Source organism: Arthrobacter sp. Marseille-P9274, assembly GCF_946892675.1.
Lineage (GTDB): Bacteria > Actinomycetota > Actinomycetes > Actinomycetales > Micrococcaceae > Crystallibacter.
This window is the reverse complement of the sequence record NZ_CAMPOV010000001.1, coordinates 1,600,984-1,715,901: the sequence shown is the minus strand read 5'-3', so window position 1 is coordinate 1,715,901 and position 114,918 is coordinate 1,600,984. Positions and strand designations below refer to the sequence as shown.

Below are 114,918 nucleotides of genomic sequence, written 5' to 3'. Positions count from 1 at the left end.
ACGGGCATCCCGACGTGCCGCGGGAATGGCCGCTGTCCGCGAAGGAGGTTGCCGTGATCGGCAACGGCAACGTGGCGCTCGACGTCGCCCGCATCCTCTCGAAGCACGCCGGTGAACTGCTCCCCACTGAGATTCCGGACAACGTCTACGAGGGGCTCAAGGCATCGCCCGTCACCGACGTGCACGTGTTCGGCCGGCGCGGACCGGCCCAGGTGAAGTTCACGCCGCTGGAGTTGCGCGAACTCTCGCACAGCCACGATGTCGACATCGTGCTGTACCCCGAGGACTTCGAGTTCGACGAGGCCTCCGACGAGGCCATCCGCGGCAATAACCAGACCAAGACCATGGTGGCCACGCTGACCAACTGGCTCGTGGAGCAGGAGGACCGCGAAGAACGGCAGGAACAGCAGGGGACCCGGGGCGCGTCCCGCCGGCTCCACCTGCACTTCCTGCACACTCCGGTGGAGATCCTCGGCAGCGACGCCGCCCCCGGCACCGTGGCGGCCATCAGGTTCGAACGCAACGAGCTGGACGGCACCGGAAACGTCCGCGGCACGGGCGGGACCGTCGACTACCCGGTGCAGGCCGTCTACCGTGCCATCGGCTACTTCGGTTCGGCGCTGCCGGGGGTCGAATACGACGGCCGGCGCGGCGTCATCCCTAACGAGGAGGGCCGGGTGCTCGATGCCGGCGGCCGGCCCGTGCCCGGGGTCTATGCCACCGGCTGGATCAAGCGCGGTCCCGTGGGGCTGATCGGGCACACGAAGGGCGACGCGCTGGAGACGATCACCCATCTCCTCGCGGACCGGGACGGGCTGCAGTCGGCGCCGCGGCCGGAGGAGGAAGAAGTAGTCCGGCTGCTGGAGGCCCGCGGCATCGAATACACAACCTGGGAGGGCTGGCTGAGGCTGGATGCCCGCGAGCAGGAACTCGGCGCCGCGGCCGGCCTGGTGGAGACGTCCCGCGGTCCGGTGCCGCGGGAGCGGATCAAGGTGGTCCCGCGGGAGCAGATGGTCGCCGCGTCGCGCCCTGCCCGGACCGGCGCGCTCGCCGCCGACGGCGTGGGGTAGCACTGCGTGGTGGCCGGGGGATTGCCGGGGTTTTCGCCATTGCCTCAGGCTGGCCTAAACTGGGGAGTACCAGCGTTGACCCGGCCATCACCGGCGAGCTTCCGGAAGAACGGCGCAAGCCCAGTAGAACCGGACGGGTAAGCCCGTCACAGCAGCGAATGAGTGGCAGCCGAAGGCGCACGGAAACTGGTGCGGCGGCGGCGGCAAGTGAGGTGGTACCGCGGGCTTCTCGTCCGGGCGGCCAGGCCGGAACCCCGGCCCGGCGGCCAGGGGAGGGCACGTCCTCGCATAAAGTGTCCACGCTCCCAGCCGCCCAGGATGATGAAATGCCACAGACCTATCCCAAGGCCGCTGCCGCCGGTGCAGCCGCAGCCCAGAGCTCCCCGAAGTTTCCCGAAGTCGAAGAGCTGGTACTGAAGTACTGGCAGCAGGACGGTACCTTCCAGGCCTCGATCGACGCGCGCGATGCCGGCAGCAACGGCTCCAACGAGTTTGTCTTCTACGACGGCCCGCCCTTCGCCAACGGCCTGCCGCACTACGGGCACCTCCTGACCGGCTACGTCAAGGACATCGTCGGCCGCTACCAGACGCAGCGCGGCAAGCGCGTAGAGCGCCGCTTCGGCTGGGACACCCACGGGCTGCCCGCCGAGCTGGAGGCCATGAAGCAGCTGGGCATGACGGACAAAGCCCAGATCGAGGCCATGGGCATCGACAAGTTCAACGACGCCTGCCGGTCCTCGGTGCTCCAGTACACCCGGGAGTGGCAGGAGTACGTCACCCGGCAGGCGCGCTGGGTGGACTTCGACAACGACTACAAGACGCTCAACGTCGAGTACATGGAGTCGGTCATCTGGGCGTTCAAGCAGCTGCACAGCAAGGGGCTGACCTACAACGGCTACCGCGTCCTGCCATACTGCTGGAAGGACGAGACGCCGCTGTCCAACCACGAGCTGCGGATGGACGACGACGTCTACAAGAACCGCCAGGACCAGACGGTGACGGTGACGTTCCCGCTGCTGGCCGGAGACTCGGCCATCAGCCGCGAGCTCGCCGGCGTGAACGCCGTGGCCTGGACCACCACACCCTGGACCCTGCCCACCAACGCGGCCCTCGCCGTCGGACCCTCAATCGCCTACGCGGTGCTGCCGGCGGGCCCCAACGGCACCACGGCCGCGGGGGAGCGGTTCCTGCTGGCGCAGGACCTGCTGCACACCTACGCCAAGGACCTGGGGTACGACGACGGCGCTGCCGCGGCGGACGCGGTCACGGCCACCTTCGCGGGCGCCGAGCTGGAGGGCCTGCGCTACGAGCCGCTCTGGGACTACTACACGGACGCGGAGAAGTGGGGCACCGGCAACGCCTGGCAGATCGTCGTCGCGGACTACGTCACCACCACCGACGGCACCGGCCTGGTCCACCAGGCGCCCGCCTACGGCGAGGACGACCAGAGGGTCTGCGAGGCCAACGGCATCCCCGTGATCGTCTCGGTCGACGAGGGCGCGAAGTTCCTGTCCTACTTCGGCGAGGGCCCGCTTGCCGAGATTGCCGGACTGCAGGTCTTCGAGGCGAACAAACCGATCACGAAGGTGCTCAAGGCGGACGGGCGGCTGCTCCGCCAGGCCAGCTACGAGCACTCCTACCCGCACTGCTGGCGCTGCCGCAACCCGCTGATCTACCGCGCCATCTCGTCCTGGTACGTGGAGGTCACGAAGATCAAGGACCGGATGGTCGAGCTGAACCAGCAGATCAACTGGATCCCGGAGAACGTCAAGGACGGCCAGTTCGGCAGGTGGCTGGAGAACGCCCGCGACTGGTCGATCAGCCGCAACCGCTACTGGGGCAGCCCGATCCCGGTCTGGGAATCCGACAACCCGGACTATCCGCGCCAGGACGTCTACGGCTCGCTGGCCGAACTGGAGGCTGACTTCGGCCGGCTGCCGCTCAACGCGGAGGGCCAGCCGGACCTGCACCGGCCCTACATCGACGAGCTGACCCGGCCCAACCCGGACGACCCCACGGGCCAGTCCACCATGCGCCGCGTGCCGGACGTGCTGGATGTCTGGTTCGATTCCGGATCGATGCCCTACGCCCAGGTGCACTACCCGCACGAGAACCAGGACTGGTTCGAGCACCACAATCCCGGCGACTTCATCGTGGAGTACATCGGGCAGACCCGCGGCTGGTTCTATACGCTGCACATCCTGGCCACCGCGCTGTTCGACCGCCCGGCGTTCCGGAACGTGATCAGCCACGGCATCGTGCTCGGCTCCGACGGGCAGAAGATGTCCAAGAGCCTGCGCAACTACCCGGACGTTTCCGAGGTGCTGGACCGCGACGGCTCCGACGCCATGCGCTGGTTCCTGATGTCCTCGCCGATCCTGCGCGGCGGCAACCTGATCGTCACCGAACAGGGCATCCGCGACGGCGTCCGCCAGGTCATCCTGCCGCTGTGGAACGTCTGGCACTTCTTCAAGCTGTACACGAACACGGCGAACAACGGCGCCGGCTATGAGGCGGTCCCGGTGGCCGGGGACACTGCCCGCATGGCTGGCCTAAATTCGCTGGACCAGTACATCCTGGCGCACACCGGGCAGCTGGTCCGGGACATCACCACCAGCCTCGACGAGTACGACGTCAGCGGCGCCTGCGACGCGCTGCGCGAGTACCTGGACACCCTCACCAACTGGTATGTCCGCCGCAGCCGCCAGCGCTTCTTCGACGAGGACGCCGACGCATTCGACGTGCTCTACACCTGCCTGGAGACCGTCTGCCGCAGCGCCGCCTCGCTGCTGCCGCTGGTGACCGAGGAGATCTGGCGCGGACTGACCGGCGGCCGTTCGGTGCACCTGACCGATTGGCCGGACGCCGGGCTGTTCCCGGAGCAGGCCGGCCTGGTCGCCCGGATGGAGAGCACGCGGGGCATCTGTTCGGCCGGCTCCAGCCTGCGCAAGGCCGCGAACCTGCGCGTGCGCCTGCCGCTGTCCGAGCTGACCGTGGTCACTGCCGGAGCGGCGGAGCTGGCCGGCGGCTACGAGGAGATCATCAAGGACGAACTGAACATCAAGTCGGTCCGCCTGGTCGACGCCGGCAGCGCCTCGCCGGAGGAGTTCGGGGTCGAGCAGAAGCTGGTGGTCAATGCCCGCGCGGCCGGTCCGCGGCTGGGCAAGAACGTCCAGGCGGCCATCAAGGCCTCCAAGTCGGGGGACTGGTCGGTGGACGCCGACGGCAAGGTCACGGCCGGCGGGCTCGCGCTCGAGCCGCAGGAGTACACCCTGGAGACCGTCGTCTCGGAGCAGGCTGGCGGGGCGTCCGCATCCGTGGCCATGTTGCCCGGCGGAGGCTTCGTGGTCCTGAACACCGAGGTCACTCCGGAGCTCGAAGCCGAGGGACTGGCCCGCGACTTTGTCCGCACCATCCAGCAGGCCCGCAAGGACGCCGAACTCGTGGTCAGCGACCGGATCCGCACCACCGTGGCCGCCGGGCCGGACGTGCTCGCGGCGCTTGGCCGGCACCAGGACCTGGTGTCGGAGGAAACCCTGACCGTGGAGCTGGTCCTGCTGCCCGGCGACGGCCAGCAGGTCACCGTTGAGAAGGTGGAGGCACAGGCATGAGCGACGAATTCGGCGTCGAAAGCGTCTACGCGGAACTGCTGAGCAGGGCGCCCGAGAACAAGATGGAGCCGCGGATGGACCCGCTGTTCCGCGCCATGGAGATCCTCGGCGAGCCGCAGAGATCGTTCGCCAGCATCCACCTCACCGGCACGAACGGCAAGACATCCACCGCGCGGATGATCGAGGCCGGCCTGCGCGCCCACGGCCTGCGCACCGGCCGCTACACCAGCCCGCACCTGAGCAAGGTGACGGAACGGATCAGCATCGACGGCGAGCCCGTCGCCGATGAGACCTTCGTGCGGATCTGGGACGAAATCCGGCCCTATCTGGAGATCGTGGATGCCGAGCTGGCCGGAGCCGGCGAGCCCCGGCTGACGTACTTCGAATGCGTCACCATCCTGGCCATCGCGGTTTTCGCCGATGAGCCGGTGGAAGTTGCCGTGATCGAGGTCGGACTGGGCGGCATCACCGATGCGACCAACGTCGTGGACGGCCAGGTTGCCGTCGTCACCCCCATTTCCCTGGACCACACCGACCTGCTGGGCGACAGCGTCGAGGAGATCGCGGCGGAGAAGGCCGGGATCATCAAGCACGGCGGTTTCCTGGTCAGCGCCGCGCAGCCGGCAGAGGCGGCGCAGATCCTGCTGGAGAAGGCCCAGGAGGCCGGGGTGCCGTACCGCTTCGAAGGCGTCGAGTTCGGGGTGGAGTCGCGCGTGCTGGCGGTCGGCGGACAGCAGCTGGTCATCTCAGGCCTGGCCGGCCGCTACGAGGACATCCTGCTGCCGTTGCACGGCGCCCACCAGGCGCAGAACGCCGCCGTCGCCGTTGCCGCCCTGGAGGCGTTCCTGGGCGGCGGGAGCAAGGAGCTCAACGCGGACGTGCTCCGCGAGGGCTTCCGCCAGGTGACGTCGCCCGGCCGGCTGGAGGTGGTCCGCACCGCGCCGACCATCATCGTGGACGCCGCGCACAATCCGGACGGCATGAAGGCGTCCGCCATCGCGCTGAAGGAGGCGTTCAACTTCACCCGGCTCGTGCCCATCGTCGGGGTGCTGCACGAGAAGGACTCCGTGGGCGTGCTGGAGCAGCTGCGTGAACAGCTTGGGGACTGGGTGGACCAGATCTGCGTCACCGCGTCCGACTCGCCGCGCGCCATCTCCGCCGAGGACCTTGCCGAGGACGCGATGGCCGCAGGTTTCGCGGAGGAGTCCATCCACGTCGCGCCCAGGCTCGACGACGCGATCGAATGGGCGGTCGAACGCGCGGAAGAACTCAACGATCTCTCCGGTGCCGTCCTCATCACCGGCTCCATCACGCTCGTGGCTGACGCCCGAATCCTGCTCGGAAAGTGAAACACATCAGAACATGGCACGACTGACCAAAGCCCAGCGGGAATGGCGCCCGGACATGCCCAAGAAGCGCCGGTCCATCAAGGTGACCTTCTGCTCGATGGTGCTCACCCTCGAAGCCTTCGTGGTGTTCTTCGCCACCCTGGTGGCCTTCGGACTCCACAAGGACCGCTTCCCGCAGCCCGTAGTGCTGGGCGTTGGACTCGCGCTCAGCCTGCTGCTGGTCCTCAACTGCGCCCTGTTGCGCCGGCCGGCGGGCTACGCCATCGGGTGGATCCTCCAGCTGGTCATTATCGCCACGGGCTTCGTGGAGCCGATGATGTTCGTCGTCGGACTCATGTTCGCGCTCTCGTGGTGGTATGGCGTCCGGACGGGCATCCGGCTCGACCGCGAGAACGCCGCGCGCGACGCGGAGCAGGCCGAGTGGGAGCGGAACAACCCGCCGGCCCCCGGGCCAGGCGCCTGACCGGGGCCCCGGGCGGTTCGCATAGGATGGATCGGGAAACTCTGCAGCCGCAGGCCAAGCGAATTGAGGAGAGTTACGTGAGCGATGAGCGCACTTTGGTACTGGTAAAGCCCGACGGCGTTGCCCGGGGTCTGACCGGCACCATCCTGGCGAGGGTGGAGGCGAAGGGCTACAAGCTCGTCCAGCTGAAGCTGGTGGATGCTACCCGCGAACTGCTGGAGCGCCACTACGAAGAGCACGTCGGCAAGCCCTTCTACGAGCCGCTGGTGGAATTCATGCTGAGCGGGCCGACGGCGGCAGCCGTGTTCGAGGGCAATCGCGTCATCGAAGGCTTCCGGTCACTGGCCGGGACGACCGAGCCGACCATGGCAGCGCCAGGAACCATCCGCGGCGATTTCGGACGCGACTGGGGCCTGAAGGTCCAGCAGAACCTGGTGCACGGCTCGGACTCCCCGGAGTCGGCCGAGCGGGAAATCGGCATCTGGTTCGGCTAAAGCCGTCCGGCAAGCCCGCCGCAGAACAGAAGGCCGCCCGCATCGTGACGATGCGGACGGCCTTCTGTGGTTACGGCAGGCCGGGAGTCAGCCGCCGAGGAACGCGTTCATGAACCGGATGAACACGCTGGCCGCCGTGGCAATCCAGAGCACCGCGGTGATCGTCCAGGCCCAGTCGCCGGCAAAACGGACCACGGACTCCGGTGCCTTGATGACGCCGTGCGCCAGGTTGCGCACCGTCACCATGACGAACATCGGAATCATCATGGCCCAGACGACCATGCAGTAGATGCACAGGATGAAGATGTCGAAGAGCGCCTGGCTCCAGAGCCAGACGACGAAGACGAAGCCCAGGGTGACGCCGGCCTGGAGGCCGATCCAGTACCACCGCCGGAACCTGGCCCCCGCCAGCATGGCCATCGCCGTCGTAATGGGCACCACGAAGGCCACGATGCCGATCAGCGGATTGGGGAATCCGAACAGCGAGGCCTGCCACGTCTGGAAGACGGCACCGCAGGAGACCCAGGGGCTGACGTCGCAGCTGGTGACGTAATCCGGATTGACGTACGTTGCGATGCGCTCGAGCACGAGGATCGAGGAGGCGATCCAGCCGACAACGCCGGTCACGAGCAGCAGCCAGGCGAAGGGTTTATGCCGCGCAGGCGCCGCCACGCTGGCGTCCGCGGCGTGGGCGGCCGGTATTGCGGCGGTTCCAGTCCCGGACCGGTCAGGAGTAGTGTTCACCGGAAGAAGTCCTTTTCCATCAGGGATGATGCTTGATTCTATCCACAGTAGAAGTGGCAAATAACAGCCAAACGGGCACCCGTATGAGAGAATGGCTCTTGGCTGGTAATGGAACCACATGCCACTACCGGTCCAGCGACAGGCTTCCAGGTTTGTCGGCGATGCTTCCGGTTAGCAAGTCCCATCATCCGGATGGGACGCGCGGAATCCGCCAGACAACCCTACCGATGAAGAGAATAGACGCGGTAGTAGGAAAAGCGCCGCTGGTCCCCGGGTGTGCTGCGCTCCCTAGATGGCGCGAACCCGGGCGATATAACAATGACTTCCGGTGACGGGCGGCCGAAAGGCCCGAAGAATAACCGGCAAACCGCCCTTGGGGGCGCCGGAATGTGGCCGGCGCCAGAGGGGGCTGGAGTGCAGATTTAAAGATGGATATTGAACAGCAGAACCCGGAAGCACAAGGCGACGCAGCCGTAGAGACGGGGACAGGGCCTTCCACGCCCCCGGCGAAGCGGGCCGTGCGGACCCGCCGGAAGGCCGCCGTCGAACTGGACTTGGCGGCGTCGTCGGACGAACTGCCCCTGGAGACGCCGGTGCCGGCCCGGACCCGCGTGCGCCGCACCCGAAAAACCGCGGAGGTGTCTTCCGCCGCCAAGGACTCCGTCGACATCCCGCCGATGCCGGCCGAGCCGCCGGCCGTCGGCGCCCCGGAAGGGCCCGCCGATGCGGCACCGGCGCAGGACAGCGACGCCCAGCCCGCCGGGACGGAGGCTCCGGCCAAGCCCAAGACGACCCGCCGCAGGAAGGCTGCGCCCAAGGCCGAGGCTCCGGCCGAGCAGCCCGCCGGGACCTCGGTCGGCCAGGCAGCAGCCGACGCCGCCACCAGCGAGGCCCCCGCCGAGGTGGCCGCCGCCCCGGCGGCACCCGCGCCGGAGGCAGCCGGCACCCCGGAGCAGCCCGCGGCAGTTGAGACGGCTGGCACCGAAGCCGAAACCGCCGGCACCGAAGCGGACTCCGTGGAGTCGGCCCCGGCGCCGGCACGGGCCCGCCGGACCCGCACTTCGTCGCGGACGAAGCCGGCCGCGAAACCTGACGAAGCCTCCGCTGATTCCGCCGCGGCCGCGCCTGCGGCTGGCTCAGCCGTCGAGGCCGCCCCGGCAGCGGCTCCCGCTGGTGAAGCCGCCCCCGCAGCGGGGACCCGTGCCGAAGCGACGGAAACCCCCAAGGACCAGCCCGCCGCCGACCAGCCCGCCGGTGAAACCCCGGCCGGGGAGGAAGCGCCGCTGGATCCGTTCGCTGTGCCCGAGTCGCCGGTGTCGCTGCTGTTCCATGCGCCGGACCTGACCACGGTCCGCCCCGCCCGGCCCGCGGAGGAGCCCGAGCCGGCCGAAGCGGCCGAGGAGGAGGAGGAGGGCGGCCGGCGCCGAAGCCGACGGAACCGGCGCTCGAAGAGCAAGAACCGTACCGACGTCGTCGAAGAGGCCACCGCGGAAGAAACCCCTGCCGCCACGGAAGAGGAAGCCGCCCCCGAAGCGGCTGACGGGGTGACGGCACGCCGCCGTCGCCGTCGCCGCCGCGGCGACCAGGACCTGGAGCTGACGGGCGGCCACGACGATGATCCGCCCAACACGATCACGCGGGTCCGCGCACCCCGGCCGGTCAGCGAAACCGCGCCGAGCAACCGCGTCTCTTCCGTCAAGGGCTCGACCCGGCTCGAGGCCAAGAAGCAGCGGCGCCGGGAGTCCCGGGAGTCGGGCCGCCGCCGCCAGGTCATCACCGAGGCCGAGTTCCTCGCACGCCGGGAGTCCGTGGACCGGCAGATGGTCGTACGCCAGCGCGATGACCGCATCCAGATTGCCGTCCTCGAGGACGGCGTGCTGGCCGAGCACTTCGTCTCGAAGACCCAGCAGGACTCGCTGATCGGCAACGTTTACCTGGGCAAGGTCCAGAACGTCCTGCCGAGCATGGAGGCGGCGTTCGTTGACATCGGACGCGGCCGCAACGCCGTGCTTTACGCCGGCGAGGTCAACTGGGACGCAGCGCAGTTGGACGGCCAGCCCCGCCGTATCGAGAACGCCCTCAAGTCCGGCGACTCAGTGCTGGTGCAGGTCACCAAGGACCCCGTCGGCCACAAGGGAGCCCGGCTGACCAGCCAGGTCTCCCTGCCCGGCAGGTTCCTGGTCTACGTGCCCGGCGGGTCGATGACAGGCATCTCGCGCAAGCTGCCGGATGTCGAGCGCAACCGGCTCAAGAAGATCCTCAAGGAGCACGTGCCCGAGGGCGCCGGCGTCATCGTGCGCACGGCTGCAGAAGGCGCCAGCGAGGAAGAGTTGATGAATGACATCAATCGGCTGCGCGCCCAGTGGGAAGGCATCGACAGCAGGGCCAAGTCGAACAAGACGCTGCCGCCCGAGATGCTCTACGCCGAGCCTGACCTGACCATCAAGGTCGTACGCGACGTGTTCAACGAGGACTTCTCCAAGCTCATCGTCTCCGGCGAGGAAGCCTGGGACACCATCGAGGCCTACGTGACCTACGTGGCCCCGGATCTGGTGGACCGCCTGGAGAAGTGGAGCGCGGACGAGGACATCTTCTCGGCCAACCGGATCGACGAACTGATCCACAAGGCGCTCGAGCGCAAGGTCTTCCTGCCCTCCGGCGGCTCCCTCGTGATCGACCGGACCGAGGCCATGACCGTGGTGGACGTCAACACCGGCAAGTTCACCGGATCGGGCGGCAACCTCGAAGAGACCGTTACCAAGAACAACCTCGAGGCGGCGGAGGAAGTCGTCCGGCAGCTGCGCCTGCGCGATATCGGCGGCATCATCGTCATCGACTTCATCGACATGGTGCTCGAGGCCAACCGCGACCTGGTCCTGCGGCGGCTCGTTGAATGCCTCGGCCGTGACCGGACCAAGCATCAGGTGGCCGAGGTGACGTCCCTGGGCCTGGTCCAGATGACGCGCAAGCGCATGGGCACCGGCCTGCTGGAGGTGTTCGGCGAAAACTGCGAGCACTGCGGCGGCAGGGGCGTTGTGACCCACGACGAACCGATCGAGCACCGCCGGGCGGCAGTCGCCGCGGAGCACCATCAGCACCACGTCCGCGCGGAGAAGCCCCCGCGTCCGGAGCGGCCGTCGCGCAGCGAGAAGCGCCGGAACCGCGGCCAAGGCAGCCAGGGCGCGGGCCAGCCGGCGGAGGCTGTCCACGAGGCGCCGCAGCCGGACGACGCGGAGCGCCAGGCCAAGGCCCAGGCCACCCGGGCCGCGCTGGCGAACATTGCCGCCGCAGCCCAGGCCGCGCATGAGGCCGAGGACCACGCCCATGAGCTGGCCGAGGCGGGCACCGCCCCGTCCGGGCCGGTCCTGAAGATCAACGGCGAGGAAGTGGCGCTGCCGCGGGCCGAGCACAGCCCGGCCGCCGCCAGCGAAAAGCCGGCCCTGACGCTCGAGAACCTGACCGAGGCCTTCGACCGGGTCAGCCCCGAGGTCAAGGCGGAGAAGGCCGCCGCGGCCGAGGCCCGGCCGAGCGCGGCGCCGGAGCCGTCCGCAGACGCCGCCGCACCCGCCGCTGAACCCCTGCAGTCTGCACCTGTGCAGGCGGAACCGGCGACGGCACCGACCGCACCGACGGGTCGGCGCCGGCGCCACCGGGCCGCCGTACGGCCGCAGGGAGCGGCTAACGCCGAACCCGTCCAGCAGCGCCCCGATGAGCCCGCGGTTGCCGCCGGTGTTGCCGGCGCAGCCCGCAGGGTGTCTGTCTCCGCGCCGGAGGCCAAGCCGGCCCAGCCGGAGAAGAAGGCCGCCGAACCGGTGATCCTGGGCGTCGGAGTTCCCGCTTCCGAACTCTGATCGCGGCAGCAACGACGCCGCCGGGTGCCTCCTGCTGAGCACCCGGCGGCGTTTTGCTATGCTGGCGTCAGTGACACGGGGTGCCGGCAACGCCGGCTGAGATGGATACCCGTTGAACCTGAACCAGTTAGGACTGGCGGAGGGATTGTCACACGGCTCCATCGGCGTTGCCTCTTCGTTCCGCTTGTTCCGCCGCGCTGCCGTGCAACGTTCGCTCCGCCTCTGATCGATGGAGCCAGCAGTGGAAACCCGCAGCATCCCCAGGGTATTGAGCATCGCCGGAACCGACCCGACCGGCGGCGCCGGCATCCAGGCAGACCTGAAGAGCATCGCGGCCAACGGCGGGTACGGCATGGCCGCCGTCACGGCGCTGGTCGCCCAGAACACGCGGGGTGTGCGGAGCGTGCACACGCCGCCGCCCTCGTTCCTGGCGGAACAGCTGGCATCGGTCAGCGACGACGTCGAGATCGACGCCGTGAAGATCGGCATGCTCGGCTCGGCGGACATTATTGAGGCGGTCGGTGAGTGGCTCGCGGAAACCGCGCCCGCCGTCGTCGTTATTGATCCGGTGATGGTGGCGACCAGCGGCGACCGGCTGCTGGAACCGGCGGCGGAGGAATCCCTGCGTCTGCTGCTGCGGCACGCCCACCTGGTCACTCCCAACCTTCCGGAACTCGGGGTACTGCTCAACGAGCCGGTGGCGGAAGACTGGGATGCGGCGCTGGCGCAGGGCCGTACGCTCTCGCGCCGCTACGGGACCATCGTGCTGGTGAAGGGCGGACATCTGCCCGGCGGCGACTGCCCCGACGCACTGGTGGACGTGAACGGCCGGCTCGCTGACGACGTCGTCGAATTCCGTTCGGCGCGCGTGGCCACGGCCAACACGCATGGCACCGGCTGCTCCCTCTCCTCGGCGATGGCGACGGTTCAGGCCCGGACGGGGGACTGGACCGAGTCGCTGAAGCAGGTGAAGGAGTGGCTCTTCGGCGCGCTGGTCCGCGCCGACGAGTTGGAAGTCGGCCGCGGCAACGGGCCGATCCACCACTTCCACCACCACACCCCGCTGCCACCAACCGCCTTCAGCGCCGAGTGCTGGGAAGACATCACTGGCCTGCGCAAGGGAATTTTCGCCCTCGACTTCATCCGCCAGCTGGGTGACGGGTCGCTGCCGGAGGCGGACTTCGGCTACTACCTCGCGCAGGACGCGCTCTATCTGTCCGGCTATTCGCGCGCGCTGGCGCTGGCCAGCAGCTTGGCGCCGACGGCGGGGGAGCAGCTGTTCTGGGCGAAGGGCGCCCGCGACTGCATCGAGGTGGAGGCGCAGTTGCACCGGGAGTGGCTTAGCAACCGGGAGGTTTCCGGCAGGCTCGGGCCGGTGACCAAGCAGTACGTCGACCATCTGCTGGCGACGGCCGCCTCCGGTGGCTACGCCGAGCTCGTTGCGGCCGTCATTCCGTGCTACTGGCTGTATGCGCATGTTGGTGAGGTGCTCCACGGCGCATACCGCGCGTCGGGAGCGGCCGGGCACCCGTACGGGGGCTGGCTGGAAACCTACGCAGACCAGGGGTTCGCGGAGGCGACGCGGCAGGCGGTCGGTATCATGGACGATGTTGCCGCCCGTTCGACCGAGGACGTGCGGCGGCGGATGCTTGAGGCATTCCGTGAGTCCTCGCGCTACGAGCTCCGGTTCTTCGACGCACCGCGGCTGTACGCCGGAGGTTCGTCGGCCTGGGCAGGGGCCGGATCGGCGGGACACGCCACGCCCGACCAGCCGGTATTTGCGGGTTGGAGCGGATATAGCGTAACCTAGATCTTCGGTGCAAACGCCTTCGAAGGGATCATCCCGTTGGCGTGACTGCACAGCGCTGGCGCGGAGCTAAGCAAGCCCGCAGAAGAGCGCGTAAAGGTATCAAACGTCGAGAGAAGTGAGTTCCCAAGTGGTGTACGCGATTGTCCGCGCAGGCGGCCGCCAAGAAAAGGTTTCCGTAGGAGACCTCGTGACCCTTGACCGCGTCCCCGGTGGAGCCGGCAGCACCTTCGAGCTGCCTGCACTGCTCCTGGTCGATGGCGACAAGGTCACCTCCGCAGCTGACGAACTGGCCAAGGTCAAGGTCACTGCCGAGATCGTTGAGAATCTTCGCGGCCCGAAGATTGTCATCCAGAAGTTCAAGAACAAGACCGGCTACAAGAAGCGCCAGGGCTACCGTTCCGAACTGACCAAGGTCAAGGTCACCTCCATCGCTTAATTGCGGTCGGCAGGCTTCCAGCAGTTTCCAAAGACACAAAGGTAGGCATAGCAAATGGCACATAAGAAAGGTGCGAGCTCCACTCGCAACGGTCGCGATTCCAACGCTCAGCGTCTGGGCGTGAAGCGCTTCGGTGGCCAGGTGGTCTCCGCTGGTGAGATCATCGTCCGCCAGCGCGGCACCCACTTCCACCCGGGCGCCAACGTTGGACGCGGCGGCGACGACACTCTGTTCGCCCTCGAGGCCGGAGCCGTTGAATTCGGCACCCGCCGCGGACGTCGTGTGGTCAACATCGTTGCTGCTGCAGCCGCCGAGTAGTTTTCGGCTGTAGACAGCTTTCCAGTGAGGCGGGCCGGCTGGTCCGCCTCACTGGTATTTAACCCGACTAGAATCACCCATGGACCGTCCGTGCGCGACAGGTCCGCCGCACGCAAGAGGAGTTGAACGTGGCAACTTTCGTTGACCGGGTTGTACTGCACGTATCCGGTGGAGACGGCGGCCACGGCTGCGTTTCCGTGAGACGCGAAAAGTTCAAGCCACTGGGCGGTCCCGACGGCGGCAACGGCGGTAACGGCGGCGACGTCATCCTCCGGGTCGACCCGCAGACCACCACGCTGCTGTCCTACCACCACGCGCCGCATCGCCATGCCAGCAACGGCGACTTCGGCAAGGGCGACATGCGTCACGGCAGCAACGGGGAAACCCTCGTCCTGCCGGTCCCGGACGGAACGGTCGTCAAGACCAAGGACGGCAAGGTCCTGGCCGACCTGGTCGGCGAGGGCGCCGAGTACGTCGTGGCCGCGGGCGGCCAGGGCGGCCTGGGCAACGCGGCGCTTTCGTCCCAGAAGCGCAAGGCGCCGGGCTTCGCGCTCCTCGGAGTTCCCGGGGACGAGCGGGACGTGCTGCTGGAGCTGAAGACCATCGCCGACGTCGCGCTGGTCGGCTATCCCTCGGCGGGCAAGTCAAGCCTGATCGCGGCGCTGAGCGCGGCCCGGCCCAAGATCGCCGACTACCCGTTCACCACCCTGGTGCCCAACCTCGGCGTCGTGCAGGCGGGCGATGTCCGCTTCACGATCGCGGACGTCCCCGGACTCATCCCCGGCGCCAGCGAAGGCCGGGGCCTGGGCCACGAGTTCCTCCGCCATGTCGAGCGCTGCGCGGCACTGGTGCACGTGCTGGACTGCGCCAGCCTCGAGTCGGACCGCGACCCGATCACGGACCTCGAGGTGATCGAGGAGGAGCTGGGCGCCTACGCCGTCGACATGAGCTACGCGGGCAGCGAGGGCGTCGTGCCGCTGAACGAACGGCCCCGGCTGGTCGCCCTCAACAAGGTGGACGTCCCGGACGGACGGGACATGGCGGAATACGTGCGGCCGGAACTGGAGCGCCGCGGCTACCGCGTCTTCGAGATCTCCGCTGTCAGCCACGAAGGCCTGCGCCAGCTGAGCTTCGCCATGGCCGAGATCGTTTCCGCCGCCCGCACCAACGCGGCCTCCGCTCCCGCCCCGGCGAGGATCGTGCTGCGGCCCAAGGCGGTCAACGAGGCCGGCTTCACCATCCGCAAGGAAGAGAAGAACCTGGAGCCGCTTTACCGCGTGCTGGGGGAGAAGCCCGAGCGGTGGGTAAAGCAGACGGACTTCAACAACGACGAGGCCGTCGGCTACCTCTCCGACCGGCTGGCGAAGCTTGGGGTCGAGGACCAGCTGTTCAAGGCCGGTGCGGTGCCCGGTTCAACAGTGGTGATCGGCGAGGACGACGCCGTGGTCTTCGACTGGGAGCCGACCATGATGGGCGGCGCCGAGCTGCTCGCCGGCACCCCGCGCGGCACGGATCTGCGCCTCGCAGACTTCAGCAGCCGGCCCACCCGCAGCCAGAAGCGCCAGGAACAGCAGGACCGCAAGGACGCCAAGGCCGCCGCCCGCGCCGAACTCGAAGCGGAGCGCAAGGCAGGCATCTGGACCGAATCGGCCAACTACAAGGGGGCCGCTGCGGAAGACGGCGATGACCAGTAAGGTCCCCGCGGTGGACCGGTCCATGTTGCGGACCGCGCGCCGCCTGGTCGTCAAAGTCGGATCGTCCTCGCTGACCTCCGTTGCCGGCGGCATCGCGGAAGACGCGCTGCTGGACCTGGTGGAGGTGCTGGCCGCCCGGCGCAACCGGGGCACCGAGCTGATCCTGGTCTCCTCGGGGGCGATCGCGGCGGGGCTGGCCCCGCTGGGTCTCGCCCGCCGCCCGCGGGACCTGGCCACCCAGCAGGCCGCGGCCAGCGTCGGCCAGGGCCTGCTGATGGCCCGCTACACGCAGGCCTTCGGCGCCCATGGCGTCGCCGTCAGCCAGGTGCTGCTGACGGCCGAGGACCTGATGCGCCGCCAGCAGTACGCCAACGCATACCGCGCGCTGAACCGCTTGCTGCACCTCGGCGTCGTTCCCATTGTCAACGAAAACGACACGGTGGCGACCCACGAAATCCGCTTCGGGGACAACGACCGCCTCGCCGCCCTCGTCGCGCACCTCGTCAAGGCGGAGGCGCTCGTGCTGCTCTCCGATGTCGACGCGCTCTACGACGGACCGCCCAAGGCCGGTGCCAAGCGGATTCCGCAGGTCAACGGCCCGCAGGACCTCGAGGGCGTCAGCATCGGGAGCACGGGCAAGGCCGGGGTCGGAACCGGCGGCATGGTGACCAAGGTCGAGGCCGCCACCATCGCCGCCGAATCCGGGATCCCGGCGCTGGTCACCTCGACCCCGAACGCCGCGGAAGCGCTGGAGGGGAACGACGTCGGCACCTGGTTCAGCGTCAACGGTTCCCGCCGCCCGGTTCGGCTCTTGTGGCTGGCACATTTGGCCACCGTGCAGGGGCGCCTGACCCTTGACGACGGCGCCGTGCAGGCGGTGCGTGAGCGTCACCGGTCGCTGCTGCCCGCCGGGATCACCACGGTCAAGGGCACATTCGAGCCCGGCGACCCGGTGGAACTGGCGGATCTGGAGGGCCACATCGTCGCGCGCGGGCTCGTCAACTTCTCCTCCTACGAACTGCCCCGCATGCTGGGACGCTCCACGAAGGAACTCGGCGCGAGCCTCGGCCGGCAGTACGAGCGCGAGGTCGTGCATGTTGACGACCTGGTGGTCCTGTGACGCGTCCGTAACGCTGGACGGCGCGCCGCTCCACACCGGCTAAAATCGCAGTATGACCCAGACAGCTCCTTCCCAGGCAACTTCCGGTGACGAGCAGGCCGCTGCCGAGCGGCCGGATGCAGTGACGGCCGTCCGGGCCATCGCAGACCGGGCCAGGACCGCCTCGCGCCGCATGGCCAGGGCCAACCGGTCCTGGAAGGACAAGGCCCTGCTGGAGATCGCCGACTCGCTGCTGGCTAAGCGGGACCTGATCCTGCACGCCAACCGCCTGGACGTCGAAGCCGGGCGCGAAAACGGCACAAGCACCGCCTTGCTGGACCGGCTCAGCCTGTCGGCCGAACGCATCGCGTCGCTCGCCGATGCGCTGAAGAACCTCGCGGGCCAGCCGGATCCGGTCGGCACGGTCATGCGCGGCCAGACGCTGCCGAACGGCCTGCGCCTGCGCCAGGTCCACGTGCCGATGGGTGTGGTGGCCGCGATCTACGAGGCCCGGCCCAACGTCACCGTGGACATCGCCGGCCTGGCGCTCAAGAGCGGCAACGCCGTGGTCCTGCGCGGCGGCAGCGCGGCGGCGCAGACGAACGTTGCGCTGATCGGGGTCATCCGCGACGCCCTGGACAGGGTCGGCCTGCCGGCCGACGCCGTGCAGAGCGTCGACGAGTATGGCCGCGAGGGTGCCAACGCGCTGATGCAGGCGCGCGGCCGGATCGATGTCCTGATTCCCCGCGGCGGCCGCGACCTGATCCAGACCGTGGTCAACAACGCCAAGGTCCCCGTCATCGAGACGGGCGAGGGCAACGTGCACATCTTCCTCGACGAATCGGCCAACACCGAGATGGCCGTCGACATCCTGCTCAACGCCAAGACCCAGCGGCCCTCAGTGTGCAACACGGTGGAGACCCTGCTACTGCACTCCAATGCCCATGCGGCCGCCGAGGTCCTGCGCGCGCTGTCGGAGGCGGGCGTCCGGCTGCATACTGACCGGCGCGCCGCGGAGCTGCTGCCCGAAGGCGCCAACGCCACGCCCGCCACCGATGAGGACTGGGCGCAGGAGTACATGGACCTGGACCTGGCAGTCGGCGTGGTGGATTCGATGGACGAGGCCCTGGAGCACATCCGGCACTGGACGACCGGCCACACCGAGGCGATTATCACCAACGACCTGGCCAACGCCGAGCGCTTCATCGCCGAGATCGATTCCGCTGCCGTGATCGTCAACGCTTCAACACGCTTCACCGACGGCGGCGAGCTGGGGCTGGGAGCCGAGGTGGGCATTTCCACGCAGAAGATGCACGCGCGCGGCCCGATGGGGCTGCGTGAACTGACCACCACCAAGTGGATCGTCCAAGGCGAAGGCCAGGTCCGCGGCTGACCGCATGACCGGCCCCGGCGGCTTGCCAATGCGGGCTTGCCGCCGCTCAACGCGTACGATTAGACAGAAGCAGACCCGCGCCGCGTAATGGCGCTCGACGCATTCTCAGAGGGAGAACAATGCTGACTCAGGTATACAGCGCCGCACTGGCGGCAGCCGAACCTCATGTTGAACTGCCGGTTCCGGCCGAGGCAATCGGCGGAGGCATCTTCGTGGTCTTCGTCATCCTGATGTTCGCCACGATGGCTTTCACCAGCGTCGGCCACCGGCACCCTGCGGTCGACGAACACGTCGACCCGCACCGCCAGCATCCGAACAAGCACGACCACGGCCAGGCCCGCCACTAGGATGCCCTTCGCGTCACCTGCGGATGCGGCCTCCCGCTCCGCGGGGGGCGCCGGCCGGCGCGTCCGGCTCGGAGTGATGGGCGGGACCTTCGACCCGATCCACCATGGCCACCTCGTGGCCGCGAGCGAAGTCGCCGCCGTCTTCGATCTGGACGAGGTCGTCTTCGTGCCGACCGGCCAGCCGTGGCAGAAATCGTCCCGGGACGTCTCGCCGGCCGAGCACCGCTACCTCATGACGGTGATCGCCACAGCATCGAACCCGCGCTTCACGGTCAGCCGCGTGGACATCGACCGTCCCGGCCTGACCTACACCATCGACACCCTGCGCGACCTGCGCGCCGCCCGGCCGGACGCCGAACTGTTCTTCATCACCGGCGCGGACGCCATGGCGCAGATCCTGTCCTGGAAGGACATCGATGAGCTGTGGTCGCTGGCGCACTTCGTCGGGGTCACCCGGCCGGGCCATGTCCTCCACGACCTCGGACGCAAGGACGTGAGCCTGCTGGAGGTGCCGGCAATGGCCATCTCCTCCACGGATTGCCGTGACCGGGTCGCCGAAGACCAGCCCGTCTGGTACCTGGTGCCGGACGGCGTAGTACAGTACATAGCCAAGTACGGCCTGTACCGCTCCGCACTTCCGGGAGCGCCAGAATCACAGAACTAGCCGCAGACGAGACCACATGGGTGATTAGCAGAGCATGAGCAAGGAATCGCAGCAGCCTCGCAGCCGGAGGGAACTTCGGCTGCAGCGCAGCGAAGCCGCCGACCATCCCCAGGACCGGGACGTCGCCGGGAGCGAAGCCGGCGCATCGGAGATTCCTGCCGGTGCGCCCGATGCACCCTCCCGGGATCCCAAGGCGGGACAGCAGCGCCCCGCCGAACGCTCCTCGCAGGCACGGGCCCGCGACCGCGAAGCACACCAGGCCTACAAGGCGTTGACCGAAGCGCTGCCGAAGGTTCCTGCGCCCCGGGAACAGCAGAACCCGCCGACCCGCAGGCAGCTCCGGCTCCAGCAGTTGGAACGCGAGCGCGGCGCCCAGGCTGCCGGCCAGCTGCGGGCCAAGCCGGCAGAGGGCGTTGCCGTTTCGGGCACTAACGACGGCGCCACGGCCGGTAACAAGGACGATGGCACCTCGGGCAAGGCGGACGGCGGGATGACGGTCGACGCCGGCTACCAGCCTCAGCATCCGCCGGTGGAAGGCGGCCGCCGCGACCGCCGCAAGCGTGAGCAGCCGGCGCAGCCGGACAATGCCGCGGCGACGGCTGCCGTTCCCGAGCTCCCGCCGGCCGCCGCCAAGGCAGTAGAGGCGGGGGAGATGTCGGTGGAACAGGCACTCGCCGCCCGGGAGCTGCTGATCGGACAGGCCAAGAACATGGCCAACGTGCTCGCGGCACAGGAACAGGACCCACGCAAGGTGGACCTGGAAGTGCTGGCGCAGCAGAAGGCCCTGGCAGAACGCGCCGCCGTGCTCAACCGCCGCGCCGCGGACAAGCAGCGCCTGAGCGCCGAGGCCCGCCAGCAACGCACCACTGCAACAGGACAGCCCCCGGTCCAGGACCTGGCTTCCGCCCCGATGGAGTTCGTGCGCATGCCCGGGAGCGAGAAGCACGTCCTGCGTCCATCGGCCACCTCGCACGTGCCGATTGTGGCGGACCGGCCACAGAAGGCGCGCCCCGCCGGCCGTCCGGAGAAGGTCACGGGTCCGGCCACGCCGCTGCCCGACGCCCGGACCAAGGCAGCGGCGGGAGCGGCGCCGGCGCCCGCCCGTCCCGCTGACGCCGCCAAGGCCGCAACGCCCGTACCGCCGCGGAAGGACACCATGTCCGCGGCGGCGCGGAACAGGCCGGCGGCCAAGCCCGCGCCGCGCAAACCCGCGGCCCAGGAGCCCGCCGGGCCCGCGCCGCGTTCCCGGCTGCTGGCCCACGCCGAAAACGTTGCGGACAACAAGATCCAGCCGCTGCGCGCAACCAACGCGCACGGGCTGGACCCGCTCGACGCACGAACGGCAGGACTCGGCCAGGCCAACCGCATGCGGATTGCCGTCATAGCCGCCCTCGCCCTGGGTGCTTTGGCGTTCATCGCCGGCATCACCATGATGATCATCAGCTTCAGCGGCTAGACCGCACCAACCAAGGGGACCTCAGTGACCGCTTCCGAAAATTCCATCTCCATCGCCCGCGCAGCAGCCCGTGCGGCCGCGGACAAGATCGCCAAGGACATCGTGGCGATCGACGTCAGCGACCGGCTGGCCATCACCGACGTCTTCCTAATCGCGTCGGCGCCGAGCGAGCGGCAGGTCAACGCCATTGTCGACGGTGTCGAGGAGGCCCTGCACAAGATGGACCTGCGCCCCGTTCGCCGCGAGGGGCGTTCCGAGGGCCGCTGGGTCCTGCTCGACTACGCCGAGGTCGTTATCCACGTCCAGCATGAGGAAGACCGCGTCTTCTATGCCCTCGAGCGCCTGTGGAAGGACTGCCCGAGCATCGACCTTCAGCTGGAAGCGCAGCCGGCGCCGGCGGACTCGGAGTAGCCCGCGAGCCGGGGACGGACGCACCGCGCGCCCGATTTGGCATCCCCGGCAGCTTCTGCGTAGAATATTCAAGTTGCCCCGGACGGGGCGATAAGGAAATACCACCGAATACGGGGCTGTGGCGCAGCTGGTAGCGCACCTGCATGGCATGCAGGGGGTCAGGGGTTCGAGTCCCCTCAGCTCCACTCGTGGAAGCATCTGGAACAGATGGAACCACGCCGTGGAACACAACAGTCCGGCACTTTTGGCCGGCAGGTATTTCCTAACGGGGCTGTGGCGCAGCTGGTAGCGCACCTGCATGGCATGCAGGGGGTCAGGGGTTCGAGTCCCCTCAGCTCCACCAACGAGGCTTATCGCCCGCCGGAGAGAGACCGGCAGGCGGTAAGCCTCTTTTTGTTTCCCGGACAAGCCTCTCCCGATTTCGCCAAAGACCTACGTGGCGGTCCAGCGTGGGGCCGGCTCAATCGTCCACGATTCCCCGGTACGACTTGACCGCATTATTGGTGGTCGGGAAGAAGTGGTCCGGACCGAACCGGCTGCCCACGCCGAACTTGACGAGCCGGTCCTTGACCGGGCCCTTCATCTCGGCGAACACCAGCTCGATGCCCTCGCGCTCCAGATGTTTGTCGAGCTCCACCAGGGTGTCCGTGGCCGAGGTATCCAGGCCGGTGATCGGCTCGGCAGCAACAATGACCATCCGTACAGGCGGGGGAGCTTCCTCGACCAGGGTCCTGATGTGGTCGCTGAACAGGGCGCTGTTGGCAAAGAACAGCGGGGCATCGAAACGGGCGATGACCAGCCCGGGAATCCGTTCTCCCTCCGGATGCCTGTCGACGTCGTGGAAGCCCGGCACGTCGGGCACTTTGACGAGTTCCGTGCGGTAGGGGCTCCAGGCCTGCCGCACGAAGGCCAGCAAAGCCAGGCCGACGGCAATGGCGATGCCTTGGAGCACGCCCACGAAGACGACGCCCAGAAAGGCGGCGATAAGCAGGACGGTTTCGGTACGGCTCATGCGCGCCAGTCGCATCAGGGTCCTGACGTCCACCAGGGAGGCGACGGCGGCGATCACGACGGCGGCGAGGGTGCTTTGCGGCAGGTACGCCGTGAGACCCGGTGCCAGCAGCATGAAGCCCGCGACGAGCAGCGCCGCCACGAAGCTGGCCAGCTGGGTACGGGCCCCGGCGTCGATGGAAACCGGGGTGCGCGACGTGCTGCCGGAGATCGGGAACCCGCCGAGCAGGCCCGCCGACACGTTGGCCATGCCCAGGGCGCCCATCTCCTGGCTGCCGTCCACGCGGTACCCGTAGCGGTCCGCCAGTGTCCGGGATAGGACGCCGGTATCGGCGAAGGCAATCAGGGCGATCCCGGCGGCCGGGCCGACCAGGGCCAGGACATCGGAGGGCCGCACCCCGCCGAGGGCCGGCGCGGGCAGCCCCTGAGGCAGGGCGCCGACCACGGGGACCTCGGATGCAAGCCCCAGCACCGCCGTCGCAATCATGGACCCCGCAACCGCGATAAGGATGCCCGGGAGCTTCCACCCCAGCAGCTTGGGAACGGCGATCGCCACCAGTGATGCCAGGCCGATCACCAAGGCCGTGCCGTTGACGCCGCCGTCGGTGAGCCCACCCGCGGCAAGGCCGAAATTCTCCCAAGTCGAGGACCCGGAGCCCGGGACGCCCATCAGCTTGGGAAGCTGGCTGGCGAAGACCACCAGCGCAATGCCGTTGAGGTAGCCGGAACGGATGGGCTTGGAGAGCAGCCCGGTGACGAAGCCCAGCTTCAGCGCCCGGCCGGCGACGAGGATGAGCCCGGTCAGCACGGCCAGCAGTCCGGCGAGGGCCACGGCGCGGTCCTGGTCCTCCAGCGCCAAGGGGAGCACGGCGGCGGCGATCATCGGCGCCAGCGACGAGTCCGGCCCGATCACCAGCAGCCGTGAGGGGCCGAAAACCGCGTAGGCCAGCAGCGGAACGATGGTCGCATAGAGGCCGGTGACCGGCGGTAGCCCGGCCGCGGCGGCGTAGGCCATCCCCGCCGGGATCAGCAGGGTGAAGAGCGCCGCCCCGGCCACGAGATCGGAGCGCAGCCACGAGCGGTCATAGCGCAGGGCCACGCCGATCCCGGGGAAGAACCTGTCGATCCACTTACGCTGTCCCACTCGAGCTCCGCCCCAAGGTCGGTCGACGTGAACGCTCCGGCTGCGCGCCCGGGGCTGAGCCCATTATCCACCGCACCCGGCGGGGCCAGCCACGGTTGCCCTGCCGGGTTGCTGCCGCTGGGCGCGGGGACCACGCCTATCACCGCGGCACCGGCTTAGCGGCGCTTGCGGGCGATGCTCGACTCGTGCAGGATGCCGGAGAGCCGGTCCATGAAGACATCCAGCCTCGGGTTCTGCCGGTCGTTCATAAGCAGTGCGAAGATGTTCCGGGCCAGTCTTACCTCGGGGACGTCGATGACGACGATGCCGTCCGGTCCGTCCTGCAGCGCCAGTTCCGGCACTAGTGCTGCGCCCAGACCGGAGGCGGCCATGGCCAGGCTGGCGTTGAAGTCATCGCAGTAGGCGGCCACGCGCGGATGCAGGTCGCAGCTGGCGAAAAGCCGCTCGATCACCGTCGCGTCGCTCGTCCCGGGGTGGTGCATGATCCACGGCATTTCGGCCAGCTGGGAGGCCGTGACAGTGGCGCCGTGGCGGATGCCCCAGGACTGCGGCAGCACCACCCGGTAGTTGTCGTCCCCGAGCCACTGCCGGCTGATGTTGTGCGGCCAGGCCAGCCCGCCCTGTCCGACCTGGAAGACCAGCGCGACGTCGAGTCCGCCGCCGCTCCGCAGCCCCTGGATCGTCTGGCCGGGTTCGGCCACATAGACCTTGAGTTTGATGCCGAGGCCGGACCAGTCGGAGGCGCTCAGCAGGCGGGGCAGCACATAGGTGGCCAGGCTGGGGAAGATGCCCAGCTTGATCTCCTGTGCACTGGCATCGTGGCTGCCGGCCGTCGCGGCGAGCAGCGCCTCGATGTCGGTCAGCACCTTGGCAGCGTGGCGCGACATGATCTGCGCGGCTTCGGTGGGCTGGACGCTGCGGGCCGACCGCTCGAAGAGCTTGACGCCTGTCTCGCGTTCCAGCGCCGACATCTGCTGGGACACCGCTGATGCCGTGTAGCCCAGCTGGCCGGCGGCGGCCGCGAAGGAGCCGCGCCTGGTCACTTCCAGCAGTGTGCGCAGGTGCACCGTATTGACCATCAGTTCTCCTGACGCTTGGAAGGATGCTCCATCACAGCATCTTAGGCACGATCGCGCCGTTTCCGGCGTCGGGAGGGGATGAAGCGCCGGTACGGGGGAGGCCCCGCCGCGTGCGGCCGGCCACCGCGGCGCAGGAATGGATCCTCAGTCCCGGGTGTTGTACTTAAGGTTGCCCGCTGAAGTGGCGTGCCCGGCTCCGAAGACACGACGTGGGCGGAACGACACGCCGAAGAACACGCGACACGAAGGATTTCCGGCCTGTTGGCAAGTCCGTCCACAGGCTGTGGATGGCGTTCCGGCGGAGGCTTCGGAACCGCGGAAAATCAACGGTTTCATCATTAATCGAATCCCGGGTTCCTGTGGACGACGCGGGGGATGAATGACATACTTGTAATACATCATCTAGGGGTCGCGGCGAGATGCGTGCACTAGATGTAGTAGATTGAAAGCCGCTGGCGGGTGAAGGACAAGACCAGCCGGTGTGACCGCGGGACGGCACCGGGCGACAGCGAAGAATAGCCACAGACTTTAGGGGAGAGGGACCATGACTGTAACGGTTTACACCAAGCCGGCATGCGTGCAGTGCAACGCGACTTACCGGGCGCTGGACAAGAAGGGCATCGCCTACGAGACCGTTGACCTCTCGCAGGACCCCGCAGCCCTGGACCGCGTCCGGGCCCTGGGCTACATGCAGGCTCCGGTGGTCGTTACCGAACAGGACCACTGGTCCGGCTTCCGCCCGGACAAGATCGAGGGCCTCGCCCAGTCTGCGGCCGCTACTGTGGCCTAGCCGGAACGGATTCGAAAAGGCGGTCTCCATGACGGCTCTGCTGACGGCCGGAGGGGCCATCGAGCACGGGTTCGGAGGCGGGCCCGGCTCCACAACGGCTGCATCCCTGATCTACTTCTCGTCGACCTCCGAAAACACCCACCGCTTCATCGGGAAGCTCGGTGTGGAAGCGGCGAGGATTCCGGTTTTTTCCCGGGACCAAACCATCTACGCCCGCCGGCCGTATGTCCTGGTCATCCCGACGTACGGCGGCGAGGGCGGCCGGAACTCGATTCCGCCGCAGGTCCTCAAATTCCTCAAGCACGAGGGCAACCGAAACCTGCTCCGCGGAGTCATCGGTTCCGGCAACACCAACTTCGGCACCACGTACTGCCTGGCGGCAAAGAAGATCGCCGCAAAGTGCCAGGTGCCGCACTTATACAGCTTTGAACTTATGGGGACGTCCGAAGACGTGGACCGGGTCAAACAAGGATTGGAAGACTTTTGGAAACGACAGTCGCAGACGCGGCCGTAGCCGCTAAGGAACTGCCCGCAGCGTACAAGGGGCTCGGTTACCACGAGCTCAATGCGATGCTGAACCTCTACGGACCGGACGGCAAGATCCAGTTCGAAGCCGACCGATGGGCGGCGCGCCAGTACTTCCTGGAGCACGTCAACACCAACACCGTCTTCTTCCACGACGTGGACGAGAAGCTCGATTACCTGGTCAAGCACGACTACTACGAGCGCGAAACGCTTGACCAGTACACGATGAACTTCATCCGCGACCTGTTCAGCCACGCCTACAAGAAGAAGTTCCGGTTCGAGACGTTCCTGGGCGCCTTCAAGTTCTACACGTCCTACACACTCAAGACCTTCGACGGCAAGCGCTACCTGGAGCGCTATGAGGACCGCGTCTGCATGGTGGCCCTGCACCTGGCCCGCGGCGATGAGGAACTGGCCACCCGGCTGGTCGACGAAATCATCGAGGGACGGTTCCAGCCGGCCACGCCGACCTTCCTGAACGCGGGCAAGAAGCAGCGCGGCGAACTGGTCTCCTGCTTCCTGCTGCGGATCGAAGACAACATGGAGTCCATCGCCCGCGGCATCAACTCGGCCCTCCAGCTGTCCAAGCGCGGCGGCGGCGTCGCGCTGTCCCTGACCAACATCCGCGAGCACGGCGCCCCGATCAAGCAGATCGAGAACCAGTCCTCCGGCGTCATCCCGGTCATGAAGCTCCTGGAAGACTCCTTCTCCTACGCTAACCAGCTCGGCGCGCGCCAGGGCGCGGGCGCCGTGTACCTGCACGCCCACCACCCGGACATCTACCGGTTCCTGGACACCAAGCGCGAGAACGCGGACGAGAAGATCCGCATCAAGACCCTCTCCCTCGGCGTGGTGATTCCGGACATCACCTTCGAGCTCGCCAAGCGCAACGAGGACATGTACCTGTTCTCCCCGTACGACGTCGAGCGCGTCTACGGTATGCCCTTCTCCGACGTCTCGGTCACCGAGAAGTACTACGAGATGGTGGACGACGCCCGGATCAAGAAGACCAAGATCAACGCCCGCGAGTTCTTCCAGACCCTCGCCGAGATCCAGTTCGAATCGGGCTACCCGTACATCATGTTCGAGGACACGGTGAACCGGGCCAACCCGATCGCCGGCAAGATCACCATGAGCAATCTGTGCTCGGAGATCCTGCAGGTCTCCACCTCGTCCGAGTACAACGAGGACCTGACGTATGCCGAGGTCGGCAAGGACATTTCCTGCAACCTCGGGTCGATGAACATCGCCAAGACCATGGATTCCCCGGACTTCGGCGCCACCATCGAGACGTCCATCCGCGCCCTGACCGCGGTCTCGGACATGTCGTACATCAACTCCGTGCCCTCCATCGCTGCCGGCAACGCCCAGTCGCACGCCATCGGCCTCGGCCAGATGAACCTGCACGGCTACCTGGCCCGCGAGCGGGTCCACTACGGCTCCGAAGAGGGCCTGGATTTCACCAACATCTACTTCGCGACCGTGCTCTTCCACTGCCTCCGCGCGTCCAACGCCATCGCCAAGGAAACCGGGGAGACCTTCGGCGGCTTCGAGAACTCGAAGTACGCCACCGGAGAGTTCTTCGATAAGTACACCGAGCAGGACTGGCTGCCGCAGACCGAGAAGGTCAGGGAGCTGTTCCAGAACATCCACATCCCGACCCGGCAGGACTGGGAAGCGCTGAAGGCCTCCGTCATGGAGTTCGGCATCTACAACCAGAACCTGCAGGCCGTGCCGCCGACCGGCTCGATCTCCTACATCAACAACTCGACCTCCTCCATCCACCCGGTGGCCTCGAAGATCGAGATCCGCAAGGAAGGCAAGATCGGCCGCGTCTACTACCCGGCGCCGTACCTCACGAATGACAACCTGGAGTACTACCAGGATGCGTACGAAATCGGCTACGAGAAGATCATCGACACTTACGCCGCCGCCACGCAGCACGTGGACCAGGGCCTGTCGCTGACGCTGTTCTTCAAGGACACCGCCACCACCCGGGACATCAACAAGGCCCAGATCTACGCCTGGCGCAAGGGCATCAAGACGATCTACTACATCCGCCTGCGCCAGCTCGCCCTGGAAGGGACCGAGGTGGAGGGCTGCGTCAGCTGCATGCTGTAGTAGCTTCACGCAACTGAAAAGTACGACGGCGGGTGACCGCCCGCCGTCGTACGCCACCTTGCGGTACTCCGGCAGCGGAGGCCGCGTCCGGCGGGGCCTGAGGGTCGCCACCGCGAACTAGACTTGAAGAAACACCAAAGGAATCCGAGGGTAAAAATGACGGAGAAGGTCAAGCTCCTCCACCACGTTGAGGCCATCAACTGGAACCGCATCCAGGATGAGAAGGACGTGGAGGTCTGGAACCGGCTGGTCAACAACTTCTGGCTGCCGGAGAAGGTGCCGCTGTCCAATGACGTGCAGTCCTGGCACACGCTCACGCCCGCCGAGCAGACCCTCACCATGCGGGTGTTCACCGGCCTGACCCTGCTGGACACCATCCAGGGCACCGTCGGCGCCGTCAGCCTGATCCCGGATGCGCTGACCCCGCACGAGGAGGCGGTGTACACCAACATCGCCTTCATGGAGTCCGTGCACGCCAAGAGCTACTCCTCGATCTTCTCCACCCTGTGCTCCACCAAGGAGATCGACGAGGCCTTCCGCTGGTCCGTGGAGAACCAGAACCTGCAGAAGAAGGCGCAGATCATCACCGACTACTACTACGGTGACGACCCGCTCAAGCGCAAGATCGCCTCGACCCTGCTCGAGTCCTTCCTGTTCTACTCCGGCTTCTACCTGCCGATGTACTGGTCCTCGCGCGCCAAGCTGACCAACACCGCCGACCTGATCCGACTGATCATCCGGGACGAGGCCGTGCACGGCTACTACATCGGCTACAAGTTCCAGAAGGGCCTGGAGTTGGTGGACGAGGCCAAGCGGCAGGAGCTGAAGGACTACACCTTCGAGCTGCTCTACGAGCTGTACGACAACGAGGTCCAGTACACCCACGACCTGTACGACGGCGTGGGGCTGGCCGAGGACGTCAAGAAGTTCCTGCACTACAACGCCAACAAGGCCCTGATGAACCTGGGCTACGAGGCCATGTTCCCGTCCACCGTGACGGACGTGAACCCGGCCATTCTGTCGGCGCTGAGCCCGAACGCGGACGAGAACCACGACTTCTTCTCCGGCTCCGGCTCCTCGTATGTGATCGGCAAGGCCGTCAACACCGAAGACGAGGACTGGGACTTCTAGCCTCCTTCCCTCAGATACAGGGCCCGGTTGGACATGGCGGGTTATAACGGTCGTTGCAACACCCAGAATTTTTGGGAGCTGCAACGACCGTGCCGCTTTTAACGGGAAAACCACGATCCGCCAGAAAATACACGCTGCAGCAGAAGGACGATCTCTTCGTTGTGCTGGGCAGGGTCCGCGGCGGGGTATTGACCTCCAGATGTGCCGATACCAAGTTTGCTTACTAATTTGGTTTTTGCTTATGGTGGGGATGCAATCGCATTGACGAGGAGAGAGCCCTTCCCTTTGGTTCATTTGGAGACAGTGACCGCCGCGGTGCACCGGCCGGGGGCTTTCCCGGCGCTAAGGGTTGGAGGGTGTAGACATCATCCATGACCACTCCGTGGCGGGGCCGCTGTACGGGCGGGACGCGCACCGATTCGATTGGTGACGACTGTTCACGGGGTGCTCACCCCGCAGCTGGCCGTGATCTACCGCGCCGCCGCGCGCGAAGTCTCGGTGGTTGCCATCTCGCACCGCGCCAGATCGCCGGCACCGGTCTGCGGGCCGCGGCCGTGATCCATCACGGCATCGACACCGCAACCGTGCTTTTGGAGAAGGCCGGGGCGGATATGCCTGTTTTCTGGGCAGGATGTGTCCGGAGAAGGGCATAGCGCAGGCCATCACCATTGCCCAGGCAGCGGAGGTGCCGCTGAAGATCGCCGCCAAAATGCGTGAACCGGAGGAACTGCGGTATTTCCACGCCGTCGCCGAACCCATGCTCGGGCCCGACGAGGAGTTCCTGGGCGAGGTTGGCGGCTCGGATAAGTACCGCCTGCTCGGCGGGGCCATGGCACTGCTGAACGCCGTCCAATGGGTCGAACCCTTCGGCCTGGTCATGATCGAAGCACTGGCCGCCGGAACACCGGTGGTCGCCACACCGTTCGGAGCCGCGCCGGAAATCATCGACCACGGCCGCACCGGCTACCTCGCCCAAGACCCCCGGGACCTGGCCCGGCCGTTGCCTCAAGCAGCCCTCCTGGACCGCCGCGCTTGCCGCGCCGCCGTCGAAAAACGCTTCAGCGCCCACCGAATGACAACCGATCACCTGAACCTCTATACCGCCCTGCTGGCCGGACCCCGACCCCCTTGGACTTCGGCCTGACGGTCGGGCCTCCGCCCTAAGACCTGGCCCTTAAGACATCTCCCCGGTCTGAGGCGCAGTCTCGGGGCGATGTCGTCCCCCTACGGGGGAGGGACCGACGGCGCCGCCAGTTACCCTAGCGGTGCCGCCGCCCCGAACAATAGGGGTTCAACATTGGAAAAACGCCGAGACCGGGGGAAGGAATTCGGGAAGTTCCTGTTTCCATGCGAGCACCCGGACCGGCCCGCTACCTGCAGGAAGGCCGCTCCCCTCGGAAGTGGGATCAGGCTTCGCAGTCGCGGCAGAACTTCATGCCGTCCTTCTCCCGGGCGACCTGGGAGCGGTGGCGGACCAGGAAGCAGGACATGCAGGTGAACTCGTCCTGCTGCGGCGGAACGATCGTGACGACCAGCTCTTCGCCGGACAGATCCGCCCCGGGAAGGTCAACGCCTTCGGCGGTGTCGGCCTCGTCGAGGTCGATGACCGCGGTCTGGGCACCTGCCCGGCTTGCCTGCAAAGCCTCCAGCGACTGGGCGCCCTGGTCGTCGTCTTTCGTCCGCGGCGCGTCGTAGTCGGTAGCCAATGTTCTCTCTCCTGTGGTGCATGCGGGTGGTTTGAAGCGAACAACATATCGCGCCCCTGGCCTTATTCCTGCCGGCGACACACCCGGTGTTCGGGGCGCGCCGGCCGGCTTCTGTGGACGGGTTATCCACTTTTCCGGGCAGGGCGCCGGAGTCCGGCGCGGGCTTTTGTGGATGTCCTGTGCGCAGCCCGTGCGCCGCGGGCATGAAGCCGTCCGGGCAGCAGGCCGGAAGGCCTAGGATGTTTCTCCGCCTAAAGGAGGAAAGCGAAGGATGTCACGGACCGGCCAGGACCAGCAGAAGAAGTCGTACCGGCTGCAGCTGGCCGGGGTGTGGATCGCAGCAGCGGGCCTTGCCCTCGCACTGGCCCGGGCGATCCTGGACCTGTGGGGCATCGGGGCTCCATGAACCCGGCTTCGGATGGAAGCAGCACCGGCGTTGGTCCACAGGCCGGCAGATTCGCACTCACTGCAATTCGCGGATGCTGCCGAACGTATGCGGTGTCAACGTCACTGCACACCGATTGCGTAAGAAGGCCTTGGCTTGCAGGTGTGACAAGTCATGGTTGCGTGTATACGCATGTAATATCGTCTTCAGCGCAGCGGCCACTCATTCCCCCAAGAAACCTGGCCGCAAAGCGGGCGTTCTTCCCGTGATCGCCCCATCGCATGGCCCGCCGCGCTACCGAAGGTCCCCGCTCCGAGACTGGCGGGGACCTTCCTTTTGCTCCACACCGCGGTACATGGCCTGGGCGGCCTGAACCTGGACATCTGAGTGGCCTGCAACCGGCGTGCGCCCGGGCAGAGGTGCTGAGCTGCGTTTTGTGGTTACGCGGTTGGCATCGATCGGCGGGTGCGGATCCGTGTCATCCGGCGGGACGCCATGGCCATGAGGCGCATGGACAGGGCCCAGTAGGCGACTCCTGCGGCCAGGGAGGCGGCGACGGCCAGCGCGGGACTTAGCGGGGCGAGGCCGGGGTAGACCAGCCAGTGGGTGAGGTACGCATACAGGGACGAGGCAGCGAGAACGCCGAGCAGGCGGTGGAAGCCGGCGGGAACAGGGAGGGCCGGCAGCCAGGTGAGCAGGAGGATGCCGGCGAGGATGGTGGCGTCGCGGGAGGGCTCGCCGAAGAAGCCGGGCACGGTCAGCGCGGCAAAGGCCGAGACAGTCAGCCGCGGGGCCAAGCTGCGCAACCGGGGGACAAAAGCGGACCGGGTGGAGCGCCGTACCCCGCCGGCGGGTGCCGGCCGGGGGAGCGCAGGCGCGCGGGCAGCGGCCCACCCGAGGGCGAACAGCCACAGGACGGGGGCGGGGTTCGGCGCGGGCAGGACGAGGATCTCGAACCGGGTCAGCAGCCCGACGCCGGCCAGCACCAGCGGGAAGGCGAACGGGAAGCGCCGCTCGGCCCGCGCCACCCGGGGAACAGCGAGCAGCGCCGCCACGGACACCAGCACGTACACGAGCATCTCGACGAACCAGAAGTCCCAGCGCGTCGACCAGGTCTCCGGGCCCACAAAGGAGTTCAGCAGCAGGATATTCTCCGGACCGTACCTGTCGGTGAGCACATACGCCCCGGCGATAAAGGCCACGCTCGACACGATGATCCGTCCGAGGCTGCGCGCCTGCCGCTTCAGCCTCGGGAGCCGGTCGCCGCCGAGCTGAAAGCGGGCGAAGTTAAACCCGGCCACGGCAAAGAGCACGTGCGCCATCCCCGGCCAGTGGAAGAGCTGCGCGTGCGTGCCGATGATGGCGACAATCCCGAGCGCGCGCAGGACAACGCCGGTCTCCAGGGGCGCGAACCATCGCCGCCGGCCTGTCGCCGCCGGGCGAGCCCGGGGCGCGAGTTCGCCCACCGGCGTGACATGCCAGTCCGCCGGCAGATAGCCGAGCGCCCGCTCGAGCCGGACCGACGCTGCCACGTATGACAGCGAGTCCCCGCCCAGCGAGACGAACGTGTCCGCCTCCCGCACGTCGTCGCAGTCCAGGGCCTCGGCGAAGATGGTCCGGACGTCTTCCGGCGGCCCGGCGGGCACCTGCTCCGGTGCTGGTTCGAAGGGGTCCGGTTCCGGCGTCGCGAGCGTCAGCACCGCGGGATAGTCCACCTTCCCGTTGGCCAGCCGGGGGATGTCGGCGACGGCGTGCACCTCCACTGCGGCGCGCGGCAGCCCTTGCCTTTGGGCCAGGACCTTGCCCAGCAGACCCGGGTCGTGGTCCCCCTCGACGGCGACGATCAGGGTCCGGTCCGACCCGGCAGCGGCCGCCGTCACGCCGAGCCCGGCCAGGATTTTCTCCACCTGGCCCAGATCGATCCGCAGCCCCACGATCTTCACGAACCGACTGCGCCGCCCGACCACCTCGTACATGCCGGAGGGGCGCAGCCGGGCCAGGTCGCCGGTGCGCAGTTCGTCGACAATGCGCCCCAGGGCCAGATCCTCCGGCCGCTGCGCATAGCCGAGCATGACGTTCGGCCCGGTGTACACCAGTTCCCCGTCCTCCAGGCCGGGCACCGGATCGATCCGGAACGCCCCGCCCGGCACCGGAATCCCGATCGTTCCCGGGTTCTTGGCCGCCAGCCGCGGCGGCAGGTACGCCATCCGCGCGGTCGCCTCGGTCTGCCCGTACATCACGAACAGGTCCCAGCCGCGGCGTTCGCCCAGCTCCCGGTAGCGGCGCGCCGTGTCCGGATCAAGCCGGCCGCCGGCCTGGGTGAGGTACCGCAGACCGGGCAGGTCCATGTCCGCGAACCCGACCCGCTCCAGCAGTTCGAACGTGTACGGAACCGCGGCGAACGTCGTCGCACGCTGGTGCCTGAACAGTTCCCAGAAGCACGGGTCCACCACGGAGAGATCGGTGAGCACCAGTGCGGCGCCGCGCAGCAGGTGGCTGTTGATGACCGAAAGGCCGTAGCAGTAGGACATGGGCAGCGTGGTCGCTGCCCGGTCACCGGGCCGGATGTCCAGGTACGCCGCGATCGCCTCGGCGTTGGACTGCAGGTTCTCCTGCGAGAGGCGCACCAGCTTGGGCGAGCCGGTGGAGCCGGAGGTGCTGAGCATCAGCGCCAGTTCCGGATGAAGCTCGTGTCGCGTGCCCTCCCGCCGTTCCTGCAACACCGGCTCTCCGCCGCCGGGGCGCAGGACCACGTCCGGATCGTAGGCTGCCAGCACCGACTCGAGCGCCGCCGGCTTGTCCGCCGGCACGAGGATGAGCGGATGCCCCGCCGACAGCGCCGCCAGGTACGCGACGAGGGAATCGATGTCGTTGCCCGCCTCCAGCACGGCGAGCCGCCGCACCGGACCCAGCCGGGCCGCGAGGTCGTCCACCCGGTCCGCCAGCTCGCGGTAGGTCAGCGTCCCGCCCGCCGTGAGAACGGCGGGGCGGTCGCCGTGGCCCGCCAGATCGGCGGCGAAACAGACGCGGGCAACATCCAGCTCAATAGTCACCGCAGAAGCATAAGTAGGTAAGCCTGACCTAACTGCGTACGTTAAGGTCTATTGCGCAGGACGCCGGGACGAACCGTTTTATCAGGTCCTCCAGCCACTGCGCCCTGAAGAGCGGAGACAACAGAAGTACTGCATCATGCCAGGCATCGAAGTGAAGGCCCGGGACAGGCGTCGCCGTGCGCCGGCACGCAGGAATCTGTGCCGTGTGGACATCCCTGTGCCTGTCCTGGACAAGGTGTTTTCTGCCGGTAACCTCGCTTCCCGGGATGTGGGACGCTGACGGTTGAAGAGCCCTGGGACGTAGCCGGCAATCCCGAAGAGGGCTGGCGGCGCTTAGGGTAAGACCCGGCCCCGTGGCTTCTCGGGGGTGGGCATGATTTGCTCCATGACGTCCAGCACGGCTTGTGCGGGCCGGCTTACGTTGTGCCTGGGCCAAACAACGACGGAGGCCAGATAGGTGGCCTCGCCCGCGAGGTCGCGGTAGACCAGACCGGGGAACTGGATGTGCTGGACCGAGGAGACCGTGAGGGTGACGCCGACGCCGGCGGCGACCAAGCCGAGGATGGCGTGGGAATCAGGAGCTTCCTGGAGGATCCGGGGTTCAAAGCCTGCCTCCCCGGTCAGCCGCGTGACGGCATCCCGAACGGTAGAGCCTTGAGTTGCGGGAAAGCTGACGAACGGCTGGACTGCCAGGTCCTGGAGGCGGACTGTCGGCGCCGACGCCAGCCTGTGGTCCGCGGGCAGGGCCGCGACGATGCGTTCGTAGGTAAAGATGCGGACGTTCACGTCTTTGTTGTGGACGGGCAGGCGGGAGAAGCCGATGTCGATAGCGCCCGCCGCGACCTGGGCCGGAGCGGATCCGCCGTAGACCTGGGACTGGAGTTTCAGGTCGATGCCAGGGTGCCTCGAGCGTACGGCCCGGGTCAGCTGCGGTAGGACGCTCCGGCTGCTGGCGCCGGGATACCCGATCCTCACCTGGCCGACAATGCCGGATTCGCCCAGCAGCGCGACGCGTTTGACCATCTGCATCGCCAGCAGCGTGCGCCGGACGGGTTCGCGGACCGCTTCCCCCGCCGCGGTGAGCCGAACAGCACGGTTGCTGCGGTCGAAGAGCTCAACGCCGAGTTCCCGTTCCAGCCGGCGGATCCAGACACTGAGCTGGGGCTGGGCAACGCCCAGCCGGTCGGCGGCCCGGCCGAAGTGGAGTTCCTCTGCAAGCACGGAGAAGGCCTGCAGGTATTTCAGGTCCACGGACTCAATCTATATCGATTGCCTTATCGAAGTCCTCGCGATTCTCCATTGGACATAATTTCGGCGCTGGTGGCATCTTTGCTGTGGCGCACGCAACGAAGGTATGTGCGCTGGTACATCCCGCAGGCACCCCTCGGATGTGCCGGCTCGGAGAGGGAAAGCGGTGCGGCGGTTGGGGACCGGCACCCGTGACCGATGTACCCGAATTTTTGCTGGACGGTAGCGACGCCGGCCCGGCAAAGCGCGGGGAAGACACGGTCCGGCACGCTGACGAACCGGGCTTTTCCCGTTTCACAGAGGACAAAACCATGAACCAAACCCTGCCCGACGTCCGGCCCGCAGAGGTAAAACGCGCCGGCGCGATGCAAAAGATCGCGGGATTCTTCACGGAGCTGATGCGCCGTTACCTGCCCGACCCTTTCGTCTTCGCCATCATCCTGACGATTCTGACGGTCGTCCTGGCCATCACTATCGAGGGCCAAAGCTTCCCCGATATAACCGCAGCATGGGGAGAGGGCTTCTGGTCCCTGCTGGCCTTCACCACCCAGATGGCAGTGATCCTGGCGATGGGCTACGTCCTGGCCAACGCACCGGTGGTCGACCGTTTGCTGGACACGATCGTTAGCCGCGTCGAAAAGCCGCGCACCGCCGTCGTCGTGGCCACCCTGGTCGGGGCCATCGGCTCCTATCTGAACTGGGGCTTCGGCCTGGTGATCGGCGGCATCGTCGCCAAAAAGCTGGCCCTCCACGTGAAGAACGTGCATTACCCGCTGATCATCGCCGCCGCCTACAGCGGCTTCACCATGTACGGGCTAGGCCTCTCGGCGACGATCCCCATGGTCATCTCCACACCGGGGCACCCCATGGAAGAGCAGATGGGCATCATCAGCCTGGCCGAGACGATCTTCTCCCCGTTCATGCTCGTCACCGCGGCCGTCGTCCTGGTCACCCTGCCGGTGCTTAACGCCATGCTGCACCCCAAGCCCGGCCAGCCGGTGAAAGAAATTGATCGTTCACAGCATGCCGGAGCCGCGTCCAAGCCGGTCATCGTGGATGACGACGCCAGCACCATCGCATCCAAGCTAAACAACAGCCGTGTCCTCGCCATGGCCATCGGCGCCTTCGGAATGGCCTACGTCGTGATCCACTTCGTGCGCGGCGGCGCCGTGGACCTGAACCTGATCAACTTCTTCATCCTCTTCCTCGGCATCCTGCTGCTGGGCACTCCCAACGCCTACCTGCGCCAACTCAACGAGGGCATCAAGACGATCTCCGGCATCATCCTCCAGTTCCCCTTCTACGCCGGAATCATGGCGATCATGGCGGCCTCCGGCCTCGTCGTGACCATCTCCGCGGTGTTCACGAACATCTCCACTCCGGAAACCCTGCCCTTCTGGGGCCTGGTCAGCTCCTGGCTGATCAACTTCTTCGCCCCCTCCGGCGGAGGTCACTGGATGGTCCAGGGCCCGTTCATGATCGACGCCGCCAACGCTATCGGTGCCTCACTCCCGCAGACAGCCATGTCGGTCATGCTCGGCAACGCCTGGAACGACCTGGTCCAGCCGTTCTGGATCCTGCCCGCACTGGCACTGTCCAAACTCAAGCTCAAGGACATCATGGGCTACACCGTGATCATGATGTTCTGGGTCGGCATCGTCTACATCACCGCCATCCTCGCCTGGGGCTTCCTGGGCTGACCCCCGGATCCGAAGAGAAAGAGAAAATGATGCAGTTTCTGGTCCGCATGGACGTCAACCTGCCCACCGACATGCCCGAACACAAGGCAGCCGAAATCAAGGCCGTCGAGAAGGACTACTCGCAGAGCCTTCAACGTGCAGGCAAATGGGTCAGCATCTGGCGGGTGGTCGGCGAGTACGCCAACTACTCAGTCTTCGAGGCCGAGAGCAACGACGAACTCCACGAGATGATCTCGCAGCTCCCCCTGTTCCCCTACATGGACATCGAGGTCATCCCGCTGGCCAAGCACCCCTCGTCCATCCACTAAAACCCGGCCGCAGAAGCGGTACTGGGGCGGGATGGTCACAGGAAGTGACCATCCCGCACCATTTCGCGTCGTAGAACTCTTCCCGAGACGCCGGGACTGCCAACAGCGCCTTCACGCCTACCGCGCTCGAAGTCATCGTCCAGCCAAGTTGAAGATCGGCCCCGGACGGGACACCGGCCTTGAGAACCGGGGTGCCGATGACATTGCCCCGGACCGTTGGGGGAGGTTCCGAGGCAATGCGCAGCCCCTAGTGGGACAGACGGAGCCGTAGTTTGAGGAATCCAGCTCCGGCCTCCCGTCCGCTCAGTGATTGGGATGAACGGTCCCGGGACCAGTCCAGTCTTGCCGCAATTCACCGCGGAATCCACAGCCAGGTCCGGGGATCTGACAATGCCCTAAAGCTGGGGTGTAGCCGCAAGGGGCACACCCATCGCGGAAAACACGTGGCGGCGGAGGGGCGGCGCATCCCGGCCCAACGACGAATGCAGCGAGGCATGGGCGCCGTAGGTGTCTACAGGGCGTCCAGGGTGAATCCGCACTGGCACCGGTAGACGGGGAATGGCCGGTCAGGATATTCCGGCACAACGGTGTCCGGGGTCAGGATCATCAGCGGCCCGGTAATCGGCAGGTCGGCCTCGGAGATCAGGGCCATGGGTTCCCCGCAGTGGATGTGTTCGGTCACTGTCCGGGCCAAGGCGGCATCGATCGGCTCGCAGACCGGGTAGGGATCGGGTGCTGCCTTGCTTTTCCACCGCGGGATCCGCGCCGGCGGCGGTACGGCGACCGCGGTCATGCCGGGAACTTCGCAGGTCTGAACATGGACAGTCTGGTCTTACTGCGCATTGACAACCCCTTACCGTCGGCCGGCTCCCTTGCCGGCAACACCGCCTTAGTTTAGAGCGGTACAGGGCCGCACGAAAGGTTTTGCGCCTGATATCGCACAGGCGGTGCGGAGAATCCCGAAGCACGGGAACGGGCGGGCGCTTCCGGGGAATGAGGAGTGTCCCGAGGCCATTGAACTGCCGCAGTCGGCCCGGTTGTAGCCAAGAAGCGGGAAGACAATACTGGTTGGGTTCGAGGGTTCCGCGGTGCCCTCCCGGGCCGTCCCCCCTCACCCAACGGGAACGAATGGACGCCACAAGGATTCGAAGGCTTGGTCTCGCCTCGCCCTGACCGTCATACGGGCTGTTATCGGCGTTCGGCTGTGTTGTTGTCCGGCAGTATCACGGTGACTGTGCTGCCCTGTCCGGGGGAGCTGGTGACAGTCATCATTCCGTGCTGAGCTTCAATGATGGCCTTTGAGATGCTAAGTCCCAATCCGGCGCCGGGAATGGCGGCTTTGATGGCCCGGGATGAGCGAAAGAACGTATCGAAGATTTCGCGCTGTTCGTCTTCGGACATACCGATGCCGGTGTCGATGACGCGGACGATGATGTTCTGCCCTGTGCGGAAGGCCTGGACTGTCACTTGCGCCCCGGGGTGGGAGAACTTGACCGCGTTGGACAGGAGATTATCCAGCACGCGGGCCATGCCCTGCGGGTCAATGAACGCGGGCAGACGCTCCGGGCAGTCGTGGACGATTCGAATATGCCGGGCCTCCGCCCGCGGGGCGACCGCACGAATCCTTGAAGTGATCATCTCGCTGACGTCTGCATCCTGCTTTTCCGGCTCTCCTGTTCCGCTTGCCACGGAGAGAAGGTCGGTGACCAGCTGCAGGAGCCGTTCGCTGTTTCTCATGGCGGTCTCGAGGGACCGGCGCAAATGCGGGGGAAGGTTTTCGTCGAGGGCAAGGTGCAGGTAACCCATGATGGACGTCAGCGGGGTCCGTAATTCGTGGGAGATAGTATCGACGAACTGGTTTTTGGCTGCCAGGGCCGTGGCCAGTTGGGTAATGTCATCGAAGGCGATTACAGATCCTTCGAAGGCGTCGTTGCGGGTTGAGCGACCGGTGACACTGAGCGCACGCCGGTCCTTTTCACCGCCGATCCAGATCAGTTCTTCTGAGAAGGACTCTCCCTCGGACAGGCGCGGCAGGAACCGTCTCTCCGGCGGGATAGGCGTTATGCCATCAGGTCCGAAAACCAGTAGGTCGGCTTCTTCGGCTTCGGCTGTATTCCCGGGGGAAGCGTGCCGGACGATGGCGGAGAACGCTCTGTTTTGAAGCAACGGCTGACCTTCGGCGTCGATGACGGCCACACCTACACCGACAGTATCGAGCACCGCCTGGAGCAGTGCTTCGTTCCGGCGGAGTTCCTGCTCCGCACTGCCTACTTCGATTGCCGGCACTCCAGTCTGCAGGGGTTTCCCCTGCCTGTCGGTACCGAGACCGGATATCGCTTCAGAGAGGACGATGTGGTCCAGCTCCGGGAGCCCGTCCTTGCCCTCTCTGCGCACTGCCGAGAGCACGACGGGTCGCGGGCCCCATGGCTGACCGAGTAGCTCCACGATTCCGCGGGCCTGCCCGGTCGTCGTAAGACTGGCCATGAACCGGTCATAATCCTCTTTAGGGAAACACCTGCAACAAGGTGTTCCCACCAGCTTTTCAAGGGGAATTCCTGTCCAGCTCTCGATCGTGTCGTTGAGCGCGAGAATGGTTCCGTCCGGGGCGGCTACCATATGCCCGACGGGGGCGTGGTTGAAGAAGTCCTCATAGTCCAGTAGACCGCCACTCGGCGAGGTCACGTCGCGGGCCATGAACCACGTCTACCACACAGCTTCAGGATCATATCCGTCCGTGACGATTCGAAGCGCAAGAGAACATGATCCCACCGAGCTGAAAGCAACAGAAGCGCCGTTATCGGCGTGCGGACAGTTCCGTTGCCGTCGGGGCGTTGCCCGCTGGAGAACCTATTGCTCTGAGTACCCGGCTGGAGGCGGTGGCCGGTGTGCCGCGCGGTGGCCTATCAGTGCCGATAGCCGTTTTTCGGTCGTGGTCCATGAGCTGATGACTGCCGTGGCCAGAAGGGCGGCGGCGGCGTGAGCGTGAAGCATCAGCATGGCAGAGTCAGCATGCAGGTCCTCCCCGTCTGGTCCCGGGCTGTCTTCCCCGGGAGGGGGAAGCTGCGGGGGCGGCACGGCGTGGTGTCCGCCGTTGGCCGGTGTTGTGAAGGTGCCGGGGAGCGGGGCAGCCAGCAGCGTGAAGGCCAGGTGCAGGAGCTGCTGGCAGAGACCGGAGAGCAGGAGGACGGTGCCGAAGGTCAGGCGGAGCTGTGAGGCAAGGGTTGCGCCAAGTACCGTCAGCGCCGTGAGCGCGGCCAGGACCGGCAGGGGCGGCAGGTTTCCGCCGGAGGCAGTGTGGGCGGCGAGGGCGAGGCCCAGTATGAGCGCGCCGGCAGCAGCGGCCCGGGGAAGGGCAACACGCGGGGTTTCCGACCGGTGTGCGGCCTTTTTTGTTCTGCTCATGCAGGGGTCATCCGAGGGTTTAGGTCCATGATGCTCCCAGCCGAACAGAAAGAGAAGCCGACCACGCCCTGCTGGCGCTGTTCTAGGTGAAGGCTAAGTACACCGGCTTCATATCTCCACGAGGAGCGTGGCAGGCGAAGGACTTCAAGGAAGTGGCAGGTGGCCAGACGGTCGGCTACGACTGGCGATTCCCCCGCCGAACTGATTTAGCTCTTAGCTGCGCGTTTCCTCTCATCGTGCTTCGAGCCCTCTATTGCCACAGGCCAGGGTGAAGAACCGGTGTACAAGGCTTTTTCAAGATGCAGCGGGGAGCATCGGGGGACGCAGCCGATCGGGGGAAAGGCGGTCCGGGCCATGACGCGAGTCCTTGGAGACCAGGAAGACCATATCTTGACGGAGCCGCAGGACGAGCCTGCGTCGCCCGCACCCGTGGGAGGGGCAGTTCTGAGCCGGCGACAGCTGGGCCTGCTGTTCGGCGGCGGCGTGGCCGTCATTATCGGCGGCGCGAGTTTCGGTGTCGTTGCCAAGTCGGCGGAACGGTCAAGGACCACCGCTGCAGTGTCCTTCGGCTCCGTGCGTTTGCTGCGTGCGGCGAGACTGGGCCGGCTGTCGGCCGACGGCCGGCCTTCGCCCCTAGCGGGCAAGCTGGCGCTGGGCAGACTCGAGGGCACGGGAAAGACGCTGGCGGCTGCGCCAGCCCCGCGGGACGGCATCCAGCTGGCCTCGGCCGTTGACGGCCACGGCCACTCGGGAGGTTTCCTGCCGGGCAGCGAGTGGCCGATGCCCTTGAACCTGACTTGGGGCGATGTAGTCCTGCTCGATGTGGAAGTCAGCAACACGTCCGACCAGCCGAGGCTGTTCTCACCCGGGCAGCTGCGGCTGAAGGAGCAAGCCAGCGGGGCCACCATCACGATGCAGGGCTCCGGCCGGCGGCCGGATACCGTCGCCGCACTGACGTCGGAAAAATTCTGGATCAGCTATCTGGCGCCGGCCGGAGCAACGGCGTTCTCGGTCGAATACACCGATCCGCTGCAGCACGAGCCGGCGGTTCTGCGGGTCCCCCGGCTCAGGACGGTACTGGAACGGGCCTGAACGGCAGGCGATTCAAGACGAAGCCGGGGGCTTGCCTTGGAGGTGGTTCATCGCGGGCTGCGTCTAGGGGGCGCGGGGGAGACACGGAAGCGGCCTGCAACTTGAGACGCTAGGACTCGATTTCGGTCCAGGCTCCCATACCCGGGCCGGCTCCGGCTGGGACATTCCTGCCGGATCCGACCGCTGGCCACCTGCAGCGGTCGGTAACCGGCAGGCTACAGCCACCCGTCCCGCTGCACCGCCAGCGGCATCTCCTGCGGAGTGAAGCGGAACTTCCAGCGGACCATTCAGCGTCCGCGCCGCCGGCTGTTCCTGTACCGCTGTCATTGCCCTTGCCCTTGCCTGGGGGTCCCGGCCGACCGGATCCGCTTCCCTGACAGGATCGACCCTGAATCGCAGCCGGACGACGCCCAGACGACAAACCCGCGTCGTCGGCTCCACCGAGCGGATGCCTGTGCTTCTCTAGGACGTCGTTGTGCCGCGTCCGCCGTGGTTGCTTCACACTGCGGTGATCGTGATGGTCCTGGTGGCGCGCACTTCCCCCGGTACCCAGGAGAGGAATTTGACGGTCATCCGGTACTGGCCGGGGCCGGGCGGCCGGAGCAGGAAGTCGTACTTCTCCGCTGCTCCCGAGGCGATGCGGCTGGTCCTCAGCGGGGAGCCGCTGGACCAGACCGGACGGGCCGGACCGTCAGGGTCGGAGGTTTCCCTGAAGGGGCGTCCGTCGTGCGCGATGACGTCGGCCATGGGCACGGGTCTGCCCTGCATGTCCGTGAACTCCGTCAGAGTGGGGAAATAATCGATATTGACCGTCCGCACGAGTGTGGGTGCCCGGCCGCTCTGCGGCGTGTTGGCCTTCATGCTCGAGATGGACCACACCCTGCGTCCGCGCGGCCTGGTCGGAATATTGCCGCCCAGCAGGTAATAGTGCCTCGCCCTGAACCGGTTCAGGCCGGCGTCCTCGCCGGAGAGTCCGGCTGCATGGTTCAGCTCGTGCCAGCGCGGGTCGAGCGAGTAGGGTCCCACGAAGGTTTCGGTGGCGATGTCGTATTCCGGGCCGTCGACGAACGCGCGCCGGGTGCCCTTCGCGGGCGGGTTCACAAGGTCAATGGCGGGGTCGATGATGATCGGGCCGAACATGCCCATCTGGACGTGCAGCGGGGTGTTCACATGGCAGTGGTAGAAGTATGTGCCGGCCCCGCCCCGGATCGGGTTGCCCGGTTCGCCGGGATCCGGCCTCCACTGGTAGGTGTAGTCGCCGGTGACTTCGAAGGATGTGTGGCCCACGCCGTCGTTGCGCGGGTCCGGCTCGAGGCCGTGCCAGTGGATCGTGTGCACACGTTTGCTGGGTTCGATGGTGCCGTGGAAGACCTGCCCCTCGCGGACGCGGACCAGCGGTCCGGGCAGCCCCTCGTCCGAGGTCTCGTTCTCGAAGCTCCAGACCTCGTGCTTGGACTTGTCAGGGAAATCGAGTTTGCGGCTGAAGAAATCAAGCACCATGGACACATTCGGCCGCTGCCGGAACAGGGTTTCGGGGCTGCCTTCGTGCGGCTGGTCCGAGGCGAAGTCAACCTGGCTGTCGAAGAGGTGGTGCTGATCCGGCTCCTCGTTCGCCGCCAGCACCCAGTCCGCCAGCAGCCCGCCTGGGTACAGCCCGCCGGCAGCCGTCTGTGAGGGCTCGGCGTGGCAGTGCATCGGGTACTTCCAGTCCTCGCGGCGTGCCTCCCACACCGCGTCCACGACGTCCGGCGGACGGAACATCGGCAGTATGGCCTCTTTGCGCTCGAGCGGCATGAGCGAAACCGTGTCCTCCCACTGCTGCAGGGCGACGTGCCCGTCGGCCATGATCGAGCCCTTTTCGCGGGGAAGATCCCTGCCGTTGACGCGGACGGTCCACACGTGGTTGCCGTGGTAGTGCAGCTGGTGGCCCACTATCCCGGCATTCATCATCCGGATCAGCTGGCCGGTCAGGACGGTGCCGGGCTCCGTCGACCGGCTGAAGTTCCGCACGTCGGTCCGGCGGGGGAAACCGGAGGGCAGCGTGTCTTCCTCCCTGCGCTCGTTCAGTTCCTCGTCGTCGGTTACAGCAATCGACTGGAAACCCGCAAGATCGTTCAGCGTGAAATAGCGCGGCGCAATGTCCGTCGCTGTCCCGTTGACCGTGCCGCCCTGGGATGCAGCCTTCGCCCACTCCGGAACCACATCGTGGCAGATCCACAGCCACTGGCGCTCGAACTCCGGGCCGTTCGGCCCCAGATGCCACGCCCGGTCCGGATCGATGACCACCAGCCCGCCGAAAAGCCCGAGGGTACGTTCAATCGGGGCATTGGTCGGATCGGAATAGAGGTAGGTGCCGGGAGCCGGCGCCTCCAGGACCAGCGTGCCGGTGGCTCCGGGTGCGATTGCGCCGGTGGTGACGTCGCCCCGATTGGGGCCCGCTCCGTGGATGGCCAGTTCATGGGTTTGGGTCAGCCGGTTGTGGATGCGCAGCCTGATAGTGCTGCCCGTTTCCGCGACGATGGTGCGGTCCGGGAAGTAGCTGGCCCAGTACTGCCGCCGGGGCAGGTAGAAGAACCGGTCCTCGGGATCGGAGCCGTCGGGCAGGGGCCGGCCGGCATGCGGCAGCGGCTGCCCGGGAGGATAAGTGCGGCTGGCCACCACTTCACCGGATTCGGTGAAGATCCGCGGCGAAATCCGCAGGTTCGGCTTCGCATCAACGAGTGCGCTCGGGCGGTCGCCGAACCCGCGATGGTAGACCAGCGCTCCGTCCACCATCGGCACGAATCCCTCGTTGATATACAAGTTCAGCACGCCCGCGGAACCGGTCATGCCAGCGCGCGGGCTGGTGAGCGTTGCTGCCCCCTGGTGCAGGCTGGCAAAACCGGAGGCTTTGTTCCCCATCACTAAGCCTTTCCATGCATGTAAGTTCGCGGCCGGAGCCAACGAGAGACCATCCCAGTACGTCATCCAGAACTTGGGAAACCCTTGGCATGGCGGTGCTGCGCGCACGGTCCAAGCGAAGAATCAACGGTTTCCCCTAGACGAGAGCGGAAGCCCTCGCGTCCTCCGAGGCACGAGCGGCCGCCGTGACGGACACGGGAAATCCAGGGCACATGTGACTGTAATGTACCCGCGCTCCGAGTTGGTCAGCCCTGCCCGCCATGCGGTGTCTGCCCAGTCGGGGACCGGACGTAGAGGGTGCCTCAGCGCCCGTGAAGGGTAATCGCACAACTGTCGGAACCAGTCTCGCTGGCAGGCCTCTGCCCCGGTAGTGCGAACTGGGGTATCCCGGGGGTGGTCAAACGCTCTGCTATTGACCATCGTTGTGAACGTCGGAACGGATCGGGAGACCGATTCCGGTTTGACGCCGGCGTCTTCCTTGGGGGCGGCTAGGACTGGCCGAGGTGGCGACACCTGAGATTCGCGGCAGAGGGAAATGGCTCGAAGTGAGTTGGCTTGGGGAGGCCTGACTTCGGGCCGTTTCCCTATTTCTGGGCCACCTTCCCCAGGTCTGTGTCATATGCGCTGTCATCGGTAGTTTCGCAGGCCGTAGCCGCCGTTGCGGCAGCCGGGTTCCGCGCTTTTGCAACCGCTTCTATCCGGCGGGCTTTGTGCAGCTGGAGTGCTTCGTTACATTCCGGGACGAGCCAGGGCGTCGTCCATGGCTTCGGTATCGGGGGAGGAGACAAAAAGTGAAATTGTTCTTTGTTCCACAGGCCGCTGACCACCAGTCTCCATGCGGGTGTAGTTTCAGCGCAGGAACGGCGTCTTGCCAGGCAGGACCCTTCCTTGCGGGCTCGATGAGCCATTGAAGTTGGTCGGGTTTCCCGATCATCCGGACGGGCGGATGGCTGAACTTGGCTTTATACCGGCGTCCCGTCCTTGACTCGTGCCGTTCATGGGGTGCGCTTGCCGCTGTTGTTGGCCAAGGACAGCGGTGTTACGGAGCATGATCATGAAAACAAGAACCGGGCCTCGCCGGCCCTTAACTTTGGCTGCTTTGCTGCTGGCGTCGCTGTTGACCATGACGGGTCTGACGGCCGCCGCGGCTCCCATCGCCGAATCTGCTCATGCAGTCTCGAGTCAGTCGCTAGAAACACAGGCCGCCGACCGCTACGTTTCCGTGGCGTGGTCACCGTCCACGCTCGGCTGGTATTCGGTCCGGTCATCCGATCGCCAGAGGGCTGTAGACCGCAGTTTGGACCTGTGCAATCTGCACAAGTCGGATAACGCCTACGACTGCCTTTCCGCAGGTTACGCGGTGAACGCGTATCTGGCCCTCGCCCTTTCCTGGGAGAACGGGCCGTCAGGTTATAGCGCCGGCACAACGGCGACCTATGCCGGCAAGAACGCGCTGGCCTGGTGCAAGTACTACGGCGGTGGCGACTCCTGCCGCGTCGTCTTCAACATGCACTCCAGCCAATAACAAGTCTGCTCTGATACCAGGAGCGGATGAGGAGCCAGCCGCCCCGGAACGACCTCCTGGCCGCGGCCTTCGCGCGCAAGCACTCAGCAACATCGGGTGTGCCCCAAGCCGGAGTCCGTCAATGGCAAACCTGAGCAGAGCGGCATGCCTGGATGCGGCCTGGCTGCTCGTCGTCCGGGTCCGCGGCTGAATCACGTTCCTTTGATGAGGCGAGGTTCCGCCGCCCCGGCGGACCCCGGAAAAAGGAGTTTGAAAATGAAATCGGCACATGGAAAGCGCCCCCGCGTCTTGGTTCTGCTGGTCGTGATGCTGACAGCCCTGTTCACCACGGGCGCTCTGACCGCGTCCGCTGCCCCGGATGCCCTGCAAACTGAGAGCGGCGCCGTTCAGGCTGACCGTTGGATTGCGTATGCTCTCTCTCCGTCGGCCCTGAATGGGTCCCACGGCTATTATTCCGGGACGGATACTGCCCGTCTGATCCGCACAACCATCGACCACTGCAACAAAAACAAGTCGCAGGGCGCCTATGACTGCGAATACTTCGGTCTGGGAAAGAACGAGTACCTGGCAGTGGCAGTTTCCTGGAGCAACGGGCCCCGGGCCTGGAGAACCAACCCGACCAAGAGCGTGGCCAGCAAGGAAGCCCTAAACCTCTGCAATAACACCTATGGCGGCGGGGGCGAGTGCTACATCCTCTTCCTGGGACACAGCAGCGACTACTGAAAACCGAATGTCCCGCAATCGTTGGGCGGGCGGGTGTCAGCCCGTCCACCCAACTTATGAAGTGTGGGAGCCAGCTTAGAAAGCGAATGACGCCGGCCTGAGTCTCACGCCCGGACGGTCGCAGCCGATGACGTCCAGCACCTTGTTTGCTCGCCAGCTGGGGGAGGACTTGTCAGACCCGCATTTACGGTTTTCCCTCGCATTAATTGGGAAGCATGCTTAGTATATGGTTGTCTTGTGTCTGTTCACGGCACGAGATTGATCTCCACATCGATACGCGCACAGGCAACAAGACGGCGGCCGGGCCCCGTCCGGCAGCGGGTCTTCCGCTCAACCACCGCAAGGAGAGCAATAGTGTTTTTTCACAAGCAGGAGCTCCAGTACAAGGCAACGCCGGACAAGCCCGACGCCGTTTACGCGCGGAAGCTGCAGGAAGTGTGGGGCGGACAGTACGGCGAAATCACGGTCGCGATGCAGTACAGCTTCCAGGCCTGGAACATCCACATTCCGGGCAAGTACAAGGACCTGCTCTTCGGCATCGGCGCCGAGGAATTCGGTCACGTCGAGATGCTGGCCAAGATGATTGTGCAGCTGCTGGAGAAGTCCCCGCTGGGCATCACCGAGGATGCGGTGCAGTCGGACCCCACCGTCGCGGCCGTGGTCGGCGGCACCGACGTCCAGCATGCGATCGTGGCCGGCGCGGGGGCGCGTCCGGTGGACAGTAACGGCAACCCCTGGCAGGGCAGCTACATCACGGCGAGCGGCAACCTGCTCGCGGACTTCATGGCCAACGCTAACGCTGAGATGCAGGGCCGCATCCAGGTGGCCCGGCTCTACCACATGACCGATGACCACGGTGTGCGGGACTTGCTCTCCTTCCTGCTCGCGCGCGACACCATGCATCAGAACCAGTGGCTGGCCGCGGTCAGGGAACTGCAGGAGGAAGGCAGCGAGAACCTTCCCGTTCCCAGCAACTTCCCGTTGAACAAGGAAAACCGTGACGTGGCCTACCAGTACCTGAACTTCTCCGACGGTCCCGCGGCCGCCGAGGGATCGTGGGCCAGCGGCCCGACGCCAGACGGCAAGGGCGAATTCACCCCATGACGGACCGACCACGACCGCGCCGATGCCTAAACCGACGCACGTGGACTCGCGCTTTTACGGAACGACGGAACTCCCTAACGTCGTCGAAAAGGCCGCAGGAGCCATTCAGGACAAGCTCCATAAGGAATAGGCAGGCCGGCGCGGCCGGCAAACGCCTTCGCCGGCCGCGCCCCACCTCGGGCGATGGCGGGCGGCGCATGCGGCCGCCGCCGGGCGCCGGGCTCGTCAGCCGAGCTGCCCGTACCCACGGGACAGGGTGTCTTAAGTAGTGCCGGGTATGCACCGCTCCAAGGCATGCTGACAGTACACAATGCCAGTGCCGAGATCGATGTGTCCGGTCCCGGGGGTTCCGACAAGGGGCGTGATTCCGAACCAGATGGTGTAAATCTTGTCCCCTCCCCTATCCAGGTACAGGGCGGTAGCTCTGACGTACAGTTGCTGTTCCTCGCCATCGAGCCGGAACACAGCACATCCCTTGTCGTTGGTGTTGGTTTCGGCGACATTGACCCAGCCGCTGTTCGTGTTCTCCGTATTCAGCTGCACGGTGGTGGGCAGGTTGTCATAGGGGTGGTACGGGAGTCTCGGTCCCTTCATGACGAAGCAGTATTCTCCGGTCGTTACTGCCTGCGCCGGTGCTGCCCCGGCTAACATGCTGAGTGCGGCAAGCCCCAGAGCGGCAGCGCCGCCTACCCATCTTCTATTCACAGCACACCTGTTCTCTCAAGCGGAATTTGTGTACCGGGAGGGCACTTGAAATTGTTCATGGGATGGCAGTAAACGTCGAAGAGTCCGAGGGACTCATGGTGGACGCCCGGACTGGCGACGCTCGTCACGCCGATCCAATGACGGGTGATGGTGCCGTCCTGATTTTTCTCCTCGTATGCGGTCACTCCCCGAACGCGGAATGCCTCCTGAAAGTAGGGGACATCGACGTTAGCGCAACCATTGTCATCCGTAGTGATGGTTCCAAAGGACTGCCAATCACTAGCATTGCCGGTGATTGTCCACTGCATGTCAACGACTTTGTTTCCCCAAGCGATCGACTTGGGCCCGGCCGTCCGGAAGCAGAAGTCAACGCTCGCTGCTGCCTCGGCCGGGATGGCTGTGGCTACCAAGTATCCGAAAGACCCTGCGGCTGCTAGTGCGCACGTCACGGCAGCCGTTATCCTGCGTATCATCACAGGGCTCCTTGCATGAATGTGCCGGGCGAGGCCCGAGCCCCCGTCGGAGCCCTGCCCGTCGACTGATATTGCTGCCTCACCGGATGGTACGAGCGGGGACTAGCTGGGCCCGCGCTCCGGTCCGGGCGGCACCACCGTGGTCCGCAGTCCTTCATCGGACTGCATGGGCAGGGAACCTCCGGAATCCATGAGGGGGCGCCCCTCCCGCTCCTGGTGGCTTCTAGCGTTGGACGCTCGTGCCTGCAGTGCAGGTGTCTCGCCTCTCCGGCGTTTTCCAGACAGGCAGCAATGCCTAGGATGTTTGGCTTATTGTGCCAGCGCACGGCCCCGGCCTGCCATCCCTAAATGAGGGGAGCCTATCCGCAGCCAGCAAACTCTCTGCAGCTCTAAAGGGTTCAGGGTTGCGTTCTTTCGGGTAGGCTGCGGCCATGACTCTCCGTACGGCCCTCTGGGCCATGGCCGCGGCCCTGCTGCTGTCTGTGACCGCCTGCGGGCCGGTGAGTGTTTCCCTGGAAACAGAGGGCACCCAGACACAGCGTGATCCCGACGAGTGGGTCAACCAGCAGTTCAGCGGAGAGCGATGGGGAGGGCCCGACGTTCACCGCGCCGCCGGCGAAATTGGACCGGGCAGCGACGGCGGCCTCGAGTTCACGCCCGAGAAGGCAGGTTGGTACGACATCGGCATGGTCTGCGAGGGCGCCAGCTCCATCACCGTCACGGTCGCAGCGGCCGACGATGAACTCGGAACAGGAAGCACGGATTGCGGTTCCGCGGTGACCACCACCATGGAGCTTCCCGCCAGCAAAGTGAGCATCGCAGCCGAGGGGACGGGGAGCGGAATGTGGGCCGTTGCCATCGCGCTGGCGGAAGCCCCTCAGCCCTGACCCTTAGGCTGTAGCCACGGACTGGGTCAGGGACGTCAGCGGAGGCGACTGGTTGCGGGAACGGTTGGATCCGTCCTGGCGGGACATGCACGTCGTCGTCCCGCACGGGTTCGAGGCGTACGCGCGGATCTTCCACCCGGTGACCCGGGACCGGCCCGCCGACACCGGCACCTGGCACGGGCACCTCCGGGCCGGTGAGCTGGGCCTCGAAGAGGAACAGATCACCTGGACGGAGGTCGCCAAGGTCTTCCACACCGTCATGCACCCGCTCGCGCAGTACCACCGCCTGGCCGCGAAGGAACGGAACGAATACGGCGAGCTGATCGATGTGCTGGGCTGGCGCTACCTCGACCCGGACCAGGGAACCCTCGACCACGCGGTGCTGGCCGCGGTGGCCGGCCACCTTGTCGAACACACGGCGACTCCGGACTCGGGAATCGCCGGGATCTGGGAAGGCAACGGCCGGTGGAACGCCTCCGTCGGGTACGCCCGACTGTCCGAGTATCCGGGCGGGCCGGCCAACGAACTGCCTGACCTGCCCCTGATCCGGCCCCGGCCGGCCCCCGTTCCCATGCTGGAGCTGCCCGACCGCAACCATGCGCTCTGCCAGGCCGGCGCCCGGACATTCACGGATCCGGGCTGGGCCACCGACGCGCCCTGGGGACGGGACGACCACGCCGAATCGCCCAGCCTCCTATGGCCCGACGACAAGGCCTGGGTCCTCGTCACGGAGGTCGACTACGATTCCACAATCATCGCCGGCAGCCTGCAGCTGATCACTGACTTGGTCCGCGACCCGGCCATCGAAGCGCTCATCATCAGGGAAGGCTCGGACCTCAGCTGGGACGCCGACAATGAGAACCGCCCGCCCGATCCCACCCGGGCGGCAGACCAGTAGCGGTGACGGCAGGGCCCGCCGTCCGGGTGCATTCCCTGGACCGGTATGCTCCGAGCATGAAGGCCATGAACCGAACAGGGATCAGGAAGGCGCCGCTGGTTCGGCGGCTGATTTTCCGTGCAGTTATGACCGTCCTCGGCGGGTTCGTGGCGACGGCGTTCATTGTCAGCCGCCTCGGGGTCACGGACCCCGTGGTGGAAAACGTTGTGCTCGGCGTCGTGGTGGCGGCCGGCCTGGCTTTGCTCCTGTGGCTGACCTACCGCGCGGGCATCAGGAACAAAAAAGAGCTCGGGGCTTCGGCCAGGGACTTCTCCGGCGGCGGGATCCTGCTGCTCGGCGCCTTCAGGTCCGATTCCGGTTCCGGAGGCTACCCGGGCTGGTCAGGTGGCGACAGCGGCGGCGGCTGCGACGGAGGCGGTGGGGGAAGTGAATGATCGCGCGGCAAGACCGCGGGACTTTCACTCAGGCTCCCAGGAGGCTGGCCAAGCTCGGCACCGGCAGGAAGGGCATGTATTCGTGCCATCCCAGGAAGAATGAAAACACCGCGTGGATGAGCGGTGCGGACAACGCGGCAAGAACGAGATAGGCCGCCGTGCGCTTGCGCGTCATCCGGAAGACCAGCGGCGGCATCACGACCGTGGTGAGCGCGGGAAGCGGGTAGTAAATCCACCATGGAAGGCCCAGGAGCAGTCCGTATTTTCCAAACAGCATGCCGGCCACCACGACGATGAGCGACGCGGTGGCCACTGCGGCGGTTCGCCGGCGGAAGTCCACCCGCCCGAGAACCAGTCGAAGGAGCAGGACGTACTCCAGCAGAGATGCCGCAATCATGACCGGAAAGCGCCAGTCCGTGTCCATCCATTTCCCCCAAGCTGTCCGGCGGCACCGCTGCCAGCCGTGCCGTCATCGTCTCATCTTCTCGCGGCCGCGCTATCAGGGCTTCAGACGACGTCCCGGCGGGGCGGATGCAGCGTTCACAAACGCTGATGGTCCCTACCAATACATATGCGCCGTTATCGGCGGGCGGCCAGCGGCAGGGGAATGCCTCGGCGGTCAGGGCGTGGGCGGCGGGGAGGAAACTGCTAGCGAGGGCCAGGAGGCTGCCGGTTATGGCTCCGCCGATGAAGTAGGGGAGCGCCGGGACCCCTGCGTCGAAGAAGAGTTCGGATAGCCGGCGAGCAGGCTGCCTGCGGCCGCGCCGATCGCTATGTCGAGGACTGCTCCTCTGCCCATGAGGAACCAGCGGCGGTCGCTGGATCGCGCATCGTAGGGTGCGATGAGTGTGAGCGCGCGTCTGGCCGAGGTGCCAGCCTTTCAGATAGGCCGGCATGCGAGGGTGCGTTTCCGGCGGTTCCCCCCAACAGCCCGACCGGGTCGTTGTCATTGTCCGATCCCAGGTGAAATACCCCCCCTTGCGGGTAGATTATGCGGCTCCTACCCTGATGTCATAGAAGCAGGAGCCGGCCATGGAATTCATATTTACGCTCGTCGTCCTCGCACTGGCCTTCACCCCGTTCGTGGTGCTGCTGGTCGCCAAATCCCCTGACGCGCGCCTGGAAAAGCGCATGGAAAAGTCTGCCACGGCGCGCAGGAGCGCATCCCGGATGGCGCACCGTCGAACCCGGGAGCGGGTGGCCGGAACTCAGGACGGTGCCGCGCCCATTCCGTCTCCAATGGATGCCGGGGGCGTCACCAGGGCGCCGGCCCGGCTGCGGCGGCTACGAAGCTCCGCGCGGCCCAAACTGCACCGGCGTCCGGAAGGAAGGCGCTGGCAGCGCAGAAAGGCCGCTTAGTCCGCTTCAAGGCCTCATGGACCCGCCGGCGACCGGTTCGACCAGTTCCGGGCCGTTGTTGCGCACCGGGTTCACCCGGACGAACGCCTCGTAGGGAACCAGGGCCGGTTCGGGCAAGGCATCCAGCAGCTGCCCAAACCTCGGTCTTCTAAATGGTCTGGGTGTCCAGCCATTCTGACTGCCAGTCCTCGGGCACCATTACCAGGCCCCGTTCGCGGGTGTGCCCCGAAACGTAGCAAGCCTGCGGAACTTGCGGCAGGCCGGAAACCGGGGGACGTGCAGCGCGAGCCTGCTATCCGGGGTACTTGCGTCAGCGAGGCCGTCAGGAACCGGGGCGTCCGGGCCGGGGAGCAATCCTTTGGACGGGGCGCCGGTGCTTTGCCTTGCGGGGTGGTCTAGTCGGGGCGGTAGATGTCGGCGACGGGGCAGTGGAAGGGGTCGGTGGCGGCGATGCCGACCCCGTTGAGGTAGCGCACGATGGTGGCGTAGGAGGAGATCAGCCCGGTTTCGGTGTAGGGGATGTTGTGGGTCCGGCAGTACCGGCGGACCATGGCGGCGGCTTTGTGCAGGCTGGGGCGGGGCATGTCGGGGAAGAGGTGGTGTTCGGTCTGGCGGTTCAGCCCGCCCATGAGCAGGTCCATGATGATGCCGCCGCGGATGTTGCGGGACGCGGTGACCTGTCGGGTGACGAAGTCCGGCCGGGCGGACTTGGGGTAGATGGGCATGCCCTTGTGGTTCGGGGAGAACGAGGCGCCCATGTAAAACCCGAACACTGCGACCTGGACACCGATGAAGGCGAGGGCCAAGCCGGCGGGCAGGAAGAAGAAGACGGCGCCTACCAGGAGCGTGAAGCGGGCGGCCAGGAGCGGGATCTCGAACCACCGGTGATCGACTGCGGCAGGCCGGAGCAGGTATTTGACCGAGTCGACATGCAGGCTGAATCCGAGGAACAGCAGCAGCGGGAAGAGCAGGTAGCCCTGGCACCGGGTCACGGGCATCATGAGGCCGCGCCTGGCGGCGGCGGCGTCGGGATGGAAGGCGACGGCGCCGGTGTGGATGTCGGGGTCCCTGTCCACCTGGTTGGGGAAGCCGTGGTGCCGGGTGTGCTTGCGCACCCACATCGCGTAGCTGATGCCGACCAGGCCGGTGCCGATCAGCCGTGCGGCCCATTCGTTGACGCGTTTGGAGGCGAAGACCTGCCGGTGGGCGGCTTCATGGGCCAGGAAACTGAACTGGGTGAACAGGATGCCCAGCACCGCCGCGATAAGAAGCTGGAACCAGGAAGCGCCCAGCAGCGCGAAGCCGGTCCAGGCTCCGGCCAGGGCGAGCATGAGCAGGGTGAAGAGCGTGATGTAGTAACCGCGCCGGCGCCGCAGCAGGCCCGCTTCGTGGACCTGGGCGGCCAAGGCCAGGTACCCGGCCGCTATCGCATTCGGCTCTTTGGGCGCCGGGACAGGCCTGACGCAGGGGACCTCCGGACTGGGATCGAAACGTCGAGCGTCCATGGGTACCTCGGAACTGCAAGGGGGCCCCCGCGGTCCTTTGCTCGAACCGCCGGCCCTGCCTTGAGGATACGCTCAGGTCATGCGCCCCCGGAAGGGTCCGGCGTCCTGGCAGTGCGGGCTATTCGTACCAGCCGACGTTCCGGTCGTATTTGGAGACCAGGGCCCCTGTGCCGGGCCCGTCGCTGCCGCCGCTGGGAAAATAGATGGCGCCGAACCCTGCTTCGGCGGCCTCGATCTGTTTCTGCGCCCAGGCCTTGGCGTCTTCGAGGTGCATCGGGGGCACGGGCGTGCGGGTGGCGGAGCCGGCAGCGAGGTAGATTTCCAGCTAGTAGGCCCCGGCCTGCGACTGTTCCGGGTGCAGCGAAGGTGCTTTCTCCTCTTTTTTGCTGATCAGGATTTCGGCCAGGGCATGGAGCGCGGACTGTTCTCCGGCGGGCCTGCCCCGCGCGATGTTTTCACTGCGCAACTGAAGCGCGACCGCTTCGACGGTGGGGGACTCCCGGCTGCAGCTGCCGGGGAGGGGGAAGATGGCCGTAAGTCCCGAAGGGCGAGGAGCACCGCCAGCCCGAAGCAAGCATGAAATGAAACAAGGGCTCATCGGCACAGCCGGCATCCTGGCGCTGCGGGGAGCGCCTCCGGGCCTGCAGGCTTGCTCCGTTATCCGTCGAAATGGGTTTTGGCTGGGCCTTGGCCGATGCCTGCGACGATGTCGGCGGCGAGGTCCCGGATTTTGACGTTCCGGCTGCTGGAAGCGGTTTTGAGGACGTTGAAGGCCTCGTCCTGGCTGCACTTGTTTTGTCCCATGATGATTCCCACAGCCAGATCGATGGTCGTCCTGGAACGCATAGCCGATTCCATGTCTGCTGCCTTCTCCCGGTCACGTGCCATGTGGACCGCGAGCTGGAGGGCTTTGGACGCGATCAGGACTTCCCGGTGGACGTGCTTAATCGCAGCGTCGTCGTACTTGTCGGGTTGATCGGAATAAACGTTCAGACCCGCGCGGGCACCTTCTTCGAGCTCGAACGGCAAGCCGAGGACGGAAATGATGCCGTTGGCGGCAGCTGCGTCCTTGTAGTCAGGCCACCTGTTCTCCAGCCGCATGTCGGAAACGTGGATGATCCTGTGTTCCCGGGCCGCCGTGAGACATGGCCCGTCCCCGAAATCGTACTGGATCTCGTCCAGGGCCGCGGCGCGGTCGCTGCTGCTGGCCACGCACGTGGATTTCCGTTCACGCAGCAGGGTAACGGCGCACCATACTTCATCGCCGTCTCCGGCGAGATGGTCCGCGATCATCATGGTGAAGTCATTGAGGAAGTCCGTGATGTCCTTACTGTCCAACAGCAGATCATGCCACTGCGCGGCGGGATGTTCCTCCAGCCAGTTCTCCGTCATCTGTCTCTCCTGAGTCCCCAACTGAACTTGACCACCAGTTTAATGGCCTGCAGGCGGAAGGCGTGGGTCTGCTAAAAGTGTAAAAGCGCGTCTTGCCGAGATCTGCGGTTCTGCCCTGCGGCCTCAGCAGCACCGGGGAGCCGATCAACGCCTGAACGGTGGTGAAGGCCGCGGTCTTTGTGGTACCTGTCCGGGTACCGGGACAGGTAGTAACGTCGTTCGACTTCATTCACATCCCGGCTCGAATGATGTTCTCTGGTGGGCCTGCCGCCAGCTGCTGCCGGTAGGCCTGCGAGGCCTGTTCATGATGAAGTGGGACCATGCCAGCTGTCCGGGTGGCGCGCGGATTCCGGGGCTGGCATTGTATTTTCGAAGGCGTCGGTGCACGGTGGGCATTCACTAGTTTTTACTGGAGTGCGTGATGGAGTCTGCACGAAGCTTTGAATCGATTGTCATCATCTTCAATCCCAACAGCACCGGTGATGCACCGAAGCTGGCGGAGCATTTGCGCGACGGGCTGAGGGAACTGTTGTCCTACGCCCCGGATATCAGGCTGCAGCCAACCGGGCATGCCGGCCATGCCGTCACGCTGGCGCATGAAGCCGCTGCCGGAGGCCGCGACGTGCTTATCGTGTCCGTCAGCGGTGACGGCGGGTACAACGAAGTGGTCAACGGTGTCATGCAGGCGGGCAACCCGAACGCGGTGTGTGCTGTGATGGCGGCTGGAAACGCGAACGATCACCGGCGGACCACGGGCACGATGCCGCTGGCAGAAGCGGTCGCGCAGGGCCGGGTGCGGCATATTGACCTGCTGCGCATCCACACCGGCCAGGGGCCGGACGCTCCGGGCGAATACGCACACTCCTATATCGGGTTCGGTCTGACGCCGGTGATGGCCATCGATCTGGAAAAGGGGAGCAAAGGCGCCTTCAAGGAAATGATTTCCGTGGTGCGGACGTTTTCGAAGTTCCAGCCCTTCGCGATACGTCAGTCCGACGGCAAGCGCCGGAAGTTCGACAGCATCGTCTTCGCCAACATCGCCGAGATGGCGAAGTACGCCACGCTCAGCGAGGCCGATGACAAGCTTTCGGACGGAAAATTCGAAGTGGTCATCTTCCCGCACATGCCCAAGTGGCGGGTCCTGCTGAAGGCCCTGCGCGCCACTACCCAGGGGCTGGGGGACCAGCCAAGCGTGAGCAGTTACGAGTTCACCACGCTCAAACCCCTGCCCTATCAAATCGACGGCGAAGTGAAGTCCGTAGACTCCGGCACCTTCGTCAAGGTCGAGAGCGCACCGTCGGCCCTGCCGATTCTCGGATGAAGGCGCAGCACAGGCAGACCAAACCAGGACTTAACGTGCCATCGGGCCCAACCGGTCCCCTGACTCTGGCAAAGGAGAGACCCTGACACCGGGCGCCCAAAGAGGCAACGACATTGAACCTGAACCCCGTCGCGGAACCTTTCCGCCGGCCAGATGTTCGTGGGACTCTCGCCCCGGGTCCTGATGACAAAGGCCGGCCGTCACCTGCCGCGAAGATCCGCTGTCTCGAATTGCCGGGCAAGCCACATTCGCTAGGGCAGCACGGTGAAGCGCTGAAGCCGACTGCTTGACTCCAGCGCCGCTTCCATCGTCTCGCCCGCTGTCCTGGCTTGGTGAAGAAACCGACTATTGCGGCAACGTAAGCCAGCGGAACACCAGGTGGACACAGCATCAGCCGCCGAAATGTCCACGCCAAGTGGAAGCTCGCTGGTGATTTTTCTTCATGGCATGTACCACGCTCTGGTTCCTCGGCGAGGAGGGTCGTCGTACCTGTGGCCCTAAGCCGAACATATGCACTGTTATCCGTCGTCCTAGGACTTGTTTGCAGAGGGATGCTGCGGATCCGTGTCCTCAAGGGTGGATTAGTAGCTGTCAACTAGAAATGGGGGTGCGAAGACATGGATATTCAGACCGCCACAGCCTCTGACACCTGCGCCAGGTTATCCAGAGCAGCGGTTGATACGGAAGGGCTTCCGGGATTCAGTTGTCTCCGGTGTGCAGGTTCCATTGCCTCACCAATAGGTCGCAATCAACCTTCGCGCATGGTTGCGCAGGCTGGCCTTGCCGGATGCTTCGGGAAGCTGGAGCCCGTCTTCGAGGTGGCGGGCCTTGGACAGGACATCCTGTCCCTCCGGGCTGATGGCGATCAATTGAGTGCGCCGGCCAGGCCGGCAGCGGGTGCCGGTTACGAAGCCTTTCCGTGTCAGCCGTTCGATCATTTTCCCCACACTCGGGTTCTGTACTTTCAGTTCCTCTGCCAGGTCAGCCTGCTTCAGTGGCCCTTGCTCGGCGAGGACAGCGAGGACGGTCAGGCCTGCATAGGTGATACCGAGGCCGGCCAGTTCTTCGTTATAGGTATTCTCGACCAGCCTGCTGGCAGTGATGAGCAGGCGGGCCGTTGGCCATTGCTCCAGATCCGACATGGCCCTGCGTTCCCTTCATGGGGTCAGTGCTGGTTCCCGGTCCTGCGTCGGGCGGGAGTGCTGGTGCGGCCCGGGTTAGCTGCCGAGCTGCCAGGATGAAGCCCCCTCCCGTAGAGGTGGACGTGCATCTTCATTCCTGAGGGCCCGGCCCCGGCTCTGCGTTTGAACTTCACCTCTTCGCGGGGGCGGAGCGGGCAGGGATTCAGGTGCAGTAGGCCTCCCTGGAGGGGAGGCCTACTGCGGCTAGCGTTCGGAACGGCCGGCTTAGCGGTTTGGGGTGCCGGTTCCGTCGGTCTCGATCTCTTCCTTGCGGACTTCCTCAGTGACCGTTTCCTCGTCGGTCACGGTTTCCTTGTCGAGGCGGACCCGCTCCACGGGGACGGTTTCCTTCTCGATGACGGGCCGTTCCTCGTGGAGGGTGACTTCGTGCTCTTCTTCGCTGATGTCCGGACCGGAGAGGGCGTCGCCGCGGTTGGCATCGGTGATCGGTTCACGCTCGATGCGGACCTCTTCGCGGCTGACCGGCACGGTCTGGGTGACGTTCTCGGTGACGACGTACTTGCGCAGCCGGGCGCGGCCTGCTTCCCGGCGTTCGGTGCCGACGCGGAGCTGCTCTTCGGAGCGGGTCATGGCATCGTCGGTGGTGGGGCCGGAGGTGTCGTGGCCGACCGTGCCGCGTTGGTCCGTGCGATCCCTCCCGGTGGTGCCGGTCCGGGTGTCGGAGTAGGTGCTGGTTGTTCCGGCCGAGTTGGTGCCGCCGCCGAGTGAATAGTGCGAGTACAGCCGTTCCTCATCGGCCGGGCTGAGGTGTCCGTCCGGGTCGACCCGCGGGGCGTCCTTGATCTGGTCCTTGGTGTAGGGGACGCGGATGTCATCGCCGTCGCTGGTGGCCTCGGAGAGCGGCACGAATGTTTCCGAGGTGCCGAACAGTCCGGTCTTCACGGTGACCCAGTTCGGGTCTTCGGTCCGGTCATCGAGGTACAGCTGTCCGACGCTGCCGATCTTGTTGCCCTCGGAATCAAGGACTTTGGCGTTGCCGCCGGCGAGGCGATTGATGTGTTCTCTGTTGATCATTTCATTTCCTTTGTTGGTGCCGGGCACGGGGGAGCCCCGGTCCTTGTTGATGGTTGAATCGCGTGGACTGCACAATCAGAGCGGCGTGGTTCCGGGTACGGTTCCGGGCCGGGTGGGGGTGTCTGTCGTGCCTGTTTCGGTGTGTTGGACGTTGGTTTTGCCATCCCGGGCGCGGTCCTGGACGTCGGAGGCCGCGGAGGCACCTTCGTCCTTGACCCGCTGGGCGGCGTCCTTCAGGGACTGCACGGCGTCCTGGGCCGGGCCCTTGAGGTCCTGGCCGATGTCCTTGGCTGCGTCCTGCAGCTGCGTCGTCAAGGGCTCGGCCTTGGACTTCAGCGCTGTAGCGGCTTCCTTTTCCTTCTCGCTGGCCGGTATCAGGGAGGAAACCAGCAGGCCTGCTCCGAAGGCGATCAGTCCCGCCGCGAGCGGGTTGCCCCGGGTTTTCCCGGTTACCTGGTGCGGCAGGTTCTGCACGACCTCACCTGCGTGATGTGCCGTGTCGGCTACGGTGCCCTTGGCCTCCTCTGCGGAGCCGAGAACGCTGGACTTGGCATCGTCACCGGTGCCCAGCACATTGGTTTTGACCTTGTCGGCGGAGCCCATGATGCTGGTTTTGACCTGGCCGAGCTTGTCCCGGACCTTGCGCTTCTGGCGCCCGGCGATGCCGGCGGGGCTTATCTTCTCGGCGACGGCATCGACATTGGTGCCCAGTTCGGCACGGGTACGCTCAATTTCGGCACGGATTTCTTCTGGTGACTGGCTCATGGGGTTTCCTCACCTGGTTTCAGTGTCGGGGGGATTTCCTTGACGGTTTCGGCGGTTTGCGGCATCCCGCGGACCTCTTTCAGGGCCTTCTTGCCCTTGGCCGCGAGGACGGCGGCGACGATTGCCCAGATCACGGCGACGATCACCGCGGACCAGCCAAGGCCGATCAGCGTGCCGAGCGCGAACGTCAGGGCCAGCGAGAGGAACACCAGGACGAAGTGGCCGGCAACTCCCGCGCCGCCGAGCAGGCCGGCGCCCTTGCCGGCCTTGGTGCCGGATTCCTTCAGTTCGGCCTTGGCCAGTTCGAGTTCCTGGCGCATCAGGGTGGACATATCGCGGCTGACGTCGCCGAGGATATCCCCGAGTGAGGCATTCGCGGCCCGCTCTTCGGCTTGTGTTGGCGGGACCTCATAGGAGTGGGCGCCGCTGGAATTCGGGTGCGTCATGAGAGCGGTAGCCTCCCGCCGGGATTCGTGCTCACCGGGGGAGTGCCCGGGGCAATAGTCGGCTCTGCATCCCAGGGATCGGGCAAAGCATCAACCGCATCCGCGGACGCGGCGGTGCCCGTTCTGCCGGCGCTGGGCGCTGCAGCGGGACTGGGCGGGGTAGCCGGTGGAACATGTGTCCCGGCCGGGGATTGGGTGCCTGCCTGGCTTCCGGTCAGGCCGCGGGTCAGGCGTCCGGCCAGCAGGCCGGCTCCGGCTGCGATGGCCAGGAAAGCACCGGGACGCTTGCGGGCGAAGCCCTTGGCTTCTTCGAGCAGGGACCCCGGGTCACGTGCTTCGAACCAGACAGCCATGTTCCCGGCGCGCTGGGCAGCCTGCCCGACAAGGTTCGAGGCAGGGCCCGAATTCTCCGCGCCCTGGGCCATCGACTGCAGTTCATCGCTGAGGGACCACAGCCCCCGGGCGACCTTCTGCTGCTGTGTGCCGGCCTGGTCCTTCAGGTTCGAGCCCAGCGCGCTCACCAGGTTTTTTGCCTGTGTTCCTGCCTCCCGGGTGAGGTTCTTCGCCTCCGAGGCGGCGGTGCCTGCCACGTCCTTCGCGGCCTGGGTACCTTGCCGGGCGACGTCCTTAGCCCCGTCCTTGGCCGCGGACGCTGTTGACGGTTCTTGCGTGGTTGCGTGGCTGCCCTGGTCAAGGCCTTCCGTAGCCTGTACCGAGGGTTCCTGCCGGTTCTGCGTCGTCATACTGGTTGCTCCAATGCTCGATCTGTAGTGCGGTCAGTCCTGATCAGGGTTTTTGCCGTGCTGTTCCCTCAGCACGCGTCCGTCTTTGACGTCCTTCCTTTCCTTGTCGAGTTTCTTCTCGCTGGCCTTGGTGTCCCGGGGCGGCAGCTGGATCGTCTCTTCGGCCTCGATCCCGCCCTGAAGCTGGCGTCCGCGCTCCATTTCGGCGTCGAACTCAGCACCGAACAGCAGCGAAAGGTTGGCGATCCAGATCCACAGCAGCAGCACGATCATGCCGCCGATGGCACCGTAGGTCTTGTTGTAATTGCCGAAGTTCGAGACGTAGAAGAAGAAACCCAGGGAAGCCAACGCCAGTACCACCAGTGCGATGAAGGACCCCATGCTCATCCACCGGAACTTGGGCTGCTTCACATTCGGCGTCGCGTAGTACAGCACGGCGATCATCAGGATCGCGAAGAGCACCAGCAGCGGCCACTTGGCGATGTTCCACACGGTCACGGCTGTCCCGCCCAGTCCGACGGCGTCACCGACGGCCTGGGCCACGGGGCCGGAAACGATCAGCATGAGGGCCATCACCACGGCCAGCAGCAGCATGACCACGGTGATGACCAGCATCACCGGGCGCAGCTTGTAGAACGGCCGTCCCTCGTCGACCTCGTAAATCCGGTTCATCGCCCGCCCGAAAGCGCCGACATAGCCCGACGCGGACCAGATGGCGCCGGCCAGACCGACGACGAGGGCAAAACCTGCCGCCGGCGCGCTGGCCAGCTGCTGGATCGGCTGCCGCAGGGTCTCCACGACTTCCGGACTCGCCACGCCTTCAACGATCTGCAGCAGGGCCTGAGTGGTTTGTTCGGCCTGCCCGATGACGCCCAGCAGCGACACCATCGCCAGCAGTGCGGGGAAAAGCGAAAGAACACCGAAGTACGTCAACCCCGCCGCGAGATCAGTGCAGTTGTCCTTCGAGAACTCCCTGAGCGTCCGCTTGAGAATGTACTTCCAGTTCGGCTTGCTGACCTCTCCCGGACTGTCCGGCTTCCGGCCGTCCTCGGGGTCCGGAGCCTTGCGGCCCTTATCTGCTGTCTGTGAAAAATCGGCCCTGCCTGTCATGGAAACCTCCGGTGACACTCTGCATTCATGTGTTTTGACCTGCCGGGAGGCGCCCCTCCCGATCCGGGACAGTTAGATCCGTCAACCCTGCAGCCTGTCGTCACGCGGCGGATCAGCCGGGACGGGTCAGTAAGGCGCCTGCTTTCCGTTCTCAGGAGCGCAGCTTCGGTGACCCGCGCAACCGGATAATGTTTACGGTGTAAGCAAAGCATGCTTACTAATCGGTGGCAATAGATCCCGGAACTTTCCCTCAACTTCCTTAGGGGGCCGGGCGAGGAAGGCTAGTCTCGGAGAGCTGCGATCCGGTTCAGGAGGTTGGCCAGGGATTCTTCGAATTCCTCGGCGCTGCGGTCCTCGGAGAGGCGCTGCTCCAGCCGCCGCACATGCGGATACGCTTCCAGGCCCCCGGGGATCTGCCCCTGCGGTTCCGGCATTTCCACCGGTGCGATATCCGCACCCTTCGCAGCCACTTCCAGCAGCAGGTGCCCGAGCAGGAAACTGCTGAAAGCGCGGTACGCCGCCACTGCGGCGTCGTCACGGAAGCCGGCCGCACCCAAGGCCCCGAAAAAGGAATCAATCCAGCGCAGGCTCCTGAGCGGAGGGCGGATCCACGGGGCCTGGGGCGGTCGGGTGGCAATCAACGGGAAGATCTGCGGGCGGGCCAGCGCCACCCGCCGCAGCCCGCGGGCCAGACGGAGCAGGTAATCCTGCCAGCCGTTCTTCGGCTCAAGATAGACCTCGGGATCGCCATAAAGATCATCCAGTACGACTTCCACGATGCCGTCCAGCAAGTCGTCCCGCGACGGCACGTGGCGGTAGAGGGACATGCCCTCCACTCCGAGCCGGGCGCCCAGCCGGCGCATCGACAACTGGCGCAGCCCGTGCGTCTCGATAAAATCGGCACCGGCCTCAAGAATCATGCGCCGGTCCAGGCCGTGCCTGCGCGCCGGAAGTCCTGCGATCTCCCCATCCGCCTCTGCACCGGAATCGCTCATGACAGCTCCCTCAGTAGGCTGCTGGCATCAGCCTACGCCCCGCTGCAAGGCAATAACCTCAGAGCCTGAAATCGGGCAGCGGCCGCCCTGCTTTCCCTCGCCGCCGGCACCATTCTGGCCGGCATCGTAGGAGCGGAGCTCGCAGTGCCGCTGGCCGCCGAGGACCTGCGGATCGAGGACCTGAACCCCGACCTTCCACCCGCCGGCTCCGAACCGACCTAGCCGTCCCGGGCCCTGACGTCCTGCCCGCCGGATGCCGGCACCTTTCCGCCCGACGGGAATCCTGGTCAAAGGGGCCAGCCAGGCAGCCGGAGACGCTTCGATTCAGGGGTGTGCGGAGCTGCGGTGACGGGCTTAGACTCAAGGCGGTTGGGGAGGAAGGAAATCCGCCCATGTTCTCCATCCGGCCGAAGACGTTTTTCCCTTCCGACCTGGCTGCTCTGTCGCTGGAAGACCTTTACACTCTGGCGGCCCGATTACAGGAAGAGATGTTCCGAGAGTGCAACGGCCGGGCCGGCTGGGCCCGGGATCAGACGCTAATGCGGCTGGCACTGGTAGACCTGGAACTCAGGTTCAGACAAGGCGAGCACGCACACAGGTCGGGTTTCTTGTGACAGATGACTTCCCCTCCAGCAGGCCGGCGAGGAAACAAGAAACTCAAACGCGCTCTCTTCCTCTCCGCCTTCGCCGCCCTGTACCACCCGCCCTCGAGGGCCTACTACGAACGCCAACGCGCCGAAGGCAAACGCCACAACCAGGCCATCATTGCCCTCGCCCGACGTCGCTCCGACGTCCTCTTCGCCATGCCCCGCGACGGCACCCTCTATCAAGACCCAACGCCGAATGACCTGCCCTCAGCAGCTTGACGAAAACCATAGGGACACCCCCGGCCCGATACCGGCCGGGGCGGCCGCATGTCCTGGCAGCTGCCCGCGTCGATGAGTCCCGGTTTCTTGCCCAGCAGGAAGTCCGTCTTGGTCCGGCAGAGCTGCCGGACGAACTCGTGGTTGGCGGAGTAGACGACAGATCGGCCGCGCCGTTCACCTGTCGCGATGTTGCCGCTGATCACCCCGAGGTCTTCCCATACGTTCAGGTGATGCCCAAGGGTCGTCGGGGAAAGCTCGGTCGCTTGGTTGATGGCGGCCCGCTGCAAGGGCCAGCCCTTACCCGTACCTGGTCCCGGCGGCTATCCAGCCGGCGGGCGGGGTAATCCGGCTGTTGCCGGATTACCCCGCCCGCGCCAAACTGTATAGAAGTGCACGGCTGAGGGCTGGGAGGCTCTCCTGAGCATTGGGGGAAATCATGAGCACAGGACGTTGGGGTTTCGTCGCTATCGTGGCTGTCCTTTCCGTGTTGGGAGTGATCCTTATATCGTGGTGGTGGTTGTCGACCTTCGGCTGATTCGCTGATCCTTACAGTTCAGGGCTCTGCCAGCGCACGGATCACACCTGCTGGGAGGCTGTCCTTGTGTATGCCCGGGTGGGTGCAGGGCATGGGTTCGGGATGGCGTGCCCGAGGCAGGCCTGATGGTGACCTGTCATATGCGCAGTTATCTGCGACTTGACGATAGGTGCCGGCTTAGCAATGCGAGGAGATGCCAGCCAGTGCGAGCAACGAGGCGCACAACATGAGGCCCGCATCAAGCATCGTCGCGGGGCAACCGGCTGCTGCATCGTTTTCCGTACATGACCGCCAAGGCTGCTCAACAGAACAGCGGTGGACACAAAACCAATAGAGGCGGCCACTAGTCCAGTAACAGGCCAGAACCTCGGCTTTTCACGGTCGCTCATCGCAGACACGGGTCAGGTGCCAGCCTTCCCGGCACGGATGCCTGCGCACCTCGAGGGTCCGCAGGGGAGCGGAAGACATTGCGCGGACCTGCAGCCTCCAGTATTCGATGTCGTCCGACTGGCCACGCTTTGGGCCGGCCGGAACGGCCGGTTCCCATCGGTTCCGGCGGTTGTTCCAGTACAGGGGTTCCGCCGCTACCGGCCACAACCGGCCGTCCCAGCGCACCGCCAGCGGCGCGCCCTGCGGGGTGAACCGGAGCTCGACCGGATCATTCAGCGTCCCCTGTTCGGGCTGCTCCTGTACCGTTGTCATGGCTCGTCGCCGTCCTGTCTGCCCGTCCGCTTCCGACACATGAATCATGCCTTCTCATGAAGCGATTGACCATAGTCCTGAACCTAATTGCGGAGGAACAGGAAAGGTTGCCGTGTATGGCGGCCGGGGTGCTTCAAATGCCTGGTCAGCCTGGTCAGGTCAGTCCGGTTTTGCTACGTCGCGGTAGTCGTAGTAGATGTAGCCGGTGCCGGATTCGCCGATGATCTGCAGGCCGATGCTGGGTCCGTTGATCACTTTGACGATGCCTTCCCTGCGGCCGTTGAACGGTTCGTCCGCGACCACGTAGTCGCCGGGCTTAAACGGTATCTTTGCCACGCTGTCCCCCTCGGAATGGACTGGATTCGCTGATCACGGGGCAGGCGGCCTTGGCCGCGATCAGGCCGTGTTCGAGATACTGCGCCAGGGCCGTTTCCCGGACCCGGTAGGTGTGCCCGATGAGCACAGCGGGCATTTCGCCGGTATGGACCATACGGTAGATCGTCATTTTCGAGACGTTCAGTCGGGCTGCAACCTGTGCAACGGACAGGAACACCTCGTTGCCGTCGTCGTTCTCTGCCATATGGAATCCCCATTCCTCACCGGACAGTAACCGAACCAGCGGACGGCTCCGTTGCCGGCCACTGGCCACCCACACTAGGTGCAGACATCGTCGGAGGAACGGAAGACGCGCATTACGTTTTGGTAACCGGAAGGTCATTGGGTGCGGGCCCTGTCAGGGCAGCCAAAACGGGCGTTTAGTCTCAGTCTATGGAGAGGGACCAGGCGGGCGAGCTGGAAGAGCAGACATCGAACAACTGAAGTCCGCCTGAGGGGTTTGCCGGTGCCGGTCCCTTGTCGTCGGTTGTTGGGTGCGCCTGGGGCATAATCGGGGGTCTTGGTCGTTACTGTCCGTCCTGGGGCGGGGGAGCGGTCATCAGACGGTAGACGCTTCCGCTCATGAGCAGGAATCCCAGGACTCCGACGACGATGATTTGGGTGGCGATGCCGATAATGAGGAGTACGAGTCCTGCCACGGCTGCGAGGATGCAGAGAACGGCGAGGCGGCCCGCACTGTCGTCGGACGGCCCCGGGGCAAGTTCCTGCGCCAGAGCGGGATCATCCTTTGTCAGGTCACGCTCCAGCTCTTCAAGCCGCTTGCGCTCTTCTTCCGACAGTGCCATCGGACCCTCCTGGTTCCCTGGCGTGGAATCTTACGTCAGCCGACATTAATCGGGAATATGCGGGGTTGCGGGACTGAAGCGTCAGCTGGGGGAGGCCGGGTCCGGACCTTTTTTGGGGGAGGCAACCGGACCCGGCCAGAAGGGTCTTGATTCTGCTCCGTGGGTAGTAGTTAAAACTCCCGCAGATCAAGACCACTCTCAGGATGGACGAGACCACTTGTAAAAACGTCAGCCCCGTAAACTGAGCAAACAGCAATCCCCTTTTTGGGGGATCTGACGGCATGTTATGCCGGTCGACCCGGAGAGACCGGATGCCAACGGCAGTAGCCGGCTGTCGAGCTCCCATCACACGACGTAGGCGCCGTTATCGGTGGTTGGCGGATTTGCAGCCCAGATTTATCTGGTCACCCGATCGATCAGAGTCTTATTGCACGGCTCGGCGCTTCTAGACGCCTCCACTTTTGTCCGACGGGTGATGAGCCAACGTAATCGACCACATCATCCGCGACCGGCACCAGCCGGAGTAGTACGCTGGCGGTCCTCCAGCTGTTTCCGTGGCCGCATCCAGCGCTTTTCCTCCGGATGCCGGATCAGGTTGCGGACCCAGTCGCTGGAGTCCGCGATGATCTGCTCCAGAGGGCCCTTGCCCATCGAGCTGCGCCAAGCGAGGGCGAACAGCATGAAGGAAATGATCATGATGCACAGGGAGACCAGCGGCTGGTCGCTGTCCAGGACGTCGAGCCATAGGACGATGAGGTGCGCCGAATAGAGCGTCAGCGTCATAGCGCCCATCGCTGCCAGCGGTGAGAAAATCCTGCCGCCGGAACGCGTCAATAGCAGCGCCACTCCGGTCAGGGCCATTGCTGCCCCCAAATTGTGCACCACGTTCAGCGGGGTATTCGTATAGGGACCGACGGCGGCCAGCCACCACCACGTGGTGTCTGGCATCGGCGGTGCTTCCGGAGGACCGTAGGCCAGCACTTGGTTGATTTGCGCGCTGGTCATCGTCGGCGTCGCCTCCACCAGGCGCTGGAAGCCGCCGGCCTGGACCAGCAGGAAGTAAGACAGGAACCAGGTGCTGAGGGCCAGTCCGGCTCCCCAGGCTGCGATGCTGAGCGCGACCTTCTTTGACGTCAGGACCTGGCGGCCAATGACGATGCCGACGCAAACGTAGGCCATCCAGAGCAGTGTCGGATAGTAGCCGGTCAGAAGCACGTCGGCCAGGAACGGCACCGGGTATTGAAAAACCGTCTTCAAGGTGTAGTTCGCGGTTGGATCAGGCTGTGCCGGGAAATTATGGCCGAACAGGAACAGCAGGACGGGCCCAAGGGTCGCGAACAGCACTGCGGAGATCAGCAGCTGACGGTTCGAGCGGCCATAGAACGGGATGACCAGCAGGAACAGGAAGCCGAAGTAGGGAAGGATGATATCCACATCAGTGTCCAAATAGGCCAGCAGGAGGCCCGCCAGCATAATCAGCAGGCCGCGGGAAACGAGTGCGCCCCGGTCGGCCCACAGGTTCCGTCCGTACAGCTTCCCCCGCGACCGCCTCTCCACAAACGCGATGGAGACCCCGGACAACAGCGCGAAAAGGGCCGCCGCGCGACCGGCGAACACTGCATACGCCCAGGTCATGACATTGTTGACGTCAGCTTCCGGAAAGATGTGGACGGCCACCATGCCGATCAGGGCGATGGACCGGGCAACGTCGATGCCGATGGCTCTTTTGGTCCGCGTCGGTTCGTTGGGGCCCGGCTCCGGCGGCGCTTCCGGAGGCTTTGCCAGCGGCGGTCGGGCCAATGCTGGTGGCGGGTAGATGGACATTGGCTTCGGTATCAAAGCAGTCATGGCATTCCTCATTGACTTCGCGTAAGGCTGGACTGGCGAACAGTGCCTAGGGGCCTTTGCCCCGGCCCGCGCACCCTCGTGGGCAACCAGTCACTTGATTCCCTGATGATGAGTTCGATGTCCGCCCTGGACAACGCCGGCGGCGCGTCGACCAGGTGCTGCAGGCCACCGTCGGGGGCCGAGCAGGACCTTCGACAGCAGGCCGCAGCAACGAGCGGGAATCGGCAGGACCGACCGTAGAACCGGATGGCCGTCAGCAGCCGCCCGGTCACTTGTCCAAGGGAACGTCTCTCAACGAACGCAAGGTCCACTCCAAGCGCCCGCTTCGTTTTCGTGTGCTCAGCCGGAGCCGGCGCTGCCGGCTGGACTGGGGCTGGTTGGGAGGTGTGGAGTGGCCTCTGCACGCCAGCGCTCATAAGGGACCTCAATAATGCTCTAGTTGCAGTTGTGATCTCCCCCTTGGAGCCATTCTTTAGCGCGGCTGTTTCACCTTCGTCACGGCGGCGTTATCGGCCCATCTGCGTCGGTTATCGGTCTTAGTCAGAACCTTTCATGACTTCCAGCAAATCTTTATTCGACCGTCAGGTTTCCAACCTCTGCCTGCTAGGGCAGCGCGGCCGGTCGTCTGGCTACGGGGAGCAAGCAGTGCTCCGGACCAGGGTCGTCAGGTGCGGGAAGCCGGGCCCGAGCCTTTTTCGAGGAGGCAACCACTGATCAAGACCGCAGGTTGAGCAAAAGCAATACCCCAGTTTGCGGGACGTGGGGCCGGCAACCCGAAGCAGCGGTGACCAGTGAAATGATTCGCTGAAATAGGACCGACGTACGCTAAAGTCACAGCGATAGGGCCGGGCTTTTTGGAGGGCGGGGTATACGACAATTCGAGGACCTTCAGAATATGAGGTTCCCAACGACTGGATCCTTGCGGGGGAGTGGTGAGTTGGAGGACCGGCTTACGGGACAGGCGCCTGGGAACTACGTGCGACCCTGCGCTAGGCGATGAGCGCCACCACCATGACCATCGGCAGCGAGACCACCGAGGCGATGGAGGTGACCATCGTCAGCGTCTTGAACGTTCCTTGAGTGGACAGTCCGAGCAGCGACTTGAACATCCAGAAGAAGTTGCTGTTGACCTGGAGAGCGAACATGGCGCCGGAGGCGATGGCGAGGCCGATGACGATCGGCGGGACGCTGATCGACCCAAGCACCGGGCCGATGATCCCGGCGGCCGCGATCGCCGCTACCGACACGGACCCGATAGCTAAGTGCAGCACTGCGGCGATAACCCAGGCGAGCAAGATGCTGAGGATGACCGGCGCTGCTGCGTCGGCGGTGAAGAGATCGGCCAGGATCGTATCGAGCCCGGTCTCCCCTATGACGGCGCCCAGCGACCCGCCGATGCCGGTGATGAGCAGGATCTCACCGGTGGTATGGAAGCCCTCGCTCATTGCCGTGTCTGTGCCCTTCGAGCCCAGGGTGCGCCGGCAAAGCACGTAGGCACCGAGCAGCCCGACGAAGAGCGCGAAGTTGGCGTCGCCGATGAAGGTGATGAAGTCGTTGGAGAACCCGAACAGTTCCGCGAAGGCGCCAAAGGCGATCATCACCAGCGGCACGAGAATGGGCAGCATGCAGACGAACAGCGGGGGAGTCCTGGTGTCCTTCTCGACCAGTTCGGTGGTCTCCAGTTCGACCATCGCCTCGTCGACTTCTTCATCCCTGTCCGCTTTCCAGTAGCGGCCGCGCAGGAGCCAGCGGAAGATCAAGGTCGTCACGATCGCGGTTAACGGCCCGAGCACGAGGCCGTAGATCAGCCAGAGGCCTAAGGGGATGTCCATCAGGCCCGCGATGGAGACGGCGGCCAGTCCCGGAATCACGAAAACGTAGCCGGCGAAGATCCCGGTCCCGAGTGCACCGGCCATGTGTGGCAAACCGGTCCGGCCGATAAGGGGCCCGCTCGAGCGCGCCACCGGAGAGGCCAGCACAACCTGCACATCCACATAAATCGAGGGGAAGATCGTCGACATCGCCGCCGTCAACGCATAAGGGAGCCGGCGCGCACCGACACCATTGACGAGCATCGTCACCATCTTGCCGAAGGCACCAATCGCATGGAGCATCGCCCCGATGAGCACCCCGAAACCGATAAGCAGGCCAACCTCGCCCATGATCTCGCCGAAACCGGTGGCGATCGCCACGATCGTTGCCGTGAAACCGACGCCGGTGGCGAGGCCGAGGTAGAGCGACCCGATGATCAGCGAGATCACCGGGTCCACTTTGACCTTGATGATGAGCAGGATGATGATGACGATGGCTATCGCGGTGTGAAGGGCGATCATGGCCTGCTCCTGCCGTTACGCGGAATGGCGGGGTCCTTCGGCGCCGTAGCCACATCGACCCCCCCACTCCGGCACTGAGTATCAGTACGGACACTGCGCGTTTCCGCAAGATGCACACCGGCTCTATACGGGAACTAGTTGATGTAGCTTTAATCCCAGTTGACCCAGTTCATACTGGCCGGTCGGCAGTGTCAAGGCCACAAATTGGCGCGTCCCGGGAGGGAATAACATGTCAGATATCGTGATGGTCGGAGTGGACGGCAGCAACAGTGCCTTCAAAGCGGCTTCCCGGGCGGCACTCATCGCAGAGGCCCTCAACGCAGAACTCGCCGTACTCAGCGCACATGTTAAGGAAAGTACCGAGGTTATCAAGATCGGGAACGACACTTGGATACTTGACGACGCAAAAAAAGCGCAAAAAATGGCGGAACGGGTTGCAGCTAAATTGCGCGAGGAACATCCCGATCTGAGCATCCGCCCCGCCGCTGTTCGCGGCAAGCCGCAGGAGGCCTTGGTCGAGGAAGCGGCGCGTGTCGGAGCCCAGCTGTTGGTTGTGGGAAACGTCGGCATGAAGGGCCTCGGCCGTGTGTTGGGCAGCGTCGCGAGTAGTGTGGCGCACAATGCACCCTGCGACGTGTTGATTGTAAAGACAGACGAGTAATCCGCCGGCTAGGCGCAAACTGCAGCTGGAGGGCCGTTATGTCGACAGGGACCCTGGCGTCGCTCTCGCCGAATACGGCGTCGCCAGGGTTGCAGACGACGTTGCCGCATGCCACGGCAGAACCATTCATTCCGGGGCCGTGCTTGAACGTCACGCGTGCCGCCCTCGATGATCACGCCGGCAATGCCTCGGCTAAGACAAAGTTCGCCGAGGATGTCACTGAAGCACGCGCGGCTGGTGTCGCTGCTGGCGTTGATGACAAGCAGGTCGCCTTCTTGCGAATAATCGAGAGCACCTTTACCTAATTCGGAGCCGTCGAAGTTCGGGAGCAATGGTGCAAACGAGGTCTACCATCGGCTTGGGAGGACCCATTAGTACCGTCATATGCGCCGTTATCGGCGTTCGTCGAGGGCCACTAGGGTTCATACTTTCTGAAGGAGTACGTCGAAATAGTTTGTCTGTTCACGACAGCGATACCGGCTCAAGTTTGGAACCGGAAATGGTGTGCCGCAACCTGCGGCACACCATTTCTGCACTCCAGTCGCCTGCCAGGCGGAGGGTTCAGGCAGGTTCGCTTGTTGCTTCTGTGGTCGATACCGCCGGTCGGGTCTTCAGGCCCGAACCGCTGGTCTCCAGTGCACGGAAGCATTGTCTCTGCTAGCCGTTGATTAGTCTCAACGTGCTGCGGATGCGGACTGTTCTTGGAAGGCTGGCACAACGTGCTCGATGAAGAGCTCGAGGGAGCGTTTCTTCTCGTCGTGGGTCAGACTGTTGTCGGACCAGAGGCTGAACTCGTTTACGCCGAGTGCTTCGTAGCGGCGCAAGCGCTCGATAATTTCATCCGGCGTTCCGATCATCGCTGTCTTATGGAGGGACTCCGGCGTGAACTCGGGCCGCCCGGCAAACTTGTCGACCGGGCTGGGTTCGAGGAAGCCGTTCTTCGGAGCCGTCTTGTTTCCGAACCAGGCATCGAACGTCCGGTAGAACTTTTGGATGCCCTCGGCCGGGCGTCGCCAGCCCTCGGGTTCATCGGCGGGGTGGACGTGCGTGTGGCGGAGGACCATGAGGTCCGGGCGGGGGACTCCGGGGTTGTTCGCGACGGCCGTGTCGAATTTCCCGGCGAGGTCTGCGACCTCATCATCGCCCTTCATCAGCGGCGTCACCATCACGTTGCAGCCGTTGGCGACTGCGAACTCGTGCGAGGAGATGTCGCGGGCGGCGACCCACATGGGCGGTGTCGGCCTTTGCACGGGCTTGGGAACGCTGGTTGAGGTGGGGAATTGCCAGACTTCGCCGTCGTGTGCGTAGTCGCCTTGCCATAGGGCGCGCACGGCCGGCACCAGTTCCCGCAGGTGCTTGCCGCCGTCGACCGCTGGCATACCGCCCATCAGACGGTCGAATTCGAACTGGTAGGCACCTCGTGCCAGTCCCACTTCCATCCGGCCGTTGCTGATGACATCTAGGAGGGCTGTTTCGCCGGCGACACGGAGCGGGTTCCAGAAGGGGGCAATGATCGTTCCGGCACCCAGTCGGATGCGGGACGTGCGTGCTGCCAGGTAGGCGAGCTGCGGCATGGGGCTGGGGGAGATGGTGTACTCCATCGAGTGGTGCTCACCGATCCACACGGTGCTGAAGCCTCCTGCCTCCGCGATGAGCGCGAGTTCCGTCAGGTTCTCGAAGCATTCGCGGTGGGAGACGCTCTCGTCCCAGCGCTCCATGTGGACGAAGAGGGAAAAGCGCATTAGTGGCTCCTTATTCTGCGGGGGTTTTTATCCGCGCTTCGCGCGTAAGTGGAGCTGCCTGCGTCAAGGCGGCTTGCTGGCGTTCGGCAATGGTTTGGTTGGCTTTGGACCAATGGGTCTGGGGGACTTCCCGGATGATCACGGTCATGTTCTCCGGCAGGGCGCCGACGGATTCCTCCGCGGCGCGGTGCAGCGCGGAAACCAGGTCCCGCAGTTGTTCGGGGGACCGGCCTTCGGCGATGGATACGTCGATTAATGGCATGTCGTGCTCCTTGTCAGCGCATGATGAACGGGTCCGCGACGGGGCCTTCGTCGGTGTTGATCCAGATGCTCTTCAGGCGGGTGTATTCGTGCATGGATTCCAGGCCGTGTTCGATGCCCACGCCGCTGTTCTTGAAGCCTTGGCGCGGGGACATCGGGGACATGGCCCGGTAGGTGTTGACCCAGACGGTGCCGGCCTCGAGCTTCCGGCTCATGCGGTGGGCCCGCGCGAGGTTCTGCGTCCATACGCCCGCGGCCAGCCCGTACTGGGTGTCGTTGGCGAGGCGGAGGACCTCTTCCTCGGTGTCGAAAGGCATGATGGCCGCTACCGGACCGAAGATTTCCTCGCGTACCACGCGCATGGAGTTGTCCACGTCCGTCAGGACCGTCGGGGCGTAGAAGTAGCCGGGCAGTTCCACGTCGGGACGGCCGCCGCCGGTGAGGACCTTGGCGCCCTCGGATACGCCGAGATCCACGTAGGAGCCGACCTTTTCCTGCTGGGCCGCGAACGCCAGCGGGCCAAGCTCGGTAGTGTCCTCGATCGGGTTGCCGATAACGATGCTCTTGGCCCGTTCGGCGACCCTTTCCAGCAGCTCGTCGTAGACGGAGCGGTGCGCGAAGACGCGGCTGCCGGCAATGCAGGTCTGGCCTGCGGCGGCGAAGATGCCTGCCACTACTCCCATCGCTGCATTTGGGATGTTGGCGTCCTCGAACACGATGTTGGGGCTCTTGCCGCCCAGCTCCAGGGTGCAGCCGATGAAGCGGGACGCGGCGGATGCGGCGATGGCCGAGCCGGTGGCGGTGGAACCGGTAAAGGAAATCTTGGCGATCTCCGGATGGTCCACCAGCGCGGCACCGGCTTCGGCTCCCAAGCCGGTCACGACGTTGACGACGCCGTCGGGGAAGCCTGCCTTCACCGTCAGTTCGGCCAGCCGCAGGACGGTGCGCGACGTGTACTCGGAGGGCTTGATCACGATGGTGTTGCCGGCGGCCAACGCCGGTGCCAGCTTGGACGTGGTCAGCGTCAGCGGCGAGTTCCACGGTGTGATGGCGCCGACGACGCCGAGCGGCTCGCGCTGGGTGTAGTTCAGGATTGCCGGGTTCATCGTGGGGACCTGGCTGCCCTGCACCTTGTCTGCCAGACCGGCGTAGTAGTAGAGGTACTCGGGCAGGGTGGCCAGCTGGCCCCGCATTTCGCGCAGCAGCTTGCCGTTGTCCTCGGTTTCCATCCGCGCGAGTTCGTCGGCATGCTCGCCGACCAGGTCGCCGAGTTTGCGCAGCAGGTGCCCGCGCTTGGTCTGGCTGAGGTCCCGCCACAGCGGGTTCTCGAAAGCGGTGCGGGCAGCACGAACGGCCGTGTCGATGTCGGCCTTGGTGCCGCGGGCCGCGGTGTACAGGACCTCGAGGGTGGCCGGGTTCGTGCTCTCGAAGTAGCCGCCTTCAGCCGGGGTGATCCATTTGCCATGGATGAAGTGGTCGTATTGCTTAGTCACGAGTCTCGCCTCGGTTCTTCGATGAATTCGGTGATGATGTGGGCCAGCTCCGCCGGGCGCTCTACCGGCAGCATGTGCCTGGTGTCAGGTACGATGGCGGTGCGCGCGCCCGGGATTGCCTCGCCCAGGCGGCGGGTCATCTCGGGTGTCGAGCCGGGATCCAGGTCCCCGGTCACGGCCAGCGACGGGACGGAGATCCCGCCGAGCTCGGCGCCGATCTCCGCGTCGGACGTCGCGAAAACCCGGTACGCGTGCAGGTAGGACTGCCTGTCGTTCGCCAGAAGGGTGCTGCGCACACGGGCCATGGTCGCCGTGTCCGTTCCCGCCTCCGCCGGGAACCAGCGCCGGACCGAGGCCTCGACGCTGTCGGCGAAGTCCGTATCCGCGTTCTCCAGCCTGGCTGCCACCGAGGCTGCCTCCTCAGGCGTCCTCAGGCAGACCGAGCTCACGCTAGCCAGGCTGGCGACCAGCTCCGGGCGATGCCGGGCCAGATGCTGGGCAATCAAGGCGCCAAGCGAGAACCCGACAAGGTGCGCCCGCCCCGGAAGCCGGACGGCGACGTCATTCGCCAAATCCGCAAGGGACACCGCTTCCGTCAGCGGGGGTCGGGCGCCGTGGCCAGGCAGGTCCAGGGCCACGATTTCCCGGTCGGTGAGCCGGCTTAGTTCTGCGCGGAACAGATCCCACATGCTGCTGTCCAGCCCGACACCGTGCAGCAGGACGATCGGCAGTCTTGCCTCCATGGCTACTGTTCGGTCGACAGCGGTGCCAGGCGCTGCTGCGGACGGCCCTGCGAAGCTGCCGCCAGCGCGATCACGATCTCGCCGGGGTGCGGGGCATCCGCCAGCCGGACCTCGATGCTCTGGTGGTGCGAGCGGATGGTCGCGTCCGTGACGTGCTTCAGCGGGATGTCGAAGGTGACGCCGGCCGGACCGCGCTTCTCGACGGCGGGCAGCAGCGTGGTGGCATTCGCTGCATTGCGGAAATGGTCGCCGAACTTGAGCGTGTGGATCAGCGCGGAGCCGTGCTCGATCTCGCCGTCCAGCCCTACGATCGCGGCTTTGCCGTAGGCCTCGACGGTGCCGCCGAGGGCTTTGACCACGCGCGGTGCGAGGAGTTCCCCGACCCGGGAGGCTGCTTCGTCGATGCCGGCGGTGAGGTCTTCGACGAAGCCCTGGCCGCGCCACGGGTTATCAATGACGGCGGCGACGACGGCGACGCGGGCGTTGGGTTCGACCGGCCGGCCGCCCTCGGTCAGGGTCTCATCGACGAGGGTGATGATCTTTCGGACGTTCATGCAGGGGCTCCTTCAAGGATGCGGGAGGTTACAGCGGGATCAGTGGTGCGGTCGCCGATTCTGGCGTGCGGCCGGGGGCCGGTTGAAGCGGCGGCGATAACAACAATTTCGTCCGGCCGGGGGCCGTCGGAAATCCGGGCTGTGATGGTCTGGTAGTGGCTGCGGGTGGCGGCCTCGGTCTTGTGCCACATCGGTACGACGAGCGGTTGGCCGGCCTCGGCACGGTCGTCGGCAAAGCAGATGATCGATGTGCCCTCAAGGAACTCCCTGACCAGGTTGCCGAAGTACGGGGTATGGATCAGGGCACCGGCGTGCTCGATCTCGCCGCTCGATCCGACGATCGCAGCCTTGCCGAACGCCTCGATCCGGTTGACCCCGCCGAGGCCCTCGATCAGGCGGTCGGTCAGGATCTGCGCGATGTGCGGGGCTACGGTCCGGGACTCCTCTGCCAGGTCCTTGTCCGGCGCAGTGCCGATCCAAGGGTTAGGAATCACTGCTGCGGCGGTGGCCCGGAGGGCCGGTACCGGCGGACGGGCGCCGTTCTCCAGCAGGACTTCCTCTTGGTAGTAGACAATTTTCCGGATGCCGGCGGCGCGTTCCGCGGGGCCGGCAGTAGTGCTGTTAGTCAAAATGGGGCTTCACTTTCTCGGAGAGGGATCAGTCGTTCCGGGTCCGAGAGTCCGTCAGGACTTCGCGGGAGGATGCGTAGACATGGTTTCGCATGGCCGCTTCGGCGCCGAAGTGGTCCTTGTCCTTGATCATCGACAGGACGGTGCGGTGTTCCGAGGTCGAGGCACTGATGCGGCCGGGATGCTCCGCGGTCCGCAGGACCAGGCGGTGGTAGGCCAACTGGTTCATCAGCCGCTCGTAGTGCTCCACCAGCTTGTTGTTGTCCGCGCCGGTAATGATCGTCCGGTGGAATTCGTGCACCAGCTCGGCATACCGTTCGGCATCCTGTTCCGCTGCGGCCTCGACGGACTCCTCGACATTGCGCTCAAGGATCGAAATCTCACGGACCTTGCCGCGCCGCGTCAGCAGGCCGGCAGCCAGGCCCTCGAGGCTTTCCTTCAGCTGGAACAGCTCGACTATCTCGCGCCGGGTCGGTTCCCGCACGAACGTGCCGACCTTGGGGCGGATTTCGACCAGGCCTTCGTGCTGCAACTGCTTGAGAGTCTCGCGGATGGGAGTGCGGCTGACCTCGAACTCCTGGGCCAGGAATACCTCCGACACCGGAGCGCCGGGAGGAAATTGCCCGCCGAGGATCAACGTACGGACCCTGTCGAGCAGGGAATGCTCTTTGGAGGAATCCTCGTTGCCCTGCGTCTTCATCAGCATTTCTTGCATACATGGAACACTACGTTGCATGCATGAGGGGCGTCAAGAGTGGTGCGAGTATCTCTAATTTTCTAGGTTATTCAAGGAAACATACTGCCTCTTGACCTCTCGGCGTGATGCAGATTACGCTTTCTACCATGCAACAAACTTTCGACAGCGTAGTAGCAAATGTGTGGGCGGCGGCATGGGACAGGGGAGAGGTGGAGGCCCTGGGAACACTCGTTTCCGCTGATTACCTCAGGGTCAGCAAGGGCAGCGGCAAAACCCTGAACCTGGAGCAGCTGCAGTCAGAGATCCTGGCCATCAGGGAAGCCTTCCCGGACCTGGTTACGACAGTGGATGCCGTTGTCGTCGACGGCGCCAGCGCGGCCATCTTCTGGACCTCGACCGGTACCCACAGCGCCCCCTTTATGGGTGTCCCGGCGACCGGCCGGCAGGTCCAGACACGCGGCTCGAATTTCGTGACCGTGGAAGGCGGCCTTATCAAGCAGGAGACAGTGACATGGGACAGCAGTGAACTGCTGAGCTCCCTTGGTATCCGGCACCTGGGCGACGCACTCGGAGAAGCTGATGGCGTCGTCGTTGATTCCCTCTCCGGCGAGCCGGATCTTGAACTGATGAAGGGGTTCAACCGGCAGTTCGTCACCGGCGTCACCGTGGTCACGACCAAGGAGAACGGCGTTCCCAAGGGCCTGGCGGTCAACGCTTACGCCTCGGTCTCCCTCGAACCGCCGCTTGTGATGGTCTGCATCCAGAAGACGTCCTCCACTTACCCGGCACTGTTCGCTTCCAGCCACCTCGGTATCAATATCCTCAGCAACGAACAAAAGCCCACCGTGTCCACGTTCGCGTCGAAATCGGCGGATAAGTTTGCCGAGATCAACTGGCACGCCGGTCCGCACGGTTCGCCCTTGATTGACGGTTCCTCCGCCGCGCTCGAGGCGGAGATCCGCGAGCGGTTCCAGGCGAAGACCCACACCGTCTTTATCTGCCGTGTCCGCCACGCCGAGGTCAGCGAAACCGCGCCCATGGTCTACCAGGCGGGCCGCTTCTTCGACAGCGAAGGCCTGTCTCAGCTCTAACGCCGCCAGCGGCGTTGAACTCCCACCATTCGGAGACCATTATGGTTCAACAAATCTCTCGACCGAACGCGGAAACCATGCCCAGCAGCCCGCTGCCCCCGCAACCGCCGGCACCTGCATCGCCGCGGCGGCTCGGCTCTGTCTTTTGGGCCTCGGTAGGACTGATCGCAGCGTTTGTCATCTGGGCATCAGCAAGCCCCACGAGCCTGGGTAACGTCATGACCGCCAGCATGAACTGGGTAGCAGCCTCGGTCGGCTGGAGCTACCTGGTGGTGACGCTGCTCTGCATCGGCCTGATGATATATCTCGGCTTCAGCAGGTTCGGCGACATCCGCCTGGGTTCGAGCACGGACCGGCCCGAGCACAGCACCTGGGCGTGGCTGGCCATGATCCTGTCCGCCGTCATGGGCATCGGCCTGATCAGTTACGGCGTCGCCGAACCGATCTCGCACTTCATTGCGCCGCCGCACGCACTGGCCCAGCCGGAGACGATGGACGCGGCCGTCCGGGCCATGCAGTTCAGCTTCTTCGACTGGGGACCGCACGCCTGGGCCGTCTTCGGAGTCTTCGGGCTGGCCATCGGTTACTCCACGCACCGCAAAAAGCGGCCGGGCCTGGTATCCCCGATGCTGCGGCCGATTTTCGGCAGCCTCGTGGACGGATGGTTCGGCAAGGCCATCGACGTCTTCGCGATCATCGCCACTCTCTTCGGGACCACCACGTCCCTGGGGCTAGGCGCCTCCCAGATCGCCGAGGGCCTGGGGCGCGTCTTCGGGCTGCCGTCCGGCCTGGTGACGCAGATCCTGATCATCGCCGTCGTGACTGTCCTGTTCACGCTGTCCGCGCTGTCCGGCGTGAACCGCGGCATCAAGTACATCAGCCAGATCACCATGACCCTGTCGGTCGCGCTGGCCGTCTACGTGTTCGTCGCGGGCCCCACGAACTTCATCTCGAACTTGTTCTTCCGCTCCGTGGGACAGTACTTCAACGACTTCTTCCAGGTCAGCCTCATCACTCCGACCACTCCAGATGACCTGCAGTGGATGCAGTGGTGGACCTACTTCATGATGGCCTGGTGGCTGAGCTGGGGCGCCTTCGTCGGCGTGTTCCTGGCCAAGATCTCCAAGGGCCGCACGGTTCGCCAGTTCGTCGTCGGCGTCCTCGGAGTGCCCAGCCTGGTCTTCTTCGCCTGGTTCACCATCTTCGGCGGCTCCGCCATCCACATGGACATGAACGGTGCCGGCGTCGGTGCGGCCACCACCGAGAACATTAACTCCGCCTTCTTCGCCATGTTGGAGAATCTGCCTCTGGTCCAGATCACTGCCGTTGCTACGGTGATCCTGGTTGCGCTGTTCTTCATCTCGGGGGCAGATGCCAACACGTTCGTGCTGAGCATGCTCTCCTCCAAAGGTACGCTGGATCCCGGCAAGCCCGTGCTCGTCATGTGGGGAGGCCTCACCGGTGCCTGCGCTGTCCTGCTGCTGGTAGTCGGTGGCCTGACCGCCCTGCAGCAGGCGGCGATGCTTTCCGCCCTGCCCTTCACGCTGATCGTCGCCTTGCTCGGAGCATCGCTGATCATCGAACTCAGGCGCGATCACGAGTTCGCCGCTTTCCGGCACGCGCGTCTGAAGGACCTGCCCGTGAAGAATCGGAAGGGGTCAGCCTAGTTTCCGTCCAATAGGTGAATCTTCGGCGGCCGGCTCTCGGAAATAGAGAGCCGGCCGCCGCAGACGTGAGTTCCGAACTGCAGTGTCAAAGGCCGTGGCTTGTGTAGGCGTCGGGAAGTCACCGCCCTCCCTACCGGACTGCTGAACTCAGCAGGAGCCACAAGCCGAGCGCGAAACTCGAGATAGTCGGAAGCGGGATCCTATGAGTTCGACTGCTCTCGCTCACGCTCCAGGCGGGAGAGATGTCGATGACGCTGCTTGGCTGGAGCCGCTGCGGCTTGGCGTAAGTACTGGTACACCGTCCCGCGGCTGATGCCGTAGTCCTTGGCCAGCGCTGGCTTTGGGATACCGGCGGCCGCGCGGGTAACCAGATCGACTGCGTTCTCCGGGGAGAGCGTCTTTTTCCGGCCGCGATAGGCGCCCCGCTGGCGGGCCAGGGTGATGCCTTCCCGCTGTCGCTCCCTAACAAGCGAGCGCTCGAACTCGGCGAAGGCTCCCATGACCGAAAACATGAGGTTGGCCATGGGGGGCGAAGGTTCCCAGTGTTGCTCCGATACGGCTGGCCGCCGTGGTGATGCCAACTGCGCTGGGCCGCACATTCGTGGGGAACAGCTCGCTGGGGTTCGAGGATGCTCGGGCCGCCGGAGACGAGTGCCTAGGCGCAGAAGCAGGCGACGATGACGCCGAATGGCGGCTGGCCCCTGCTTCCGGGGACCGTGTAATGCCCGGAAGTAGGCATGCCGGTTCAGCCCGGTTTTCCACCGCGGTGGAAGCCGGCGGAACCGAGGGTGGGGAACTGGCGCCGACGGCGGGGCATTGTCGCCGGCGTCGCCTCTTCCGCTGCCGGATGTACGGCGGCGTGGACCTCGTACCACCGGTGGTAGAGGGCGACCAGCGGGACCGAGCTGAGGCCGTGGAGCATGACGCTGAGCGCAACGGTGATGACCGCGGTCGTGAACACGACTTCACCGTCGGGAACCCCGCGCTCGAAGGCGAGCAGCGCGAACACGAGTGAGGCGAGGCCGCGCGGACCGAACCAGCCGATGAACGCCGTCGTCGGGGCCTTCACGCTCTGGCCGGCGAAGGCGATCGCCACGGGGACCATACGCACCAGTGTCAGACTGAGCACAGCGTAGAGGATCACCTGCCAGGTGATGTGCGGGACGGCCCAGGTTAGGGCCAGTGCTCCGAATCCGATCCAGGTTACGGCGGCCAGGAAGTCGCCTGACTCCTCGGCGAACAGCGTAACCTGCGATCCGCGTGCGCCCGAAGCCCTCCCGAACGCGATGCCGCCGACGAAGGCGGCGATAAAACCGCTGCCGCCGAGCGTCAGCGCGAGGGTGTAGGCCAGCAGCGCCACGGCCATCGTCACAACCTGTCGCCACTCCGGGCTGATCCATCCCCGCCGGTCTGCGGTGCGGAACAGCAGCCCGCCCAGGATTCCCGCTGCGAGTCCGCCGGCGAGTCCCCAGCCGATCTGGGCGGCCATGTTGCTGACGACCGCCCCGGTGATCCCGGTCGTGAGATCGGCGTTGGCGATTTCAAGGGCGACGAGGAAGAAGGGGACGGCGAGTCCATCGTTGAGGCCGCTCTCGACGTCCAAGGCTTGCCGCACACGGGCCGGAACGGCGCTATCCGCCACGACCTTCCGGCCCAGGGCGGCGTCGGTCGGGGCCAGCATCGTGGCCAGCAGGGCGGCGGACGCGAGCGCCATGCCAGGGAAAACGAGGGTTCCGACCCACATTCCGGCGAGCATCGTGAGCGGCAGGCCAATCAGCAGCAGGCGGCTCGGCCACCCCAGTTCCTGGCGAAGCGAGCGAAGGTCGAGCCGGGCGGCATCGCTGAACAGCAGCAGCACGAGCGCGAGCTCCGCCACGCGCTCGACCACCTCGGCCTCCAGGGTGATGTCAAGCATGCCGAGTGTCGACGCGCCGACGGCGAATCCTGCGGCGGTCAGGAACAGGGCCGAGGTGACGCCATAGCGGTCAAATGGCCTGGAGATGGCGCTCCAAACGATGATGATTCCCAGTATCGTCGCCGCCGTCACCATGCGGATCCTGCTCTCCATCGCTGCAACGCAGTCTGAGGCCCAGCCTACGCTTTACCCGAACGCTCCGGCAGTGCTGCCCGGCCGGCCCGCCCTCCAACCTGGATTCAGCCGGGCGTGCCGTCGCGTCCCTGCTGGGCTGCAGCCTGTTCCGCCTGCACGGCCCGGTGGATGTTCCCATGGATCATCTGCGCGCCGAGGCGCTCCACCACACCGTCCCTCTCCAGCGTCGCGCGTACGGCGGGCTTCAGCCGGGCCAGTCGCAGGTTGATGCCGGCCTCGCGGGTCAGGTGCACAACGTCCGCCAGCTTGGCTGCGCCCTGGGAGTCGATGAAGTTGATCCCTTCGCAGTCGAGCACGATGCCGGTAAGGCGCGGCGTCGATTGAATGGCCTCGCGCAGGCGGTCCTCCAGCGCGTCGGCGGTGGCGAAGAAGAGTCCGCCATCGAAGCGCACCACGGCGATGTCGGGAAGCACCTCGTCGCCGGGGTGCCCGTCGGTTTCGCGGAAGACCTGGGTGCCCGGCTGGCGTCCCAGGACCGGCATCTCGGGGTGGGTGGCCACGGAGATGAGCCAGAGGAGCGAAAGTCCGATGCCGATGATCACACCCGTGAGCACGCCGAAGATGACGGTGCAGGCGATCGCGGTGACCGCAATCCAGAAGTCGAACCGCTGCACCCGGGCCAGCCGCCGCATTTCGCGCAGGTTCATCATGCCCATGACGACGGCTTCGATGATCAGGGCCGCCAGCACCGGCTGCGGCAGGTTCGAGAAGAGCGGGGCCAGGAAGAGCAGCGTGAGCAGGACCGTGCCGCCCGAGGTGAGGGAAGCCAGGCCGGTCCTGGCCCCGGAGTGGTCGTTCAGCGAGCTTGCCGACAGGCTCGTAGAGACCGGCATACCCTGGAACAGGCCGGCCGCCGTGTTGGCCAGCGACTGGGCCGTTGACTCCTGATTAATGTCGATCCGGTAGTGGTGCTTCGCGGAGAAGGCCCGCGCATCTCCTGCGGTCTGGGAGAAGCCGATCAAGGCGAGCGCCACGGCCGCGATTGCCACGATGCCCACCTTGTCCCACATCAGGTGGAGGTCCGGGACCTGCGGCGACGGCAGCCCGCTGGGCACATGTCCCACCAGTGCCACGCCCTTGGTCCCAAGATCAAACACCGCTGATGCGAGGAGTCCACCGACGACCAGGACCAATGCGCCGGGAATGCTGGGCGCGACTGCCCTTAGGCCGAAGACGACGGCCAGCGCAATCGTGCCCACGACGAGCGTCGCCGGATGCGTCCCGCCCAGGGTTCCCAGCCATGAGACCAGTTCCTGGATCGGATTGGAGCCGGTGGCGTTAGTACCGGTGAGCTTCGGCAGTTCACCGACGACGACGTCGATCGCCGCGCCGAAGAGGAAGCCGGTCACCACGGCCCGGGAGAGGAACTGGGCAATCCAGCCCATTTTGAGGACGGCAACGAGCAGGAACAGGATTCCGGATGCGAGGGTGATTCCGGCGACAAACGAGGCAATATCCTGCGGGCTGGTGAGGCCGGCGGCGAGCACGGCGCTCGCAGCCACCGCTGCCAGGCCCGAGCTGGGCCCCATCGAGATCTGCCGGCAGGTGCCGAAGATGCCGTAGGCAATCGCCCCGGCCGCGGCCGCATACAGTCCGTTCTGCAGCGGGATTCCCGCGATGCCGGCATACCCCAGGTTCTTCGGAACGATCAGGGCAGCGACGGTGATCCCGGCGATCAGGTCGCCGCGCAGCCAGGTGCGGTCGTAGGAACGGAGTTGTCCGATCAGGGGCACCAGGGGCCCGCCCCCGCGCTGCGACCTTTTCATGGTCCAGTCATACTCCGGGCCGTAGCGGTCCACCAGAGTCATCCTCTCCGGAACATACCGGCAGAGGGCAGAGGCAGCACGGCCCGGCGGATCAGGGCGGGCCTGGCGGCGCCTGCCGCCGCTTGCAATACCGGATCCGGTCCAGGTCCTCTCCGGGCCTACTTCAGCTTCAGTTTGGCCAGGACCATGTTGTGGTCCGATCCCGGCGTGGAGCGCAGCCGGCCGGCGGCGTCGATGTCGAGAACGTTCTCGTAGGAGACGGTGCCGGCGATGTTCTTCGTGAAGACGTAGTCGATGCGCCCGAACGTCGAAGTCTGCTGCTTCCGGTAGCCGTTGGTCGTCGGGTAGAGGAAGTCGGTCTTGGCGGCCGAGGAAGCGGTGTCGGTCCAGCCGGCCTTGATGAAGGCCTCGTGCGGGGCGTTGGAGGGCAGCTGGTAGAAGCTGCTGTTCATGTCCCCGCCGACGATCACGGCACGGTTGCGGGTGTTGATTGCATTCATCTGCCGGTCAATGGTCTGCATGACCGCGGTCTTGGACACCGAGCCGGTCAGCGGCAGCTTCGGGTCGGCGTGGAAGGACAGCGCGTAGAAGATCTTGCCGGTCTTCTTCGATTTCAGCGCCACCCAGGCGGCGCCGCGGCGGTCCTGGCCTGCCGGGGTCGGCAGGGCGAAGGTGCCGCGCTTCACAAGGGTGTATTTGGAGCCCTTGTACGCGATCCGGTTCCAGTAGTGCTTGGTGCCTGCCTTCTCCGGCGTACGGTCCAGGGCGTAGCCGATGGTCTTCAGCCGGGCTTGGAAGTCTGTCATGGCCTTGGTGTTGGCGGTGCCCGGGATGTTGACGTTCATGGCCTCCTGGAGCAGGAGCACGTCCGGGTTCTTGGCCTTGATGGTCTTCAGGTGCGTGAGCTTGCGGGTGTTCCAGTGCGGGGCGCCTGTGACCTTGCAGCTGGCGCACATCAGGTTTTGGCTGGCCACGCTCAGCGGCTCGCTGCCGCCAACGGCAGGCGCTGCCGGGTACGCGGTCAGCCGGACCGAGGGCCGGGTCTTATAGGTCTTGTTGTGCGCGTACACCCGGATGAAGCTCGGCATCGACGACCGGGAGCCGTGCGTGAGCTTCGTGATCTTCAGGCTGGTGCCCGTGATGTTGGAGAAGGTCCGCGGCCGCAAGGTCATGGCCATGTTGTCGGCGATCTTCACGGTGTAGTGCGTGGTGTCCGCGGTCCGGTTCCAGGAGACCGTGATGCTGTCCTGCCCACCCGATGCCTTCAGCGGGGTGAACGCGCCGGGGTAGTTGGCCTGCGTGGTCGCCTTCAGGCTCGGGGACCAGGCGGAGCGGACGTATTCGCCGTAGTCGCTGCCGGGCTCGCGGTACAACGCCCGGTACTGGATGTAGTAGGTAGTTGCGTCCTCCAGGTCGCCGAGGTAGCGGCTGTTGACCTTCTCGATGACCGGCGCGCCGGCCATGTCGGAGCGTATGGAATAGCGGACCTCGTACCGGTTGGCCCCGGACACAGCATCCCAGGCCAGGGTGAAGCCGGTGTAGCCGGCAGAGGCCAGTTCGGGCCTGTCCAGGCTGGCTGCCACCTGCACCTGGGCGGGGGCCGCCACGGCGGTGCCGGGGACGAAGGCGCCGAGCAGGGATGCGGCGAGGAGGGCGGCCGCGGCGCGGCGCAGGGGAGTGGACTTCATGATGCTCCTGGGCGAGTGCGTGATCTCTAACAGGAGACATGCGTCGAAACCCCCGAAGCCTTCCCCCGCGAAAAGTATGACGGCCAAAGACCGTTTTGCGAAACGATTCACCGCAGCGGTAGGGCCGCAATGGCGCTGGAAGGTCACCGCAGTCCGGCCACGCATGGCAAGAAAAGGGCTAAGGCTTGTCGGACGGTGCTCTCGGCGTAATCCCATCCGGCGGGCGCAACGGCCCGGAGCCGGACGAAGCCTGCCCGGAGCGCTTCTCTGTGCCGAGGCCTGAGGCTAGGGGGAAGGAACCGTTCCCTACGGCACGCGATCGACCGTTTTGCCTGCTCAGGGCGTGCGTGAGCAGGAACACATGTCACGGGTTTGTAACGATTCATCCGCGGCGGATACGTTAGATGGCGCCATGCCCCGGATGGGCTCATGGCCTGGTGCGCACGCCGAACTCTGCCAGCGTACCTGTCCGTTCAATTGCACTGGCAGAGGTGGAGGAACCATCATCGGCGCCATCGGCGCCTTGGGGTGAAGTGCGGCCAGCCGAAGCAGCGTCCTGTTGTGCGGCGGCCGTGCCGGGATGCTCTCTCTCTCGAATCCGACAGCTAACTTCTCAGGCGTGTAGAGAGGATTCCCGTGAAGATTCACTCATCGCGCGGACGCCGGCGTGCCGGCTCCGCGGTTCCGCCCGGCGGCCGCTCCCGTGGCCGCCGCAGCGCCGCCGCAGCCTCCTCTGCGGCTTCGGTTTCCGCCGTTAGGAAACCGGTGGCGTTCACCGGCATTGCCGCCGTCGCCACCGGCTTGGCGGCCGCCGTTGTCCTTCCGCTGATCCAGCCGGCGGAACCGGACGCCGCGGGCAGCCATTCGGAAACCAAGACGTTCACGACGACGGGGTCGGTAGCGGCGTCGACCAGCAGCACGACGCCCGCCTACGACCGCCCCACGGTCGACAGCAAGGCGGCTTTGACCGGGGCGGCTTCGACCGGGGCGGCCTCGCTCCCCGCCGAGGGCAGCGCGCAGCCGACCACCGGCGCCGTCCCTCCGCAGCTGCCGGCCGCCGGAGAGGCTGGCCCGGCCGAGGAAGCGGCTCCCGTCCCGACCAGCGACGGTACAGCGGCGGCGGGCACGTCGAAGGCTGCGGGCGCGCCGGCCACCGGCTCGACCCCGGACACGGCCGCCCCCGCGACCGGCTCGGCCAAGGCAGGCACGGCAGCCCCGACCGCGACGGCAGCCCCGACCGCGACGCCGGACTCGACGGTCACGGCCGGAACGCCGTCGTCCGCCCTGGCGAGCCCCCGCCCCAGCGCATCCGCCACCCCCACTGAACGGTCCGTGCCTGAACGGACCCAGCCGGCCGAACGCAGCGTGCGCGCGAGGACGTCCGTGACCGCGGAGCCGATTCCGTCCACCGGAACGGCCGACCCGAGTATTCTCCCCGTGCCCGCGCCGTCGTTCGGTACCGGCAAGGCAGCGGCCGACGAAGCGCTGCGGAAGCTTCGGGCAGTGCGCGGCGAGACGGTCGACGACCCGAACTGGCGCTGGATCCGATCGCACCTGGACGGGCGCGATGAAGAACGCAGCCGCTAGCCGGACCTGATGACGGTTCGCTGCCAGGATCCGGCGGGGCCATGCCTCGGGACCTGCGGCGGAAGTACGACGGCGGAACTCATGTTCCGTCGTCGTACTTGCTTAAGATGCGGGTGCAGGGCGGCCGCTCGACCGATGCCCGCGTCCGGGACTACCGTTGAGATGGAGTCCGAACATGGACAATTTCAACGCACTGCTCGACACAGCGCGGGCGGCGTACGCCCGCGGGGATTGGTATGCCGCCCACCGGGATTTAGCGCATGCCAAGGAGCTCTCCGGACTGTCTGCACAGGACCTTGGCCTGCTGGGCAGCGCCGCCTGGTGGGTGGGGGAGGTCCGGGAATCGCTGTCGTTGTCCGAGGTGGTGTACCACCGCTTCCTGGACGACGGCGAGCCGGCCGAGGCGGCAATGAAGGCCTTGAACCTGGGCCTGCTGTGGTTCATCCGGGGCGACCTCGTCATTGCCTCCGGCTGGGCCAGCCGGGCCCGACGGATCTTGGCCGACATGCCGGAGGGGCCGGCGCAGGGCTACCTGCTGTACCTGGACGCCTCGATTGCCTTCGACTTCAGCCCCGACGGACCGGCAGCGCAGGCCGCGGCAAGGCTGCAGGAGCTGGCCCGCCGGCACCGCGCACCGGAGCTGACCTCGTTCGGGCTGGTGCTGTCCGGGCTGGTCGATCTGCGCGCAGGTAGGACGGCGTCCGGTTTCGCGCAGCTGGATGAGGCAATGCTGCCGGTGCTCGCCGGAATGATCCCGCCGGAATGGGCCGGCGACATCTACTGCACGGTGATCCACGCCTGCCATGAACTGGGCGACCTGCCGCGCATGAGCGCCTGGACCCGTGCCACGGAGCAGTGGTGCCAGCAGTTCCACGGGGAAGTGGTCTACTCGGGCATCTGCCGCATCCACCGGCTGCAGCTGCTCAGTGTGGAAGGCCGCTGGGGCGAGGCGGAGGAGGCCATCGAGCGCAGCGGCGCCGAGCTGGTCGGCCGGAACAACTGGGTGGCGGGCGAGGCCTTCTATCAGCTGGGCGAGCTCCGGCGGCTCCGCGGCGATACCGGCGGAGCGCAGGCAGCCTACGCCCGCGCCCGGGAGCTGGGCACCGAACCGCAGCCGGGGGAGTCCCTGCTGCAGCAGGCGGCGGGGCACAGCGACGCGGCCTGGGCAGGGCTGTGCTCGGCGCTGAGCGGCCGGGACCGGCTGGCCTGTGCGCGCTTGCTTGAGTCGGCGGTTTGCATCGCCCTGGCCAGGGGGCTGCGGGATGAAGCGGAGCGGTTCTGCACCCAGCTGGAGGAAACGGCGGCCGAGTTCGGCACGGCCTGCTTCCGCGCGTGGGCCGGCCACGCCAGGGCGGAAGTGCTGATCGACGCGGCAGACTTTGCGCACGCCCTGCCCGTGCTGCAGTCCGCGGCCGCCGGATACCGCGCACTGCAGGCCCGGTATGAGACGGCCAGGCTCTACGAGTTGTCCGCCCGGGCACACCGCGGCATGTCGCAGCCGGCCGTGGCCGACGCCGACGAGGCCACGGCGCTCGCAATCTACCGGGAACTCGGTGCGGCGCCTGACATCCGGCGCTTCGACCGGACCCCGCTGCCCGGAGGCCTGACCGAACGGGAAGCCGTTGTGCTGGCACTGATCGCTTCGGGGGCCAGCAACAAGGACACGGCCCAGACGCTGTTCATCAGCCAGAAGACCGTCGGGCGGCACCTGGCCAACATCTTCGCCAAGCTCGGGGTATCGTCCCGGACCGCGGCCGCCGCCTGGGCCCATGAGCACGGTCTGCAGTCCGCGGGCGCCCGCAGGCCGGCCGGCCCTGCATGAAATGAGCCATCCCGCGGCCGGAGGAATGGTGCATCCTCCCGACGCGCCGGTTTCGGCCGCTCCGTAGCGTTGATGGTGCACAGCAAGTGCACACAGCGTGAAGGAGCAGCAGTGATGGATATCGATCTGGCGATCCTGGCCGGCGGTGTCTCTACCGTCATTTTTGCCGGCAGCGTCATGCCCATGATCGTCAAGGCGGTGCGGACCCGCGACCTGGCGTCCTACAGCCTGGGGAACCTGTTGCTGAGCAACACGGGGAACGTCGTCTATGCCGTCTACGTATACAGCCTCCCGGCCGGTCCCATCTGGGCGCTGCACGGTTTCTACATCCTTTCGACCGCCTTCATGCTGGCCATGTACCTGCGCCACGGTGCGCTCGCGGCCCGGCGGCAGCTGCGTCCGCCGCGCACCGGACAGGAAGAAGGGCTGCCGCGGCAGGGCACCGAGGCCTTGTCCGAACTCCGGCAGTCCACTGCCTCCGGGACCTTGGTCCCGTAACGCAGGTCCTTACAGTAAAGGAAAGAACCATGACCATCGATCAGGAAACAACCCTTGAGGAGCTCCGGAGCGGACTTGACCCCGCGGCGGTGGCTGCCGCCGCGGGAAGCTACTTGGAGATCCTCAACAAGGCTGCGATCGCCCTGCTCACGAGTGTCGGGCACCAGACCGGCCTGTTCGAGACGCTCGCGCAGCTGCCGCCGGCGACTAGTCGGCAAATCGCCGACGCGCGCGGCCTGGACGAACGTTACGTGCGGGAGTGGCTGGGCGGCATGACTGCGGCGGGGGTAGTCCGGTACGACGTCGCCGGCCGAACTTATCGGCTGCCCCGGGAACAGGCGGCCGTCCTGACCAGGGCCGCGGGGCCGAACAACATGGCACTGCTGATGCAGCATATCTCCATGATGGGCGAGGTGGAACAGAAGATCATCGACCGCTTCCACCGCGGCGGCGGGCTGGCCTACGGCGATTACCCGCACTTCCACCGCAATATGGCGGAGACCAGTGCGGCAGTCCACGACGCGGCCCTGCTGGACGTCATCCTGCCGCTCGCGCCGGAGCTTCCACAACGCCTGGCCCGCGGCATCGACCTGTGCGACATCGGGTGCGGCAGCGGCCATGCGATCAACCTGATGGCCAGCGCCTTCCCGGCCAGCAGGTTCACCGGCTACGACTTTTCCGGGAACGCCATCGAGGCCGCCCGCGCGGAAGCCGGCCGGATGGGCCTGGCGAACGCGTCCTTCGAGGTGCTGGACGTGGCCGCCCTGGACCGGGAGCAGGCCTTCGACGCGGTGACAGCCTTCGACGCGATCCATGACCAGGCGCATCCGGCCCAGGTGCTCACGAACATCCGCAAAGCGCTGCGGCCCGGCGGCGTGTTCCTGCTGGTAGACATCAAGGCCTCCAGCTACGTCGAGGACAATGCCGCCCTCCCGTGGGGCAGCTACCTGTATGCCATTTCGATGTTCCACTGCATGAGCGTTTCGCTCGGGCTCGACGGCGACGGGCTGGGCACCGTCTGGGGCCGGCAGCTGGCGCTGTCCATGCTGTCGGACGCTGGCTTCGGCCAGGTCGAGGCCAAGGAGATCGAGTCGGATCCGTTCAACGCATACTTCGTCGCAAGGCTATAGCGCTCGCAGTCCATGCCGGTCATTCCAGACGGCGGGAGCCCCGGTGCCTCAGGGGCTCCCGCCGCCTCACCGTGCTCAGCCCCGGGGCAGGACGTGTCGCCGCTTCGGGAACCTGATCCTGTCCAGGTCCTTCGCCGCGAGGACCGCGGTTCCGCCGGCTCGGGCACGGGCCTGTTCCGCCAGGGCTGATGTGTCGTCCCCGTAGCGGGAGGAGAAGTGTGTCAGCACGAGCACGCCCGCGCCGCCGGAGCCCGCCAGCGAGCCTGCCTGGCCGGCGGTGAGGTGGCGGTACTGCGAGGCGAGCCCCTCGTCGTCGTCGTTAAAGGTGGACTCGGTGACGAGCAGGTCCGTGCCGTCGGCCAGTTCTTCGGCGCCGGGGCACAGGGCGGTGTCCATGATGAAGGCGAAGCGCTGGCCGGGACGGTACACGCTCACGTCCGCCAGGCGCACGCCATCGAGGCTGCCCTCGCGCTGGAGCCGGCCTATGTCGGGCCCGGCGATGCCGGCCGCGGCGAGGCGCTTGGGCAGCAGGGTGTGGCCGTCGGGTTCGTTGAGGCGGTAGCCGTAGGTCTCGATCCGGTGCCGCAGCTCGCGGACCTCGAGCCCGGCCGCGATGGGACCGGGGGAGCCGTGCGGGCAGAGCCGAAGGTCGATGCCCGGGGAGGCGACGGAGACGAGGGCACGGACCACCTCCTCGCCCGAGGCCGGATAGTGCAGATAGACGGGGTGCGGCACGCCGTCCAGGGCCATGCGGGAGAGCACGCCGGGCAGGCCGTAACAGTGGTCGCCATGGACGTGGGTGAGGCAGATCCGCGTGATCCGGGTGGCCGAGACGCCGGCATGGATCATCTGCCGCTGCGTCCCCTCGCCCGGGTCGAAGAGCAGGCCTTCGCCGTCCCAGAGCAGCAGGTAGCCGTTGTGGTTCCGCGTCCTCGTGGGGACCTGCGACGCTGTACCGAGAACGATCAGTTCGCGCATGCCACCGAGTGTGCCATGTGATTGGCGGCTGCGGGACGTTACCGGTTTACTGGTAGGAACGGCCCGAGGCGGCACGAGGGAGAAGAACATGGTCAGGGCAGTATGGCGCGGCGCGGTGATCGCCGAATCCGAGGACACCCTGGTGGTTGAAGGCAACCACTACTTCCCGCGCGACAGCGTCAAGGACGAATACCTGGTCCCCAGCAGCCACCACTCGGAGTGCGGCTGGAAGGGCACGGCCCACTACTACTCGCTCGACGTTGACGGCGAGCGCAACCAGGATGCGGCGTGGTACTACCCGCTGACCACCCCGGAGGCCGAAAAGATCCGAGGCCGGGTGGCCTTCTGGCGCGGAGTGACGGTTGGCGACTGAATTGGCGGCCGGCGGCGCGGCGAAGCGGCCGGAGGCGTCCCTCGGAGGCACCTCCAGCCCGGCGGCGTCCACAGCCTTGCCCTCCGGATCGGGCGCGGCGTGGCCGGGAGAGTTGCGCCGCTCGCTGTCGTGGATCCGGCAGGATACGTCCTTCGGCGCGGCGGAGGACCTGGATTACGGGCTGCGGATGCTGCAGGCGGCCAAGGCCGGCCGGCTGGGGGCGACGGTGCGGATCTACCGGCCGGCGCCAAGTGTAGCCTTCGGCCAGCGCGATACCCATTTGCCCGGCTTCGCCGAAGCCGCCGAGCACTGCCGTGCGCTGGGGTTCGAGCCGCTGGTGCGCAAGGCCGGGGGACGCGCGGCGGCGTACCACCGGGGGTGCCTGGTCATCGACCATGTCCAGCCGGAAGCCGACGCCATCGCCGCGTCCCGGCACCGCTTCGCTTACTTCGGCGAATTGCTGGCGGCGGCGCTGCGGGATGCCGGCGTGACCGCCGGCATGGGTGAGATTCCGGGCGAGTACTGTCCGGGGGAGTACAGCGTGCACGGGGTCCCCGGGTACGACGGCGGTGCTCGGGTCAAACTCGTGGGTACCGCCCAGCGGGTCGTCTCGGGGGCCTGGCTGTTCTCCTCCGTGATCGTGGTGGAGGACTCCGGGCCCCTGCGGGAGGTGCTGGTCCAAGCGTACGACGCGCTGGGGCTGGAATGGGATCCCGCGACCGCGGGCGCCGCGGACGACCTGGTTCCCGGTATCCGGGTGGAGGCGGTCGAGCGCGCCGTGCTGGCCCGGTACCGCGCTGATTGGGAACCCGAGGAGTCCGGCTTCCGGGTGCTGCTGGATCGGACCGGACGGCCGGGAGACTAGGACCCGGAGCGGCGGGACGGTGGAACATGGGTCGGTGGATCTCCCCGAAGCGGTCCGGCGGGCGCAGGCACCGTCGTCCGGGGCCCACGCCGGCGCAGGAGCGCTGGGCCCGGATCCTGACCTGGCTCTACGCGGTGGCGATGCTGACCGCCGTCGTCCTCTGGCTGGCCCGGCTCGCGGGATTACCGTCGCGGCTGCCGGTGGTGGTGGTGTTCGGGGCGCTCAACATTCCGCTGACGCCCTCCCTCGTGTCCATCGTGGTCCTGGCGCTCGTCACCGGCGCGCTTCTGCGGCGCCGCCGCGTGGCGCTGATGCTGCTGGCGGTCTTCGCCGTGCTGGGGCTGATCGTCTCGGCGGCTATCCTCGCCGGGCTGTGGGAAAGCCACGCCGGTAACCGACCGGCCGCAGCAGCGCTCGCCGTGGGTACCGCCGTCGAGCTCACCGGGATCGTTGCCTCCCTGCTGACCCTGTGGCTCGTGTGGTGGGTGCGTCCGGCGTTCCCGGCGCGGACGCGGGCCGGCGCTGCACGGGCGGCGGCCCTGACCCTGGCCGGCGGAACGGCGCTGTCCGTGGTGCTGCCTGACGTCCTGCTGCTCGCCGCGACCAGGACAGTTGGTGACGTGGACGTGCTCGGCTCGGCGGTGCTGCGGGCCCTGGGCCTGCGGGTTGCGCCGAACTTCCACCGGCAGATCCCCGAGGGAATCCCGCTGCTGACTTCGATCCTTCTGGCCGTGACGATCATGGCCACCGTCTTCGTCTTCCTGCATTCGGGGCGCAGGCCGGGCGCCTGGACGAGCGGCCAGGAGATCGCCCTGCGCGCCCTGCTTGCCGAGTACGGCGGCAACGATGCGCTCGGCTACTTCGCGACCCGTCGCGACAAGGAACTGATCTTCGCTCCGGACGGGCGCGCCGCCGTGGCCTACAGGGTGGTTGGCTCGGTGTGCCTGGCGGCGGGGGATCCGGTCGGGAATCGGGCGGCCTGGCCGCCCGCCGTTGAGGCATGGAAGCGCCACGCACGCCTATTCGGCTGGTCACTGGGCGTGGTGGGCGCATCGGAAGAGGCGGCCCGGGTATTTGCAGCGGCCGGGCTGGGGGTCCTGGCGCTCGGTGATGAGGCGGTCCTGTATCCGGACCGGTTCTCGCTGACGGACCGGACCTTGGCCGATGTGCGGCGCGCCGTACGCCATGCCCGCCGGGAGGGTCTTGAGGTCCGGATCCGGCGGCAGTCGGACGTGCCGCCGGCAGAACTGGCTGCCTTGGGGGAGCTGGCGGACCAGTGGCGGGGGAGCGCAAGCGACCGCGGCTTTTCCATGGCGCTCAACCGGTGGGGTGATCCCGCCGACGGCCGCTGCCTGATCGTGACCGCACATGCCGACGGTGCCGTTACGGGCCTCCTGTCCTTGGTGCCCTGGGGGAAGAACGGGCTGTCGCTGGATCTCATGCGGCGCTCGCCGGAGGCCGCCAACGGGACGACCGAACTGCTGGTCGCCCGCCTGCTGGAGCAGGCCAAGAACCTCGGGATCATCCGGGTTTCTTTGAACTTCGCGATGTTCCGCGGGCTGTTCGCCGAGGCCGACCGGCTCGGGGCCGGGGCGCTGACCCGGCTCAATACGTCCGTGCTGGGTTTCTTCGAACGGTTCTTCCAGTTGGAGCGGCTTTACCGGTCCAATGCCAAGTACCGGCCCGAGTGGTTCCCCCGCTACCTGTGCTTCGACGGTCTCCTAGTGCTGCCGCGGGTGGCCCTGGCTGCGGCGCAGGTCGAGGGTTTTGTGCCCGGGCTGTGGCACCGGGAAGCCCCGCAGCACCGGTTGACGGAAGCGGAGCTTGAGCTGGTCGGTGCCCTCGAGACTGCTCCGCCCCGCCAGCACGGCCCCGCCCGCCGGCTCTCCGCGCAGACCCGGCACCGGCTGCGCCACGCGCAGATGCTCCGGGATGCGGGGATGGAGCCGTACCCCGTTGGGATGGCGCCAGCAGTCTCGGTGGCATTTGTCGACGGTGGACAGGGGACGCCGGTCCGGGTGTTCGGGCGGATCCGCGGGCTGCGCCACCACGGAGGCGTGCTGTTCGCCGACCTCACGGACGGCGGGCGCGTGGTCCAGGCGGTGCTGGAGCGCGAAGTCCTCGGCACGGAGCGGCTTCGCCTGCTGAGCCGGGCGCTGGACGTCGGAGACCTCGTGGTGGTCACGGCCACTGCCGCGCGGTCCCGCACCGGTACGCCGTCGTTCCGGGTCTCGCAGCTGGAGATGGCCGCGAAGGCGCTGCATCCTGTGCCGTACGTCCGCGGACCGGCGGCGCTGCCGGGCGCCCGGCCGCGGCACAGGGCCGTGGACCTACTGGTGCGCCCGGCGGGATGGGACGTGCTGGTGCGCCGGGGTCGGGTCATCGCCGAGATCCGGCGCCTGCTCGGGGAGGAAGGCTACCGTGAGGTTGAGACGCCCATCCTCGCAGCGCCGGGCGGCGGCGCTCTGGCGCGCCCCTTCCTCACCTACAGCAACGCTTCCGGGACCGATCTGACCCTGCGCATCGCGCCTGAGCTCTATCTCAAGCGGTTGTTGGTCGCGGGATCCGGCCGGATCTTCGAGATCGGCCGTAACTTCCGCAATGAAGGGGCCGACGCCATCCACAGCCCGGAGTTCACGTCCCTGGAGGCGTACAGCCCGTTCGCCGACTATGCGGACATGAAAGAGCTGGCCGAGCGACTGATCAAGGCCGCGGCTAGGGAGGTTCACGGTGCGGCAATGGTGCCCCTGCGCAGGGCACATGCCCCCGGGGAGCCTCCGGAACTGACCGATGTTTCCGGACCGTGGGCGTGGGTCAAGGTCCTCGACGCCGTCTCCCGGGTCCTTGGCCAGCGCGTGTCCGTTGACTCGGACCCCGATCTCCTGGTGCGGCTTGCCCGCCGGCACGGGCTCCCCGTCGGCCCCGGCTCGGGTCCCGGAACCATGCTGGAGGAACTTTACGCCCGGCTCGTCGAACCGGCCACGGTCCTGCCGACGTTCTACTACGACTTCCCGGCCGAGAGCACGCCGCTGGCGGCCTCGCACCGCAGCGGCGCGGGCCTGGTGGAACGGTGGGACCTCGTGGCCAACGGGATGGAGATCGGCACCGGCTATTCGGAGCTGACGGACCCGCTGGAACAACGTCGCCGGCTCACCGAGCAGGCCCTTCACGCCGGCGCCGGAACTGGCGGCGCGGCCGGGGGCGACGAGGACTTCCTGTTCGCATTGGAAACCGGGATGCCGCCGGCCGGCGGGCTCGGGATCGGGATCGACCGGCTCATCATGCTGCTCGAGGGGGTCAGCATCCGGGAAGTGCTGAGCTTCCCGTTCACCAAACCGGGCGCCGGGCCCTGAGCGCTGCGGTCCGCGCGCGGGGGGCGAGAGGCCGCCGATGACGGACCACACCCACACGAGATAGGTCACGCAGACCGCCGCCCAGCCTAACGACGGCGAGCCGGTCGACCTCGGTGTCCCTGACGAAGTAATCCACAGGTGGATGGAGGCCAGTATCCTCGGCCGACGGCAGGGGGCCACACTGATCGCACAACAGGTCACCTCAAGGAGGCAGCATGTGCGATATCTGCAACGGCATGTCGATGCGGCAGCTCAAGGAAAAGATGCGGATGAACATCGCGCGGCATGGCTGGCACGCCGCGCTGGTGGAAGGCGGTCGGGATTTTCCCGCCTTCGGCTACACGGTGGGACTGACAGAGCTGCGGCACGCAGAGATCCTCATCACCGGCAGGGAGCCCCGGGAGATCTACCTGATGCTGGCCGAAATGGCGCACATGGTGCTCGGCCACGGCAGCCGGCTGCTGGCCACCCTCAACGTGCGGCTCAGTAGCCGGCGGGTCTACCTGGCTCCAATGGAGGAGCAGAAGGAAGTCCTGCTGTACGCCCACAAGCTGTACGGCCGGCGGCTGCGGGCGGTCCAGGCCGTGTGGGCCGACGACAGCGGCCAGCTGCCGTGGCAGCGGGACGTGGTCGACGTGCTGACCCAGCCCCTCTACGGCACGCCGCCCGGCCTCACTTCCGTGCAGGAATGAGGCCGGGCGGCGTGTCTCGGCGACGGCGCTCGTTCGGGTCAGTGGCCCCGGGCGATCCATTCGTCGAGGTGCGGCGCCTCGGCCCCTATGCGGGTGGCGTCGCCGTGGCCGGTGTTGACCGTGGTCTCGGCAGGCAGCGTGAGCAGGCGGCTCTTGATCGAGTCGATGATCGTCTCGAAGCTGGAGTAGCTGCGGCCGGTGGCGCCGGGGCCGCCGTTGAAGAGGGTGTCGCCGCTGAACAGCACGCCCTCGGACGGCAGGTGGAAGCACACGGATCCGGGGGAGTGGCCGGGGGTGTGCAGGGCGGTCAGGGTGGCTCCGGCAACCTCGAAGGTGTCGCCGTCGTTGATCGCGTGGTCCGGGGCGGAGTCGGGGAAGACTGCGTCCCAGAGCATGCGGTCGGAGTCGTGCAGGTAGACCTCAGCCCCGAGCAGCTGCCGGGTTTCGCCGACTGCCCGGATGTGGTCGTCGTGGCCGTGCGTGAGCAGGATTGCCTTCACTTTCCGGCCGCCCACGGCCTCGGCAACGTCCGACGGGCTGTGAGCCGGGTCGATCACAATGACCTCGGAATCGTCCCCGACGATCCAGACATTGTTGTCGACGTCCCAGGTCCCGCCGTCCAGCGAGAAGGTGCCGGAGGTGACGAGGTTCTCGATGCGGATGCTCATGGTTACAGTTCCACCACCGAGCGGAGGACTTTGCCTTCGTGCATTTTGTTGAAGGCTTCTTCGATTTGGTTGAGGGTGATGCGTTCGGTGACGAAGGCGTCGAGGTCGAGGTTGCCTTGTTTGTAGTGGTTGACGAGCATGGGGAAGTCCCGGCTGGGCAGGCAGTCGCCGTACCAGGAGGACTTCAGGGCCCCGCCGCGGCCGAAGACGTCGAGCAGGGGCAGTTCGAGGGTCATCTCGGGGGTGGGCACGCCGACGAGGACGACGCGGCCGGCGAGGTCGCGGGCGTAGAAGGCCTGTTTGTAGGTTTCCGGGCGGCCGACGGCCTCGATCACGACGTCGGCGCCGAAGCCGTTCGTGAGTTCCCGGATGGCTTCGACGGGGTCCTGCTGTTTGGAGTTGATGCCGTGGGTGGCGCCGAGGTGTTTGGCCATGTCGATTTTGTTGTCGTCGATGTCGACGGCGATGATCGTGGTCGCGCCGGCGAGTTTGGCGCCGGCGATCGCGGCGATGCCGACGCCGCCGCAGCCGATCACGGCGACGGATTCGCCGCGTTTGACCTCGCCGGTGTTAATCGCGGCGCCGATGCCGGCCATGACGCCGCAGCCGAGCAGGCCGACGGCGGCGGCGTCGGCGTCGGCGTCGACCTTGGTGCACTGGCCGGCGGCGACGAGGGTTTTCTCGGCGAACGCGCCGATGCCCAGGGCGGGGGAGAGCTCGGTGCCGTCTTCGAGGGTCATTTTTTGGGTGGCGTTGTGGGTGTTGAAGCAGTACTGCGGCTGGCCCTTGGCGCAGGCGCGGCACTGGCCGCAGACGGCGCGCCAGTTCAGGATGACGCGGTCACCGACGGCGACTTCGGTGACGCCTTCGCCGATAGCGGCGACGGTGCCGGTGGCTTCGTGGCCGAGGAGGTAGGGGAAGTCCTCGCCGATGCCGCCCTGCTTGTAGTGCAGGTCGGTGTGGCAGACGCCGCAGGTGAGGATGTCGACCAGGGCCTCTCCCGGACCCGGGTCGGGCACGAGGATCGTCTCGATGCTGACCGGGGCGTTCTTTTCTTTGGCAACAACGGCCTTGACCTTATGAACCATGCTGGGGGCAGTTCCTTTCCGCACGAGCCTGGGCGCCTCTCTCCGGGCGCCCCTGCCCTCATCTTAGGAACAGATGTGGCGAAGCCCGCAAAGACCGTCCGAATGGCGGCCGTTGCGGGCTTCATGCACGGCGGGTCTGTTCCCCGGAAACCTAGACTCCGAGGCGCTCCTTGACCTGCGACAGCGAGGGATTGGTGGCATTGCTGCCGTCCGGGAAGAGCACGGTGGGAACCGTTTGGTTGCCGTTGTTGATCTGTTCGACCAATTCCGCGGTGCCGGGCACGTCTTCGATGTTGATCTCGGTGTAGCCGATGCCCTGCGAGTCCAGTTGGGACTTCAAGCGGCGGCAATAGCCGCACCAGGTGGTCGAGAACATGGTGATGGTGCCGGGGGCGGGGACGAATTCCAAGGCAGCTCCTTCGGGGGGTCTTTGCCTACATCAACCGTCCCGGCGCGGCAAACATTCCCGCGCCGCAGCTGGCAGGCCGGGCCAGGCACATAATGGAGGCATGTGCGGCAGATACGTGATGGCCAGGAGCACTGGCGACCTGGTGGCTTCCTTCGATGTTGACGAGTCCTATGCCGAGGAGATCCTGCCCTCCTACAACGTTGCCCCGACAGACGAGGTCCCGCTGATCATCGACCGCCGGCACCCGGAACCGGAACAGGTTTCCCGGAAACTCGTAATGGCGCGCTGGGGCCTGGTCCCGCCGTGGTCGAAGGACCCGAAGTCCGGTGCGCGGCTGATCAATGCCCGCATGGAGACGGTGACGGAGAAGCCATCCTTCCGCAAGGCCGCCTCGCGCAAGCGCGCGCTGGTAGCTGCGGACGGATACTTCGAGTGGCAGAAGACCGCCGGCGGGAAAATTCCGACCTACCTGCACGGCGCCGAGGGTGAACTGCTGGCGTTCGCCGGGCTGTTCGAAAACTGGCCGGACCCATCGCTTCCGGAGGACCATCCGGACAAGTGGCTGAGGACCTTTACGATCATCACGACCGAGGCCGCCGACAGCCTGGGCCACATCCACGACCGCACACCCCTGATTGTTCCACCGGATCTCTACGCCGACTGGCTGGACCCGGGAACGACGTCGGAAGCGGACGTCAGGGCGCTGCTGGACTCCATGCCGGAACCGCATCTGGTGCCGCGGACGGTCAGCGACAAGGTCAACAACGTACGCAACAACGGCCCGGAACTGATCGACGAGGCGGCCTGACACCACGGGCAATCCCGCATTAAGGCGAGGGCATCCCCAGACTCACGTTGCCGCCGTCGTCCACGGAAAAGGCCGGATTGAACACGATGTCCCAGCGGAAGCCGTCCGGGTCGGCGAAGCAGCCGCTGTAGCCGCCCCAGGACTGTTGCCGGCCCGCCGACACGAGCTCCGCCCCGGCCGCGACGCCTTCGGCCAGCAGCCGGTCCACCTCTTCCGGCCCGGCGACGTTGCGGCCAAGGGACACGGGCGCCGCTGGACCCTGTGCAGGGTAGCCGACATCGCCGTATTCGCCGCGCATGCTCGCCACGTCCCACAGCGCGAGGATCTGGCCGTGGGCACTTTGGATGAAGAGGATTTCGCCTTCCTGTTCGGCCAGCGGCTTCCAGCCGAGGCCGTCGACGTAGAACTGGCGCGAGCGCGCAATATCGCGCACCCCAAGGGTGATGGCGGAAACGAGAGGTTCCATGGATCCATCGTTGCGCTGATGGCCGGGCGCAGCAAGGAACCCGGCCGGATCCGTCGCTGCGTCGAACAGCTGGGAAACCGGCCGGGCCCTTGGCAGCGCATGGCTAGGGGGCGATCGTCATCGTGCTCCAACCGCTGGCCCCGAGCTGGACGCGGGCACTGAGTCCACCGTTGGCGTTGCCGGGGTAGAGCCACAGCGTGCCCTTGGAATCGCGGGCCACCAGATCCATGGTGGCCCCGGAGTCAAAGGCACCCGGTCCGTTCAGGCCGCTCATCGCGTTCCAGCCGCTGGAACCCAGGAGCTTGCGGGTCCCGAACTTGCCGGCCCCGTTGCCGGGGTAGAGCCACAGCCGGCCGCTCGAGTCGCGGGCCACCAAGTCCGTAGTGCTGCCGGCGTCGAAGGTCCCGACGCCTGCCAGCTGGCTCATGGCGTTCCAGCCGCTGGCTCCGGCGACGATCCGCGTGCCGAACCGGCCGGACCCGTTGCCCGGGTAGAGCCAGAGGGCGCCGGCACTGTCGCGGGCGAGCAGGTCGACCCGTGTGTCGCCGTTGAAATCGCCGGGTGCCACGAGGGAACTCATGGAATTCCAGCCGGTGCCGATCTGCTGGCGGGCCAGGAGGCCGCTGGACCCGTTGCCCGGGTAGAGCCAGAGGACGCCGTCGGTGGTCCGGGCGATGATGTCGGAGTCGCCGTCGCCGTTGAAGTCGCCGGGCATCGTGATGGCGCTCATCGCGTTCCAGCCGCTGCTGCCGATGTTGATGCGGGTGCCGAGACGTCCGGAGCCGTTTCCGGGGTAGAGCCAGAGCTTGCCGTCGCTGCTGCGGCTGACCAGGTCCGGGTTGCCGTCGCCGTTCATGTCCTTCTGCTCGTCGGGCGTCGCCGAGGCCGGGGCCCCTGAGCCGATTCGCCAGACATAGGAGGCCGGTGTGCTGACATTGCCGGCGGTGTCCGTCGACCTCACGTTGAAGGTGTAGATCCCAGTGTCCTGGGCGTCGTAAGTCATGCCGGTAGCGCAGTTCCCCCAAGCGGAGTTGGTGGGCAGGAGCTGGCATTCGAAGGTGGCGCCGGCCTCGGAACTCGAGAAGTTGAAGGTCGGCGTGGTGTCCAGTGTCGGGTTCGATGGGCGGGTGCCCATAGTGATAGGTGCCGCGGTCGTGTCCACGGTGATGGCCAGTCCTCCGGATGCCAGGAACTGCGGAGCAGCAGGATCCGCCGGGAACGCCGGATTGGTGGTGCGGGCGGTGATGGTCCGCCTTCCCGGAGCAAGCGCCGTGGTCGTGACGACGCTGTAGGTGCCGCCGGTAGCCACGGCCGAACCGGCAGGGACGCCGTCGACCAGCACTTCCACGGTGCTGCCGTCGGCTGCCGAGCCGGTGAAGGTCGGGGTCGTGGCACTGGTGATGTTGTCCGTGGAGGAGCGTCCGGTGTCGCTGGCTACGGCCAGGTCCGGCATGGCCGGCGCGCCGTCGGTGGTATCGGAAATGACGCCCTGGACCGCGAAGGTGCTGACGGTCAGGGTATTGACTCCGGTGCCGCCGGCGTTGGGTCCGTCGACCCGCACGAAGTTGTTGCCGGAGGGTGCCCCGGTGACGGCGGTGGCAACGGTCGGGTTGCCGATTGTGCCGGCGGGAGGATTGACCTGGCGCAGGAAGGTTGCCGTGGTGCCCACGCCGTAGTTGCCGAGGAACGCCCTGCCGACGCCGTCCCAGTCGCAGGCGGGACCGGGCGCACAGAGGCCGGCGTCGATAGTTTCGTTGATGACGCCTTCGGCGTCCGCGGCGAACGTGTGGACCCCGTACGGGTGGGTGATGGCATACGACGCGTTTGGGGTCAGGTTTTCGAGCCGGAACCGCAGGCGGGAGAAACCGATCTGTTCCCCGGGCACGACGGCGTCGTTAGCGTGGGCGCCTTCGAGGGCGGCCTCGTAGAGTCCCAGGTTGCCCCCGCTGGCTTCGGCCACGTACCAGAAGGCCTCGTCCGGGAAATTGTCGGGGTAGGACGCCGGCCCTGCATTGGGCGGCGTAGCGAGGCAGCCGAGTTCCGCGGTGTAGCAGAACTGGAGCCTGACGGTGCCGTCGGAATACCACAATGGGTAGCCGTTGGCCGGATCAACGGGGCCGGCTCCGGGGAGCTCGGCGTGCGCCGGCGCTATCGATAGCGGGGCGAATGCAACGGCGAGAAGCGCGGCTGCGGTGATGGTGGTGGCGATTTTTTTCTTGGCTGGATTGCGGTGCGGTGCTGCCCTGTGTGCGAGTGGCATGGTCTTGCTCCTTTGAGGCGGTGTCCTCGGGCACCAAACGGCTGGTAGGCCAGTTGCGCAGGATGCGCTGCTGCAACTGTGGGCCCCGGTTATTGGATAAATCTTGGAGAGGACGGACGGCCCTGCGATTTTGTCAGAGCGGGCGCCTAGGCTGACTCTTGGATTCGAATACATATTCGATTAGAATGAAAGGGTCAAGCTTTTCGGCAGGCGTGTTGGCAGGAGCGCGCAGCCAAAGGTTTAGGCCCGTAATTCCAGAGGAAGGTGACTGGAACATGGGTGTTTTCAGCGAAACGATCGAAGTTGTTTGTTCTCCTGCCGGCCAGCCGATCAGGCTGGTGTGGCAGCACAGGACATGGCATGTCGCAGCGGACCCGGTGCGCTGGTACGAACGCCGCAAATGGTGGGCGGAGGAGCTGCGCGCCGAGCGCGGCAGGGGAGCCGGGCTGGTGGACTACGAGATCTGGCGGGTCCAAGCCAGGCTGAACAGCCGCTCGGCGTTGCGCACCTTCGATTTGTCACACCATGCCGACAGCGCGCGCTGGCGCATGATCCGCGTCCACGATGCCGTCCAGCGCCTGAGCGCCTAGCCATTGGCGGCCAGGCGGCGGCTCCATACCCCCCCGGATAGAAAATGAGCTTTACCCATCTGCATGTTTCATCCGCTTTCAGCGCACACTACGGGGTGTCCTGGCCGGATGAACTTGTCGCGGCGGCGGCAGGGGACGGGGCCGATGCCTTGGCCTGCACCGATCGGGACGGCCTGTACGGCACGGTCAAGCATGTCAGGGCCTGCCTCGCGGCCGGCCTGGATCCGGTTGTGGGGGCCGACCTTGCCGTCAGCGACGGTAAGGTCGGCAGCTCAGGACGGGTGGTCGTCCTGGCCCACGGACGAAACGGCGGCGCGGGCTACCACGCGTTGTGCCGGGTGGTTTCCGACGCCCACGAAGGGACCGCGGCCGGGAGGGGGAGCAAGCGGGGTCACGGACCGGCGGTGGAGATCGGACAGTTGGCCCGGCGCGCCGCCGGACCCGAGGGCGACTCCGGCCCGGTCCTGACCGTATTGCTGGGCCCCTATTCCGACGTAGGACAGGCGCTGAGGAACCGCAGCTACGCACAGGCCAGGGCGCTCGCAGAGCGGTGGCGCAGCCTGATGCCGCCAGGTGCGCTGGTCGTGGAAGCAGCCAGCCATTTAAGCACTCCCGGAGGCAACCTCAGCACGGCCCACGCGGTGCGGCTGTTCAAGCTCGCGGATGAGCTGAAGCTGCCTTCCGTGCTCACCAACGCGGTGCGGTACTGCCGGGAGGACGATGCCGCGACCGCGGACGTGCTGGATGCCGTGCGCGCCCTGACGGCGTTGTCCAAACTGCCGGACCTGCAGCCCAACGGCCAGGGCTGGCTAAAGAGCGGGAAGCAGATGAAGGCCCTGGCCCGGGAGATAGCGCGCGAAGCCGGTGCCGGGGCGGCGGGTGCCCGCAGGCTGCTGGCCACGACCGCCGCGGTAACGGACAGGTGCCGGATGGATCCGGTCGGGGACATGGGATACAAGCGGCCCGTCGTTCCGGAAGCTTCCGTCATCGGTATTACCCGGGAACCGGCGGCGGAACTGGTCCAGCGTTGCGAGGACGGCATCGGGCGGCGCTTCCCCGGGATCGGCGGCACGGCAGAGCGCAGGCTCAGGGACCGGCTCAGCCACGAGCTAAGCATCATCACCAGGCTCGGGTTCGCCCCGTACTTCCTGACGGTGGCCGAGGTGTCGAAAATGATCACCGGCATGGGCGTGCGGGCGGCGGCCCGCGGATCCGGCGCCTCAAGCCTGGTGAATTACCTGCTCAACATCAGCCACGTCAATCCGCTGGACCATGGACTGATCTTCGAACGGTTCCTCTCCCGGGACCGGTCCACGCTGCCGGACATCGACATCGACGTCGAAAGCGCCGAACGGCATAGGGTCTACCAGCAGATCTTCGACCGCTTCGGCGCGAAACGGGTCACGCTGATGAGCATGCAGAACGGTTACCGGGCACGTGGCGCCGTCCGGGACGCCGGACTTGCCCTGGGCATGGAGGAAGGGGAGATCGACGGGATCGCCAAACAGCTGTGGCGCTTCTCGGCACGGAATTTCCGTGAGGCGATGGAAGAGAAGCCCGAGCTGCGCGGGTTCTCCGCGCAGGTGGAACAGAACCGGCAGCTGGATTTGCTGGTGGACGTGACCGAACGGCTGGACCGGTTGCCGCGGCATATTTCGATGCATCCGTGCGGCGTGATCCTCGGTGACGAAACCCTGCTGGACCGTACCCCGGTTCAGCCCAGCGGACTGGGGCTGCCAATGAGCCAGTTCGATAAACATGACATGGATCCCATGGGCATGCTGAAGCTGGACGTGCTGGGGGTGCGGATGCAGTCCTCCATGGCCTACGCCCTGGAAGAGATTGCCAGGATCCATCCGGACAAGGCTGCCGTGGCCGCGGCGGGCCGGCACCCCGGATCCCTCGGCGGCGGCCCGGACTACATCGATGACCACGGGCGGATCGACCTGGAAGCCGTTCCGCTCGACGACGAACCGACCTACGAACTGATCCGCAGCACCTATACCCTCGGCTGCTTCCAGATCGAATCCCCGGGCCAGCGCGAACTGGTGGGCAAGATGGCGCCCAGGAACTTCAACGACCTGATCATCGACATCTCGCTGTTCAGGCCCGGGCCGATGAAGTCCGACATGGTCCGCCCGTTCCTGGAACACCGCCACGGCTGGGCCCCGGAGAATTATCCGCATCCCGACCTGGAACCGGTGCTGAAGGAAACCCATGGCGTGACGGTATTCCATGAGCAGGTCCTGAGGACCTTCGACGTCTTCACCGGCTGCGGACTGGCCAAAGCGGACGAATTCCGCCGGCTGCTGGGCGACGCAGCCGCCGAGCCTGCGGTGGAAGAACACTTCAGGCGCAAGGCCCTCGAGCGCGGCTACACGGCGGAAACCGTCGACAAGGTCTGGAACACGCTGAAGGCCTTTGGCAGCTTCGGGTTCTGCAAGGCGCACGGTGCGGCCTTCGCCGTGCCCACCTACCAGTCCGCCTGGCTGAAGACCCACCACCCGGAAGCCTTCCTGGCCGGGCTGTGGGAACACGATCCCGGCATGTACCCGCGCCGCCTGCTGGTGGCCGAAGCGCGCAGGATGGGGATCCCCATCCTGCCGCTGGACATCAACCGCAGCAGCGACAAGTACCGGGTTGAACGTGTTCCGGGCGACGGCGGCTCCGGCGGGAAGCTGGGAATCAGGCTCAGCCTCGCCAACATCTACGGCATGTCCGGGGCCGAGCTCAAACGGATCGTCCGCGGCCAGCCCTATGATTCCCTCGCCGATTTGCGGGCCCGCGCCAGGATCAGCCGGCCGACCCTCAAGCGGCTGGGCCAGTTGGGCGCCTTCGACGAGCTCAACCGGACAGCGGGCCGCCGGGACACTGCCACACGTGCGGACATCGTGCATCACCTGGACAAACCTCCGGTCCGCCCGGTGACGCGCAGGTATGAGCCCATCGAAGGCCAGCTGGCCCTGCCCCTGGGCGATCTTGAACTGCGCAACCTGAAGACGCGGCTACCGGAACCAACCACGCTGGAGAAGGTCAAAACCGAACTGGACCTCATGGCCGTGGATGTCAGCACCCACTTGATGGCCAGTTATGCCCCGCTGCTGAAAGAGCTGGGGGCCACCTCCGCGCAGGACCTGCTCTCCCTGCGCAGCGGCACCGAGGTGTTTGTTGCCGGCATCCGGGTTGCCACCCAGACGCCGCCAATGCGCGGGGGACGCCGCGTGGTGTTCATTAGCCTGGATGACGGCACCGGCTGCGTGGACTGCACCTTCTTCCACGAGGCCCAGGAGAAGGCCGGACCGCTGCTCTTCGGCACCCGGCTGCTGCTGGTCCAGGGCACCACTCGAAGGACCGGTCCGCGCGGCATCAGCCTGCAGGCCTCCAACGCCTGGGACCTGACCGAATACGGGACGCTGCCGCTGCCGGCACGCAGCCGGCCACAGCCTCAGCCCGTGCAGCCAACACTCCAACTGCCGGAGCGCCCAATGTTGGTTGGGCTCAATATCAGCGGATAACATCGAAGAGGCTCGCGGCACCCAAAGTACGGTGGCGCAACGAGAGCCCTCGCCAACCAAAGGAGACCTCCGTGTCAGCGCCCCAAACCATCACCCTCGTCGTCGACGGCGAAGAGAACAAGGTGACGACGGGCACTACCGGAACCGAATTGTTCGCGGACCGGCGCGACGTCGTCGTTATGCGCGTAGACGGTGAACTCCGCGACCTTGACCGCGAGCTGACTGACGGCGCCAGCGTCGAAGCCGTCACCATCGGCTCGCCCGACGGGCTCAACGTCCTGCGCCACTCGACGGCCCACGTCATGGCCCAGGCCGTGCAGCAGCTGCGCCCGGATGCCAAGCTGGGCATCGGCCCCTACATCAAGGACGGCTTCTACTTCGACTTCGACGTGGAGGAACCCTTCACCCCCGAAGACCTGAAGACGCTTGAGAAGATGATGCTCAAGATCGTCAACCAGAACCAGAAGTTCGTCCGCCAGGCCGTCACCGAAGATGAAGCCCGCCAGGCGATGGCCGGCGAACCGTACAAGCTGATCCTGCTCGGACTGAAGTCCGACGCGGACGAAGCCGGCGAAGGGGCCAACATCGAGGTCGGCGCCGGCGAAATCACCATTTACGACAATGTCGACCGCAAGAGCGGAGACATGATCTGGTGCGACCTGTGCCGCGGCCCGCACCTGCCCAACACCAAACTGATCTCCAACGCCTTCGCGCTCACCCGCACCGCTGCCGCCTACTGGCTCGGCAGCGAGAAGAACAAGCAGCTGCAGCGCATCTACGGCACCGCCTGGCCGACCAAGGAGGACCTGAAGGCTTACCAGGAGCGCCTGGCCGAGGCGGAGCGGCGCGACCACCGCAAGCTCGGTGCGGAGCTGGACCTGTTCTCCTTCCCGGACGAGCTCGGCTCCGGCCTGCCCGTGTTCCATCCCAAGGGCGGCGTCATCCGACGCACCATGGAGGACTACTCGCGCAAGCGCCACGAGCAGGCCGGCTACGAGTTCGTCTACACCCCGCACATCACCAAGGGCCACCTCTACGAGATCTCCGGCCACCTCGACTGGTACAAGGACGGGATGTTCCCGGCCATGCACATTGACGAGACCCGGGACCCCGAGACCTGGGAAGTGGTCAAGCCCGGCCAGGACTATTACCTGAAGCCGATGAACTGCCCGATGCACAACCTGATCTTCCGCTCCCGCGGCCGCTCGTACCGCGAGCTCCCGCTGCGGCTGTTCGAGTTCGGTTCCGTCTACCGCTACGAGAAGTCCGGCGTCGTGCACGGACTGACCCGCGTGCGCGGGATGACCCAGGACGATGCGCACATTTACTGCACCCGCGAGCAGATGAAGGACGAGCTCACCACCACGCTGAACTTCGTCCTCGACCTGCTCAAGGACTACGGCCTGGAGGACTTCTACCTGGAGCTCTCCACCAAGGATCCGGAGAAGTTCGTGGGATCGGACGAGGCCTGGGAGGAAGCCACGCGGACGCTCGCCGAGGTTGCCGAGGCGTCCGGCCTCGAGCTGGTTCCGGACCCGGGCGGAGCTGCCTTCTACGGGCCGAAGATTTCCGTCCAGGCCCGCGACGCGATCGGCCGGACCTGGCAGATGTCCACCATCCAGCTGGACTTCAACCTGCCCGAGCGCTTCGAACTCGAATACCAGGCCGCCGACGGCACCCGCCAGCGCCCGGTCATGATCCACCGCGCGCTCTTCGGCTCCGTGGAGCGGTTCATGGGCGTGCTGATCGAGCACTACGCCGGCGCGTTCCCGGCCTGGCTCGCGCCGGTGCAGGTTGTCGCTGTCCCGGTGGCGGACGCGTTCAATGACTACGTTTCCGACGTCGTGGCGAAGCTGCGGGCGCAGGGCATCCGGGCCGAGGCGGACCTGGGTACGGACCGCTTCCCGAAGAAGATCCGCACCGCCAGCAAGGAAAAGATCCCCTTCGTCCTGATCGCCGGCGGCGAGGACGCCGAAGCCGGTGCCGTGTCCTTCCGCTTCCGCGACGGCAGCCAGGACAACGGGATTCCGGTGGACGAGGCCGTGGAGCGGATCGCAGCGGCCGTCCGGAACCGGGACGTCCAGCCGTGACGCCAGATCAGCAGGCACCGGGGACCGTGCCGGACCCGGCATTCGCCGCGGGCCGTCCGGATGCGGGCCGCCCCGAGGCAAACGGGTCGGCGACGGATGACTTCGAACTGCCCGGCGTTCCGGACGCGTTCCAGCGGCTCTGGACCCCGCACCGCATGGCCTACGTCAAGGGCGGCCAGCACCAGTTCAAGGGCCAGGACGACTGCCCCTTCTGCGTGGCTCCGGGACGGAGCGACGAAGAGTCGCTGATCGTCTACCGCGGCCGGTTCAACTATGTGGTGCTCAACCTCTTCCCGTACAACCCCGGCCACCTGCTGGTGTGTCCGTACCGGCACGTTCCGGACTACACGGACATCACCGCGGAGGAGACGGCCGAGTTCGCAGAGCTCACGCAGACGGCGATGCGCGTGCTGCGCAAGGTCGCCAACCCGACGGGCTTCAACCTCGGCATGAACCAGGGCGTCGCCGGGGGAGCGGGGGTCGCCGCGCACCTGCACCAGCACGTGGTGCCGCGCTGGGGCGGTGACGGCAACTTCCTGCCCATCATCGCCCAGACCAAGGCCATCACGCAGACCCTGGACGAGGTCCGGCTGCAGGTGTCCCAGGCTTGGCCGGCCGGGTAACGGTAGCGGATGCTCAACAAGTACGCACGCGGCTTCTTCGGCCGCCTGTTCTCGCCTGTGGCCAAGCTGCTGCTGCGCTGGGGGATTTCCCCCGACGTTGTCACCGTGGTCGGAACGATCGGCGTCTGCCTCGGCGCGCTGATCTTCTACCCGATGGGCGAGCTGTTCTGGGGCACCGTGGTCATCACCGTCTTCGTCTTCGCCGACATGGTGGATGGACTGATGGCGCGCATGCAGGACCGCAGCAGCCGGTGGGGCAGCTTCCTGGACTCGACACTGGACAGGCTGGCGGATGCCTCGGTGTTCTCCGGCGTGGCCATCTGGTTCTTCACCGGCGGCGCCAACACGGCCATCGCCGTGGTCTCGCTGGCCTGCCTGGTCCTTGGCATGCTCGTCTCCTACGCCCGGGCGAAAGCCGAATCGCTCGGCTGTACTGCCGACGTCGGTATTGCCGAACGGTCCGAACGCCTGGTGGCGGTGCTGGTCTTCACCGGCTTCACCGGGCTCGGACTGCCGCCGGTGGTCCTGCTGGCCGTACTGCTGCTGCTGGCGGCGGCGTCCTTCGTCACGGTGCTGCAGCGCATCGGCACGGTCTACCGCCAGGTGCGCGCAGCCAACTGACGCGGTCCCGGCAGGGCGGACTTCAGAGGCCGTCATGCGGTGAGGTAGCGCACGCAATGCGGCGTATGATGAGATGTACTCTTTTCACCGATATCTAGGGGCTCTTTGTGTCCAGCAGTGAAGCTACTTCATCTCACGCGCCGGTAACCGGCAGCAGCCGGGTCAAGCGCGGCATGGCGGAGATGCTGAAGGGCGGCGTCATCATGGACGTCGTCACTCCCGAACAGGCACGCATCGCCGAGGATGCCGGCGCCGTGGCCGTCATGGCGCTTGAGCGGGTTCCCGCCGACATCCGCGCCCAGGGCGGCGTTTCCCGCATGTCGGACCCGGACATGATCGACGGGATCATCGAGGCCGTGTCTATCCCGGTGATGGCCAAGGCCCGCATCGGCCACTTCGTCGAGGCTCAGGTCCTGCAGGCCCTCGGCGTCGATTACATCGACGAGTCCGAGGTGCTCACCCCGGCCGACTACGCCAACCACATCGACAAGTGGAAGTTCACCGTTCCCTTCGTCTGCGGCGCCACCAACCTGGGCGAGGCCCTGCGCCGGATCAACGAGGGCGCGGCCATGATCCGCTCCAAGGGCGAGGCCGGCACGGGCGACGTCTCCAACGCGACCACCCACATGCGCCAGATCCGCTCCGAGATCGCCCGCCTGACCACCATGGCCGAGGACGAGCTTTACGTTGCCGCCAAGGAACTGCAGGCACCGTTCGAACTGGTCAAGGAAATCGCCGCGACCGGCAAGCTCCCGGTGGTGCTCTTCACCGCCGGCGGCATCGCCACCCCGGCGGACGCCGCTATGATGATGCAGCTGGGAGCCGACGGCGTCTTCGTCGGCTCCGGCATCTTCAAGTCCGGCAACCCGGCAGAGCGCGCCGCGGCGGTCGTGAAGGCCACCACCTTCTACGACGACCCGGACATGATCGCCAAGGTCTCCCGCGGCCTGGGCGAGGCCATGGTCGGCATTAACGTGGACGAGATCCCGCAGCCGCACCGCCTCGCCGAGCGCGGCTGGTAAGTACTGACGACGGCGAACGCCCGGCGCCGCAGCCTAGCTGCGGTTCCGGGCGTTCGTCTTAACAAGCCGGTGTGATGAGCCCGCGTCAATGTGCGGTCCAGTGATGATCGGGGCAGCCGCCGGTTTCAGCCAGCCAGGATTTTCGCTTTCTGCGCCTCGAACTCCGCCTCGGTCAGGACTCCTTGCGCTTTCAGATCGCCCAAAGTCTTGAGCCGTTCGAGCGGATCAGCGGCCGGCGCAGCCGCCTGGGCCGCTGCGGTCTCGTACTGCGGTTGTGCGGGCTCGTACTGCGGTTGCGCGGTCTCGTATTGCTGCTGCTCCTGGGCATTCCAACGCGCCTGTTGGCGGCGCTGTACGCGACCGCTCACGGCCGATGCGGTGCCGGCGACAACTGCCGTGCGTGCTACTCCTCGTAACAGTCCCATGTCTGCTCCCTCCTCACACCGTCGACTCGGATTCCAGCGCGTCGAGCGCGGCCATGACATCCTGAGCTGGAATGCGTGCACTTGCGATGACTTCGCCTCCGGCCTCGCGCGCTGCAGCAATGAACGGTATCGCCCACAGATTCTCGTAGACGATGAGCGCAGCTGCGGTACCCGCTTCCATGGCTTCAGCCGCTTCGGCAATTTCATCGTCGCCCATGAGGCCGGAACGAACCGAGGCCAGGGATGCAAACCCTTCCAAGCCGTCGGTTGTTTCTTCTGTCAGCTCGACGCCGGTAACCGAACCATCCGCATCTTTCGCAATGATGATGAGGTCGTAGACCCAGACCACCTTCCGCTGGATCAGGTCCTTAAGCGCTTCAGCGGTGGCGCCGCTGCCGGTCCGTTCCAGTGGAAACTCGATCAACACGAAGTCGATTGGGCCGTGCACATCTGTTGTTGCCACGAACATCACCCCTGCAATTTGATTGGTCGTCCAAAGACCTGCCCAGTGTAGTTTTCGCTTCACGCCCGAGGCATCACCCCGGCAGAATGATTTTGGCCGGCTGCGTCCCGTAGCAAACAGCGGAATCAGAATGGCCCGCGCGCCCGCAGGTCGCGGGGGTGGGCCAGGACGGCCCAGATGATGACCACGTCGAGGACGATGATGATGGCGCCCCACAGCGGGTAGTACGGCAGCCACATGAAGTTGAGCACCGCGCTCAGCGACGCCAGCACTACTGCCAGAATGCGGGCCCAGACCGCGCCCCGGAACAAGGCGGCCCCGCCGAACACCAGGAGCACGCCTCCGAGCAAGTGGATCCAGCCCCACGAGGTCACGTCGAACTGGTAGATGTACTCCTCACCGGCGACGTAGAACGTGTCGTTGAACAACGCCACAAGTGCCTGGAGGATGTGAAAGGCACCGGCCACGATCATGATGACCCCGGCGATGAGGATCGTCCCGGCGGCCGCAATGCTATACTCCCGGTCGGCAGGCCGCCCTGAATCGGTGGTCCTCCCCACGGAATTGCTTGCCATGGTGATGGTCCTTCCCTCGTGCGGTGCGCCGGTTGCAACCTGGCTGTGTCACTGGAGATCCGGCCCACCCGCAATAAGTCCACCTCGGTGCCGGTCGACTTTCCTCATCCTCGCTGGATGATCCTGATGCACTTGCCCGCCGTGCTGTTTACCCGCGTGCCGCCGCATTCAGGATCTCTGCGGGAATACACTGGCGGCATGATCCGACGGCAGGCCCAAGGGCGCGGTCCCGACCCGCGGGCCACGCGCACGTACGCGTCGCCGCTGCCGGCCAGGAGGGCGGCTGCACTGACTGTGGCTGCACTGACGGCGGCGGGCCTGCTTATGGCGGGCTGCACCAACGGGCCGGTGGTTGGGGAAACGGACCACGGCGCGGCGGAAACGGAACCCGCAGCAGGGCTTGCCGGGCCGGGCACGGAGGGGAGTGGCCCCGTCGGAGAGGCGCCGCCGTCGTCCTCTGCAGCGGATTCCGCCCCGGAACCGGCGGAGACAGCCGGTGCGGGTCCGGACTGTCCGGGAATCCGGTGTACCACGGTGGCGATGAGCGGTGACCTGCTGCTGCACGAGGCGCTGTGGGAGCAGGCCGCGCAGGACGCCGCGCAGACCGGCAATGGAAAGCTGGATTTCGGGCGGGTCCTGGGCGCGCAGGAGCAGTACCTGGAGAGTGCGGACCTTGCCATCTGCCAGTTGGAGACACCGCTGGCCGACGCAGCCGGCCCATATTCCGGCTATCCGGCCTTCAACGCCCCGCCGCAGATCCTCGATGCCGTTTCCGCTGTTGGCTACGATGCCTGCACCACCGCCAGCAACCACAGCATTGATCACGGCACGGCCGGCTTGGAGCGGACCCTCGCCGCGCTGGACGCCCGCGGCCTCGAGCACACCGGGTCCTACCGCAGTCCCGCAGCGGCCCGGCAAGTGCTGATCGTGGACACTCCCGCAGCACGCGTCGCCGTCATCACCGGCACCTTCTCGCTGAACGGGTTGGAGCCGGAGTCGGCGTGGCAGGTGGACCTGCTCGACCCCCAGGCCATGATTGCGAAGGCCAAGCAGGCCAGAGCGGAGGGGGCGGATATCGTTCTGGGCGCTATCCACGCTGGGGACGAATACACCGACTATGCGAACGCACAGCAGCAGGAAACCGCGCACTTGCTGGCTGACAGCGGCCAGTTCTCCTTGGTCTACGGGCATCACAGCCACTCGGTCCAGCCGATCGAGCGACACCACAACACCTGGATTGCCTACGGGCTGGGCAACACCATTGCCGCGCACGCCACCGACAACATCGTCAACACCGAAGGCTTGATGGTCCGGGCACAGTTCAGCCAGGCGGTCGAAGGAGGGGCGTGGGACGTGGCACGGCTGGATTGGCTTCCGGCCACGTTTGATGGACCGCAGCATCGCTGGTGCCCGGTGGCGGCCGACAGGCTGGATGCCGCTGCCGCAACGGGGCGGTGGTGCATCTCGGAACAGGCGGATACAGCCAGCCGCGGGCGGACCAAGGCAACGGTGGGATCGATGGCCGGCACAAGCGGAATCGTCCGCGAGTGGCTGCTCAGCGAGGACTGACCGGAAAGGCTCAGCGCGGGCGGGCCGCAGCGTCGGAGCGTGCGGCCGCCTCGTAGGGGACCTCCAGAGCAACGTCATTGAAAGTGCCGTAGCGACGCTCGGCCGCATGGCGCACCAAATAGTCGGCCACCGCAGGGTTCTTGGGCAGCAGCGAACCGTGCAGGTAGCTGGCGACGACGTTCCGGTAGCGCGCGCCCTCCGTGCCGTCCTGGCCGTTGTTTCCCTGGCCCTTGGTGACGGTGCCGAACGGTTGCACGTCCGGGCCCAGCGTGGTCAGGCCGCTGTGGTTTTCGTAACCGATCACGGTGCCGAACTCACTGCTCTCCAGCACCGTGTTGCCGATCAGCCGGGTGGGTCCGCCCACGGTTTCGGCATCCAGCAGCCCGATGCCGGTGATGACCTCGCCGGTGTGGGTGGTGAACCGGTGGCCGAACAACTGGTACAGGCCGCAGAT

The 114,918-nt window shown here is 66.2% G+C and carries 101 protein-coding genes, 2 tRNA genes, 5 pseudogenes and 2 riboswitches (2 of these 110 cut by a window edge); of the genes and pseudogenes, 57 read left to right on the top strand and 51 right to left on the bottom strand.

The features are described from left to right. The 5 genes from OC550_RS07805 to ndk form a co-directional block, all read left to right on the top strand. Positions 1-1,070, top strand: the 3' portion of a protein-coding gene (locus tag OC550_RS07805; protein ID WP_262104903.1) for an FAD-dependent oxidoreductase. The gene continues 436 nt to the left of window position 1, outside the view; 1,070 of the gene's 1,506 nt are visible here — the last part of the coding sequence; the start codon falls outside the window, past its left edge; it ends in the stop codon at positions 1,068-1,070. Positions 1,071-1,396: 326 nt separating this feature from the next. Continuing rightward, positions 1,397-4,681, top strand: coding sequence for an isoleucine--tRNA ligase (gene ileS / locus OC550_RS07800; protein ID WP_262104901.1), 3,285 nt, complete (start codon positions 1,397-1,399; stop codon positions 4,679-4,681). Beyond that, positions 4,678-6,030, top strand: coding sequence for a folylpolyglutamate synthase/dihydrofolate synthase family protein (locus OC550_RS07795; protein WP_262104898.1), 1,353 nt, complete (start codon positions 4,678-4,680; stop codon positions 6,028-6,030). The genes ileS and OC550_RS07795 overlap by 4 nt, the downstream gene beginning before the upstream one ends. Before the next feature lie 13 nt (positions 6,031-6,043). Beyond that, complete coding sequence (locus OC550_RS07790) at positions 6,044-6,493, top strand: DUF4233 domain-containing protein (RefSeq protein WP_262104896.1); 450 nt, start codon at positions 6,044-6,046, stop codon at positions 6,491-6,493. A 77-nt stretch (positions 6,494-6,570) separates the two neighbouring features. Beyond that, entirely contained in the window at positions 6,571-6,987 is a 417-nt protein-coding gene (gene ndk / locus OC550_RS07785) for a nucleoside-diphosphate kinase (RefSeq protein ID WP_262104894.1), read from the top strand. An 87-nt stretch (positions 6,988-7,074) separates the two neighbouring features. Here ndk and OC550_RS07780 read toward each other — a convergent pair whose 3' ends face one another. Then, positions 7,075-7,659, bottom strand: a complete 585-nt coding sequence (locus OC550_RS07780) for a vitamin K epoxide reductase family protein (RefSeq protein WP_262106285.1) — start codon at positions 7,657-7,659, stop codon at positions 7,075-7,077. A 500-nt stretch (positions 7,660-8,159) separates the two neighbouring features. Between OC550_RS07780 and OC550_RS07775 the strand changes: the two genes are divergently transcribed. The 13 genes from OC550_RS07775 to OC550_RS07715 all read left to right on the top strand — a co-directional run bounded on the left by OC550_RS07775 (position 8,160) and on the right by OC550_RS07715 (position 21,553). Then, complete coding sequence (locus OC550_RS07775) at positions 8,160-11,582, top strand: ribonuclease E/G (RefSeq protein ID WP_262104892.1); 3,423 nt, start codon at positions 8,160-8,162, stop codon at positions 11,580-11,582. A 66-nt stretch (positions 11,583-11,648) separates the two neighbouring features. Continuing rightward, positions 11,649-11,745: riboswitch (TPP riboswitch) on the top strand. Positions 11,746-11,823: 78 nt separating this feature from the next. Next, positions 11,824-13,392, top strand: a complete 1,569-nt coding sequence (gene thiD, locus OC550_RS07770) for a bifunctional hydroxymethylpyrimidine kinase/phosphomethylpyrimidine kinase (protein WP_262104890.1) — start codon at positions 11,824-11,826, stop codon at positions 13,390-13,392. Positions 13,393-13,519: 127 nt separating this feature from the next. After that, entirely contained in the window at positions 13,520-13,828 is a 309-nt protein-coding gene (gene rplU, locus OC550_RS07765) for a 50S ribosomal protein L21 (RefSeq protein WP_043845708.1), read from the top strand. Between the two features lie 54 nt (positions 13,829-13,882). Further along, the gene (rpmA, locus tag OC550_RS07760; RefSeq protein ID WP_074702156.1) at positions 13,883-14,146 is read left to right on the top strand and encodes a 50S ribosomal protein L27; all 264 of its coding nucleotides are present in this window, start codon (positions 13,883-13,885) and stop codon (positions 14,144-14,146) included. A gap of 128 nt (positions 14,147-14,274) precedes the next feature. Then, positions 14,275-15,840 (top strand): GTPase ObgE, encoded by a 1,566-nt coding sequence (gene obgE / locus OC550_RS07755; protein ID WP_262104884.1) that lies wholly within the window; start codon positions 14,275-14,277, stop codon positions 15,838-15,840. Further along, positions 15,830-16,960: a glutamate 5-kinase gene (gene proB / locus OC550_RS07750; protein ID WP_262104882.1), complete on the top strand. Its 1,131-nt coding sequence runs from the start codon at positions 15,830-15,832 to the stop codon at positions 16,958-16,960. Before obgE ends, proB begins: the two co-directional genes overlap by 11 nt. A gap of 52 nt (positions 16,961-17,012) precedes the next feature. Continuing rightward, a complete protein-coding gene (locus OC550_RS07745; RefSeq protein WP_262104880.1) occupies positions 17,013-18,332 on the top strand; it encodes a glutamate-5-semialdehyde dehydrogenase in 1,320 nt (439 codons plus the stop codon). 119 nt (positions 18,333-18,451) lie between these two features. After that, positions 18,452-18,679, top strand: coding sequence for a hypothetical protein (locus OC550_RS07740; protein ID WP_262104877.1), 228 nt, complete (start codon positions 18,452-18,454; stop codon positions 18,677-18,679). Position 18,680: 1 nt separating this feature from the next. Beyond that, entirely contained in the window at positions 18,681-19,343 is a 663-nt protein-coding gene (nadD, locus tag OC550_RS07735; RefSeq protein ID WP_262104875.1) for a nicotinate-nucleotide adenylyltransferase, read from the top strand. A 34-nt stretch (positions 19,344-19,377) separates the two neighbouring features. Further along, the gene (locus OC550_RS07730) at positions 19,378-20,799 is read left to right on the top strand and encodes a hypothetical protein (RefSeq protein ID WP_262104873.1); all 1,422 of its coding nucleotides are present in this window, start codon (positions 19,378-19,380) and stop codon (positions 20,797-20,799) included. Positions 20,800-20,823: 24 nt separating this feature from the next. Beyond that, complete coding sequence (gene rsfS, locus OC550_RS07725; RefSeq protein ID WP_262104871.1) at positions 20,824-21,210, top strand: ribosome silencing factor; 387 nt, start codon at positions 20,824-20,826, stop codon at positions 21,208-21,210. Between the two features lie 112 nt (positions 21,211-21,322). Continuing rightward, positions 21,323-21,395, top strand: a tRNA-Ala gene (locus tag OC550_RS07720). A gap of 82 nt (positions 21,396-21,477) precedes the next feature. Further along, positions 21,478-21,553: transfer RNA gene (locus OC550_RS07715), tRNA-Ala, on the top strand. Between the two features lie 117 nt (positions 21,554-21,670). Here the strand turns inward: OC550_RS07715 and OC550_RS07710 are convergent. Together OC550_RS07710 and OC550_RS07705 are read right to left on the bottom strand one after the other, a co-directional pair. Beyond that, a complete protein-coding gene (locus OC550_RS07710) occupies positions 21,671-23,365 on the bottom strand; it encodes a SulP family inorganic anion transporter (protein ID WP_262104869.1) in 1,695 nt (564 codons plus the stop codon). Between the two features lie 155 nt (positions 23,366-23,520). Then, complete coding sequence (locus OC550_RS07705) at positions 23,521-24,444, bottom strand: LysR family transcriptional regulator (RefSeq protein WP_262104867.1); 924 nt, start codon at positions 24,442-24,444, stop codon at positions 23,521-23,523. Between the two features lie 544 nt (positions 24,445-24,988). Here OC550_RS07705 and nrdH point away from each other — a divergent pair. The 6 genes from nrdH (at position 24,989) to OC550_RS07675 (ending at position 30,155) form a co-directional block, all read left to right on the top strand. Beyond that, entirely contained in the window at positions 24,989-25,234 is a 246-nt protein-coding gene (gene nrdH, locus OC550_RS07700) for a glutaredoxin-like protein NrdH (protein WP_262104865.1), read from the top strand. 28 nt (positions 25,235-25,262) lie between these two features. Then, entirely contained in the window at positions 25,263-25,748 is a 486-nt protein-coding gene (gene nrdI / locus OC550_RS07695; protein ID WP_262104863.1) for a class Ib ribonucleoside-diphosphate reductase assembly flavoprotein NrdI, read from the top strand. 11 nt (positions 25,749-25,759) lie between these two features. Further along, entirely contained in the window at positions 25,760-27,880 is a 2,121-nt protein-coding gene (gene nrdE, locus OC550_RS07690; protein ID WP_262106284.1) for a class 1b ribonucleoside-diphosphate reductase subunit alpha, read from the top strand. Between the two features lie 156 nt (positions 27,881-28,036). Then, positions 28,037-29,011: a class 1b ribonucleoside-diphosphate reductase subunit beta gene (gene nrdF / locus OC550_RS07685; protein WP_262104861.1), complete on the top strand. Its 975-nt coding sequence runs from the start codon at positions 28,037-28,039 to the stop codon at positions 29,009-29,011. Between the two features lie 426 nt (positions 29,012-29,437). After that, positions 29,438-29,569 (top strand): hypothetical protein, encoded by a 132-nt coding sequence (locus OC550_RS07680; protein WP_262106349.1) that lies wholly within the window; start codon positions 29,438-29,440, stop codon positions 29,567-29,569. Beyond that, positions 29,514-30,155: a glycosyltransferase gene (locus OC550_RS07675; protein WP_262104860.1), complete on the top strand. Its 642-nt coding sequence runs from the start codon at positions 29,514-29,516 to the stop codon at positions 30,153-30,155. Before OC550_RS07680 ends, OC550_RS07675 begins: the two co-directional genes overlap by 56 nt. A gap of 262 nt (positions 30,156-30,417) precedes the next feature. Here OC550_RS07675 and OC550_RS07670 read toward each other — a convergent pair whose 3' ends face one another. Then, a complete protein-coding gene (locus OC550_RS07670) occupies positions 30,418-30,717 on the bottom strand; it encodes a DUF4193 domain-containing protein (RefSeq protein WP_262104858.1) in 300 nt (99 codons plus the stop codon). Positions 30,718-30,988: 271 nt separating this feature from the next. On the opposite strand from OC550_RS07670, the gene OC550_RS07665 reads away from it, so the two are divergent. After that, positions 30,989-31,123 carry a hypothetical protein gene (locus OC550_RS07665; protein WP_262104856.1) on the top strand — a complete coding sequence of 45 codons (135 nt, stop codon included), beginning with the start codon at positions 30,989-30,991 and terminating at the stop codon, positions 31,121-31,123. A 419-nt stretch (positions 31,124-31,542) separates the two neighbouring features. Here the strand turns inward: OC550_RS07665 and OC550_RS07660 are convergent, their stop codons facing one another. Continuing rightward, complete coding sequence (locus tag OC550_RS07660) at positions 31,543-34,155, bottom strand: AMP-binding protein (protein ID WP_262104853.1); 2,613 nt, start codon at positions 34,153-34,155, stop codon at positions 31,543-31,545. Between the two features lie 333 nt (positions 34,156-34,488). Continuing rightward, a complete protein-coding gene (locus OC550_RS07655) occupies positions 34,489-35,406 on the bottom strand; it encodes a LysR family transcriptional regulator (RefSeq protein WP_262104851.1) in 918 nt (305 codons plus the stop codon). Positions 35,407-35,714: 308 nt separating this feature from the next. On the opposite strand from OC550_RS07655, the gene OC550_RS07650 reads away from it, so the two are divergent. After that, positions 35,715-37,103 carry a short-chain fatty acid transporter gene (locus tag OC550_RS07650; protein ID WP_262104850.1) on the top strand — a complete coding sequence of 463 codons (1,389 nt, stop codon included), beginning with the start codon at positions 35,715-35,717 and terminating at the stop codon, positions 37,101-37,103. Positions 37,104-37,132: 29 nt separating this feature from the next. After that, the gene (gene catC, locus OC550_RS07645; protein ID WP_262106283.1) at positions 37,133-37,411 is read left to right on the top strand and encodes a muconolactone Delta-isomerase; all 279 of its coding nucleotides are present in this window, start codon (positions 37,133-37,135) and stop codon (positions 37,409-37,411) included. A gap of 511 nt (positions 37,412-37,922) precedes the next feature. Here catC and OC550_RS07640 read toward each other — a convergent pair. The 3 genes from OC550_RS07640 to OC550_RS07630 all read right to left on the bottom strand — a co-directional run bounded on the left by OC550_RS07640 (position 37,923) and on the right by OC550_RS07630 (position 40,813). Continuing rightward, positions 37,923-38,204: a hypothetical protein gene (locus tag OC550_RS07640; protein WP_262104848.1), complete on the bottom strand. Its 282-nt coding sequence runs from the start codon at positions 38,202-38,204 to the stop codon at positions 37,923-37,925. Between the two features lie 395 nt (positions 38,205-38,599). Continuing rightward, a complete protein-coding gene (locus OC550_RS07635) occupies positions 38,600-40,105 on the bottom strand; it encodes a PAS domain-containing sensor histidine kinase (protein WP_262104846.1) in 1,506 nt (501 codons plus the stop codon). A gap of 153 nt (positions 40,106-40,258) precedes the next feature. Then, on the bottom strand, positions 40,259-40,813 hold the full coding sequence (locus tag OC550_RS07630) for a hypothetical protein (protein ID WP_262104844.1): 555 nt from the start codon (positions 40,811-40,813) through the stop codon (positions 40,259-40,261). A gap of 354 nt (positions 40,814-41,167) precedes the next feature. On the opposite strand from OC550_RS07630, the gene OC550_RS07625 reads away from it, so the two are divergent. Beyond that, the gene (locus OC550_RS07625) at positions 41,168-41,905 is read left to right on the top strand and encodes a DUF4352 domain-containing protein (RefSeq protein ID WP_262104841.1); all 738 of its coding nucleotides are present in this window, start codon (positions 41,168-41,170) and stop codon (positions 41,903-41,905) included. A gap of 498 nt (positions 41,906-42,403) precedes the next feature. Here OC550_RS07625 and OC550_RS07620 read toward each other — a convergent pair whose 3' ends face one another. Continuing rightward, a complete protein-coding gene (locus OC550_RS07620) occupies positions 42,404-44,806 on the bottom strand; it encodes a multicopper oxidase domain-containing protein (RefSeq protein ID WP_262104839.1) in 2,403 nt (800 codons plus the stop codon). 1,048 nt (positions 44,807-45,854) lie between these two features. On the opposite strand from OC550_RS07620, the gene OC550_RS07615 reads away from it, so the two are divergent. The 3 genes and pseudogenes from OC550_RS07615 to OC550_RS07605 all read left to right on the top strand — a co-directional run bounded on the left by OC550_RS07615 (position 45,855) and on the right by OC550_RS07605 (position 48,288). Beyond that, entirely contained in the window at positions 45,855-46,331 is a 477-nt protein-coding gene (locus tag OC550_RS07615; RefSeq protein WP_262104837.1) for a DUF4189 domain-containing protein, read from the top strand. A gap of 255 nt (positions 46,332-46,586) precedes the next feature. Continuing rightward, positions 46,587-47,054: a DUF4189 domain-containing protein gene (locus tag OC550_RS07610; protein WP_262104835.1), complete on the top strand. Its 468-nt coding sequence runs from the start codon at positions 46,587-46,589 to the stop codon at positions 47,052-47,054. A gap of 354 nt (positions 47,055-47,408) precedes the next feature. Then, positions 47,409-48,288: pseudogene (locus OC550_RS07605) on the top strand (manganese catalase family protein). A 131-nt stretch (positions 48,289-48,419) separates the two neighbouring features. On the opposite strand, the gene OC550_RS07600 reads toward OC550_RS07605, so the two are convergent. Beyond that, positions 48,420-48,752, bottom strand: a complete 333-nt coding sequence (locus OC550_RS07600) for a hypothetical protein (RefSeq protein WP_262104834.1) — start codon at positions 48,750-48,752, stop codon at positions 48,420-48,422. A gap of 107 nt (positions 48,753-48,859) precedes the next feature. Then, positions 48,860-49,171, bottom strand: coding sequence for a hypothetical protein (locus tag OC550_RS07595; protein WP_262104833.1), 312 nt, complete (start codon positions 49,169-49,171; stop codon positions 48,860-48,862). 596 nt (positions 49,172-49,767) lie between these two features. Here OC550_RS07595 and OC550_RS07590 point away from each other — a divergent pair. The 3 genes from OC550_RS07590 to OC550_RS07580 are packed head-to-tail and all read left to right on the top strand — an operon-like array spanning position 49,768 to position 51,555. Further along, the gene (locus OC550_RS07590; protein ID WP_262104832.1) at positions 49,768-50,223 is read left to right on the top strand and encodes a hypothetical protein; all 456 of its coding nucleotides are present in this window, start codon (positions 49,768-49,770) and stop codon (positions 50,221-50,223) included. A 52-nt stretch (positions 50,224-50,275) separates the two neighbouring features. After that, complete coding sequence (locus OC550_RS07585; RefSeq protein ID WP_262104831.1) at positions 50,276-51,121, top strand: hypothetical protein; 846 nt, start codon at positions 50,276-50,278, stop codon at positions 51,119-51,121. 56 nt (positions 51,122-51,177) lie between these two features. Further along, positions 51,178-51,555: a hypothetical protein gene (locus OC550_RS07580; protein WP_262104830.1), complete on the top strand. Its 378-nt coding sequence runs from the start codon at positions 51,178-51,180 to the stop codon at positions 51,553-51,555. Between the two features lie 28 nt (positions 51,556-51,583). Here OC550_RS07580 and OC550_RS07575 read toward each other — a convergent pair whose 3' ends face one another. Next, positions 51,584-51,979, bottom strand: coding sequence for a hypothetical protein (locus tag OC550_RS07575; RefSeq protein ID WP_262104829.1), 396 nt, complete (start codon positions 51,977-51,979; stop codon positions 51,584-51,586). A gap of 608 nt (positions 51,980-52,587) precedes the next feature. On the opposite strand from OC550_RS07575, the gene OC550_RS07570 reads away from it, so the two are divergent. Further along, positions 52,588-52,914 (top strand): hypothetical protein, encoded by a 327-nt coding sequence (locus tag OC550_RS07570; RefSeq protein WP_262104828.1) that lies wholly within the window; start codon positions 52,588-52,590, stop codon positions 52,912-52,914. 395 nt (positions 52,915-53,309) lie between these two features. On the opposite strand, the gene OC550_RS07565 is transcribed toward OC550_RS07570, so the two are convergent. From OC550_RS07565 to OC550_RS07555, 3 genes are all read right to left on the bottom strand, one after another. Beyond that, entirely contained in the window at positions 53,310-54,419 is a 1,110-nt protein-coding gene (locus tag OC550_RS07565; protein WP_262104827.1) for a fatty acid desaturase, read from the bottom strand. A gap of 118 nt (positions 54,420-54,537) precedes the next feature. Continuing rightward, the gene (locus tag OC550_RS07560) at positions 54,538-54,693 is read right to left on the bottom strand and encodes a hypothetical protein (RefSeq protein ID WP_262104826.1); all 156 of its coding nucleotides are present in this window, start codon (positions 54,691-54,693) and stop codon (positions 54,538-54,540) included. A gap of 383 nt (positions 54,694-55,076) precedes the next feature. Further along, entirely contained in the window at positions 55,077-55,811 is a 735-nt protein-coding gene (locus tag OC550_RS07555) for a GAF and ANTAR domain-containing protein (protein WP_262104825.1), read from the bottom strand. 421 nt (positions 55,812-56,232) lie between these two features. Between OC550_RS07555 and OC550_RS07550 the strand changes: the two genes are divergently transcribed. Further along, entirely contained in the window at positions 56,233-57,132 is a 900-nt protein-coding gene (locus tag OC550_RS07550) for a diacylglycerol kinase family protein (RefSeq protein WP_262104824.1), read from the top strand. 731 nt (positions 57,133-57,863) lie between these two features. Here OC550_RS07550 and OC550_RS07545 read toward each other — a convergent pair. From OC550_RS07545 to OC550_RS07515, 7 genes are all read right to left on the bottom strand, one after another. Further along, positions 57,864-58,274 (bottom strand): MarR family winged helix-turn-helix transcriptional regulator, encoded by a 411-nt coding sequence (locus OC550_RS07545; RefSeq protein WP_262104822.1) that lies wholly within the window; start codon positions 58,272-58,274, stop codon positions 57,864-57,866. A gap of 264 nt (positions 58,275-58,538) precedes the next feature. Next, a complete protein-coding gene (locus tag OC550_RS07540) occupies positions 58,539-59,348 on the bottom strand; it encodes a PRC and DUF2382 domain-containing protein (protein ID WP_262104820.1) in 810 nt (269 codons plus the stop codon). 75 nt (positions 59,349-59,423) lie between these two features. Further along, a complete protein-coding gene (locus OC550_RS07535) occupies positions 59,424-60,113 on the bottom strand; it encodes a DUF3618 domain-containing protein (RefSeq protein ID WP_262104818.1) in 690 nt (229 codons plus the stop codon). Next, positions 60,110-60,559: a phage holin family protein gene (locus OC550_RS07530; RefSeq protein ID WP_262104816.1), complete on the bottom strand. Its 450-nt coding sequence runs from the start codon at positions 60,557-60,559 to the stop codon at positions 60,110-60,112. The genes OC550_RS07535 and OC550_RS07530 overlap by 4 nt, the downstream gene beginning before the upstream one ends. Beyond that, positions 60,556-61,302, bottom strand: coding sequence for a hypothetical protein (locus tag OC550_RS07525; protein WP_262104814.1), 747 nt, complete (start codon positions 61,300-61,302; stop codon positions 60,556-60,558). Before OC550_RS07525 ends, OC550_RS07530 begins: the two co-directional genes overlap by 4 nt. A gap of 33 nt (positions 61,303-61,335) precedes the next feature. Beyond that, on the bottom strand, positions 61,336-62,412 hold the full coding sequence (locus OC550_RS07520) for a YihY/virulence factor BrkB family protein (protein WP_262104812.1): 1,077 nt from the start codon (positions 62,410-62,412) through the stop codon (positions 61,336-61,338). Positions 62,413-62,693: 281 nt separating this feature from the next. Continuing rightward, positions 62,694-63,407 carry a TetR/AcrR family transcriptional regulator gene (locus tag OC550_RS07515; protein ID WP_262104810.1) on the bottom strand — a complete coding sequence of 238 codons (714 nt, stop codon included), beginning with the start codon at positions 63,405-63,407 and terminating at the stop codon, positions 62,694-62,696. 87 nt (positions 63,408-63,494) lie between these two features. Between OC550_RS07515 and OC550_RS07510 the strand changes: the two are divergent. Together OC550_RS07510 and OC550_RS07505 are read left to right on the top strand one after the other, a co-directional pair. Beyond that, positions 63,495-63,629 (top strand): annotated as a pseudogene (locus tag OC550_RS07510) (AI-2E family transporter); the annotation flags it as partial. Positions 63,630-64,045: 416 nt separating this feature from the next. Continuing rightward, positions 64,046-64,273, top strand: a pseudogene (locus OC550_RS07505) (IS110 family transposase); the annotation flags it as partial. 910 nt (positions 64,274-65,183) lie between these two features. Here OC550_RS07505 and OC550_RS07500 read toward each other — a convergent pair. The 6 genes from OC550_RS07500 to OC550_RS07475 form a co-directional block, all read right to left on the bottom strand. Further along, positions 65,184-65,510, bottom strand: a complete 327-nt coding sequence (locus tag OC550_RS07500) for a hypothetical protein (protein ID WP_262104804.1) — start codon at positions 65,508-65,510, stop codon at positions 65,184-65,186. Positions 65,511-65,669: 159 nt separating this feature from the next. Next, positions 65,670-65,846: a hypothetical protein gene (locus OC550_RS07495; RefSeq protein WP_262104802.1), complete on the bottom strand. Its 177-nt coding sequence runs from the start codon at positions 65,844-65,846 to the stop codon at positions 65,670-65,672. Further along, positions 65,827-66,090 (bottom strand): helix-turn-helix domain-containing protein, encoded by a 264-nt coding sequence (locus OC550_RS07490; protein ID WP_262104800.1) that lies wholly within the window; start codon positions 66,088-66,090, stop codon positions 65,827-65,829. The genes OC550_RS07495 and OC550_RS07490 overlap by 20 nt, the downstream gene beginning before the upstream one ends. A gap of 322 nt (positions 66,091-66,412) precedes the next feature. Beyond that, on the bottom strand, positions 66,413-66,691 hold the full coding sequence (locus OC550_RS07485) for a DUF3040 domain-containing protein (RefSeq protein WP_262104799.1): 279 nt from the start codon (positions 66,689-66,691) through the stop codon (positions 66,413-66,415). Positions 66,692-67,189: 498 nt separating this feature from the next. Continuing rightward, entirely contained in the window at positions 67,190-68,539 is a 1,350-nt protein-coding gene (locus OC550_RS07480) for a DUF1624 domain-containing protein (protein ID WP_262104797.1), read from the bottom strand. A gap of 989 nt (positions 68,540-69,528) precedes the next feature. Then, positions 69,529-70,872, bottom strand: coding sequence for a GntP family permease (locus OC550_RS07475; protein ID WP_262104795.1), 1,344 nt, complete (start codon positions 70,870-70,872; stop codon positions 69,529-69,531). Between the two features lie 229 nt (positions 70,873-71,101). On the opposite strand from OC550_RS07475, the gene OC550_RS07470 reads away from it, so the two are divergent. Next, positions 71,102-71,533: a universal stress protein gene (locus tag OC550_RS07470; RefSeq protein ID WP_262104793.1), complete on the top strand. Its 432-nt coding sequence runs from the start codon at positions 71,102-71,104 to the stop codon at positions 71,531-71,533. A gap of 8 nt (positions 71,534-71,541) precedes the next feature. Here the strand turns inward: OC550_RS07470 and OC550_RS22355 are convergent, their stop codons facing one another. The 8 genes and pseudogenes from OC550_RS22355 to OC550_RS07430 form a co-directional block, all read right to left on the bottom strand. Further along, complete coding sequence (locus OC550_RS22355; RefSeq protein ID WP_368736937.1) at positions 71,542-71,865, bottom strand: hypothetical protein; 324 nt, start codon at positions 71,863-71,865, stop codon at positions 71,542-71,544. A gap of 342 nt (positions 71,866-72,207) precedes the next feature. After that, complete coding sequence (locus tag OC550_RS07460) at positions 72,208-73,275, bottom strand: LLM class flavin-dependent oxidoreductase (RefSeq protein WP_262104789.1); 1,068 nt, start codon at positions 73,273-73,275, stop codon at positions 72,208-72,210. Positions 73,276-73,285: 10 nt separating this feature from the next. Next, positions 73,286-73,540 (bottom strand): annotated as a pseudogene (locus OC550_RS07455) (4-oxalocrotonate tautomerase family protein); the annotation flags it as partial. Positions 73,541-73,550: 10 nt separating this feature from the next. Then, complete coding sequence (locus OC550_RS07450) at positions 73,551-75,029, bottom strand: aldehyde dehydrogenase (protein WP_262104787.1); 1,479 nt, start codon at positions 75,027-75,029, stop codon at positions 73,551-73,553. After that, positions 75,026-75,772, bottom strand: coding sequence for an alpha/beta fold hydrolase (locus OC550_RS07445; RefSeq protein WP_262104785.1), 747 nt, complete (start codon positions 75,770-75,772; stop codon positions 75,026-75,028). The genes OC550_RS07450 and OC550_RS07445 overlap by 4 nt, the downstream gene beginning before the upstream one ends. A gap of 2 nt (positions 75,773-75,774) precedes the next feature. Next, on the bottom strand, positions 75,775-76,326 hold the full coding sequence (locus OC550_RS07440; RefSeq protein WP_262104783.1) for an amino acid synthesis family protein: 552 nt from the start codon (positions 76,324-76,326) through the stop codon (positions 75,775-75,777). Continuing rightward, positions 76,323-76,955, bottom strand: a complete 633-nt coding sequence (locus OC550_RS07435) for an amino acid synthesis family protein (RefSeq protein ID WP_262104781.1) — start codon at positions 76,953-76,955, stop codon at positions 76,323-76,325. The genes OC550_RS07440 and OC550_RS07435 overlap by 4 nt, the downstream gene beginning before the upstream one ends. A gap of 28 nt (positions 76,956-76,983) precedes the next feature. Then, on the bottom strand, positions 76,984-77,670 hold the full coding sequence (locus tag OC550_RS07430; RefSeq protein WP_262104778.1) for a GntR family transcriptional regulator: 687 nt from the start codon (positions 77,668-77,670) through the stop codon (positions 76,984-76,986). A 128-nt stretch (positions 77,671-77,798) separates the two neighbouring features. On the opposite strand from OC550_RS07430, the gene OC550_RS07425 reads away from it, so the two are divergent. Together OC550_RS07425 and OC550_RS07420 are read left to right on the top strand one after the other, a co-directional pair. Next, positions 77,799-78,743, top strand: coding sequence for a flavin reductase (locus OC550_RS07425; RefSeq protein ID WP_262104776.1), 945 nt, complete (start codon positions 77,799-77,801; stop codon positions 78,741-78,743). A 41-nt stretch (positions 78,744-78,784) separates the two neighbouring features. Next, on the top strand, positions 78,785-80,410 hold the full coding sequence (locus tag OC550_RS07420; RefSeq protein WP_306556912.1) for a BCCT family transporter: 1,626 nt from the start codon (positions 78,785-78,787) through the stop codon (positions 80,408-80,410). A gap of 200 nt (positions 80,411-80,610) precedes the next feature. Here the strand turns inward: OC550_RS07420 and OC550_RS07415 are convergent. From OC550_RS07415 to OC550_RS07400, 4 genes and pseudogenes are all read right to left on the bottom strand, one after another. After that, positions 80,611-80,937 (bottom strand): annotated as a pseudogene (locus OC550_RS07415) (helix-turn-helix domain-containing protein); the annotation flags it as partial. Positions 80,938-81,155: 218 nt separating this feature from the next. Continuing rightward, positions 81,156-82,478 carry a cation:proton antiporter gene (locus tag OC550_RS07410; protein ID WP_262104774.1) on the bottom strand — a complete coding sequence of 441 codons (1,323 nt, stop codon included), beginning with the start codon at positions 82,476-82,478 and terminating at the stop codon, positions 81,156-81,158. An 86-nt stretch (positions 82,479-82,564) separates the two neighbouring features. Then, complete coding sequence (locus tag OC550_RS07405) at positions 82,565-84,319, bottom strand: SulP family inorganic anion transporter (protein WP_262104769.1); 1,755 nt, start codon at positions 84,317-84,319, stop codon at positions 82,565-82,567. A 125-nt stretch (positions 84,320-84,444) separates the two neighbouring features. Continuing rightward, positions 84,445-85,974: an endonuclease/exonuclease/phosphatase family protein gene (locus OC550_RS07400; RefSeq protein ID WP_262104767.1), complete on the bottom strand. Its 1,530-nt coding sequence runs from the start codon at positions 85,972-85,974 to the stop codon at positions 84,445-84,447. 434 nt (positions 85,975-86,408) lie between these two features. After that, a riboswitch (cyclic di-AMP (ydaO/yuaA leader) is annotated at positions 86,409-86,608 on the top strand. Positions 86,609-86,610: 2 nt separating this feature from the next. On the opposite strand from OC550_RS07400, the gene OC550_RS07395 reads away from it, so the two are divergent. From OC550_RS07395 to OC550_RS07380, 4 genes are all read left to right on the top strand, one after another. After that, positions 86,611-87,561 (top strand): hypothetical protein, encoded by a 951-nt coding sequence (locus OC550_RS07395; protein ID WP_262104766.1) that lies wholly within the window; start codon positions 86,611-86,613, stop codon positions 87,559-87,561. A gap of 175 nt (positions 87,562-87,736) precedes the next feature. After that, positions 87,737-89,383 (top strand): helix-turn-helix transcriptional regulator, encoded by a 1,647-nt coding sequence (locus OC550_RS07390; protein WP_262104764.1) that lies wholly within the window; start codon positions 87,737-87,739, stop codon positions 89,381-89,383. A 114-nt stretch (positions 89,384-89,497) separates the two neighbouring features. Then, a complete protein-coding gene (locus OC550_RS07385) occupies positions 89,498-89,881 on the top strand; it encodes a hypothetical protein (RefSeq protein WP_262104761.1) in 384 nt (127 codons plus the stop codon). 29 nt (positions 89,882-89,910) lie between these two features. Beyond that, positions 89,911-91,011, top strand: a complete 1,101-nt coding sequence (locus OC550_RS07380; RefSeq protein ID WP_262104759.1) for a class I SAM-dependent methyltransferase — start codon at positions 89,911-89,913, stop codon at positions 91,009-91,011. 75 nt (positions 91,012-91,086) lie between these two features. Here OC550_RS07380 and OC550_RS07375 read toward each other — a convergent pair whose 3' ends face one another. After that, positions 91,087-91,989, bottom strand: coding sequence for a ribonuclease Z (locus OC550_RS07375; RefSeq protein WP_262104757.1), 903 nt, complete (start codon positions 91,987-91,989; stop codon positions 91,087-91,089). Between the two features lie 88 nt (positions 91,990-92,077). On the opposite strand from OC550_RS07375, the gene OC550_RS07370 reads away from it, so the two are divergent. The 4 genes from OC550_RS07370 (at position 92,078) to OC550_RS07355 (ending at position 97,272) form a co-directional block, all read left to right on the top strand. Continuing rightward, positions 92,078-92,362: a DUF427 domain-containing protein gene (locus OC550_RS07370; protein WP_262104755.1), complete on the top strand. Its 285-nt coding sequence runs from the start codon at positions 92,078-92,080 to the stop codon at positions 92,360-92,362. A gap of 112 nt (positions 92,363-92,474) precedes the next feature. Beyond that, the gene (locus OC550_RS07365; RefSeq protein WP_262106281.1) at positions 92,475-93,227 is read left to right on the top strand and encodes a lipoate--protein ligase family protein; all 753 of its coding nucleotides are present in this window, start codon (positions 92,475-92,477) and stop codon (positions 93,225-93,227) included. A gap of 26 nt (positions 93,228-93,253) precedes the next feature. Beyond that, positions 93,254-96,580 (top strand): bifunctional lysylphosphatidylglycerol synthetase/lysine--tRNA ligase LysX, encoded by a 3,327-nt coding sequence (gene lysX / locus OC550_RS07360; protein ID WP_262104752.1) that lies wholly within the window; start codon positions 93,254-93,256, stop codon positions 96,578-96,580. Between the two features lie 215 nt (positions 96,581-96,795). Further along, positions 96,796-97,272, top strand: a complete 477-nt coding sequence (locus OC550_RS07355) for a DUF4262 domain-containing protein (RefSeq protein ID WP_262104750.1) — start codon at positions 96,796-96,798, stop codon at positions 97,270-97,272. 38 nt (positions 97,273-97,310) lie between these two features. Here the strand turns inward: OC550_RS07355 and OC550_RS07350 are convergent, their stop codons facing one another. The 3 genes from OC550_RS07350 to OC550_RS07340 form a co-directional block, all read right to left on the bottom strand. After that, positions 97,311-97,940 carry an MBL fold metallo-hydrolase gene (locus OC550_RS07350; protein ID WP_262104748.1) on the bottom strand — a complete coding sequence of 210 codons (630 nt, stop codon included), beginning with the start codon at positions 97,938-97,940 and terminating at the stop codon, positions 97,311-97,313. Positions 97,941-97,942: 2 nt separating this feature from the next. Continuing rightward, positions 97,943-99,028 (bottom strand): S-(hydroxymethyl)mycothiol dehydrogenase, encoded by a 1,086-nt coding sequence (locus tag OC550_RS07345; protein WP_262104746.1) that lies wholly within the window; start codon positions 99,026-99,028, stop codon positions 97,943-97,945. A 151-nt stretch (positions 99,029-99,179) separates the two neighbouring features. Beyond that, positions 99,180-99,437, bottom strand: a complete 258-nt coding sequence (locus tag OC550_RS07340) for a mycoredoxin (protein WP_005269209.1) — start codon at positions 99,435-99,437, stop codon at positions 99,180-99,182. Between the two features lie 100 nt (positions 99,438-99,537). On the opposite strand from OC550_RS07340, the gene OC550_RS07335 reads away from it, so the two are divergent. Beyond that, positions 99,538-100,245 carry an SOS response-associated peptidase gene (locus tag OC550_RS07335; protein WP_262104741.1) on the top strand — a complete coding sequence of 236 codons (708 nt, stop codon included), beginning with the start codon at positions 99,538-99,540 and terminating at the stop codon, positions 100,243-100,245. 19 nt (positions 100,246-100,264) lie between these two features. On the opposite strand, the gene OC550_RS07330 is transcribed toward OC550_RS07335, so the two are convergent. Both OC550_RS07330 and OC550_RS07325 read right to left on the bottom strand, forming a co-directional pair. After that, a complete protein-coding gene (locus tag OC550_RS07330; protein ID WP_262104739.1) occupies positions 100,265-100,711 on the bottom strand; it encodes a VOC family protein in 447 nt (148 codons plus the stop codon). Positions 100,712-100,814: 103 nt separating this feature from the next. Continuing rightward, a complete protein-coding gene (locus tag OC550_RS07325; RefSeq protein WP_262104737.1) occupies positions 100,815-102,971 on the bottom strand; it encodes a VCBS repeat-containing protein in 2,157 nt (718 codons plus the stop codon). Between the two features lie 275 nt (positions 102,972-103,246). Between OC550_RS07325 and OC550_RS07320 the strand changes: the two genes are divergently transcribed. The 6 genes from OC550_RS07320 to pdxS all read left to right on the top strand — a co-directional run bounded on the left by OC550_RS07320 (position 103,247) and on the right by pdxS (position 111,432). Next, a complete protein-coding gene (locus tag OC550_RS07320) occupies positions 103,247-103,561 on the top strand; it encodes a DUF6504 family protein (protein ID WP_262104734.1) in 315 nt (104 codons plus the stop codon). A 44-nt stretch (positions 103,562-103,605) separates the two neighbouring features. After that, positions 103,606-107,076 carry a DNA polymerase III subunit alpha gene (locus OC550_RS07315; protein WP_262104732.1) on the top strand — a complete coding sequence of 1,157 codons (3,471 nt, stop codon included), beginning with the start codon at positions 103,606-103,608 and terminating at the stop codon, positions 107,074-107,076. A 71-nt stretch (positions 107,077-107,147) separates the two neighbouring features. Further along, the gene (gene thrS / locus OC550_RS07310) at positions 107,148-109,166 is read left to right on the top strand and encodes a threonine--tRNA ligase (RefSeq protein ID WP_262104730.1); all 2,019 of its coding nucleotides are present in this window, start codon (positions 107,148-107,150) and stop codon (positions 109,164-109,166) included. A gap of 107 nt (positions 109,167-109,273) precedes the next feature. After that, positions 109,274-109,789 (top strand): HIT domain-containing protein, encoded by a 516-nt coding sequence (locus OC550_RS07305; RefSeq protein WP_262106280.1) that lies wholly within the window; start codon positions 109,274-109,276, stop codon positions 109,787-109,789. 9 nt (positions 109,790-109,798) lie between these two features. Then, positions 109,799-110,410 carry a phosphatidylinositol phosphate synthase gene (pgsA, locus tag OC550_RS07300; RefSeq protein ID WP_262104728.1) on the top strand — a complete coding sequence of 204 codons (612 nt, stop codon included), beginning with the start codon at positions 109,799-109,801 and terminating at the stop codon, positions 110,408-110,410. A gap of 107 nt (positions 110,411-110,517) precedes the next feature. Continuing rightward, the gene (gene pdxS / locus OC550_RS07295; protein ID WP_262104726.1) at positions 110,518-111,432 is read left to right on the top strand and encodes a pyridoxal 5'-phosphate synthase lyase subunit PdxS; all 915 of its coding nucleotides are present in this window, start codon (positions 110,518-110,520) and stop codon (positions 111,430-111,432) included. Between the two features lie 125 nt (positions 111,433-111,557). Here the strand turns inward: pdxS and OC550_RS07290 are convergent, their stop codons facing one another. From OC550_RS07290 to OC550_RS07280, 3 genes are all read right to left on the bottom strand, one after another. Further along, positions 111,558-111,857 (bottom strand): SHOCT domain-containing protein, encoded by a 300-nt coding sequence (locus tag OC550_RS07290; RefSeq protein WP_262104724.1) that lies wholly within the window; start codon positions 111,855-111,857, stop codon positions 111,558-111,560. A 13-nt stretch (positions 111,858-111,870) separates the two neighbouring features. Beyond that, positions 111,871-112,326, bottom strand: coding sequence for a DUF6325 family protein (locus tag OC550_RS07285; protein ID WP_262106279.1), 456 nt, complete (start codon positions 112,324-112,326; stop codon positions 111,871-111,873). Positions 112,327-112,445: 119 nt separating this feature from the next. Further along, on the bottom strand, positions 112,446-112,895 hold the full coding sequence (locus OC550_RS07280; RefSeq protein ID WP_262104722.1) for a hypothetical protein: 450 nt from the start codon (positions 112,893-112,895) through the stop codon (positions 112,446-112,448). 198 nt (positions 112,896-113,093) lie between these two features. On the opposite strand from OC550_RS07280, the gene OC550_RS07275 reads away from it, so the two are divergent. After that, on the top strand, positions 113,094-114,464 hold the full coding sequence (locus OC550_RS07275; RefSeq protein WP_262104720.1) for a CapA family protein: 1,371 nt from the start codon (positions 113,094-113,096) through the stop codon (positions 114,462-114,464). A 10-nt stretch (positions 114,465-114,474) separates the two neighbouring features. On the opposite strand, the gene OC550_RS07270 is transcribed toward OC550_RS07275, so the two are convergent. Next, positions 114,475-114,918 carry the 3' portion of a type 1 glutamine amidotransferase gene (locus OC550_RS07270; protein ID WP_262104718.1) on the bottom strand. It continues 279 nt past the right edge of the window, so only the last 444 of its 723 coding nucleotides appear in the window; its start codon lies off the right edge, out of view; its stop codon occupies positions 114,475-114,477.

Excerpts from the sequence above, each read along its gene's own strand:
- ileS (WP_262104901.1), top strand. The coding sequence starts at position 1,397 with ATGCCACAGACCTATCCCAAGGCCGCTGCCGCCGGTGCAGCCGCAGCC.
- OC550_RS07795 (WP_262104898.1), top strand. The coding sequence starts at position 4,678 with ATGAGCGACGAATTCGGCGTCGAAAGCGTCTACGCGGAACTGCTGAGC.
- OC550_RS07790 (WP_262104896.1), top strand. The coding sequence starts at position 6,044 with ATGGCACGACTGACCAAAGCCCAGCGGGAATGGCGCCCGGACATGCCC.
- OC550_RS07775 (WP_262104892.1), top strand. The coding sequence starts at position 8,160 with ATGGATATTGAACAGCAGAACCCGGAAGCACAAGGCGACGCAGCCGTA.
- rpmA (WP_074702156.1), top strand. The coding sequence starts at position 13,883 with ATGGCACATAAGAAAGGTGCGAGCTCCACTCGCAACGGTCGCGATTCC.
- proB (WP_262104882.1), top strand. The coding sequence starts at position 15,830 with ATGACCAGTAAGGTCCCCGCGGTGGACCGGTCCATGTTGCGGACCGCG.
- OC550_RS07745 (WP_262104880.1), top strand. The coding sequence starts at position 17,013 with ATGACCCAGACAGCTCCTTCCCAGGCAACTTCCGGTGACGAGCAGGCC.
- OC550_RS07740 (WP_262104877.1), top strand. The coding sequence starts at position 18,452 with ATGCTGACTCAGGTATACAGCGCCGCACTGGCGGCAGCCGAACCTCAT.
- nadD (WP_262104875.1), top strand. The coding sequence starts at position 18,681 with ATGCCCTTCGCGTCACCTGCGGATGCGGCCTCCCGCTCCGCGGGGGGC.
- OC550_RS07730 (WP_262104873.1), top strand. The coding sequence starts at position 19,378 with ATGAGCAAGGAATCGCAGCAGCCTCGCAGCCGGAGGGAACTTCGGCTG.
- OC550_RS07705 (WP_262104867.1), bottom strand. The coding sequence starts at position 24,444 with ATGGTCAATACGGTGCACCTGCGCACACTGCTGGAAGTGACCAGGCGC.
- nrdH (WP_262104865.1), top strand. The coding sequence starts at position 24,989 with ATGACTGTAACGGTTTACACCAAGCCGGCATGCGTGCAGTGCAACGCG.
- nrdI (WP_262104863.1), top strand. The coding sequence starts at position 25,263 with ATGACGGCTCTGCTGACGGCCGGAGGGGCCATCGAGCACGGGTTCGGA.
- nrdF (WP_262104861.1), top strand. The coding sequence starts at position 28,037 with ATGACGGAGAAGGTCAAGCTCCTCCACCACGTTGAGGCCATCAACTGG.
- OC550_RS07665 (WP_262104856.1), top strand. The coding sequence starts at position 30,989 with ATGTCACGGACCGGCCAGGACCAGCAGAAGAAGTCGTACCGGCTGCAG.
- OC550_RS07650 (WP_262104850.1), top strand. The coding sequence starts at position 35,715 with ATGAACCAAACCCTGCCCGACGTCCGGCCCGCAGAGGTAAAACGCGCC.
- catC (WP_262106283.1), top strand. The coding sequence starts at position 37,133 with ATGCAGTTTCTGGTCCGCATGGACGTCAACCTGCCCACCGACATGCCC.
- OC550_RS07640 (WP_262104848.1), bottom strand. The coding sequence starts at position 38,204 with ATGACCGCGGTCGCCGTACCGCCGCCGGCGCGGATCCCGCGGTGGAAA.
- OC550_RS07635 (WP_262104846.1), bottom strand. The coding sequence starts at position 40,105 with ATGGCCCGCGACGTGACCTCGCCGAGTGGCGGTCTACTGGACTATGAG.
- OC550_RS07630 (WP_262104844.1), bottom strand. The coding sequence starts at position 40,813 with ATGAGCAGAACAAAAAAGGCCGCACACCGGTCGGAAACCCCGCGTGTT.
- OC550_RS07625 (WP_262104841.1), top strand. The coding sequence starts at position 41,168 with ATGACGCGAGTCCTTGGAGACCAGGAAGACCATATCTTGACGGAGCCG.
- OC550_RS07620 (WP_262104839.1), bottom strand. The coding sequence starts at position 44,806 with ATGGGGAACAAAGCCTCCGGTTTTGCCAGCCTGCACCAGGGGGCAGCA.
- OC550_RS07615 (WP_262104837.1), top strand. The coding sequence starts at position 45,855 with ATGATCATGAAAACAAGAACCGGGCCTCGCCGGCCCTTAACTTTGGCT.
- OC550_RS07610 (WP_262104835.1), top strand. The coding sequence starts at position 46,587 with ATGAAATCGGCACATGGAAAGCGCCCCCGCGTCTTGGTTCTGCTGGTC.
- OC550_RS07600 (WP_262104834.1), bottom strand. The coding sequence starts at position 48,752 with ATGAAGGGACCGAGACTCCCGTACCACCCCTATGACAACCTGCCCACC.
- OC550_RS07595 (WP_262104833.1), bottom strand. The coding sequence starts at position 49,171 with ATGCAGTGGACAATCACCGGCAATGCTAGTGATTGGCAGTCCTTTGGA.
- OC550_RS07590 (WP_262104832.1), top strand. The coding sequence starts at position 49,768 with ATGACTCTCCGTACGGCCCTCTGGGCCATGGCCGCGGCCCTGCTGCTG.
- OC550_RS07580 (WP_262104830.1), top strand. The coding sequence starts at position 51,178 with ATGAAGGCCATGAACCGAACAGGGATCAGGAAGGCGCCGCTGGTTCGG.
- OC550_RS07575 (WP_262104829.1), bottom strand. The coding sequence starts at position 51,979 with ATGGACACGGACTGGCGCTTTCCGGTCATGATTGCGGCATCTCTGCTG.
- OC550_RS07570 (WP_262104828.1), top strand. The coding sequence starts at position 52,588 with ATGGAATTCATATTTACGCTCGTCGTCCTCGCACTGGCCTTCACCCCG.
- OC550_RS07565 (WP_262104827.1), bottom strand. The coding sequence starts at position 54,419 with ATGGACGCTCGACGTTTCGATCCCAGTCCGGAGGTCCCCTGCGTCAGG.
- OC550_RS07560 (WP_262104826.1), bottom strand. The coding sequence starts at position 54,693 with ATGCACCTCGAAGACGCCAAGGCCTGGGCGCAGAAACAGATCGAGGCC.
- OC550_RS07555 (WP_262104825.1), bottom strand. The coding sequence starts at position 55,811 with ATGACGGAGAACTGGCTGGAGGAACATCCCGCCGCGCAGTGGCATGAT.
- OC550_RS07550 (WP_262104824.1), top strand. The coding sequence starts at position 56,233 with ATGGAGTCTGCACGAAGCTTTGAATCGATTGTCATCATCTTCAATCCC.
- OC550_RS07545 (WP_262104822.1), bottom strand. The coding sequence starts at position 58,274 with ATGTCGGATCTGGAGCAATGGCCAACGGCCCGCCTGCTCATCACTGCC.
- OC550_RS07540 (WP_262104820.1), bottom strand. The coding sequence starts at position 59,348 with ATGATCAACAGAGAACACATCAATCGCCTCGCCGGCGGCAACGCCAAA.
- OC550_RS07535 (WP_262104818.1), bottom strand. The coding sequence starts at position 60,113 with ATGAGCCAGTCACCAGAAGAAATCCGTGCCGAAATTGAGCGTACCCGT.
- OC550_RS07530 (WP_262104816.1), bottom strand. The coding sequence starts at position 60,559 with ATGACGCACCCGAATTCCAGCGGCGCCCACTCCTATGAGGTCCCGCCA.
- OC550_RS07525 (WP_262104814.1), bottom strand. The coding sequence starts at position 61,302 with ATGACGACGCAGAACCGGCAGGAACCCTCGGTACAGGCTACGGAAGGC.
- OC550_RS07520 (WP_262104812.1), bottom strand. The coding sequence starts at position 62,412 with ATGACAGGCAGGGCCGATTTTTCACAGACAGCAGATAAGGGCCGCAAG.
- OC550_RS07515 (WP_262104810.1), bottom strand. The coding sequence starts at position 63,407 with ATGAGCGATTCCGGTGCAGAGGCGGATGGGGAGATCGCAGGACTTCCG.
- OC550_RS07500 (WP_262104804.1), bottom strand. The coding sequence starts at position 65,510 with ATGACAACGGTACAGGAGCAGCCCGAACAGGGGACGCTGAATGATCCG.
- OC550_RS07490 (WP_262104800.1), bottom strand. The coding sequence starts at position 66,090 with ATGGCAGAGAACGACGACGGCAACGAGGTGTTCCTGTCCGTTGCACAG.
- OC550_RS07485 (WP_262104799.1), bottom strand. The coding sequence starts at position 66,691 with ATGGCACTGTCGGAAGAAGAGCGCAAGCGGCTTGAAGAGCTGGAGCGT.
- OC550_RS07480 (WP_262104797.1), bottom strand. The coding sequence starts at position 68,539 with ATGACTGCTTTGATACCGAAGCCAATGTCCATCTACCCGCCACCAGCA.
- OC550_RS07475 (WP_262104795.1), bottom strand. The coding sequence starts at position 70,872 with ATGATCGCCCTTCACACCGCGATAGCCATCGTCATCATCATCCTGCTC.
- OC550_RS07470 (WP_262104793.1), top strand. The coding sequence starts at position 71,102 with ATGTCAGATATCGTGATGGTCGGAGTGGACGGCAGCAACAGTGCCTTC.
- OC550_RS07460 (WP_262104789.1), bottom strand. The coding sequence starts at position 73,275 with ATGCGCTTTTCCCTCTTCGTCCACATGGAGCGCTGGGACGAGAGCGTC.
- OC550_RS07445 (WP_262104785.1), bottom strand. The coding sequence starts at position 75,772 with ATGGAGGCAAGACTGCCGATCGTCCTGCTGCACGGTGTCGGGCTGGAC.
- OC550_RS07440 (WP_262104783.1), bottom strand. The coding sequence starts at position 76,326 with ATGAACGTCCGAAAGATCATCACCCTCGTCGATGAGACCCTGACCGAG.
- OC550_RS07430 (WP_262104778.1), bottom strand. The coding sequence starts at position 77,670 with ATGCAAGAAATGCTGATGAAGACGCAGGGCAACGAGGATTCCTCCAAA.
- OC550_RS07425 (WP_262104776.1), top strand. The coding sequence starts at position 77,799 with ATGCAACAAACTTTCGACAGCGTAGTAGCAAATGTGTGGGCGGCGGCA.
- OC550_RS07420 (WP_306556912.1), top strand. The coding sequence starts at position 78,785 with ATGGTTCAACAAATCTCTCGACCGAACGCGGAAACCATGCCCAGCAGC.
- OC550_RS07410 (WP_262104774.1), bottom strand. The coding sequence starts at position 82,478 with ATGGAGAGCAGGATCCGCATGGTGACGGCGGCGACGATACTGGGAATC.
- OC550_RS07400 (WP_262104767.1), bottom strand. The coding sequence starts at position 85,974 with ATGAAGTCCACTCCCCTGCGCCGCGCCGCGGCCGCCCTCCTCGCCGCA.
- OC550_RS07390 (WP_262104764.1), top strand. The coding sequence starts at position 87,737 with ATGGACAATTTCAACGCACTGCTCGACACAGCGCGGGCGGCGTACGCC.
- OC550_RS07385 (WP_262104761.1), top strand. The coding sequence starts at position 89,498 with ATGGATATCGATCTGGCGATCCTGGCCGGCGGTGTCTCTACCGTCATT.
- OC550_RS07380 (WP_262104759.1), top strand. The coding sequence starts at position 89,911 with ATGACCATCGATCAGGAAACAACCCTTGAGGAGCTCCGGAGCGGACTT.
- OC550_RS07375 (WP_262104757.1), bottom strand. The coding sequence starts at position 91,989 with ATGCGCGAACTGATCGTTCTCGGTACAGCGTCGCAGGTCCCCACGAGG.
- OC550_RS07370 (WP_262104755.1), top strand. The coding sequence starts at position 92,078 with ATGGTCAGGGCAGTATGGCGCGGCGCGGTGATCGCCGAATCCGAGGAC.
- lysX (WP_262104752.1), top strand. The coding sequence starts at position 93,254 with ATGGGTCGGTGGATCTCCCCGAAGCGGTCCGGCGGGCGCAGGCACCGT.
- OC550_RS07355 (WP_262104750.1), top strand. The coding sequence starts at position 96,796 with ATGTGCGATATCTGCAACGGCATGTCGATGCGGCAGCTCAAGGAAAAG.
- OC550_RS07350 (WP_262104748.1), bottom strand. The coding sequence starts at position 97,940 with ATGAGCATCCGCATCGAGAACCTCGTCACCTCCGGCACCTTCTCGCTG.
- OC550_RS07345 (WP_262104746.1), bottom strand. The coding sequence starts at position 99,028 with ATGGTTCATAAGGTCAAGGCCGTTGTTGCCAAAGAAAAGAACGCCCCG.
- OC550_RS07335 (WP_262104741.1), top strand. The coding sequence starts at position 99,538 with ATGTGCGGCAGATACGTGATGGCCAGGAGCACTGGCGACCTGGTGGCT.
- OC550_RS07330 (WP_262104739.1), bottom strand. The coding sequence starts at position 100,711 with ATGGAACCTCTCGTTTCCGCCATCACCCTTGGGGTGCGCGATATTGCG.
- OC550_RS07325 (WP_262104737.1), bottom strand. The coding sequence starts at position 102,971 with ATGCCACTCGCACACAGGGCAGCACCGCACCGCAATCCAGCCAAGAAA.
- OC550_RS07320 (WP_262104734.1), top strand. The coding sequence starts at position 103,247 with ATGGGTGTTTTCAGCGAAACGATCGAAGTTGTTTGTTCTCCTGCCGGC.
- OC550_RS07315 (WP_262104732.1), top strand. The coding sequence starts at position 103,606 with ATGAGCTTTACCCATCTGCATGTTTCATCCGCTTTCAGCGCACACTAC.
- pgsA (WP_262104728.1), top strand. The coding sequence starts at position 109,799 with ATGCTCAACAAGTACGCACGCGGCTTCTTCGGCCGCCTGTTCTCGCCT.
- OC550_RS07290 (WP_262104724.1), bottom strand. The coding sequence starts at position 111,857 with ATGGGACTGTTACGAGGAGTAGCACGCACGGCAGTTGTCGCCGGCACC.
- OC550_RS07285 (WP_262106279.1), bottom strand. The coding sequence starts at position 112,326 with ATGTTCGTGGCAACAACAGATGTGCACGGCCCAATCGACTTCGTGTTG.
- OC550_RS07280 (WP_262104722.1), bottom strand. The coding sequence starts at position 112,895 with ATGGCAAGCAATTCCGTGGGGAGGACCACCGATTCAGGGCGGCCTGCC.
- OC550_RS07275 (WP_262104720.1), top strand. The coding sequence starts at position 113,094 with ATGATCCGACGGCAGGCCCAAGGGCGCGGTCCCGACCCGCGGGCCACG.